This window comes from Aneurinibacillus thermoaerophilus (assembly GCF_900099925.1).
GTDB classification, from domain to species: Bacteria; Bacillota; Bacilli; order Aneurinibacillales; family Aneurinibacillaceae; genus Aneurinibacillus; species Aneurinibacillus thermoaerophilus.
Genome location: NZ_FNDE01000006.1, coordinates 1 through 115,343 on the forward strand (window position 1 = coordinate 1; position 115,343 = coordinate 115,343).

Annotated in this window: 111 protein-coding genes, 1 other RNA gene, 5 pseudogenes and 2 other annotated features (1 of these 119 running past the window's edge); of the genes and pseudogenes, 97 read left to right on the forward strand and 20 right to left on the reverse strand. The window is 43.8% G+C overall.

What is annotated here, in order from left to right; genetic code table 11:
- The first annotated feature begins 341 nt into the window (after positions 1–341).
- The 13 genes from BLR88_RS04820 (at position 342) to ilvE (ending at position 12,725) form a co-directional block, all read left to right on the forward strand.
- A complete protein-coding gene (locus tag BLR88_RS04820) occupies positions 342–1,826 on the forward strand; it encodes an Rne/Rng family ribonuclease (protein WP_057897899.1) in 1,485 nt (494 codons plus the stop codon).
- Positions 1,827–1,915: 89 nt separating this feature from the next.
- Positions 1,916–1,996: a sequence feature (ribosomal protein L21 leader region), on the forward strand.
- Positions 1,997–2,010: 14 nt separating this feature from the next.
- Positions 2,011–2,322, forward strand: a complete 312-nt coding sequence (gene rplU / locus BLR88_RS04825; RefSeq protein ID WP_057897900.1) for a 50S ribosomal protein L21 — start codon at positions 2,011–2,013, stop codon at positions 2,320–2,322.
- The gene (locus BLR88_RS04830) at positions 2,322–2,657 is read left to right on the forward strand and encodes a ribosomal-processing cysteine protease Prp (RefSeq protein ID WP_057897901.1); all 336 of its coding nucleotides are present in this window, start codon (positions 2,322–2,324) and stop codon (positions 2,655–2,657) included. Before rplU ends, BLR88_RS04830 begins: the two co-directional genes overlap by 1 nt.
- A gap of 16 nt (positions 2,658–2,673) precedes the next feature.
- Entirely contained in the window at positions 2,674–2,964 is a 291-nt protein-coding gene (gene rpmA / locus BLR88_RS04835; protein WP_057897902.1) for a 50S ribosomal protein L27, read from the forward strand.
- Positions 2,965–3,148: 184 nt separating this feature from the next.
- A complete protein-coding gene (locus BLR88_RS04840) occupies positions 3,149–4,858 on the forward strand; it encodes a pyruvate oxidase (protein ID WP_091260089.1) in 1,710 nt (569 codons plus the stop codon).
- 114 nt (positions 4,859–4,972) lie between these two features.
- Positions 4,973–5,554 carry a Spo0B domain-containing protein gene (locus BLR88_RS04845; RefSeq protein WP_057897904.1) on the forward strand — a complete coding sequence of 194 codons (582 nt, stop codon included), beginning with the start codon at positions 4,973–4,975 and terminating at the stop codon, positions 5,552–5,554.
- Between the two features lie 36 nt (positions 5,555–5,590).
- Complete coding sequence (obgE, locus tag BLR88_RS04850) at positions 5,591–6,874, forward strand: GTPase ObgE (RefSeq protein ID WP_091260091.1); 1,284 nt, start codon at positions 5,591–5,593, stop codon at positions 6,872–6,874.
- A gap of 194 nt (positions 6,875–7,068) precedes the next feature.
- Positions 7,069–7,515, forward strand: a complete 447-nt coding sequence (locus BLR88_RS04855; protein WP_057897906.1) for an ACT domain-containing protein — start codon at positions 7,069–7,071, stop codon at positions 7,513–7,515.
- Positions 7,516–7,576: 61 nt separating this feature from the next.
- On the forward strand, positions 7,577–8,881 hold the full coding sequence (locus tag BLR88_RS04860) for a homoserine dehydrogenase (protein WP_057897907.1): 1,305 nt from the start codon (positions 7,577–7,579) through the stop codon (positions 8,879–8,881).
- The gene (gene thrC / locus BLR88_RS04865; protein ID WP_057897908.1) at positions 8,881–9,939 is read left to right on the forward strand and encodes a threonine synthase; all 1,059 of its coding nucleotides are present in this window, start codon (positions 8,881–8,883) and stop codon (positions 9,937–9,939) included. Before BLR88_RS04860 ends, thrC begins: the two co-directional genes overlap by 1 nt.
- Entirely contained in the window at positions 9,908–10,873 is a 966-nt protein-coding gene (thrB, locus tag BLR88_RS04870; protein WP_254778223.1) for a homoserine kinase, read from the forward strand. The genes thrC and thrB overlap by 32 nt, the downstream gene beginning before the upstream one ends.
- Positions 10,874–10,887: 14 nt before the next feature.
- Positions 10,888–11,769, forward strand: coding sequence for a prephenate dehydratase (pheA, locus tag BLR88_RS04875; protein WP_057897910.1), 882 nt, complete (start codon positions 10,888–10,890; stop codon positions 11,767–11,769).
- Between the two features lie 56 nt (positions 11,770–11,825).
- A complete protein-coding gene (gene ilvE / locus BLR88_RS04880) occupies positions 11,826–12,725 on the forward strand; it encodes a branched-chain-amino-acid transaminase (protein ID WP_408863252.1) in 900 nt (299 codons plus the stop codon).
- Positions 12,726–12,868: 143 nt separating this feature from the next.
- Here the strand turns inward: ilvE and BLR88_RS04885 are convergent, their stop codons facing one another.
- The 3 genes from BLR88_RS04885 to BLR88_RS04895 all read right to left on the reverse strand — a co-directional run bounded on the left by BLR88_RS04885 (position 12,869) and on the right by BLR88_RS04895 (position 16,043).
- A complete protein-coding gene (locus BLR88_RS04885) occupies positions 12,869–13,621 on the reverse strand; it encodes a YebC/PmpR family DNA-binding transcriptional regulator (RefSeq protein WP_057897912.1) in 753 nt (250 codons plus the stop codon).
- A gap of 157 nt (positions 13,622–13,778) precedes the next feature.
- Positions 13,779–14,780, reverse strand: coding sequence for a phosphotransferase (locus BLR88_RS04890; RefSeq protein WP_057897913.1), 1,002 nt, complete (start codon positions 14,778–14,780; stop codon positions 13,779–13,781).
- Between the two features lie 144 nt (positions 14,781–14,924).
- On the reverse strand, positions 14,925–16,043 hold the full coding sequence (locus BLR88_RS04895) for a LysM peptidoglycan-binding domain-containing protein (RefSeq protein WP_175493560.1): 1,119 nt from the start codon (positions 16,041–16,043) through the stop codon (positions 14,925–14,927).
- A 148-nt stretch (positions 16,044–16,191) separates the two neighbouring features.
- Between BLR88_RS04895 and BLR88_RS04900 the strand changes: the two genes are divergently transcribed.
- The 4 genes from BLR88_RS04900 (at position 16,192) to BLR88_RS04915 (ending at position 18,760) form a co-directional block, all read left to right on the forward strand.
- Positions 16,192–16,764, forward strand: a complete 573-nt coding sequence (locus tag BLR88_RS04900) for a BofC C-terminal domain-containing protein (RefSeq protein ID WP_091260094.1) — start codon at positions 16,192–16,194, stop codon at positions 16,762–16,764.
- 124 nt (positions 16,765–16,888) lie between these two features.
- Positions 16,889–17,527, forward strand: a complete 639-nt coding sequence (gene ruvA, locus BLR88_RS04905) for a Holliday junction branch migration protein RuvA (protein ID WP_057897916.1) — start codon at positions 16,889–16,891, stop codon at positions 17,525–17,527.
- 13 nt (positions 17,528–17,540) lie between these two features.
- A complete protein-coding gene (gene ruvB / locus BLR88_RS04910) occupies positions 17,541–18,545 on the forward strand; it encodes a Holliday junction branch migration DNA helicase RuvB (RefSeq protein ID WP_057897917.1) in 1,005 nt (334 codons plus the stop codon).
- On the forward strand, positions 18,542–18,760 hold the full coding sequence (locus BLR88_RS04915; protein WP_057897918.1) for a DUF2905 domain-containing protein: 219 nt from the start codon (positions 18,542–18,544) through the stop codon (positions 18,758–18,760). The genes ruvB and BLR88_RS04915 overlap by 4 nt, the downstream gene beginning before the upstream one ends.
- Before the next feature lie 83 nt (positions 18,761–18,843).
- Here the strand turns inward: BLR88_RS04915 and BLR88_RS04920 are convergent, their stop codons facing one another.
- Both BLR88_RS04920 and BLR88_RS04925 read right to left on the reverse strand, forming a co-directional pair.
- On the reverse strand, positions 18,844–19,524 hold the full coding sequence (locus tag BLR88_RS04920; protein WP_057897919.1) for a YczE/YyaS/YitT family protein: 681 nt from the start codon (positions 19,522–19,524) through the stop codon (positions 18,844–18,846).
- Between the two features lie 30 nt (positions 19,525–19,554).
- The gene (locus tag BLR88_RS04925; RefSeq protein ID WP_057897920.1) at positions 19,555–19,968 is read right to left on the reverse strand and encodes a MarR family winged helix-turn-helix transcriptional regulator; all 414 of its coding nucleotides are present in this window, start codon (positions 19,966–19,968) and stop codon (positions 19,555–19,557) included.
- Between the two features lie 211 nt (positions 19,969–20,179).
- Here BLR88_RS04925 and BLR88_RS04930 point away from each other — a divergent pair, with 211 nt between their 5' ends.
- The 5 genes from BLR88_RS04930 to yajC all read left to right on the forward strand — a co-directional run bounded on the left by BLR88_RS04930 (position 20,180) and on the right by yajC (position 25,314).
- Positions 20,180–21,001 carry a lipoate--protein ligase family protein gene (locus BLR88_RS04930; protein ID WP_091260096.1) on the forward strand — a complete coding sequence of 274 codons (822 nt, stop codon included), beginning with the start codon at positions 20,180–20,182 and terminating at the stop codon, positions 20,999–21,001.
- Positions 21,002–21,226: 225 nt separating this feature from the next.
- Positions 21,227–22,639 carry a SpoIID/LytB domain-containing protein gene (locus tag BLR88_RS04935; protein WP_091260098.1) on the forward strand — a complete coding sequence of 471 codons (1,413 nt, stop codon included), beginning with the start codon at positions 21,227–21,229 and terminating at the stop codon, positions 22,637–22,639.
- Positions 22,640–22,732: 93 nt separating this feature from the next.
- Complete coding sequence (gene queA / locus BLR88_RS04940; RefSeq protein WP_057897923.1) at positions 22,733–23,761, forward strand: tRNA preQ1(34) S-adenosylmethionine ribosyltransferase-isomerase QueA; 1,029 nt, start codon at positions 22,733–22,735, stop codon at positions 23,759–23,761.
- Between the two features lie 19 nt (positions 23,762–23,780).
- Positions 23,781–24,911 (forward strand): tRNA guanosine(34) transglycosylase Tgt, encoded by a 1,131-nt coding sequence (tgt, locus tag BLR88_RS04945; RefSeq protein WP_057897924.1) that lies wholly within the window; start codon positions 23,781–23,783, stop codon positions 24,909–24,911.
- Between the two features lie 118 nt (positions 24,912–25,029).
- Entirely contained in the window at positions 25,030–25,314 is a 285-nt protein-coding gene (gene yajC / locus BLR88_RS04950) for a preprotein translocase subunit YajC (protein WP_057897925.1), read from the forward strand.
- A 37-nt stretch (positions 25,315–25,351) separates the two neighbouring features.
- Here yajC and BLR88_RS04955 read toward each other — a convergent pair whose 3' ends face one another.
- A complete protein-coding gene (locus BLR88_RS04955; protein ID WP_057897926.1) occupies positions 25,352–25,729 on the reverse strand; it encodes a TIGR04086 family membrane protein in 378 nt (125 codons plus the stop codon).
- Positions 25,730–25,908: 179 nt separating this feature from the next.
- Here BLR88_RS04955 and corA point away from each other — a divergent pair, with 179 nt between their 5' ends.
- Positions 25,909–26,880, forward strand: coding sequence for a magnesium/cobalt transporter CorA (gene corA / locus BLR88_RS04960; protein WP_057897927.1), 972 nt, complete (start codon positions 25,909–25,911; stop codon positions 26,878–26,880).
- Positions 26,881–27,001: 121 nt separating this feature from the next.
- On the opposite strand, the gene spoVB is transcribed toward corA, so the two are convergent.
- Positions 27,002–28,579 carry a stage V sporulation protein B gene (gene spoVB, locus BLR88_RS04965; RefSeq protein WP_057897928.1) on the reverse strand — a complete coding sequence of 526 codons (1,578 nt, stop codon included), beginning with the start codon at positions 28,577–28,579 and terminating at the stop codon, positions 27,002–27,004.
- 102 nt (positions 28,580–28,681) lie between these two features.
- On the opposite strand from spoVB, the gene BLR88_RS04970 reads away from it, so the two are divergent.
- The 3 genes from BLR88_RS04970 (at position 28,682) to secF (ending at position 31,317) form a co-directional block, all read left to right on the forward strand.
- Entirely contained in the window at positions 28,682–28,939 is a 258-nt protein-coding gene (locus BLR88_RS04970) for a post-transcriptional regulator (protein WP_057897929.1), read from the forward strand.
- Between the two features lie 235 nt (positions 28,940–29,174).
- Complete coding sequence (gene secD / locus BLR88_RS04975; RefSeq protein ID WP_091260099.1) at positions 29,175–30,413, forward strand: protein translocase subunit SecD; 1,239 nt, start codon at positions 29,175–29,177, stop codon at positions 30,411–30,413.
- 10 nt (positions 30,414–30,423) lie between these two features.
- On the forward strand, positions 30,424–31,317 hold the full coding sequence (gene secF, locus BLR88_RS04980; RefSeq protein WP_236781962.1) for a protein translocase subunit SecF: 894 nt from the start codon (positions 30,424–30,426) through the stop codon (positions 31,315–31,317).
- Between the two features lie 315 nt (positions 31,318–31,632).
- Here the strand turns inward: secF and BLR88_RS04985 are convergent, their stop codons facing one another.
- The gene (locus BLR88_RS04985; RefSeq protein WP_091260101.1) at positions 31,633–32,052 is read right to left on the reverse strand and encodes a hypothetical protein; all 420 of its coding nucleotides are present in this window, start codon (positions 32,050–32,052) and stop codon (positions 31,633–31,635) included.
- A gap of 151 nt (positions 32,053–32,203) precedes the next feature.
- Between BLR88_RS04985 and BLR88_RS04990 the strand changes: the two genes are divergently transcribed.
- The 17 genes and pseudogenes from BLR88_RS04990 to BLR88_RS05075 all read left to right on the forward strand — a co-directional run bounded on the left by BLR88_RS04990 (position 32,204) and on the right by BLR88_RS05075 (position 48,792).
- Positions 32,204–32,623: a hypothetical protein gene (locus BLR88_RS04990; protein ID WP_057897931.1), complete on the forward strand. Its 420-nt coding sequence runs from the start codon at positions 32,204–32,206 to the stop codon at positions 32,621–32,623.
- Positions 32,595–32,822 (forward strand): annotated as a pseudogene (locus BLR88_RS04995) (cation transporter dimerization domain-containing protein); the annotation flags it as partial. The gene BLR88_RS04990 and the pseudogene BLR88_RS04995, both read left to right, overlap by 29 nt.
- A gap of 70 nt (positions 32,823–32,892) precedes the next feature.
- Positions 32,893–35,235, forward strand: a complete 2,343-nt coding sequence (gene recJ, locus BLR88_RS05000) for a single-stranded-DNA-specific exonuclease RecJ (RefSeq protein ID WP_057897933.1) — start codon at positions 32,893–32,895, stop codon at positions 35,233–35,235.
- Entirely contained in the window at positions 35,225–35,740 is a 516-nt protein-coding gene (locus BLR88_RS05005) for an adenine phosphoribosyltransferase (protein ID WP_057897934.1), read from the forward strand. Before recJ ends, BLR88_RS05005 begins: the two co-directional genes overlap by 11 nt.
- A gap of 143 nt (positions 35,741–35,883) precedes the next feature.
- A complete protein-coding gene (locus BLR88_RS05010; protein WP_057897935.1) occupies positions 35,884–38,073 on the forward strand; it encodes a RelA/SpoT family protein in 2,190 nt (729 codons plus the stop codon).
- 16 nt (positions 38,074–38,089) lie between these two features.
- Positions 38,090–38,557, forward strand: a complete 468-nt coding sequence (dtd, locus tag BLR88_RS05015) for a D-aminoacyl-tRNA deacylase (protein WP_057897936.1) — start codon at positions 38,090–38,092, stop codon at positions 38,555–38,557.
- Positions 38,558–38,585: 28 nt separating this feature from the next.
- Positions 38,586–40,103, forward strand: a complete 1,518-nt coding sequence (locus BLR88_RS05020; RefSeq protein ID WP_057897937.1) for a coproporphyrinogen III oxidase — start codon at positions 38,586–38,588, stop codon at positions 40,101–40,103.
- A gap of 63 nt (positions 40,104–40,166) precedes the next feature.
- Positions 40,167–40,389 (forward strand) — a binding site (T-box leader).
- A gap of 124 nt (positions 40,390–40,513) precedes the next feature.
- The gene (hisS, locus tag BLR88_RS05030) at positions 40,514–41,797 is read left to right on the forward strand and encodes a histidine--tRNA ligase (protein WP_057897939.1); all 1,284 of its coding nucleotides are present in this window, start codon (positions 40,514–40,516) and stop codon (positions 41,795–41,797) included.
- An 8-nt stretch (positions 41,798–41,805) separates the two neighbouring features.
- Positions 41,806–43,593: an aspartate--tRNA ligase gene (aspS, locus tag BLR88_RS05035; RefSeq protein ID WP_057897940.1), complete on the forward strand. Its 1,788-nt coding sequence runs from the start codon at positions 41,806–41,808 to the stop codon at positions 43,591–43,593.
- A gap of 90 nt (positions 43,594–43,683) precedes the next feature.
- A non-coding RNA gene (ssrS, locus tag BLR88_RS05040) (6S RNA) lies at positions 43,684–43,867 on the forward strand.
- Positions 43,868–43,958: 91 nt separating this feature from the next.
- A complete protein-coding gene (locus BLR88_RS05045; RefSeq protein ID WP_057897941.1) occupies positions 43,959–44,726 on the forward strand; it encodes a tRNA threonylcarbamoyladenosine dehydratase in 768 nt (255 codons plus the stop codon).
- Between the two features lie 116 nt (positions 44,727–44,842).
- Positions 44,843–46,174: an AAA family ATPase gene (locus BLR88_RS05050; protein ID WP_057897942.1), complete on the forward strand. Its 1,332-nt coding sequence runs from the start codon at positions 44,843–44,845 to the stop codon at positions 46,172–46,174.
- A gap of 18 nt (positions 46,175–46,192) precedes the next feature.
- Positions 46,193–46,612, forward strand: coding sequence for a cysteine metabolism transcriptional regulator CymR (gene cymR, locus BLR88_RS05055; protein WP_091260103.1), 420 nt, complete (start codon positions 46,193–46,195; stop codon positions 46,610–46,612).
- Between the two features lie 35 nt (positions 46,613–46,647).
- Complete coding sequence (locus BLR88_RS05060) at positions 46,648–47,781, forward strand: cysteine desulfurase family protein (RefSeq protein WP_057897944.1); 1,134 nt, start codon at positions 46,648–46,650, stop codon at positions 47,779–47,781.
- 71 nt (positions 47,782–47,852) lie between these two features.
- Positions 47,853–48,332, forward strand: a complete 480-nt coding sequence (locus BLR88_RS05065) for a PRC-barrel domain-containing protein (protein WP_057897945.1) — start codon at positions 47,853–47,855, stop codon at positions 48,330–48,332.
- A gap of 33 nt (positions 48,333–48,365) precedes the next feature.
- Positions 48,366–48,569, forward strand: a complete 204-nt coding sequence (locus BLR88_RS05070; protein ID WP_057897946.1) for a hypothetical protein — start codon at positions 48,366–48,368, stop codon at positions 48,567–48,569.
- Positions 48,570–48,582: 13 nt separating this feature from the next.
- The gene (locus tag BLR88_RS05075; RefSeq protein WP_057897947.1) at positions 48,583–48,792 is read left to right on the forward strand and encodes a hypothetical protein; all 210 of its coding nucleotides are present in this window, start codon (positions 48,583–48,585) and stop codon (positions 48,790–48,792) included.
- A 96-nt stretch (positions 48,793–48,888) separates the two neighbouring features.
- On the opposite strand, the gene BLR88_RS05080 is transcribed toward BLR88_RS05075, so the two are convergent.
- Positions 48,889–50,862: a methyl-accepting chemotaxis protein gene (locus BLR88_RS05080; protein ID WP_091260105.1), complete on the reverse strand. Its 1,974-nt coding sequence runs from the start codon at positions 50,860–50,862 to the stop codon at positions 48,889–48,891.
- A gap of 265 nt (positions 50,863–51,127) precedes the next feature.
- Here BLR88_RS05080 and BLR88_RS05085 point away from each other — a divergent pair, with 265 nt between their 5' ends.
- Entirely contained in the window at positions 51,128–51,577 is a 450-nt protein-coding gene (locus tag BLR88_RS05085; protein WP_091260107.1) for a hypothetical protein, read from the forward strand.
- Positions 51,578–51,736: 159 nt separating this feature from the next.
- Here BLR88_RS05085 and BLR88_RS05090 read toward each other — a convergent pair whose 3' ends face one another.
- Positions 51,737–52,363 (reverse strand): hypothetical protein, encoded by a 627-nt coding sequence (locus BLR88_RS05090; protein WP_091260109.1) that lies wholly within the window; start codon positions 52,361–52,363, stop codon positions 51,737–51,739.
- Between the two features lie 396 nt (positions 52,364–52,759).
- Between BLR88_RS05090 and BLR88_RS05095 the strand changes: the two genes are divergently transcribed.
- From BLR88_RS05095 to BLR88_RS05125, 7 genes are all read left to right on the forward strand, one after another.
- The gene (locus BLR88_RS05095; protein WP_175493561.1) at positions 52,760–53,845 is read left to right on the forward strand and encodes an AI-2E family transporter; all 1,086 of its coding nucleotides are present in this window, start codon (positions 52,760–52,762) and stop codon (positions 53,843–53,845) included.
- Between the two features lie 380 nt (positions 53,846–54,225).
- Positions 54,226–56,862: an alanine--tRNA ligase gene (alaS, locus tag BLR88_RS05100; RefSeq protein WP_057897952.1), complete on the forward strand. Its 2,637-nt coding sequence runs from the start codon at positions 54,226–54,228 to the stop codon at positions 56,860–56,862.
- Positions 56,863–56,940: 78 nt separating this feature from the next.
- A complete protein-coding gene (locus BLR88_RS05105; protein ID WP_057897953.1) occupies positions 56,941–57,201 on the forward strand; it encodes an IreB family regulatory phosphoprotein in 261 nt (86 codons plus the stop codon).
- 89 nt (positions 57,202–57,290) lie between these two features.
- Positions 57,291–57,701 carry a Holliday junction resolvase RuvX gene (gene ruvX, locus BLR88_RS05110; RefSeq protein ID WP_057900239.1) on the forward strand — a complete coding sequence of 137 codons (411 nt, stop codon included), beginning with the start codon at positions 57,291–57,293 and terminating at the stop codon, positions 57,699–57,701.
- Between the two features lie 12 nt (positions 57,702–57,713).
- On the forward strand, positions 57,714–58,001 hold the full coding sequence (locus BLR88_RS05115; RefSeq protein ID WP_057897954.1) for a DUF1292 domain-containing protein: 288 nt from the start codon (positions 57,714–57,716) through the stop codon (positions 57,999–58,001).
- 3 nt (positions 58,002–58,004) lie between these two features.
- Entirely contained in the window at positions 58,005–58,313 is a 309-nt protein-coding gene (locus BLR88_RS05120) for a DUF1292 domain-containing protein (RefSeq protein WP_057897955.1), read from the forward strand.
- Positions 58,314–58,480: 167 nt separating this feature from the next.
- Entirely contained in the window at positions 58,481–59,029 is a 549-nt protein-coding gene (locus BLR88_RS05125) for a DUF1572 domain-containing protein (protein WP_091260110.1), read from the forward strand.
- 37 nt (positions 59,030–59,066) lie between these two features.
- Here the strand turns inward: BLR88_RS05125 and BLR88_RS20525 are convergent.
- A pseudogene (locus tag BLR88_RS20525) lies at positions 59,067–59,214 on the reverse strand (IS5/IS1182 family transposase); the annotation flags it as partial.
- A gap of 356 nt (positions 59,215–59,570) precedes the next feature.
- Between BLR88_RS20525 and mltG the strand changes: the two are divergent.
- The 10 genes from mltG (at position 59,571) to BLR88_RS05180 (ending at position 68,351) form a co-directional block, all read left to right on the forward strand.
- On the forward strand, positions 59,571–60,635 hold the full coding sequence (gene mltG, locus BLR88_RS05135) for an endolytic transglycosylase MltG (protein ID WP_057897958.1): 1,065 nt from the start codon (positions 59,571–59,573) through the stop codon (positions 60,633–60,635).
- A 62-nt stretch (positions 60,636–60,697) separates the two neighbouring features.
- On the forward strand, positions 60,698–61,345 hold the full coding sequence (locus BLR88_RS05140; RefSeq protein WP_091260112.1) for an O-methyltransferase: 648 nt from the start codon (positions 60,698–60,700) through the stop codon (positions 61,343–61,345).
- Positions 61,342–62,268 carry a peptidase U32 family protein gene (locus tag BLR88_RS05145; protein ID WP_091260136.1) on the forward strand — a complete coding sequence of 309 codons (927 nt, stop codon included), beginning with the start codon at positions 61,342–61,344 and terminating at the stop codon, positions 62,266–62,268. The genes BLR88_RS05140 and BLR88_RS05145 overlap by 4 nt, the downstream gene beginning before the upstream one ends.
- 23 nt (positions 62,269–62,291) lie before the next feature.
- Entirely contained in the window at positions 62,292–63,587 is a 1,296-nt protein-coding gene (locus BLR88_RS05150) for a peptidase U32 family protein (protein ID WP_408863347.1), read from the forward strand.
- A gap of 2 nt (positions 63,588–63,589) precedes the next feature.
- Positions 63,590–64,225 carry a uridine kinase gene (gene udk / locus BLR88_RS05155; protein ID WP_057897961.1) on the forward strand — a complete coding sequence of 212 codons (636 nt, stop codon included), beginning with the start codon at positions 63,590–63,592 and terminating at the stop codon, positions 64,223–64,225.
- A 148-nt stretch (positions 64,226–64,373) separates the two neighbouring features.
- Positions 64,374–66,182 carry a peptidoglycan D,D-transpeptidase FtsI family protein gene (locus BLR88_RS05160; RefSeq protein ID WP_091260113.1) on the forward strand — a complete coding sequence of 603 codons (1,809 nt, stop codon included), beginning with the start codon at positions 64,374–64,376 and terminating at the stop codon, positions 66,180–66,182.
- Positions 66,183–66,257: 75 nt separating this feature from the next.
- Positions 66,258–67,001, forward strand: a complete 744-nt coding sequence (gene hemQ / locus BLR88_RS05165; RefSeq protein ID WP_057900241.1) for a hydrogen peroxide-dependent heme synthase — start codon at positions 66,258–66,260, stop codon at positions 66,999–67,001.
- 149 nt (positions 67,002–67,150) lie between these two features.
- Entirely contained in the window at positions 67,151–67,564 is a 414-nt protein-coding gene (locus tag BLR88_RS05170) for a MerR family transcriptional regulator (RefSeq protein ID WP_057897963.1), read from the forward strand.
- Positions 67,565–67,658: 94 nt separating this feature from the next.
- The gene (locus BLR88_RS05175; RefSeq protein WP_217639375.1) at positions 67,659–67,994 is read left to right on the forward strand and encodes a PaaI family thioesterase; all 336 of its coding nucleotides are present in this window, start codon (positions 67,659–67,661) and stop codon (positions 67,992–67,994) included.
- 120 nt (positions 67,995–68,114) lie between these two features.
- Complete coding sequence (locus BLR88_RS05180; protein ID WP_057897965.1) at positions 68,115–68,351, forward strand: hypothetical protein; 237 nt, start codon at positions 68,115–68,117, stop codon at positions 68,349–68,351.
- Positions 68,352–68,777: 426 nt separating this feature from the next.
- On the opposite strand, the gene BLR88_RS05185 is transcribed toward BLR88_RS05180, so the two are convergent.
- The 5 genes from BLR88_RS05185 to BLR88_RS05210 all read right to left on the reverse strand — a co-directional run bounded on the left by BLR88_RS05185 (position 68,778) and on the right by BLR88_RS05210 (position 71,835).
- Positions 68,778–69,146 carry a hypothetical protein gene (locus BLR88_RS05185; protein WP_057897966.1) on the reverse strand — a complete coding sequence of 123 codons (369 nt, stop codon included), beginning with the start codon at positions 69,144–69,146 and terminating at the stop codon, positions 68,778–68,780.
- Between the two features lie 344 nt (positions 69,147–69,490).
- Positions 69,491–69,709, reverse strand: coding sequence for a transposase (locus tag BLR88_RS05190; RefSeq protein ID WP_062731146.1), 219 nt, complete (start codon positions 69,707–69,709; stop codon positions 69,491–69,493).
- Between the two features lie 180 nt (positions 69,710–69,889).
- A complete protein-coding gene (locus BLR88_RS05195; RefSeq protein WP_162264999.1) occupies positions 69,890–70,510 on the reverse strand; it encodes a DUF1129 family protein in 621 nt (206 codons plus the stop codon).
- Positions 70,511–70,547: 37 nt separating this feature from the next.
- Entirely contained in the window at positions 70,548–70,889 is a 342-nt protein-coding gene (locus tag BLR88_RS05200) for a PadR family transcriptional regulator (protein ID WP_057897968.1), read from the reverse strand.
- A 616-nt stretch (positions 70,890–71,505) separates the two neighbouring features.
- On the reverse strand, positions 71,506–71,835 hold the full coding sequence (locus BLR88_RS05210) for a hypothetical protein (RefSeq protein ID WP_057897969.1): 330 nt from the start codon (positions 71,833–71,835) through the stop codon (positions 71,506–71,508).
- Between the two features lie 531 nt (positions 71,836–72,366).
- On the opposite strand from BLR88_RS05210, the gene BLR88_RS05220 reads away from it, so the two are divergent.
- From BLR88_RS05220 to BLR88_RS05300, 16 genes are all read left to right on the forward strand, one after another.
- Entirely contained in the window at positions 72,367–73,113 is a 747-nt protein-coding gene (locus BLR88_RS05220) for a beta-ketoacyl-[acyl-carrier-protein] synthase family protein (protein ID WP_057897970.1), read from the forward strand.
- A 12-nt stretch (positions 73,114–73,125) separates the two neighbouring features.
- Positions 73,126–74,259: a beta-ketoacyl synthase N-terminal-like domain-containing protein gene (locus tag BLR88_RS05225; protein WP_057897971.1), complete on the forward strand. Its 1,134-nt coding sequence runs from the start codon at positions 73,126–73,128 to the stop codon at positions 74,257–74,259.
- A gap of 70 nt (positions 74,260–74,329) precedes the next feature.
- Positions 74,330–75,331, forward strand: a complete 1,002-nt coding sequence (locus tag BLR88_RS05230; RefSeq protein ID WP_057897972.1) for an ABC transporter ATP-binding protein — start codon at positions 74,330–74,332, stop codon at positions 75,329–75,331.
- Entirely contained in the window at positions 75,309–76,130 is an 822-nt protein-coding gene (locus BLR88_RS05235; protein ID WP_091260115.1) for an ABC transporter permease, read from the forward strand. Before BLR88_RS05230 ends, BLR88_RS05235 begins: the two co-directional genes overlap by 23 nt.
- A gap of 2 nt (positions 76,131–76,132) precedes the next feature.
- The gene (locus tag BLR88_RS05240; RefSeq protein ID WP_057897974.1) at positions 76,133–76,945 is read left to right on the forward strand and encodes an ABC transporter permease; all 813 of its coding nucleotides are present in this window, start codon (positions 76,133–76,135) and stop codon (positions 76,943–76,945) included.
- Positions 76,932–77,978, forward strand: a complete 1,047-nt coding sequence (locus BLR88_RS05245) for a MupA/Atu3671 family FMN-dependent luciferase-like monooxygenase (RefSeq protein WP_254778225.1) — start codon at positions 76,932–76,934, stop codon at positions 77,976–77,978. Before BLR88_RS05240 ends, BLR88_RS05245 begins: the two co-directional genes overlap by 14 nt.
- 9 nt (positions 77,979–77,987) lie before the next feature.
- Entirely contained in the window at positions 77,988–78,260 is a 273-nt protein-coding gene (locus BLR88_RS05250) for an acyl carrier protein (protein WP_254778227.1), read from the forward strand.
- Positions 78,260–79,375, forward strand: a complete 1,116-nt coding sequence (locus tag BLR88_RS05255; protein WP_057897977.1) for an aminoacyl--tRNA ligase-related protein — start codon at positions 78,260–78,262, stop codon at positions 79,373–79,375. Before BLR88_RS05250 ends, BLR88_RS05255 begins: the two co-directional genes overlap by 1 nt.
- A gap of 39 nt (positions 79,376–79,414) precedes the next feature.
- Complete coding sequence (locus BLR88_RS05260; protein ID WP_057897978.1) at positions 79,415–80,605, forward strand: aldehyde dehydrogenase family protein; 1,191 nt, start codon at positions 79,415–79,417, stop codon at positions 80,603–80,605.
- A 34-nt stretch (positions 80,606–80,639) separates the two neighbouring features.
- The gene (locus BLR88_RS05265) at positions 80,640–82,352 is read left to right on the forward strand and encodes a thiamine pyrophosphate-binding protein (RefSeq protein WP_091260117.1); all 1,713 of its coding nucleotides are present in this window, start codon (positions 80,640–80,642) and stop codon (positions 82,350–82,352) included.
- A gap of 72 nt (positions 82,353–82,424) precedes the next feature.
- A complete protein-coding gene (locus BLR88_RS05270; protein WP_057897980.1) occupies positions 82,425–83,387 on the forward strand; it encodes a hypothetical protein in 963 nt (320 codons plus the stop codon).
- 32 nt (positions 83,388–83,419) lie between these two features.
- On the forward strand, positions 83,420–83,989 hold the full coding sequence (locus tag BLR88_RS05275; RefSeq protein WP_057897981.1) for a hypothetical protein: 570 nt from the start codon (positions 83,420–83,422) through the stop codon (positions 83,987–83,989).
- A 74-nt stretch (positions 83,990–84,063) separates the two neighbouring features.
- Positions 84,064–85,212, forward strand: a complete 1,149-nt coding sequence (locus BLR88_RS05280; RefSeq protein WP_057897982.1) for a cysteine peptidase family C39 domain-containing protein — start codon at positions 84,064–84,066, stop codon at positions 85,210–85,212.
- 25 nt (positions 85,213–85,237) lie between these two features.
- Entirely contained in the window at positions 85,238–86,593 is a 1,356-nt protein-coding gene (locus BLR88_RS05285; protein WP_091260119.1) for a class I adenylate-forming enzyme family protein, read from the forward strand.
- Positions 86,594–87,345: 752 nt separating this feature from the next.
- Positions 87,346–88,767, forward strand: coding sequence for an aldehyde dehydrogenase family protein (locus BLR88_RS05295; RefSeq protein WP_236781963.1), 1,422 nt, complete (start codon positions 87,346–87,348; stop codon positions 88,765–88,767).
- A 70-nt stretch (positions 88,768–88,837) separates the two neighbouring features.
- Positions 88,838–89,947 (forward strand): tartrate dehydrogenase, encoded by a 1,110-nt coding sequence (locus BLR88_RS05300; protein WP_302846658.1) that lies wholly within the window; start codon positions 88,838–88,840, stop codon positions 89,945–89,947.
- Positions 89,948–90,076: 129 nt separating this feature from the next.
- On the opposite strand, the gene BLR88_RS05305 is transcribed toward BLR88_RS05300, so the two are convergent.
- Complete coding sequence (locus tag BLR88_RS05305) at positions 90,077–91,441, reverse strand: sigma-54 interaction domain-containing protein (RefSeq protein WP_057897987.1); 1,365 nt, start codon at positions 91,439–91,441, stop codon at positions 90,077–90,079.
- Positions 91,442–91,701: 260 nt separating this feature from the next.
- Here BLR88_RS05305 and BLR88_RS05310 point away from each other — a divergent pair, with 260 nt between their 5' ends.
- From BLR88_RS05310 to BLR88_RS05325, 4 genes and pseudogenes are all read left to right on the forward strand, one after another.
- Positions 91,702–92,787: an aromatic ring-hydroxylating oxygenase subunit alpha gene (locus BLR88_RS05310; protein WP_057897988.1), complete on the forward strand. Its 1,086-nt coding sequence runs from the start codon at positions 91,702–91,704 to the stop codon at positions 92,785–92,787.
- A gap of 239 nt (positions 92,788–93,026) precedes the next feature.
- Positions 93,027–93,215: a DUF3311 domain-containing protein gene (locus BLR88_RS05315; RefSeq protein WP_057897989.1), complete on the forward strand. Its 189-nt coding sequence runs from the start codon at positions 93,027–93,029 to the stop codon at positions 93,213–93,215.
- The gene (locus BLR88_RS05320; protein WP_091260122.1) at positions 93,212–94,687 is read left to right on the forward strand and encodes a sodium:solute symporter family protein; all 1,476 of its coding nucleotides are present in this window, start codon (positions 93,212–93,214) and stop codon (positions 94,685–94,687) included. Before BLR88_RS05315 ends, BLR88_RS05320 begins: the two co-directional genes overlap by 4 nt.
- Positions 94,688–94,779: 92 nt before the next feature.
- Positions 94,780–95,298 (forward strand): annotated as a pseudogene (locus tag BLR88_RS05325) (CocE/NonD family hydrolase).
- A 7-nt stretch (positions 95,299–95,305) separates the two neighbouring features.
- On the opposite strand, the gene BLR88_RS05330 reads toward BLR88_RS05325, so the two are convergent.
- The gene (locus BLR88_RS05330) at positions 95,306–96,490 is read right to left on the reverse strand and encodes a DUF1343 domain-containing protein (protein ID WP_408863251.1); all 1,185 of its coding nucleotides are present in this window, start codon (positions 96,488–96,490) and stop codon (positions 95,306–95,308) included.
- A 289-nt stretch (positions 96,491–96,779) separates the two neighbouring features.
- On the opposite strand from BLR88_RS05330, the gene BLR88_RS05335 reads away from it, so the two are divergent.
- The 14 genes and pseudogenes from BLR88_RS05335 to BLR88_RS05400 all read left to right on the forward strand — a co-directional run bounded on the left by BLR88_RS05335 (position 96,780) and on the right by BLR88_RS05400 (position 111,374).
- The gene (locus BLR88_RS05335; protein WP_091260124.1) at positions 96,780–97,931 is read left to right on the forward strand and encodes a toxic anion resistance protein; all 1,152 of its coding nucleotides are present in this window, start codon (positions 96,780–96,782) and stop codon (positions 97,929–97,931) included.
- A gap of 154 nt (positions 97,932–98,085) precedes the next feature.
- On the forward strand, positions 98,086–98,883 hold the full coding sequence (locus BLR88_RS05340) for a Dam family site-specific DNA-(adenine-N6)-methyltransferase (protein ID WP_236781964.1): 798 nt from the start codon (positions 98,086–98,088) through the stop codon (positions 98,881–98,883).
- A 363-nt stretch (positions 98,884–99,246) separates the two neighbouring features.
- The gene (gene aceB / locus BLR88_RS05345) at positions 99,247–100,848 is read left to right on the forward strand and encodes a malate synthase A (RefSeq protein ID WP_057897994.1); all 1,602 of its coding nucleotides are present in this window, start codon (positions 99,247–99,249) and stop codon (positions 100,846–100,848) included.
- A gap of 23 nt (positions 100,849–100,871) precedes the next feature.
- Positions 100,872–102,152 (forward strand): isocitrate lyase, encoded by a 1,281-nt coding sequence (gene aceA / locus BLR88_RS05350; protein ID WP_057897995.1) that lies wholly within the window; start codon positions 100,872–100,874, stop codon positions 102,150–102,152.
- Between the two features lie 96 nt (positions 102,153–102,248).
- Positions 102,249–102,374 (forward strand): protein YhfH, encoded by a 126-nt coding sequence (yhfH, locus tag BLR88_RS05355; RefSeq protein WP_082705893.1) that lies wholly within the window; start codon positions 102,249–102,251, stop codon positions 102,372–102,374.
- Between the two features lie 226 nt (positions 102,375–102,600).
- Positions 102,601–102,987, forward strand: coding sequence for a CidA/LrgA family protein (locus BLR88_RS05360; protein ID WP_139184918.1), 387 nt, complete (start codon positions 102,601–102,603; stop codon positions 102,985–102,987).
- The gene (locus BLR88_RS05365) at positions 102,980–103,669 is read left to right on the forward strand and encodes an LrgB family protein (protein WP_057897997.1); all 690 of its coding nucleotides are present in this window, start codon (positions 102,980–102,982) and stop codon (positions 103,667–103,669) included. Before BLR88_RS05360 ends, BLR88_RS05365 begins: the two co-directional genes overlap by 8 nt.
- Positions 103,670–103,784: 115 nt before the next feature.
- Positions 103,785–104,153 (forward strand): annotated as a pseudogene (locus tag BLR88_RS05370) (sigma-70 family RNA polymerase sigma factor); the annotation flags it as partial.
- A gap of 344 nt (positions 104,154–104,497) precedes the next feature.
- A complete protein-coding gene (locus BLR88_RS05375) occupies positions 104,498–105,451 on the forward strand; it encodes an ABC transporter permease (protein WP_057900457.1) in 954 nt (317 codons plus the stop codon).
- A complete protein-coding gene (locus BLR88_RS05380; RefSeq protein WP_057900458.1) occupies positions 105,441–106,391 on the forward strand; it encodes an iron chelate uptake ABC transporter family permease subunit in 951 nt (316 codons plus the stop codon). Before BLR88_RS05375 ends, BLR88_RS05380 begins: the two co-directional genes overlap by 11 nt.
- Positions 106,385–107,143, forward strand: a complete 759-nt coding sequence (locus BLR88_RS05385; RefSeq protein WP_057900459.1) for an iron ABC transporter ATP-binding protein — start codon at positions 106,385–106,387, stop codon at positions 107,141–107,143. Before BLR88_RS05380 ends, BLR88_RS05385 begins: the two co-directional genes overlap by 7 nt.
- Before the next feature lie 315 nt (positions 107,144–107,458).
- Positions 107,459–108,409, forward strand: a complete 951-nt coding sequence (locus BLR88_RS05390) for a siderophore ABC transporter substrate-binding protein (RefSeq protein ID WP_091260127.1) — start codon at positions 107,459–107,461, stop codon at positions 108,407–108,409.
- A gap of 412 nt (positions 108,410–108,821) precedes the next feature.
- Positions 108,822–110,939: pseudogene (locus BLR88_RS05395) on the forward strand (heavy metal translocating P-type ATPase); the annotation flags it as partial.
- A gap of 108 nt (positions 110,940–111,047) precedes the next feature.
- Positions 111,048–111,374 (forward strand): ArsR/SmtB family transcription factor, encoded by a 327-nt coding sequence (locus BLR88_RS05400; protein WP_057900462.1) that lies wholly within the window; start codon positions 111,048–111,050, stop codon positions 111,372–111,374.
- Between the two features lie 233 nt (positions 111,375–111,607).
- On the opposite strand, the gene BLR88_RS05405 is transcribed toward BLR88_RS05400, so the two are convergent.
- The gene (locus BLR88_RS05405) at positions 111,608–112,168 is read right to left on the reverse strand and encodes a transposase (protein WP_091260130.1); all 561 of its coding nucleotides are present in this window, start codon (positions 112,166–112,168) and stop codon (positions 111,608–111,610) included.
- Positions 112,168–112,626, reverse strand: coding sequence for a LysM peptidoglycan-binding domain-containing protein (locus BLR88_RS05410; protein WP_057900464.1), 459 nt, complete (start codon positions 112,624–112,626; stop codon positions 112,168–112,170). The genes BLR88_RS05405 and BLR88_RS05410 overlap by 1 nt, the downstream gene beginning before the upstream one ends.
- 196 nt (positions 112,627–112,822) lie before the next feature.
- On the opposite strand from BLR88_RS05410, the gene BLR88_RS05415 reads away from it, so the two are divergent.
- Both BLR88_RS05415 and BLR88_RS05420 read left to right on the forward strand, forming a co-directional pair.
- Complete coding sequence (locus BLR88_RS05415; protein WP_254778229.1) at positions 112,823–114,883, forward strand: transporter substrate-binding domain-containing protein; 2,061 nt, start codon at positions 112,823–112,825, stop codon at positions 114,881–114,883.
- Positions 114,858–115,343, forward strand: partial view of a sigma-54-dependent transcriptional regulator gene (locus tag BLR88_RS05420; RefSeq protein ID WP_322787647.1) — the start only. The gene runs 627 nt beyond the window's last position; only the first 486 of its 1,113 coding nucleotides appear in the window; its start codon is at positions 114,858–114,860; its stop codon lies off the right edge, out of view. The genes BLR88_RS05415 and BLR88_RS05420 overlap by 26 nt, the downstream gene beginning before the upstream one ends.

The window sequence follows — 115,343 nt, forward strand, 5'->3', positions numbered from 1 at the left end:
GGTCCATGGGCTGCCTGGAAGCTGCTATCTTCCAGCATGGGTTGTCAGAGAGAACAGCCTGCGGGTTAGAAGTACAAACGAGTACCAGGGAAACAGACTTACGAAGTAGTCAAAGCTACAGGAGGATAGAGAGTTTCCCTGAACGATCCTAAGAATCATTGTCCAGAGACATCATGAAAAGTCCAGTCCCATGATCTGGATGTGCGTGGTGTCCCCCTCCCCTTCTTTACAGTTACAGGGGAGGAAAATATATCTTGGTTTTTTGGTTAATAGTCTCTCGAATTCAACTGGAAATTCGTGATTTTGAGGGGCTTAAACATACTATACGAGGAGGACAACTGTTGAAGCAAATAATCATCAACTGTACCGGCCGCGAAGCGAGAGTGGCCATGTTGGAAGGCGGTCGGTTGGTTGAATTATACATCGAACGGCCGGAAGGGCGACGGATCGTCGGCAACATTTATAAAGGACGGGTAGAAAATGTGTTGCCAGGCATGCAGGCGGCATTTATCGATATCGGTATGGAAAAAAATGCGTATTTATACGTAGCTGACTGTTTGCCACCGGAGACAGAGCCTGAGGAAGGGAAGAGGCCCTCCATTAATGAGCTGATTACGCAAGGCCAAGAGATTATCGTTCAAGTCAGTAAAGAAGCGTTTGGCACGAAAGGTGCTAAAGTAACAACACAGCTCTCTTTGCCTGGGCGCTACATTGTATATTTGCCGAATGTGACCTATATTGGGGTATCACGTCGCATACGCAAGGAAAAAGAACGCGAACGTCTACGCCGGATGGCACGCGAGATTCTGGGACCGAATGAGGGAATCATTATCCGGACGATGGCCGAGGGAATGAGTCGAGCTGAGCTGGAGGCGGACGTTTCATTTCTGAGAGCGTGTTGGGAACAGGTGTGGAGCGAGAAAAAGCATGTTCGCCCGCCCGCGCTCGTCTACCAAGACTTAGATCTTGTCTCCCGCGTGGTGCGCGATTTTGTAGATGAAGAAGTAGAAGAAATCATGATTGACAGTCGCCCGCGCTACGCGGAAGTTCGAGCATTGCTCGCCCGTTACCGGCCTGAGTGGGAGCAGAAAATTCGATTGTATACCGGGGCCGAGGAGATTTTTTCTTATTATGGCTTGGACGGGGAAATCGAACGGGCGCTGAGACGGAAAGTATGGCTAAAGAGCGGCGGTTATTTGGTCATTGATCAGACGGAAGCGATGACCGTTTTTGATGTAAATACCGGCAAGTATACAGGCAGTCATACCCTTGAGGAAACGGTTCTGAAGACCAACCTGGAAGCATGTCGTGAAATTGTCCGCCAGCTTCGTTTGCGCAACATTGGCGGCATTGTTATTATCGATTTCATTGACATGGAGAAAGAAGAAAATCGGCTCCAGGTGTTGGAGTGTATGGAAGGGGAGTTGCGGAAAGACAAGACAAAGACACAAGTGCTTGGATTTACCCGCTTGGGGCTGCTTGAACTGACACGCAAAAAAGAGCGGCAAAATCTTGCTGATATCTTGCTGCGCGTGTGTCCTTGCTGCGAAGGAACAGGCAGAATCACAGCCGAAGAGACGCTTGCGAGTGCGCTGGAACGCGAACTCGCAAGCTTCAGTCACGATGACCGCGTGGAAGCGGTCTTGCTTGAAGTGCATCCCCATATCGCCCGCGTGTTTGTGGAACGGGACTATATAGAAGAATTGCGGAATAGCACGAGCATTGCTCTCTATATTGCGGAAAATTCTGCTCTTGATCAACAGCGGTATCGCATCCTGTTTGCGGGGAGTGAAGCAGAAGCGCGGAGACGCTTACAGAAACAGTGATAAACACTTCCTTCTCGCGGTGTTTAGGTTGCTTTTCTTGCAAGAATATGATAAGCTGTTTTTTGTTAACTGGTGTGCTTGACACCTCAAGCATACTACAACCGCTCGATTAAGGTTTGCAAGCCGGCGTATATGCGCCGCACCGGATATCGGCGAGTCTTAGTATATAGGGGAGGTGCAACGAATGTACGCAATTATCGAAACTGGCGGTAAGCAATACAAAGTAGAAAAAGGTACTGAACTGTACATCGAAAAGCTGGCAAACGCTGAGGGTGAGACAGTTACTTTCGACCGCGTATTGCTGGTGGCTGGCGATGGCGGTGTGAAAGTAGGCGCTCCGGTAGTGGAAGGTGCTACTGTTACTGCGAAAGTAGAACGTCACGGTAAAGGTAAGAAAATTATCGTGTACAAATACAAAGCAAAGAAAAACTACCGTCGTAAGCAAGGTCACCGTCAACCTTATACGAAGGTTGTTATCGAAGCGATCAACGCGTAATGATTACGGTGCAGGTGAAGCGCCGCGGCGATGACTCCATTGAAGAAATCAAGATTTCCGGACATGCCTATGCTGGGGAGCCTGGACATGATCTAGTATGTGCCGCCGTATCGGGCATTTCGCTTGGAGGAATCAACGCGGTTGAACTGTTGTTAAACATAGAGCTGCCAGTCAAACAGGGTGAAAGTGGTTTTCTACATGTGAAAGTACCGGACGACTACGCTCCGGAACTTCAAGAGAAAGTGCAGCTTTTGCTTGAGGGCATGATTGCCTCGTTGTATTCGGTAGCGTTAAGTAACGGCAAATATGTTCGGGTTATCGACAGATTGAAATAGTAAGGAGGTGTCCCTTATGTTAAGAATGGATCTGCAATTCTTCGCCTCGAAAAAAGGGGTAGGTAGTACCAAAAACGGCCGTGACTCTATCGCGAAGCGTTTGGGTGCCAAGCGTGCGGACGGTCAATTCGTAAAAGCCGGTAACATTCTGTACCGTCAACGTGGTACAAAAATTTATCCGGGTGCGAACGTAGGCCGCGGCGGTGACGATACGCTGTTCGCTCTGACTGATGGTATCGTGCGCTTCAAGCGTCTGGGCCGCGATCGCAAACAAGTGGTTGTTGAACCGGTAGCAAGCGAAGTGTAATAATCGTTTAAATAAAAAGACCGTTGACGTACGTCAACGGTCTTTTTTATCGTACCGAAGGGACACGAAACGGCCGTTTGGCTTTCTTTGAAGAAAAAGGACGAGCGGTAACGCCCGCAAGTTTTTCTTGACGTTTTGTTTTTTTGTTTTGCGGCACACTAGAAAAAAAGAAAGGGTGCTGCTTATGTTTAGAAAAAATGGGGCAGAAGCACTTGTTGACACGCTGATTGAGTGGGGAGTTGACCACGTATATGGAATGCCTGGCGATTCGATTAATACGGTTATTGAGGCGTTTCGTCAGAAGAAGGATAAAATTAAGTTCATTCAGGTTCGCCATGAAGAAGCGGGGGCCCTGGCCGCCGCTTCCTATGCGAAACTTACCGGCAGGCTTGGCGTATGCCTTGCTGTTGCTGGGCCGGGTGCAATTCATTTGCTGAACGGTCTTTATGATGCCAAACTGGATCATGCACCGGTGCTGGCAATTACTGGACAGGTAATAACTGATTTATTGGGCCTTGATTATTTCCAAGAAGTGAATGTATCGCGTCTTTTTGATGATGTAGCCGTATATAACCAGATGATCGTTTCCCCGGGGCAAATTCCTTCAGTAGTAAATCAGGCGATTCGTACAGCATATGCGCGCAAAGGCGTGGCTGTTCTGACCATTCCAGGTGATGTGCCCGATATTGAATTAGACAGAAAAACGCGCTATACGTACGCCAAAGTGGACAGTGGACATCTTGAGCCGCGTACGGAAGATATGGATGCCGCTTGTGAGGTTCTCAGCAAGGAAGGAAAAAAAGTCATTCTAGCGGGTAAAGGCGCACGGGGAGCACGTGAAGAACTGCTGGCATTCGCGGAAAGGCTTGGGGCGCCCATCGTGGTGACGCTTCCTGGAAAGGGCGTCGTACCGGATAAACACCCGTACTGCCTGGGAGGGCTTGGTCTAATTGGAACGAGAGCGGCGTACGATGCTATGCAAGAAGCAGATACGTTGTTTATGGTAGGTACTTCGTATCCGTTTACGGGATTTTTACCGGAGAAAGCGATGACCATCCAATTGGATACAGAACCTTGCCAAATCGGCAAGCGTTATCCGGTAGATATCGGTCTTATCGGGGAGGCAAAGCATACGCTTGCCCGATTGACAGAGCGAATTCCTTATCAGGAAAACAGGGAGTTTTTGGCTCGGTGCAAAGAAAAAATGGATAAATGGTGGGGGAAAATGGAGGAGCAGGAGAAAATCGAAAGCTCCTTGATCATGCCCCAGTATGTAGCACGAACACTGGAAGAGGTAGCGGAGGAGAACGCAGTGCTTTCGTGTGATGTCGGCAATGTAACAGTCTGGATGGCCCGCCATTTTCGGGTGACAAATCAATCGTTTATTACGTCCAGCTGGCTGGCTACGCTAGGATGCGGTCTGCCTGGCGCGATTGCCGCTCAGATTGCGTACCCGGAGCGCCAGGTATTCGCGATTTGTGGTGACGGGGGATTTGGCATGACGATGAACGATTTTGTCACAGCGATCAAATACAAGCTCCCGATTATTACTGTTGTATTTAATAATCATAAAATCGCCATGATTAAGTTCGAACAGGAAGCTATGGGCAATATTGAATACGCTACGAATTTGGTAAATCCGAATTTTGCAGCTTACGCAGAAGCGTGCGGTACGGTGGGATTCAGGGTGGAAAAGCGTGAGGAATTGTTGCCTGTTTTACAGAAAGCTGTCGCCGCCAGGCGTCCATGTATTGTTGACGTATTGGTGGAAGCAGACGAAGCACCGATGCCGCCGAAAATTACCTTTGGTCAGGCAGCAGGGTTTACCAAACATATGATAAAAGAATTTGTAGAGGAAGGACGCTTTACGTTACCACCTATACTTCGTGTGTAAAAGCCAGTTTTGCAGAATGAGGAAAACAGGTCGAAAATAAGCTTTTGCTTTTTGTACCTGTTTTCCCTATTTCTTATGACACGTCATGTCTTCTCTAGCCCTGGATGTGGTAAAATGTACAGAAAAGCCAAAGAGGGTGAACGCGGTATGAAGGAATTAATCGAAGTAATTAATCACCAACGGCATGACTGGCTTAATCATATTCAGGTCTTGCTCAGTTATTTGAAACTTGGGAAATATGATATGTGCGAGGAATACATACACCGCATCATTGCGGGGGCAAACAGGGACACGTTAGTCTCCCGCCTGGAATACCCTCCTGTTGTGGCTTATCTTCTCTCGTTTAACGCACTGCATTCCAATATGCGAATAGAAGTGGAAATTCCGGCTTCTTTTTCATTACTCAAGCTTAAAGAAGGAAATTGGCTGGGTGATTTTATTGTTTCTTTAGTAAAACTATATCAGCAACATGCCCTGTATAATGGCGGGGAAAGTAATACATTTCTGCTTACGTTGCATTACCAGGAAAGCGCTCTTAGAATTGTGGCAGATTTTGCGGGTGAACTTGATGTGAAAGGCATCGAAGCCGGGCTGAACGAGTTGTGTGCGCGGATGAGGGCATGTGGTGGCGAAGCATTGCTTATGCCTCATACAGCTTCAGAATCGGTTTTGGAGTGTGTCTTTCCTTTTGCCTAGGAGCGGAGAAGTTATTACGGAAAAGGTGGAATCAAGATGTTTGTAGATAGTGTAAAAGTATATGTTAAAGGAGGCGACGGCGGAAACGGTATCGTTGCTTTCCGCAGGGAAAAATACGTGCCGCAGGGCGGCCCAGCCGGCGGTGACGGCGGTCGTGGCGGTGACGTTGTGTTTGTTGTGGATGAGGGGTTGCGGACATTGGTGGATTTTCGCTATCAACGCCATTTTAAAGCGGCTAGGGGAGAGAATGGGCGACCAAAAGGCCAACATGGCGCGGGCGCAGAAGATTTGGTTGTTCGCGTGCCTCCGGGAACGACCGTTATTGATGATGATACCGGACAGGTTATTGCTGACCTGACAGTGAATGGTCAGCGCGCAGTGATTGCCAAAGGCGGCCGCGGTGGCCGCGGTAATATCCGGTTTGCGACGCCGGTGAACCCGGCGCCGGAAATTGCGGAGAACGGTGAACCCGGACAGGAACGTTATGTGCGTCTGGAGCTGAAAGTGCTAGCTGATGTTGGATTAGTAGGGTTTCCAAGTGTGGGTAAATCCACGCTTTTATCGGTCGTGTCGGCGGCGCGTCCCAAAATCGCGGCCTATCATTTTACGACGATTACGCCGAACTTGGGCGTGGTAGATATTGACGAGGAACGCAGTTTCGTAATGGCGGATTTGCCGGGACTGATTGAAGGCGCGCATGAAGGGGTTGGTCTGGGGCACCAGTTTTTGCGCCATGTTGAACGGACGCGGGTCATTGTTCACGTGATTGATATAGCAGGTTCTGAAGGCCGTGATCCGTATGAAGATTATATACAGATTAATGAAGAGTTGAAGTTGTATAATAAGAAACTGGAAGAGCGTCCGCAGATTATAGCCGCCAACAAAATGGATCTTCCGGGAGCGGAAGAGAATTTGCGGGAGTTTCGGAAGAAAGTCGGGGATGATATTCCAATTTATCCGATTTCAGCTGTGACCAAGCAAGGAGTGCGCGAGTTAATGTATAAGGTGGCCGATATGCTTGAGCATACTTCGAGGATACCGCTTATTGAGGATGTAGCAGACGAAGGGACAACGGTGGTGTATAAGGCGGAACAGGAACAGGAGCCGTTTACGGTTCGCCGCGAAAACGAGATTTTCGTGGTGGAAGGCGAGAAAATGGAGAAATTGGTGAAAATGACGAACTTAAATAGTCGGGATTCCATCCAGCGTTTTGCCCGTATGATGCGTAATATGGGCGTAGACGACGCGCTGCGCGAGAAGGGCGCGCAAAATGGTGATATTGTACGTATTGGCAAGTTTGAGTTTGAATTCGTGGAGTAAAAAGCAGGACGAAAAGTCTTGCTTTTTTTTATGGTGATGAGCGCCAACGCCCGCGAGTTTTTCTCATGTTTTTCCACTATGGACAGCGTTGAGAGAAAATATTTGAAAAATAAATGAATATCTCTTGTGAAATCAGAAAAAACAAAGTATAATGTCCACTATATATAAACATTTGTTTATTCTAGGAGGACGGAATGGGAAAACAGGAAGAACTGTTCTACTTAATCCGGGCCGATATTTTGCCTGAATCAATTATAAAAACAATAGAGGCAAAAAAGCTGCTCGATTCCGGAGAAGCGGAGACGGTCAATGAAGCGGTGGAGAGAGTGGGACTAAGCAGAAGCGCTTATTATAAATACAAAGATGGGATTTTTCCATTTAATTCTATGATGCGTGAAGTGATTATTACCGTATCACTTAATCTAGAGCATCGCGCAGGTGTGCTGTCCCAGGTATTGAAGTTTGTCGCCGAAAAGGGCGGCAACATCCTGACGATTAATCAGACGATTCCGCTACAGGGTATGGCCAATGTTGCGATGTCCATTGACACCGGGCAGTTGAACTTACCGACAACTGAGTTTCTTGACGAATTGAACGCGCTCGACGGCGTCAAGCGTGCAGTGATTGTCGGACGGGGATAAGCATTTTTTTCATTATATTATTATAAACAAACAAAAATATACACATGGAGGAGAGAGCAGGATGCGAAACAACACAGTAAAAGTAGGACTTATGGGGCTTGGAACTGTGGGTACGGGCGTCGTACGTATCGTACAGGGTCACCAGGAGGATTTGCAGAAACAGACGGGCTTAGCGATTGAAATCGCTAAGGTACTGGTGCAGGATCTTGAGAAAGAACGCAACTTGAAACTGGATAGACACATGATTACAACCGATGCTTCTGAACTGTTTGACAACCCGGACATCGATGTGATTATCGAAGTGATTGGCGGTATTCATCCAGCGAAAGAATATATTCTGCAAGCCCTTGAGAATGGCAAACATATTGTGACGGCCAACAAAGACTTGATGGCGCTCCACGGGGCAGAAATTCTCTCCAAAGCGCAAGAAAAAGGCTGTGACGTATTCTATGAAGCGAGCGTGGCCGGCGGTATTCCGATTCTGCGCGCGCTGGTGGAGGGGTTTGCGTCTGACCGCATTACGAAAATGATGGGAATTGTGAATGGTACGACCAATTACATCATGACGAAGATGAGTCAGGAAGGTGCCGATTACAGCGCGGTACTCAAAGAAGCGCAGGCGCTCGGTTACGCGGAAGCGGATCCGACGGCGGATGTGGAAGGTCATGACGCAGCACGGAAGATGGCTATCTTAAGCACGCTTGGCTTCCATGTCGATATGAGCCTTGAGGATGTAGACTGTAAGGGAATCTCCGAAGTGACAGCAGAAGACATCGCATATGCGAAAAAGCTGGGCTATGAGATTAAGCTGCTCGGCATCGCGCAGCGCGACGATGATTTGATCGAGGTAAGCGTACAACCAACGCTTATTCATCATACACACCCGCTTGCATCCGTCAATGGTGTCTTCAACGCGATTTATGTGCACGGCGAAGCGGTGGGAGAGACAATGTTCTACGGTCCAGGAGCGGGCGAGTTGCCGACGGCAACGGCAGTTGTTTCCGATCTGGTAACAGTTGTGAAAAACATGAAGCTTGGCGTAAACGGACGCGGCAGCGTGGCACCGTATCGCGAGAAGCATTTGAAAACGGACGACCAGATTGTGTCCAAGTATTTCCTTCGTCTAATCGTGGAAGACAAACGGGGCGTGCTTGCACAAATTACTCGCATTCTCGCTGACCATGATGTAAGCTTAGAACAAGTCCTGCAACAACCGTACAATGACGGCAAGCAGTCGGAAATTATTCTGATCACGCACCATGCTTCGCGCAAAAATATTTATGCCGTACGCAGCCAATTTGAAGAGCTGGAAAGCGTGTTTGAAATAAAAAGCCTGTATCGGGTAGAAGGTGGGGAGGAAAAATAATGGCTGGCATCATTGAGCGCTACGCAAAATATTTACCGGTGACGGAGAAAACCCCCCGGTTGACGTTGCATGAGGGCAATACGCCGCTCATTTTTGCGCCGAAATTGTCGCAACAATTAGACTTGGAGATTTATTTCAAATACGAAGGTTTAAATCCAACAGGATCGTTTAAAGACCGGGGGATGGTTATGGCGGTGGCGAAAGCGGTCGAAGAAGGCAGCCATACGATTATGTGCGCTTCCACAGGAAACACTTCGGCCGCGGCGGCAGCGTATGCAGCGCGCGCGAATCTGCGCTGTATCGTGCTTATCCCGAATAACAACATCGCGCTGGGTAAGCTGGCCCAGGCGATGGTTTACGGCGCTGAAATTATCGCCATCGAAGGCAACTTCGACCAAGCGCTGAAAATCGTGCGCGATATTACGGAAAAGCATCCGATTACGCTTGTGAACTCGGTGAATCCGTACCGTCTTGAAGGGCAGAAGACAGCGGCTTTTGAAATTTGCGACGCGCTGGGCAAGGCACCGGACATCCTTGCGATTCCGGTCGGTAACGCGGGAAACATTTCAGCGTATTGGAAAGGATTTAAAGAATACTATGAAGCAGGGGTTGTCAGAAACAGGCCGCGCATGTTCGGGTTTGAAGCGGAAGGAGCGGCCGCGCTTGTCAAAGGCGAAGTGATCGAAAATCCGGAAACGCTGGCGACAGCCATCCGCATTGGCAATCCGGCTAGCTGGAATCTTGCGCTCAACGCCCGTGATGAGTCCGGCGGTCATATCGACATGGTTACAGATGAAGAAATTTTGGACGCATATCGCAAGCTGGCCCAGACAGAGGGAATTTTTGCCGAACCGGCTTCCGCGGCATCGCTGGCAGGCATCATAAAGATGCGTAAGCTGGGCCGGATTGAAGCCGGCAAGCAGGTTGTGTGCGTATTAACCGGAAACGGCCTGAAAGACCCGAACATCGCACTTACGTCTGTGGGAGTGGAGCCGATCGTGGTGGAAAGCACGGAAGAAGCAGTGCTTGGCATCATCGCCCGGGGAGCGGGTGTATAGCGTGCAGAACGGAAAGGTGAAAGTAAAGGTTCCAGCTAGCACGGCTAATCTCGGCCCCGGATTCGACACGATAGGTATGGCTTTCCAACTGTATACCACCATTACGCTGGAGCTTGCGGAAGAAACAACGATTCGTTTGCACGGCCCGAACCTTTCCGGCATCCCTGCCGACAAAAGCAACCTTATTTATAAAGTGGCGACCGAAGTGTTTGAGAAAGCTGGCCTCGCGGCGCCGGAGCTTGTGGTTGAGATCGCTTCTGATATTCCACTGACCCGCGGGCTCGGTAGCAGTGCGTCCGCCATCGTAGGGGCGCTTGTGGCGGCCAATGAATTGGCTGGCCGGCCTTTTACGAAGGAACATCTGTACATGATGGCGACAGAGCGGGAGGGACATCCGGACAATGTAGGAGCTTCGTTATTTGGTGGCATTGTTGTCGCATTAATGGAGCGGGAAAACGTGCCATATGTGCGGCTTAATGTACCGAAACATCTTGAGGCCATCGCAGTGATTCCAGAATTTATGCTTTCTACTGAAAAATCAAGGAATGTACTCCCATCCATGTATAGCCGCCAGGATGTGGTTCATACGGTAAGTCATACCGGCGTGCTCGTGGGAGCGCTGGCGACCGGTAACTTGTCGTTGCTTAAATCCGCGATGCAGGATGTGGTCCACCAGCCGTACCGCGTGCCGCTTGTGCCGGGACTGGAAAAAATATTGAATGAAGCACACCTGCACGGTGCGCTCGGCGCGGCGCTGTCCGGCGCTGGTCCAACGATCATCGCGTTTATTGACAATCGGATGCCGGTTGCACCGCTTGAAGCATTTATGGTCAGAACGCTTGCCGGACACGGCGTCGATTGTACGGTGATGCGGCTTGTACCCGACGAAGCTGGAGTACAGATTGAACACTGCTTCTCGGGTGTGACTGGATAAAGGAGATAACGAACATGGAGAGAACATTCGCGTTTCTGGGCCCGCGCGGCACAAATACGGAAGAAGCCGCGCGTCTGATATTCCAGGAGAAAGGAAATAGATTCCTTCCTTACCGCACAATTCCTGACTGTTTGGAAGCGGCCGCGGCGGGAAAAGTAGATTATGCGGTTGTGCCTTGGGAGAATTCGCTGGAAGGATCCGTGAATTTAACGTTAGATTGGATCATTCATAAAATTGATTTGCCGATTTTAAGCGAGCTTATTATGCCGATTTCCCATCATCTAGTAAGCGCGAAGCGCGAAGAGCCGCTTGCGCTTTCCCAGGTGACGAAAGTGCTGTCACATCCGCAGGCGGTAGCACAGTGCCATAGTTATTTGCATGAGCATTTACCGCATGCAGAGATTGAATACGTAAGCAGTACGGCAGAAGCGGCGCGCCTCGTCAGCGAGCGATTCGAAGAACCTTGGGTGGCGATTTCCGCCATGCAGGCGGTGCATGTGTACCCGGTAACGCTCATCGCCGAAAACATTGAGGATACAGAAAACAATTTTACCCGCTTTATCGTGCTGGGAAAAAAGCCGTTACCATTTCCGGAATCGGAAAAGTATAAGACAACCATTCTCGTGACCCTTCCATCCGATTTTCCGGGGGCGCTGCATCAGGTGCTGTCAGCGTTCGCCTGGCGCCGCCTGAACCTGTCACGCATCGAATCACGTCCGACAAAAACAGGGTTAGGGAACTACTATTTTGTGATTGATATTGAGCAGAAAATGGATGATGTTCTGCTTCCGGGCGCTTTTGCTGAGATGGAAGCGCTGGGGTGCCAGGTTCGTTTTCTTGGCACATATCCTGTGTTTGTGAAAGAGCGAAATGGGGCCCGCATCTCGCTCCGGTAGAGATACAGCCAGAGAGCAGGGCAAGTTCGTGAAAGAATGATGGAGGGTGAATTCTTTTGGAACAAAAAATTTATTTAAACGGGGAATTTGTGAAGAAGGAAGACGCGAAAATTTCCGTGTACGATCATGGCTTTTTGTATGGTGACGGCGTTTTCGAGGGAATCCGGGCGTACAATGGAAATGTGTTCAAATTAAAGGAGCATATTGAACGGCTATATGAATCGGCTAAATCCATACTGCTGGACATTGGAATGACACAGGAAGAAATGTGTGAATGCGTGCTGGAGACGGTACGCCAGAACCATCTCAAAAACGCGTACATTCGTCTTGTCGTCTCTCGCGGTACCGGAGACTTAGGGCTTGACCCGCGCCGCTGTTCCAAACCGAACATTGTCATTATTGCCGAACAGTTGGCGCTGTTTCCGAAGGAACTGTATGAGACGGGGATTCGCATTATCACTGTGCCAACCCGACGTAATACACCTGATGCTTTAAACCCGAAGATCAAATCTTTAAACTACCTGAACAATGTCCTAGTAAAAATTGAAGCGAATAACGCGGGTGTAAATGAAGCGTTGATGCTTAACCAGCAGGGATATATATGCGAAGGATCAGGAGATAATATTTTTATCGTTAAGAGGGGCATGATTTACACGCCGCCAGCATATCTGGGAGCGCTAGAAGGCATTACGCGTAATACGATTATTGAGATCGCACGCGAGAAAGGGTATGTGGTGAAAGAAGAGCCATTTACCCGTCATGATGTATTCGTTGCGGACGAAATTTTCCTTACAGGTACGGCGGCGGAAGTGATTCCGGTTATTGAGGTAGATGCGCGGCAAATCGGGGATGGCAAGCCCGGCGCTGTCACACACGAATTGCTGGCGGCGTTCCGCGAGCGTGTAGAAACAGATGGTATGAAAGTATATGAATGTTCAGGAGTGGAAAAGAGATAGCGATAGATAAACGAAAACAGAGGGTGTCCCAAAAAGTGATGGGGCACCCTTTTGCGTTATCGTATATACGTATAGAAAAACAATACATGATCTATATATATGTTGTGTTCTATTTGAGATCAACCAATCTTTTGAGACAGCCGCTACTGCATTTTTTCCAGTTCTTCTTCATCGATATCGAAGTTTGTATATACGTCTTGCACATCATCGTTGCTTTCCAACATTTCCACCAGTTTTAGCATTTTTTCCGCGTCTTCTCCCGTCACTTTTACCGTATTCTGCGGAATCATGGAAATCTCGGCTGTATCGAGTTCATACCCTGCCTCTTCGAGCGAGGTGCGCACCGTTTCGAAATCTTCCGGCGTGGTCTTAATTTCAAAGCTTTCCTCGGTTGCTTCGAAATCTTCCGCTCCAGCATCAAGCGCTGCCATCATTACGGAATCTTCGTCCAAATCTTTGTTTTCGCGGCTGATTTCAATAATGCCTTTCCGATCAAACATGAAGCTAACACAGCCCGATTCACCCAGATTTCCTCCATTTTTTGTGAAAATGTGGCGCACGTCTGCAGCGGTACGATTTCGATTATCGGTTAACGCTTCCACCATAACTGCTACGCCGCCTGGGCCATAGCCTTCATAGATGATTTCCTCATATGATACACCGTCGAGCTGGCCGGTGGCTTTTTTTATAGTCCGTTCAATATTTTCGCTTGGAATATTAGCATCTTTCGCTTTCGCGATGGCATGTTTAAGACGCGGGTTCGTATTTGGATCCGCGCCGCCTGCCCGTGCTGCCTGATAGATTTCTTTGGAGATTTTTGTGAAAAGTTTTGCTTTTGCCGCGTCCTGGCGGCCTTTGCGGTGTTGGATGTTTTTCCACTTGGAATGACCCGCCATACATCAATCCCTCTTTCTTCTATATTGCTCGCGCGCTGTTTGTACGGCGCAAAAATCCATTTTTCAGTGTAGCACAAGAACGGAAAAAGGGCAAAGCGTTTATATATTGCGCGAACAAATGAAAGACTAGGGCGCTTGATGGAGCACTGGTTGAGGATTAGACATAGTTGTTATAGATAAAATTCTCGTATCCAGCGAAGAAACGCTCCCTGTGCTGCCAATTTTTCATAATGATACGCAAATAATATTCCACCTGGTTTTCTTGGAAGTTTTTCCGCTTTTCAAACACGCCAGTCACTTCCCGTATAAAGTTGTCCGGGAAACGAAGCAGAAGGAAAATGAGCGCGACTTGTGCTTCAGAAAGAGGAAGAATTTGGCGATATGTTTCGATCGCTTCTGTAAACACGTTCAAATCCCATCGCTGAAGCACGAGCGCTCGGCTGATTAATTGAACGATATCGACAAGCGGTGTGTCGTAAGCGGCTGTGTCTAAGTCGATGATCGACTGACGGAAAGCGCTGATAAGGAAGTTGTGGCTGGCTAAATCTTTGTGCGCAATGTGCTGGCGGTAGAGTGCGCTCGTATATTCAGCAGCAAGTCCAGAACAGCGGGCAACGTCAAGCGTATATTTCGCTTCTTTGAGAATGGTAGGCGCATTGCGCTGTACAAGATATGTCAGACGACTCGGCTTGATTCTTCCGCTTTCAATCTCCTGTTGGATGCAAAGGAATGATTCATAGCGCTTTTCCCATTTTACAATAAGAGGAATGCCTTCTTCCGGCGGTGGCCCTTGTGGAATACGGACGCTATACTTGTGGAATTCTGCCAGTTTTCGAAGCGAAAGCATGACATCCGATTTATGAAAATAACTTCCCTCTCTTCCTGGCATGCGTTCCATTACGGTCATATACGTATTGTTCCATTTAAAAACGGGAACGCCCTGAATCGTTGGAAGATAACGAACGACATCGAGAAATCCACGATCGTGTAGCGTACGTGACAGATACGTGACCCATGCGGCTTTTTGAAAGTCGGAATAACCTTTGACAACCCAGGTGCCTCGATCTGTTTCACAGAGCCAGACGGTGCGTTTTGGCTTTAAGCTTTTTACGCGGCAGCGGTACATCTTTTCAATGGCGGCGGCTAGTTCCTGGTTCATAAAATATCCTCCTGCTTTATATAAATACGACTTATGATGTGATCATCCTTTATTTGGTATGAAGTTGGGAACAAGGAGTTCATCGTTTGATCTGTGACTGCTAAAAGAGCGGACTCCCGGTAGAGAAGGAGTCCGCCTGGGCGATCAGCAGTCTGATGAGCCTAGAGCAGAGCTGCTTTCTCGGCAATCACAACTGTCTTTATAAGCAGGTGTTTCCATTCCCGTATATGGATGATAGCCATGCGACATATGCGGGAAGTAGTAAGAAGTCATTTGCGGTGCTGACGGAGATGCAAACGAGGGCGCATACGGGTTCATCATGCTTGATGTTGCGGGCGGATAGTCCATAGATGGCATCATGCCAGAAGGTGCTCCCATGGAAGGTGGGGCATACGGTGGTACGTGTGTCATCGCGGGCGATTCATATGAATCATATATCATCTCTTCTTTTTTTACTTCGTTTTCTTGCATTGACATTACCGGATACGGCATTGCCGGCATCATCGGTTGTGTTGGGTAGGCACACTCAGGTATGTGCGACATTGGCTGCGGTTGAAGCGGTTTGTATTCGGCCGGCATTTGCGCTTGCGGCATCGGTTGACTCGGCATGGGCATCATCGGGTGCGGCATGGGCATCATTGGGCAAGGCATCATGTATGGCATATCCGCTATATGAGAATCGTTATCTTCGTAGCATGGATAAGGCATTACCATATGCGGTGGCGGACACATCGGCATTGGCGGACACATCGGCATTGGCGGCGCACAATATTGCGGTTGCACTATGGGCACGTGTGGCATGGGCACAGGGGCTGGCATTGGAGCCGGAGCCGGCATAGGTGCTATGGGAGCGGGTGAAGGTTTGGGTATTTCTTTTGCCGGCGGTTTCATTTTGGGTTTGGGTGCCGGAGCAGGCATCTCTTTTTTTGGTATTTCTTTTGCCGGCTTTTCTTTTTCGGACATTGGAGCCATTTGAATATTAATGCTCATATCTGTATCCATGTCAATCGTCAGATCCGGGTTTTCCGGTTGCGGTTTCGGCGTATGCGGAGTTGTTGGCAATTCAGGCGCTACCGGCATTTCCTTCGGCATTTCGCTTTTCAGCGGTACATCGCTTGTCGGCACTTTTACTTTCATACCGGGAATAATTTTATCCGGATTTTTAATATGCACATTAATTTTTTTCAATGTTTCAAAGTCCACATTATATTTTTGAGCGATTTTCCATAGGGTGTCTCCCTTTTTTACGATATGGATTTTCATGTATTTGACCATCCTTTCATAGAAAATTACCTTACATCATATGCATGGGCGGGCGTTTTGCCACGGGTAGGCGAGCGTTATGTATAAAATTTCTACAGATTGGAAATGCTAGGGAATAAAAAGTTCGTCCTGAAAAGAAGGGGTAAGGATGGTCCGCAAACAATTGCCGAAACATTGGAGAACACTGCTGGCTTTATCGCTTTTGTTCATCACCGTTATAAGCAGTGGAACATGGTATTTATACAATAAGATTCAAGAACTAAAAGGGAATGAAGCATCAACGCAAACCGTCGATGTTGTGCTGAAGCGAGAATACATTTGCGGTGAGACGGAAAAAGAAACGCGCCGGGAAACAGTATCCTCTTCGGAGGAATTGCTTCAGCGCTATCATGACTGGGATTTTGTTTCCCGCGACCGCAATGTATACACATTCGAGAAGAAAATTAATGATCTTTCTCCACGCTGCAAGGAACACGCTTATTTCGGCATCAATGAAAATGGGGAGCTGACCTTATTTGATGGACTCCCGGAGAAAGGTCAAATTATCCAGACATTTTTCCAACTGGATACGAAAAAGCTGGAATCCAGCCTTCCGCCAGAGGAATTGGATCTGTTGCGCAAAGGGATTCATATTTCCAATGCGGCGGAATATAATTCTATCATCTCAACGTACAGTGAGTTTACGAACGAAGAAAAAGAGACAGCGGTGCATGCGCATTAGAGAAGAAAAAGGGGCGAAACAGGAGGCTTCGCCTCTTTTTCTTATGTAAAATACATGTTCGCCTTTTTTAAGATAGTGTAAAATAAAAGAATCAGGTTTATGGCAAAAGCAGGGGGAAAATGACATGATTGATTTTATTGAGGGACAGGTCGCCTATGTGGAAGCTGATTCAATTGTAATCGTCTCCCATGGTATTGGCTACCGTATATTTTCGGGGAATCCTTTTCAATATAGAGAGGGAGAAACAAGGCAGGTGCGTGTCTATACGCACCATTATGTGCGCGAGGATGCGATGCATCTCTACGGGTTCCCGACGCGGGGTGAGCGCGATTTGTTCCGCAAGCTGCTCGACGTCTCTGGCATTGGACCGAAGGGAGCGTTGGCGATGGTGTCAGCCGGAACACCTGAGCAAATTATCGCCGCTGTGGCCCGTGAGGATATCGGATTTTTGACGCGTTTTCCTGGTATCGGCAAAAAGACGGCCCAGCGTATTATTCTCGATTTGAAAGACAAGCTGAAGGCGATGTCAAACGTAGAACAAACGGCGCTGAAAGTGGCTGATCGGCTGGAGGCAACGGATCAGCCAACACTGCTTCATGCATTTGATGAGCCGAAGCAGGAAGCGATGGAGGCGCTCGCCGCGCTTGGCTACAGTCAGGCGGAAATTCAGAAAGCGATGAAAAAGCTGGAGAAAGAAGGGGCTGATTTGGCTTCTACCGATAAAATCGTAAAGCGTGCTTTGCAATTCTTTTTGACAACATAAGGGGGGAGATAGTATGGAAGAGCGAATCATATCTGCCCATGCGCACGATATGGAAGAATACAACATAGAATTCAGCCTTCGTCCCCGGTATCTGGCCGAATATATCGGCCAGAAGCAGATTAAGGAGAATCTGAAAGTATTTATTGAAGCGGCTAAGCTTCGGAATGAGGCGCTTGACCATGTGTTGTTGTACGGCCCGCCGGGGCTTGGGAAAACAACATTGTCCGCGATTATTGCCAACGAGCTGGGAGTCAATTTGCGAACGACATCAGGTCCGGCGATTGAGCGCCCTGGCGATTTGGCGGCGATTCTGACTGGTCTTGCGCCGGGGGACGTATTGTTCATCGATGAGATTCACCGTCTGCCGCGCAGCGTAGAGGAAGTGCTGTATCCGGCAATGGAGGATTTTGCGCTGGACATTGTCATTGGGAAAGGACCAGGGGCAAAATCGGTGCGTCTTGACCTCCCACCATTTACGTTGGTGGGGGCTACGACTCGAGCCGGAATGCTGTCCGCGCCACTGCGTGACCGATTTGGTGTAGTGAGTCGTCTGGAGTATTATGCCGTAGATGAACTCACATACATTGTGATGCGGGCGGCGGAGATTTTCGGCGTCGAAATTCGCGGAGAAGGAGCGGAGGAAATCGCACGGCGCTCTCGCGGTACGCCAAGGATTGCGAACCGCCTTTTGAAGCGGGTGCGCGATTTTGCCCAGGTTCAGGGCGATGGAGTGATTACCGGCGAGTTGGCCTGCGAAGCGCTGGAACGTATTCAAGTGGATCGGTTAGGACTGGACGAGATTGATCATAAATTGCTGTTATCTATTATAGACTTGTTCGGGGGAGGCCCGGTTGGGCTGGATACATTGGCGGCCACTGTGAGTGAAGAAGCGGAGACGATTGAAGATGTGTGCGAACCTTATTTGATGCAGATCGGTTTTTTGCAGCGCACACCGCGCGGGCGCGTGGCAACGCCGCTCGCGTACCAGTATTTCGGCAAGGAGGTGCCGGGCGTATGAATCCAGTAGCGAAAATGCTGATTGTTGTTGGAGTTGTATTGATTGTTCTTGGTTTTCTTTGGCAAGTAGGAGGACGTTTTCTGAATTTGGGGCGTTTGCCGGGCGATATCGTGATAGAAAAAGAAAATTTCCGCTTTTATTTCCCGGTAATGACCAGTATCGTTCTGAGTATCGTGCTTTCGCTTCTGTTTTATTTGTTCCGGCTGTTTCGTTGATAGACGAAAGCCACGAGCCCTCATCTTCGATGGCTCGTGGCTTTTTCTTCGTGAGTAAACAAGGAAACAACCGCGAGTTTTTCTCATGAGCGGCGTGCCGCAGCCTTAATCGACGCCACTTTCTGAAGTTTGGTCGGTTTAGCGACCGACGGCACCAATTGCTTGCGCCAGAAGAGCAGGGAAACCTGCATGACCGGGCCGATGAGAAATACTGAAAGTAGAGTGCCGATAAAGATAGGGCCGTGCACCAGCCAGCCAAGAAAAAGGGCGATGCCTTCCAGCATTGTGCGCACGCGGCTAATGGACCAGCCGAGGCGGTCGGACAGTACTAGCGTAAGACCGTCCCTCGGGCCGGCACCAAGGCCGGAAGCGACATACATGCCTGCGCCAAATCCCATAAGCACAATTCCGAAAATAAGCATAATGAGATTAAGCCAGAAATTGTGCAGAGAGGTAATGATATGCAGGGACAAAATCCAATTGATAAAGAAACCGATAAGGACAATATTGAGTACGGTGCCGACAGAAGGAAATTTACGTTCTAGATAGCAGGTAAGCGCGATAACAATAATGCCGACGATTTGCACCCATGTACCCATGGATAATGACGTCATTTGTGTAAGACCGATGTGCAGCACATCCCAAGAGTTAACCCCCAAACCTGCCTGCATCATTATGACGACACCTAGCGAAAGAATGAACAGGCCCGCGATAAACAAGATGAACCGTGTCAGATACCTGCCCGCTTTTTGGTGTTGGTTCATGTTGACAACCCTCCTTCTCTCCCATCCTTTTTATTTTTCATTTAAGTTTTTTACCATTTGCTCCAACACACAGGTGAATATCCTTAAATCTTCTTCCTTAATTCCTTTGAGTGCCTGCGTTTCTACCATTTCGGACGCTTTTTCCAAGACGGGAAGCATTTCATACGCTTTCTGCGACAATTTCACTTTTCGTTCACGTCTGTCTGTTCCTTCTTCACGGGTAATCCATCCCCCCTGTTCCATGCGGGCAAGCGTACGCGTCATCGTGGGCGGTTCTACACACAGCTCGTTGCATAGTTCAACTTGCGTAGATGTTCCGTTTTCCCGTAAACGAAGGATAACGGCCCATTGGGCATTATATAAATCGAGTGGAGCAAGGTGTTCATTCAACTTTTTAACAAAATGTCTGGCTGCCTGATTGATGCGGTGGCCGTATACATTCATAACACAAAAAACCCCTTATCACTAATTAATTACCTAGCTAAATATAAGGAAAAACAAGATAAATGTCAATATACAATGATGCTTCAGTTAACCATCGTCCGCTATTTATTATGGATTGCAAACGATGGATAGATTCCTGTAAAGTAAGAGGTATCGTATATAAATATAGCTTGATAGATCGGCATTCAATATTATGAAGGGGATAAAAATAATGAAACAGGAAAGCGGTTTGTTCGGCCATACCGAATGGCGGATTATTGATCAGACGAAAACCCATCCGTCTTTTCATGCGTTGTATTCCTTTGCGATGGATGATACGTTGTGCACATCAGTTCGCCTGCGACATAGTCCGGCGGTGATGCGTGGCTGGGTGCATCATAATAATGTCGTGCTGGGAAACGTGGACTATAAATTAAGCGGCATCCGAGAAGGACTGGCTTATCTGAAGGAAAAAGGATATTTGCCTATCGTACGTAACTCTGGAGGCGCAGCGGTTGTGCTGGACGCTGGCGTTTTGAATTTGTCGCTTATCCTTCCCGCTGAAGATGCATTTGCCGATATTCACGCTGGCTACCGGACAATGGCAGAGTTTATTCGCCTCATGCTAGAACCTTATGGCGTGCGAGTAGAGACGGGAGAAGTTGCTGGCTCTTACTGTCCGGGTGATTTTGACGTAAACATTGATGGGCGAAAATTCGGTGGACTGGCGCAGCGTCGAAGACGGGGCGCGGTAGCTGTGCAGGCGTTTTTGCTGGCCGATGGAAGCGGCAGTGCGAGAGCCGAGCTGGTTCGGGGCTTTTATGATAAAGCGGCATGTCCAAATGATACGTTTCCTTTTGTCCGCCCGGAGACAGTCGCTTCGTTATCCGAACTAATTGGACGGGAGATTTCCTCTCAAGATTTAATGCAGCGAGCGGTGAAAGTGATAGAGAGCCGAGCTGAGCGGGTCGAGTTCTCTCAGCTTTTGTCAGAGGAAACGGAAGAGTTTGCGGTTAATGTAGCTAGTATGGAAGCGAGAAATCCCCATTTATAAGAGAATCTGGTTATTTGATATTCATATTTTACTACATAGAGAATTCGCCAGGCGCAAAATTTGGTATAGACTTTGGATTTTTCTTAGTAAATTTTGGGCGACTTTCTTTCTTTTTGGACGTCTAATTTAATTAAAGTTGATAGAATAGAATTGTGGCACGAATGCCCAGTGTACAATTGTTAAAATATCAAATCAGGTGGATAGAGGAGAAAGGTTGCGAGAAAGATGAAACTGGGGAAAGTATTTTCGGTAGTTTTGAGTATAGGTTTGCTGTTGCCGTTTTCCGGCCAAGCGCAAGCGATGGACGAACCAATGGTGAGAGTAGAATTGGTGACTCCGTTTGCGTCAGGAAGTGAGGAAGCGTTAACGAATCTTTCATTTACGATAGAAAGCAATTATATCATAGAGAACCACCCGAATGTTATGTTGCTAGCAGGGCAGAAGTATTTTGTACAAATCGAAAATGGAACGCTTAGTTTATACCAATACGGGTCAATTGGTTTGCCTGTGCCGCTTCTGCAAGGGCAGAGCACAATTCGGGCTGTTCCGGTAATACAGGAAGCGAAAAATTCAATCATACAAGTGCAGGGAAAGAGTAAGAGCTTCAAGTACCGCGGAGCCATGGAATTTCAGCTTGGATATAAAGGAACGAAGCCCCGCATTATTCCTATTAACGAGCTTGGAATGGAAAACTATTTAAAAGGTGTTGTTCCGCGAGAGATGAGCGCTTCCTGGGAGCGGGAAGCGCTGAAAGCGCAAGCGGTTGCTGCCCGTACGTATGCTATGCGCCAAATGATAGCAAAGCACGGTGCGGCTATTAACGATACGACTCAATATCAGGCGTACCAGGGAGTCTCGATTGAGCATCCGAATTCCAACGCCGCAGTAGAAGAGACGAGAGGTCAAGTTCTTTCATATAATGGCGAATTAATCGAAGCGTTATATGCGTCTAGCAACGGCGGACATAGCGAAGCACCGGAGAATGTGTGGAAAAACTCTAAAGGCGCACCGTACTTAACAGCCAAGCCTGATCCGTATGACGCCAAAATTTCGCCGTATAAAAATTGGCAGGAGACGATGACCATTGCCCAGTTGCAGGAAAAACTTAAAAATCGCACGCCTGCGATTGGTACGATAAAAAAGGTAGAAGTAAAGCAAACGTATCCCTCTGGACGTATCGCTGATTTGATGATTGAAGGCGATAAAGGTACGGTACACTTGACCAAAGATGAGGCGCGTTCCGTGCTGGGCCTGAAAAGTTCATTGTATCATGTACAGGTCAATTATAATGCGCCTGTTTCGCCAAAAGAGTTGCTGTCCGCTTACAATGGGGTGACTACCGAGCGCAAAGACATAGGTTCATTAACAATAACAAACGGAACCACGGAAAAAACAGTCGCTGGTTCTGGGCTTGTGTTGCAAGGGGCCGATCAGAAAAAAACGCTCGATCAGGGAAGTAGCGATCCGGCAGTCAAACCGGTTTCAGTTACGTTTATTGGAAGCGGTTGGGGCCATGGTGTTGGCATGAGTCAATGGGGAGCAAGACAAATGGCCAAAGAAGGAATGAACTATCAGGACATTTTACAATTTTATTATGCTCCCGCACAAATTAGCGAAAATTATGAAGCAGGAAATTAACAGTTTTATGTCTATTCCTTGCACATAAGGGAAAAAATCGGTATGATAGAGGACGTTATACTGATGATTTAAAATAAAGCTGAGGGATAGGCCGTGAACGTCAACGATTTCGATTTTTATTTACCAGAAGAACTTATCGCGCAGAATCCGCTTCCGGAGAGAACCGCTTCCAGACTGCTTGTGCTGAACAAGCAGACAGGAGCAGTTGAGCACCGACAATTCACCGATTTGAAGGGATATTTAAAAGCCGGCGATACCCTCGTGTTAAATGATACGAGGGTAATTCCTGCCCGGCTTTTTGGCGTGAAAGAAGGAACAGGTGCCCATATTGAGGTGCTGTTGCTTAAACCGCTTGGTGATGATTGTTGGGAGACGCTTGTAAAACCGGGGAAAAGGGTCAAACCCGGCACGCGTATTCTCTTCGGCGATGGCTTACTTACGGCCGAATGCTTGGATAGTACGGAAGTGGGCGGGCGAATGATTCGTTTCGAATATAAAGGGATTTTCAACGAGCTTCTGGATCAATTAGGAGAAATGCCGCTGCCTCCGTACATTAAAGCGCAGTTGAATGATAGCGAGCGGTATCAGACCGTATATGCCAAGCATCGTGGTTCTGCAGCGGCGCCGACGGCGGGCCTTCATTTTACGAAAGAGTATTTGGCAGAGCTGAAGGCGATGGGGATAAATCTTGCGTTTTTGACGCTTCATGTTGGGCTTGGAACGTTCCGGCCGGTCATGGCGGAAACGGTGGAAGAGCACGAGATGCACAGCGAATATTATATGCTGAATGAGGAAAATGCTCGCATTATTAATGAAACCAAAGCGCGTGGCGGACGTATTGTAGCCGTAGGGACTACTTCCTGCCGCACGCTGGAGACCATCGGCAAAAAGCATGGCGGAAAGCTGGTCGCAGAAGAAGGCTGGACAAATATTTTTATTTATCCCGGCTATACGTTCAGCGTCATTGATGGACTTGTGACAAACTTTCACCTGCCAAAGTCAACTCTTGTCATGCTTGTAAGCGCACTTGCGGGACGTGAAAATATTCTTCGCGCCTATGAAGAAGCCATTCGTCTGAAATATCGTTTCTTCAGTTTTGGTGATGCGATGCTGATTTTGTAAGAAGTAGGAGGACATAACATTGGCAGTACGCTATGAATTGATTAAAACATGCAAGCAGACGGGAGCGCGGCTCGGGAAACTGCACACACCACACGGAACGATAGATACGCCGGTTTTTATGCCGGTAGGCACGCTGGCCACAGTGAAAACAATGACGCCAGAAGAGCTGAAAGAGATGAACGCACAGATTATTCTGAGTAATACGTACCATCTTTTTCTACGTCCCGGACATGAGTTGGTGGCGGAAGCGGGCGGACTCCATTCGTTTATGAATTGGGATCGGGCCATTTTGACCGATAGTGGTGGCTTTCAGGTATTTAGCTTAAGCAATCTGCGTGAGATCGACGAAGAAGGTGTAGCGTTCCGTTCGCATTTAAGCGGCGAAAAGCTGTTCATTAGCCCGGAAAAAGCGACCGAAATTCAAAATGCGCTGGGTGCGGATATTATTATGGCATTTGATGAATGTGCGCCATATCCGGCTGAGAGAGAATATGTCAGGCCTTCTATGGAGCGAACGACCCGTTGGGCAGAACGTTGCTTAAAAGCGCATAAGCGACCGCATGATCAGGCGCTGTTCGGAATTGTGCAGGGCGGTATGTATCGTGATTTGCGCGAGCAGAGCGCACGCGACATCACGTCCCTTGACTTTCCGGGTTATGCGATTGGCGGGTTAAGCGTGGGCGAGCCCCACCAGTTGATGTATGAAGTATTGGATTATACGGTGCCGCTTCTTCCAGCGAATAAGCCGCGCTATTTGATGGGTGTTGGTTCTCCGGATGCTTTGATCGAAGGGGCAATGCGAGGGATCGATATGTTCGACTGCGTGTTACCGACACGTATTGCGCGCAATGGTACGTGTATGACAAGCGAAGGTCGCCTGGTCATTCGCAATGCTAAGTATGCGCGCGATTTTACGCCGCTTGATCCGAATTGCGATTGCTACACCTGTCGTAATTATACGCGCGCGTATATTCGTCATCTTATCCGTTGTGATGAGATTCTCGGCGTACGTCTGACAACATATCATAACCTGTACTTCCTGCTAAACTTGATGAAGCAGGTACGTCAGGCGATTATGGAAGATCGTCTGCGTGATTTCCGGGACGAGTTTTTTGCGAAGTATGGCATCACAGAGACGCGAGGATTCTAGAATTTTTGGTATATGAAGCCCGCCTAGTTCTATGTTTTTTTTTAAAATAATAAAGAAAACGTTTTAGGAAAAAACGTGGACTGGCAAGAATATAAGTAATGAAAAAAGGAGGAATACCATGAGTGCGGGTATGCAGCAAGTAATTTTGTGGGTTGTATTGTTTGCTATCTTTTATTTTCTTTTGATTCGTCCGAATCAAAAGCGCCAGAAGCAGCGAAATGCGATGCTGGCCGCCCTGAAAAAAGGGGATCGTGTTGTCACAATTGGTGGATTGCACGGCACGATTGATTTAATCAACGATGAAAACAATACAATCGTAATCAATGCCGGCGGCCATAAGCTGACGTTTGAAAAGATGGCGGTACAGTCCGTCATCGGCGAAAGCGTGCAGAAGTCGCAATAGTAAAGAAAGCGGGAAGCGCTCATGCTCCCGCTTTTTTTTACCTCTTTGTTATATTTACTCCGATAATGCCTCCAATAGCGGCTATAAGGAAGGAAAGAAGAAGAGAGTAGAGGTGACTTACGCCGAATTTGGCGTCAAAACCAAGGAAGCTGAGCAGAAGCACGAAAAGGTAATAAAATAGTCCTGTCATTCCACCATAGTACCAGCCTTTTTCGCCTCCGCGCTTGCCGGATACAAAACCGCCGAAAAACAATGCCAGGCCATTTACCGCGTAAACAAAGGTGGGAAGGGAAGCTTCGCGCGTGCCAGTAAACGCAAGAATAAGTGAAAAAAGGACAGCACCGATGAATACAATGACAAACGTATAGATGAAGCCGGCTACTACTGGAAGCTTTACTTGACTTATTTTCAACATCGGACACACCTCGCTTTTTTGTACAAATCCTATGAACGAAATGGACGGATTATGCTCAGCAGATCTACCCGCTTCCTCTATAAATTCCATCTGAAAACACGGAAGAATTTTTCGAATGATGGTAAAATGAAAACAACTGCACAATGCTTTTTGCATTGCATTTCAGGGGGTGAAAATCCGTGATTAAAACATATTTTTATAATCATTCACAACAAACGATGCACCATGATGTCGATTTAAGCCAGGTGCATAGTTTTCTTCGTTCGCCGGAAGATTTGCTGTGGATTGATCTGTATGATGTAGGCAATGATGAACTACAATATGTGGCCGATATTTTCAACTTTCACCCGCTGGCGATCGAAGACTGTTTACATGTAAGTCCCCGCGCGAAAGTAGATGACTATGAAAACTATTATTTTTTCGTCATTCATGCGTTGAGGTATAACGAAGAGAGCGATAATGAAATTACGACGCTTGAATTAAATGTGTTTTTAGGTTCTAACTATATTGTTACGATTCATAAGAAGCCAATGCCAAGTATTGGGCGGATTGCAGCTGTTAGTCTGCACAGCAAAAAATACATGAATCGAGGCCCGGATTTTCTCCTGTATTCCATTGTAGACGGTATTACTGACGAGTATTTTCCGATTATGGATCGGATTAGCGCGCGGATTGATGAGTTAGAAGATGAGATGTATGAGCATCAGATGGAAGCCATTACGGAAGAGTTCCTGGCCCTAAAGCGTACCATTATCCTGATTCGTCGCGTAATTTTGCCGCAAAAACGGATTTTCGCACCGGTGAACGGAACTATGCTATTCAAAATTAATGAAGAAAATATTCCATTCTATATTGACTTGGTGGACCATCTTGAACGGCTTGTGGATTCCGCAGAGACGTCCCGCGATCTCGTAAACGGTGCGCTCGATACGTATTATTCGATCGTTAGCGCCAAAACGACTGAAACGATGCAGATTCTTACCATTATTTCCACCATTATGATGCCGCTCACTTTTATTACTGGTCTTATGGGTATGAATGTCCATTTGCCTGGACAGGATTCGCCTTACAGTTTCTGGGCGATTATGGGGATATTGTTTACGGTTATTGCTCTTATGCTTCTCTATTTTAAGCGCAAGCGCTGGTTGTAGCGAAATCAGCCTGTTCATCCATATCCCATTCTTCTTAGCAAAAGCGGCGTCCGTAAAGCATTCGGATCGCGTTCAAGGATGGAGACAGTTGTGGACGCTTCTGCGCTTTTGCTTGAACCGCTTATCGTTTAGACAGGAAGTGGGCGAGCGCCGGGCCGATCCACGGAATGCGTTCGACGTCCTGTTTACCGAGCACTTTGAGCCAGACGAGAAGAAGCGCATAAACAATAAGAGCAAGTCCGGTTCCGAGCAGTATCGCTTGCCAAAGTTCCATTACGTGTGACCAGTGACGCGTCATATGTAGCGCGGCGTAACTTGCCAGCACTACACTGACAATAACTTTTAGCAAATCTTTTATCTCGACTGTAAAGCCTGTTACTTTGCTAAGGCTGAAGAAATGGAGCAATGTCACCGATAAAATACTGATATTCACCGACAGAACCACCCCGTCGAATCCGAATTCCGGACGGGAAGCGAGCAGGAAGATGGCCGCTGTTTTTAATAATGCCCCGATAATGGTGTTTCGCATGGCTACTCCTGCGTAATCAAGCCCTTGTAACGCAGCCTGAAGCGGTGCCTGAAAGTACAGGAAAATCGAGTAAGGGGCCATCAGTTTAAGGAAATGTCCGACTTTTTCGTCATGATACAGCAAAGAAGCAAGCGGTTCGGCAAATACGTAAAGCAGGGCGGCGCATGGGGCGCTGATGACAAGCGCCAGCCTTATCGACTGATAGATGCGGCGGTGGATAAGCTGATCGTTTTTTTGCGCTGCCGCTTCCGCGACGGCAGGAACAAGCGAAACCGAGAGCGAATACGTAATAAATGTCGGAAAAATTAAGAGAGGAATCGCCATTCCAGCCAATTGCCCGTAAAAGCTGGTTGCGGCGCTGGCTGAAATGCCGGCGAGCATCAAGCTTTGCGCCACGATAATTGGTTCGATAAAAAACGTAAGGGAAGACACAATCCGGCTTGTGGTTACCGGAACGGAAATATCGAGCAGACTGCGGAATGTTCCGCGGTTCCGCTCCAACGTTTCGGACAGGCTGCGCTGCTGGAAAATCCGCGGTAGACGTTGCCTGCGAAATTGCAAGAGCAGGCTCAACATTCCGCATCCTTCCCCGATAACCACGCCCACCATCGCGCCGGCCGCCGCATATTCAACGCCGCGCGGCATAAGCCAAGAAGCAAGAATAATAACCGTAAACATGCGAACGATTTGTTCAACCACTTGCGAACTGGCTGTTGGTACCATGTTTTGTTTGCCCTGGAAGTACCCGCGCAATACGGAGGAGACAGCGACAAGCGGAACGATGGGAGCGATGGCGATCAGCGGGTAAAACGCTCGTTCATCCGTAAGAAAGTAACGCGAGATAATGGAAGCGCCGATAGTCATGACAGCAGTAAATATCAGGCTAAGTATTGAAACGATAACGAGCGAAATTTGCAGAATGGAGCGGACTTTTCCGCTTTCGCCCCGCGCGTCCGCTTCGGCAACCAGCTTGGACACCGAAACGTTCAGGCCGAATGTCGCGAGCGAAATAATAAGAATTAGCGTTGGTACCGCCATCTGGTATAGGCCAAGCCCTTCTGCGCCAATGATGCGGGCCAGCATAATGCGGTTGATGAAGCCCAATACTTTTACAATCAGGCCGGCGAGAACAAGAATTATCGTTCCTTTGATAAACGTTTGTTTCGTCATCCTATGCCCTCACTTTTCTCATGCGTATTTGTTGACAGCATATGCATGTACCCTGTGCAAACATGCCTTAAACTAACTTGTAAGAACAGGAGGCTTTGTGAAATGGCAAACTATCCGCTTGACGAACAGTTGGCTTATGTATGCGAAATCAAGGCACAGGAGTTCGCCATGCTCGGCTATGAGGATATTACAATAGAGGAAATTTGGGAGTGTGTATCAGAGAAATATAAGGAAATGCCCCCGCTTTATAAAATTGTCAACGATATTTTGTCACTAAAACCCGGTCTCTGGATGAATTGGATGACGATGCGCGCCTATCGGGAAGAACCGCTAGCAATCGACTTGAAGAAAGTGGAATGATTTGTAACAGTCTATTTAAGAAACCAATCGCTTATTTATGCGTAAAAGAAAAACGAGCCGTATTGATATTTGTCATATGCGCTCGTTTTTCTTTTTGTTCTTACGTATGATGCGGGGACTAAAAGACGAGCTTGTCTGTCAGCTGTCTTATTTTCCATTGGACCTTAAATTGACAGTAAAAAATAAGGGCGACTATAATAGAGTGTATTGGTTGAAAAAGGAGGAAGTACGGCTAATGATTAATTGGAGTCGGATCGTCACTTTTCTCCTTATTACGCTGCTTGTTTTCGGCGTGATTGGAGTGTATGGGGAAAAAGTGGCGAAAAGCACTACGCTCGGTCTCGATTTGCGCGGAGGATTTGAAATCTTATACGAAGTGTCTCCGCTTGAACCGGGTGCCAAAATGACGCAGCAGACGGTGAAAGATGCGGTTTATGCAATCGAGAGACGCGTCAATGTACTTGGTGTAACCGAGCCTGAGATTACGGTGGAGGGGACGAATCGGATTCGCGTTAAGTTGGCCGGTGTGCATGATCAGGAGCAAGCGCGCAACGTAATTGGTAAGCCTGCCAATTTGACATTCCGTGACATGCAGGGTCATATCCTGATGAAAGGATCGGATCTTGCAGAGAACGGGGCTAAAGGTGTATTGGATCCTCAGACACAGCAACCGGTTGTTACTCTGCAGTTTAAAGACGCGAAAAAATTCGCTGAAGTTACGCAGAAGTATGTGGGACAGCCGATGGGGATTTATCTTGACGAAAAAATGCTGACTGCGCCTACCATCCGCGAAGTGATCCCGAACGGAAGCGCTCAGATTGACGGTCAGGAAAGCATACAGGAAGCGAAAAATTTGGCTGCTTTGCTGAATGCGGGCGCGCTGCCGGTAAAAATGAAAGAAGTGTTCTCGACAAGCGTTGGCGCGAAGCTGGGCACTCAATCATTGCAGAACGGAATTAAAGCCGGGGTTATCGGAATCGCCCTTGTATACATTTTTATGCTGGCAGTATATCGTCTGCCGGGCGTTATCGCCTGCATCATGATTTCTGCTTATATGTTTCTTTTGCTGCTCGTGCAGAACTTGATGGACGTTACGCTGACGCTGCCGGGAATCGCGGCGTTTATTCTTGGGGTCGGCATGGCGGTGGACGCCAATATTATCATGTATGAGCGCATCAAGGAAGAGCTGCGCAGCGGCAAAACGATTCTGTCGGCGCTTAGGGTAGGCTCCCAGCGTTCGTTGAGCACGATTCTCGACGCGAACATTACGACCATTATCGCAGCGCTTGTGTTGTTCCAGTTTGGTTCTAGTTCGGTAAAAGGCTTTGCCGTCATCCTGATTCTGAGTATCGTGATGAGCATGCTTACATCAGTGGTGGGAAGTCGGCTCCTGCTGAACTTGGTGGTACGTTCCAATCTGTTCAAAAAACCGGCGTATTTCGGGGTAAGGGAGCGTGACATCCGTGAACTCTAATTTTGATTTCGTGAAAAACCGAAAATATTACTTTATTGTTTCGCTTATCTTGGTTCTCATCGGCGTGGTTTCGCTTTTGACGATGGGGATGAATCTCGGCGTCGACTTTAAGGGCGGTTCGCGCGTTCAGGTGCACGTCGGCAAGACGTTTTCTGAGGAGCAGATCAAAAAGGACGCGGAGCAGCTTGGATTGAAGCCGGGCAGTGTTACGACCGCCGGTGACAATCGGGACATTGCGGTCATTCAGTTTGCGGACCCGATTACGAAAGAGGACTATGCGAAGCTAACCAAAGCGATGCAGAGCAAATACGGAAAACATGTCGATCTGCAACAGAGTACAGTTGACTCTATGGTTAGCCGTGAGCTGGCGCGTTCCGCGCTGTATGCGGTGCTTATCGCTTCCATAGGGATTATTATCTATATTACCATACGCTTTGAGTTTAAGTTTGCTTTTGCGGCTGTCCTCGCGTTGTTGCACGACGCGTTTCTTGTTATTACGATTTTCAGCCTGTTCCACATCGAAGTGGACTTGCCTTTCATTGCGGCGATTTTGACGATTGTTGGTTATTCGATTAATGACACGATCGTTATTTTTGACCGCATCCGCGATAATTTGAAGAAGACAAAAATCAAAAAGATTCAGGACATTGAGGACATGGTGAATCTCAGTATTCGTCAGACGCTCACACGTTCTATCAATACGGTTCTGACCGTGCTTGTATGCGCGATTGCCCTCTTCATTTTCGGCGGCGAAAGCATCCGTTCGTTTACGCTTGCTTTGATTATCGGCCTTGTATTCGGGGCGTACTCATCTATCTTTATCGCCAGCCAGATTTGGGTATCGCTAAAAGAGCGCGAATTGAAGAAAAAGAAAAAATTGGCGCCTGCTAATAATGAAGCGTAAGACCAGCCATACTACAGGGAGATAGAAAAAAGAGGGTGACCCAAAAGGAACTAAAAATTTCCTTTGAGGGTTCACCCTCTTTTTTTTAAATATAAAAGAGAATCGCTCCATTTGGCAAAATTGAAGTGACGAAACAACAACCACCAAAGGAACGGTTCTCTTATGAAACATGATCATATTTCCTTTTTCTGAACCGTTGGGACAACGGGGTTAGCTTGGTAAATTGCTAAACGTATCTGCGTTGGCAGGTATTACCCAAGAAGCCCCCACTTCAAGCGATAGCTAAGTGGTGGGGAGTCCACCGTAAAGATTATCTTAAAACATGTTACGTTCGTACAAGTCAGAAACAGTGCGCCATTTGCTATTAGTGAAAGCTTGAGAAAGATTGAAGCTTTGACTTATGCCTCGTCCTTCAATAGACATATACGCATACTTCTTGGAACGTTGCTGAAGACGTTCCATTGTTTGTTGGTACGCTTTTTCATCCAACAAACCTAACTCCCCGGCTCTTTCTTCTACTTGAACAAACAGTTCGCTAGTTCCGTTTGAACGCTTCCAGTTTGCATCTGCTGTAGATACTTGCTTAACGTTATCTGGATTTATGGGTTCTTTCGTATTTAACATTGCATCCTTAAAATCTTGATATTTTCCCTTATATCCATAGAAAGCGTGAAGAAAAAAGTAACCAGATCTCATTTCTAAATCAGAACGACTTTTTAGGAATCCTGTATCCATTTTATAACTCCTTTATTTAATTGCTTTTCTTACCACTAATAATATCGGATAAATTCAAATAATTGATTTGCATTTTTTTACTTTAATCTACAATAAAATGTTATATAATGGTTTTTTAAATCCATATCAAACTATTTTTGGTAGATAAAAGATGAAGAAAAAGTTTAAGCTTTCCATTCTTGCAACTTTAATGTGTTTCAGCATCTCTGGTATTATCCAAGCTGCTACACAAGCGGAAAAAAAGACTGATAAGGAGTTGTCAGTAGTTGAACATTTTGAAAAAGATACAAAGAAGAAGTATCCGAACTTGGAAATTAAACAGATAACACCGGAGGAATCAATTAAAATCAAGGAAGAAATGCGCACGAAAGTAGAAAAAGAAGCAAAACAAGAAGTGCAGCTATCTGGCATTAGTGCATTTGACTCCGCGCCGCCTGTTACAGTTCTATATATTGATCAAATTGTATGGGACGAGCCGAACGGCCATAAGTATATTTATGGTGATTTAACAGCTCCTGCTATAAAAGGATACACTGAAATGTCATTATGTGATTGTGGATGTGAAAATTAGCCTGGATGCCAATATTACGGTAGAAGAAGGGCGCCGTATCGGAAAACATGTAAAAAAAGCATTACTGGAGAATTTTTCGAACATGCAGAATGTATTTGTACATGTCAACCCGTATGCACGCACCCTTGAAGACGATCTGCAACGTATCCCCTTTTACAAAACGGAAACAAATGAACACGAAGGTTCGATTTTGCATTAAACGGCAGTTGCCCAATTTTTCCCCCCTCTAGTATAATGAACAAGTGTTTAGAGGGAGGTGGGGAAAGACGTTGGTAAAATCTAAGACCCGCTGGAAAATAGAAGAAATTGATCAAGAGCTTGCACTGCGCTTGCAGCAGCGATTACATATTCCACCGCTAATTGCCCAACTTCTTGTTGGACGAGGTATTTGTACGTTGGAAGAGGCTGAAAAATTCCTGGGTGGCAGCGTGCACGACTTTTATGATCCTTTTTTGTTGGACGGAATGGACACAGCTGTCACCCGTGTGAAGGAAGCGATTGAAGCGGGAGAAACGATTTTGATTTACGGCGACTATGACGCAGACGGCGTGACCAGCACCAGTATTATGATTCACACGATGCGCATGGCGGGCGCGACGTTTCAATATTATATCCCAAACCGGTTTACAGAAGGGTACGGATTGAATGAGGGGGCACTTACGAAAGCAGCGGAAAATGGGTTTGCGGTTGTGCTGACGGTCGACACGGGAATCAGCGCGGTAAAAGAGGCGGAACTCGCGAAAGAACTCGGCCTTGATCTGATTATTACTGACCATCATGAGCCACCTGAGGTGCTGCCGGATGCGTACGCGGTAATTAATCCAAAGAAGCCCGGTTGTCCGTATCCGTTTAAAATGCTGGCCGGAGCTGGAGTCGCTTTTAAATTTGCACACGCTTTGCTCGGCGAGTTTCCGTATCACTTGCTCGAAATTGCCGCCATTGGAACGATTGCTGACCTCGTTCCGCTTGTTGATGAAAACCGCCTTATTTCTAAACTGGGTCTAAAAGCGCTTGAGCATTCTGCTAATCCTGGCATTCAGGCGTTGAAGAAGGTGTGCGGTATCGAAGGCAAAGTTTCTGCTTATCACGTCGGATTCGGTATAGGTCCGCGCATTAACGCAAGTGGACGGCTGGAAACGGCGGATCGAGCGGTCAAAATGTTTATTACGAACAATCCGGAAGATGCCGAAAAATACGCATATGAGCTGGACATGCTAAACAAAGAGCGACAGGATCTGGTGGAAGCGATTGCAGCGGAGGCGGAGCAGCTAGTGCTTGCGATGCCGGAGGAAGAAACGAATGTACTAGTCGTGGCGAAGGAAGGATGGAACGAGGGCGTGATCGGCATCGTCGCTTCTAGGCTTGTAGAAAAGTTTTACCGTCCAGCGATCGTGCTTAGCGTCAAGGCGGACGAAAACAAGGCAAAAGGGTCGGCACGCAGTATTGCCGGCTTTAATATGTATGAAGCACTCACAGAATGCGATGATATTTTGCCGCATTACGGCGGCCATCCAATGGCAGCGGGGATGACGCTCGCGGTTTCCGATGTACCAGAATTGCGCCGTCGTTTAAACGAATTGGCGCGAGATTGGCTAACGAAAGAAGATTACATTCCGATTACCAAAGTGGACGCTGTATGCCGGCTTGCTGACGCGAATCTGGAGACGATTGAGCAGCTGGAGCGGCTTGCTCCGTTCGGTGTTGGCAATCCCAGCCCTCGCATTTTGATCGAAGACGTAGAAATTGTGGATCTGCGCATCATCGGCAAAGATGGGAACCACATCAAATGCCAGTTCCATCAAGATGGTGTCACGCTGGATGGAATCGGTTTTAAAATGGCCGATATTAGCGCCGACCTGTCGCTTCGTGATGAAGCAAATATTGTGGGCGAACTGGCGGTGAATGAATGGAATAACCAGCGCAGAGTCCAGTTTATTTTGAAAGATTTGGCCATACCGGGAATGCAGATCTTCGATTGGCGCGGTACGCGCGGTAAGGCGGATAAGTTAAAAGCCTTGGACGGGGAGGTGCGTGCACGTGTCGTCGCGTTTCGGCCGCGCGGACAGGAACAGCTAGAGCGGCAATCCGCTTCTTGGCGCACGCTTTATCTTGAGCCGAAGCCAGGGACGCGCCAGCTTGTGCTATATGATTTGCCGCGTTCTTTCGCTGAGCTGAAAGAAGTTCTGAACGCTTGTTCGACCTTGGAGCGGCTGTATTGTCTGTTCGGGGAGGAGCCGGATTCTTTGCCTGCTTTGCCTTCGCGTGAGCAGTTTAAAGAAGTGTATAAGGCGGTTTATCAGCATAAAAAACTGGCGCATAAAGACATTCCGTTGCTTGCCAAAGCGAAGAAGCTTATGCCGTCGGCTGTGTCTTTCATTCTGGAAGTTTTTCTTGAGCTTGGTTTTCTTTCCGACGACGGAGAAGTGTACGAGCTAGTGAAAAAAACGGAAAAGCGGGATCTGACCGAATCCCGCGTTTACCAGCGGAAGAAAGAAGCCCTGGAACTTGAAACCGAGCTGTTATATTCTTCATATCAATCATTGCGTGCGTTTTTGAAGCAATTGGTGCTACAGGACGCCGGGACAAAGGAGAAGATGTATCATGGACTTTAAAGAAAAAATTCGGGTCATTCCGGACTATCCACATGAAGGCATTCGCTTTAAGGATATTACGACACTTTTAAAAGATGGCCCGGCTTACAAAGCTGCCATTGAAAAATTGGCCGAATTTGCACGTGAGAAAAAGCCGGATCTTATTGTAGGGCCGGAAGCGCGCGGCTTTGTTGTAGGTTGTCCGCTTGCCATTCAACTTGGAGCCGGATTTGTGCCGGTTCGCAAAAAGGGGAAACTGCCTTGTGAAACCGTCCAGGCGGAGTACTCCCTCGAATATGGAAAAGATGCGCTTGCGATGCACAAAGACGCTATTCAACCTGGGCAGCGTGTACTTATTGCTGATGATTTGCTTGCTACCGGCGGGACAATTCAAACGACGCTTAACCTTGTTAAGCAGCTTGGCGGCGAAATCGTTGGCTTTGCTTTCCTGATCGAACTTACGTATTTGAACGGCCGCGAGAAACTTGGTGATGAACACGATATCTTTACATTGATACAGTATTGATTTTGCGACCCTTTCGCGATGCAGACAAACATCCTTCCTCACACATGACAAGGAAGGATTTTTTCCTTCCTCTTTACTTTCCCATGTAATTCACAGATAATAAAAGGTAATATTCTAGGGGAGTGACAAAGGAGATTAATGTCATGAGCACCGAAACGACGATTGAGAGCGCGATCGATCAAGTCATAGAAAAAGCAAAGGCGTATTTACCGGAAAAAGATGTCGAATTTCTTTGGAAGGCTTATGAATTCGCGCGTAAAGCCCATGACGGGCAGGTGCGGAAATCAGGAGAACCATATATTATCCATCCGATTGCAGTAGCCGGCATTCTGATTAATTTGCAGATGGATGCGGTTACGGTGGCCGCCGCGTTTTTGCATGATGTGGTAGAGGATACGGAAGTAACGAGCGAACAGATTGCCGAAGAATTTGGGACGGAAGTGGCAAATCTGGTTGAAGGCGTTACGAAGCTTGGACGGATTAAGTTCAAATCAAAAGAGCAGCAGCAGGCGGAAAACCACCGGAAAATGTTCCTCGCTATGGCGAAAGACTTGCGTGTCATGCTAATTAAGCTGGCAGACAGGTTGCACAATATGCGGACGCTTAAGCATCTTCCGGAAGCGAAACAGCGCCAGATTTCGGATGAGACACTAGAAATTTTTGCACCGCTGGCACATCGACTTGGAATCGCTTCCATTAAATGGGAGATGGAGGACACGGGCTTACGCTACATCAATCCGCAGCAATATTATCGAATTGTCAATTTAATGAAAAAGAAACGGGCTGAACGGGAGAAGTATATTGAAGGTGTTATCAAGACACTTGAAGAGAAGCTGAAGGAAATTAATATCAAGTCGGAGATTTCCGGACGCCCTAAACATATTTATAGCATCTATCGTAAGATGGTTAAGCAAAACAAAGAATTTAACGAAATTTATGACTTGCTGGCCGTTCGAATTATTGTGGATGATATACGCGATTGTTACGCAGCGCTTGGGATCGTTCATACGCTGTGGAAGCCGATGCCAGGCCGATTTAAAGATTACATTGCCATGCCAAAAGCGAATATGTACCAGTCGCTCCATACGACGGTTATCGGGCCTAATGGTGAACCGCTGGAAGTGCAAATCCGCACATATGAGATGCATAGGATTGCCGAGTACGGTATTGCCGCTCACTGGGCCTATAAGGAAGGAAAAACAGTCGGGGATGAGAACAGTTTTGAGCGGAAGCTGTCTTGGTTCCGTCAAATTTTAGAATGGCAGAATGAGACGAGAGATGCGCAAGAGTTCATGGAGTCATTGAAAATGGACTTGTTTGCCGATCACGTATTTGTTTTTACGCCAAAAGGGGATGTCATCGAATTACCAAAAGGCTCTGTTCCGCTCGATTTTGCCTACCGCATTCACTCTGAAGTCGGCAACAGGACGATTGGTGCCAAGGTCAATGGCAAAATTGTTCCGCTTGATCATGAGCTGAAGACAGGAGATATCGTCGAAGTTCTTACTTCGAAGCATAGCTATGGGCCGAGCCGCGATTGGTTGAAGATTACGAAGTCTTCCCACGCCCGCAACAAAATTAAGCAGTGGTTCAAGAAGGAAAAACGGGAAGAAAACGTGGCAAAAGGCCGTGAAATGGTAGAAAATGAACTGAAGAAAAATAACTATGAACCGAAAGAGATCATGACTGCGGAAAATTTGCAGGAGGTAGCGAACAAGTTTAACTTTCAGGGTGAAGAAGATATGTTTGCCGCGGTTGGATACGGTGGCATTACAGCGGCGCAAATCGCTACCCGTCTGACGGACAGAATTCGTAAAGAGCGAGAAGAACAGCAATCCAACGTAACCGAGATTAAGCAGGATGCGCCGCGCAAGCGTCCGGATCAGGGAGTAAGCGTAAAAGGTGTCGATAATCTGCTGATCCGTTTTTCGCGCTGCTGTAATCCCGTACCAGGTGATGACATTGTTGGGTTTATTACGCGTGGTCGCGGAGTTTCTGTCCATCGCCAGGATTGCTTGAATATTCAAGCCTGTAGTGAAGAAGATAGGGCGCGCCTTATTTCGGTTGAATGGGACGCCGATCTTAAACATGAGTACAATGTGGACATCGAAATTACCGGTCATGACCGAAGCGGTTTGTTGAATGAAGTGCTGGCGACGGTAGCTGATATGAAGACGAGGATTACGGCCGTTTCTGGCAAATCGGATAAAAATCGTGTGGCGAAAATCAATATGACGATTTCCATCCAGAATTTAGATCATCTTCACAAGGTAGTGGAGCGGATCAAGAAAATTCGCGATGTGTATTCCGTTCGTCGTGTAATGAATACGTAGAAAGGACTGGCACACAATGCGAGTAGTTGTTCAACGTTCCAAACGAGCATCCGTTACAGTAAATCATAAGATGATCGGCAAAATTGACAGCGGGCTTGTTCTTTTGGTTGGCATTACGCATAATGATACGAAGAAAGATGCGGAGTATGTCGCGGAAAAAATCGCCAATTTGCGCATTTTTGAGGATGAGAACGGAAAGATGAACCGCTCTGTAAAAGATGTGTGCGGGGCGATTCTTTCCGTTTCGCAGTTTACGCTGTATGGCGATACGCGCAAAGGACGTCGCCCCAGCTTTGTGGAAGCAGCTCGACCTGAGCAGGCGCAACCGCTGTATGATTTTTTTAATGAGAAGCTTCGTGAGCAGGGCTTGAAGGTCGAGACCGGTATCTTTGGAGCAATGATGGAAGTAGCTCTTATCAATGATGGACCGGTTACCTTGATTGTCGAAAGTCCCCCCTGTTCTTCTCGTTCGCTACCCTCTTAACGGAAAGTGCTGATAAAGGAGTTATTTCATGATTATACAGGTAGTAGGTGCGGCGGAATTATTCCGCCAGCCGTTAGAACATATTGTTCAACTGTTTTTTGAAGAAGCACAGATTTGGTTTGGAATAAGTGCGGAAGATAGAACGCCGGATGTAAATATCGAGCTTACGCTTACAGGGGAACAGGAACTGTACGCGCATGCCCGCCTGACGGAAAAGCGGAGCGGAAAGGTATATGAAGCATCGTATTTGCGCCGGATTTCGTATTGTCAGGAGGATAAAGAATGGCGAAAACAGGCCAAGCAGGTGATAAGCCACCCGCTGCTTGACGTGTTGGAACGCTATACGGGTATTGAACAGCCCTGGGGCATTCTCACCGGAATCCGGCCAACGAAGCTGTTGCATCGCAAAGTTCAGCGAAATGTACCGCGTGAGCAAGCGCACCGTGAGTTGCGCGAGGATTTTTTGATTCGCCAGGAAAAAATTGATCTTATGCAACAAATCGTTGACCGCCAGTTGACGATGGTGCCTGACTTGTATCATTTGCGGGGAGAAGTCAGCATTTATATCGGCATTCCGTTTTGCCCGACCAAATGTGCGTATTGCACGTTTCCAGCCTATGCGATTAGCGGAAAGCAGGGCTCTGTTGACTCCTTTCTCGGCGGATTACATTATGAAATGCGCGAGATCGGACGCTGGCTAAAAGAGCATGATATGAAAATTACAACGATTTATTTCGGAGGGGGGACGCCAACAAGCATTACCGCCGAAGAGATGGATAGGCTATATGAAGAAATGTACGCTTCTTTCCCTCATATGGATAAAGTACGAGAGCTTACGGTGGAGGCGGGCCGCCCGGACACAATTACGCTAGAAAAGCTGGAAGTGCTGAAAAAATGGAAGATTGACCGTATTAGCATCAATCCGCAATCGTATATTGAAGAAACACTGAAAGCTATCGGGCGTCACCACACGGTGCAGGAAACGATCGATAAGTTCCGCCTCGCACGCGAAGCTGGGATGAACAATATCAACATGGATTTGATTATCGGTTTGCCTGGCGAAGGTGTGACTGAATTTGAACATACGCTTGCGGAAACGGAGAAGCTAATGCCGGAGTCGGTGACGGTGCATACGTTATCCTTTAAGCGCGCTTCGGAAATGACACGCAATAAAGAAAAATACAAAGTCGCAAGCCGCGAAGAAATCCAGGAGATGATGAAGCGGGCGGAGGAATGGACGAAAGCGCGCGGCTATGTACCATACTACCTTTATCGCCAGAAAAATATCCTTGGGAATTTGGAGAATGTTGGTTACGCAAAGCCGGGTCAGGAAAGCCTGTACAATATTATGATCATGGAAGAAATGCAAACCATTATCGGTCTGGGATGTGGCGCGGCCAGCAAATGGGTTCATCCTATGACCGGGGCTATTTCCCGCTTTGCCAATCCGAAAGAGCCGAAAGCTTACAACGAAAACTACAAACATTACACTGAAGCCAAAATCAAAGTTCTTGATGATTTGTTTGGAATCAAGACAGGAGTATAATCCCCCACTCTTGACAAACACTGTCGAAATAAGTAATATAAAAAACAATTGTGACAAAAGGATATTGATCTGATGAAGGGCACAAAGTAGTCAGGAAGTACTGCCGCACAGAGAGGAATGTCAGAGGCTGGAAGCATTCCCGACAGCTCTTGATGAACGACAACCCGGAAGACCTTGTGGAAACAAACACATGGCGTGTTCCCGCGTTACGGGATATAGAGCGGGATATTTATATATCCAAGCAGGGTGGTACCACGGGAATAAATAGCAATCTCTCGTCCCTGACAACTGTGTCAGTGGCGGGAGATTTTTTAATGTGGAAGGAGACAGGAGAAAAAAGGTCGGATGCAATCGTCGAACCGCTCATTCTTCTTCCATGTTTATACATTTTTAATTTTTAAGGAGGGCCAATGATGATCCAGGTTCCACGAGGAACAGCTGATGTTCTGCCTGGCGAGATCGAACTGTGGCAGTATATTGAAGATAAGGCGCGAGACATTTGTCGTCGTTACAATTATTCGGAAATTAGAACGCCGGTTTTTGAACATACTGAGCTGTTTCAGCGCGGTGTCGGCGAGACGACGGACATTGTGGAAAAGGAAATGTACACGTTTGAAGACCGAGGCGGCCGCAGTCTAACCTTGCGCCCGGAGGGGACCGCTTCGACGGTACGCGCTTACATTGAACACAAAATGTATGGCTCCCCGCAGCAACCAACAAAACTATATTACATAGGACCCATGTTCCGTTACGAGCGCCCGCAGGCGGGCCGGATGCGCCAGTTTACGCAGTTTGGTGTCGAAGCGATTGGCAGCAATGATCCAGCGATTGACGCGGAGGTCATTGCGCTGGCAATGCGATTGTACGAAGAACTCGGCCTGAAAAAACTGCACGTTGAACTCAACAGCTTGGGTGACGCGGAAAGCCGCAAAGCGCACCGTGAAGCGCTCATCAAACACTTTACGCCACACATCCATGAGTTTTGTTCCGATTGTCAGTCGCGCCTTACGCGTAATCCACTGCGTATTCTTGATTGCAAAAAAGATGCGGACAAAGAAGTAATGAAAACGGCGCCTACTATTCTTGATTATTTAAATGAAGCATCCAAGTCGTATTTCGAGAAAGTGAAAAAGCATCTGGATGATTTAGGAATCGCATATGTAGTTAATCCGAATCTGGTACGTGGTCTTGACTATTATACACACACTGCGTTTGAGATTATGGAACGCGGCATCGGCGCCGTCAGCACCATCTGCGGTGGCGGACGTTACAACGGCCTTGTGCAGGAAATCGGCGGCAACGATATGCCAGGAATCGGTTTTGCTATGAGTATTGAGCGGGTGCTGCTCGCGTTGAAAACCCAAGGCGTAGAACTTCCAATTGACCAAGGACTGGATTGCTTTGTCATTGGCCTTGGGGAAGCAGCGGAGGAGAAGGCGTTTCTGCTTTTGAACGAGATGCGCCGTCAAGGGCTTACTGCTGATAAGGATTACTTGGGTCGGAAGATGAAGGCTCAGATGAAAGCGGCAGATCGTTTGCAGGCGAAAGTTGTGGTTATCATAGGAGAGGATGAACTTTCGCGGGATATCGTCGTTCTCAAAAACATGGAGACAGGCGATCAGCAGGAAGTGGCTTTTGACAAAGTTATAGCAAAAGTCCAGGAAATTACTAAAAACGATAAGCAAGGAAGGTAGGAAGAGAAATGGAATTCCAACAACGAAACGTATTTTGCGGCACGCTCCGCAGAACAGATGTGGGCAAAGAGGTTGTCTTAAACGGATGGGTGCAGAAGCGCCGCGACTTGGGGGGGGTTATCTTTGTCGATTTGCGCGATCGTACGGGTATTGTGCAAATCGTATTTAATCCTGAGATTAATCCGGAAGCGCATGCGGTTGGTGATAAGCTGCGCAGTGAATATGTTGTCAGCGTAAAAGGAAAAGTCGTAGAGCGAGATCCGGAAACAGTGAATCCGAACTTGGAAACCGGGGAAATTGAAGTACAGGTAAATGAAATTGAAATCATTAACCAGGCAAAAACGCCACCGTTCTTTATTGAAGATAATATCGATGTAGATGAACAAATTCGCTTAAAGTATCGTTATTTGGATCTGCGTCGTCCGGAAATGTATAAAACGATGGAACTGCGCCATAAAGTGACGAAGTTGTTCCGCGATTATCTGGATAGCAAAGGTTTTCTTGAAATCGAAACGCCTATGCTTACCAAAAGTACGCCGGAGGGAGCGCGTGACTATCTGGTGCCTAGCCGCGTGAACCCGGGTGAATTTTTCGCGCTGCCGCAGTCGCCGCAGATTTTTAAGCAATTGCTGATGGTGGCGGGCTATGAACGCTATTTCCAAATTGTGCGTTGTTTCCGTGACGAAGACTTGCGTGCAGATCGCCAGCCGGAGTTTACACAGGTCGATATTGAGACATCGTTCCTTAACATGGAGGAGTTAATGTCCATGATGGAAGAAATGATGGCAAAAGTTTGCAAAGAAGTGCTCAATATCGACATTGAAACACCGTTCCAGCGCCTAACATACGCGGAAGCTATGGATCGTTACGGCTCAGACAAGCCTGATCTTCGCTTCGGTATGGAATTAGTAGATATCTCGGACATCGCAGAAAACTGTGGCTTCCAGGTGTTCAGCAGCACAATGAAAAAAGGCGGGCAAGTAAAAGGCATCAACGTAAAAGGGTGCGCGCACTACTCCCGCAAAGATGTGGATGAATTGATGAAATTTGCGGGCCGCTATGGTGCGAAAGGCCTGGCATGGATGGCGTTTAAAGATGATGAAATAAAAGGGCCGATCGCCAAATTTTTTACGGAAGAAGAAATTGCCGCTATCAAAGATCGCATGCAGGTAGAGAACAATGACCTGTTGTTATTTGTGGCGGACAAGCCGAAAGTCGTGGCCGATTCTCTCGGTGCGCTGCGTCTGAAATTCGGTAAAGAGCTCGGTCTCATTGATGAAAGCAAGTTTGCCTTTGCATGGGTTGTGGATTTCCCATTGCTTGAATGGGATGAAGAGGCAAAGCGGTATGTGGCGCTGCACCATCCGTTTACCCGCCCGCGTCCGGAAGATGTGGAATTGTTCGATACCGATCCTGGGAAAATTCGCGCTCAAGCGTACGACATGGTACTGAACGGTTTTGAGATCGGCGGCGGCAGCATGCGTATTTATAAGCGCGATGTGCAAGAGAAAATGTTTAAAGCGCTTGGCTTTAGCCAGGAAGAAGCACAGGAGAAATTCGGCTTCCTTCTGGATGCATTCGAGTATGGTACGCCTCCGCACGGCGGTATCGCGTTTGGCCTGGATCGTATCGTAATGATTTTGGCCGGTCGAAGCAGTCTGCGCGACACGATCGCATTCCCGAAAACGGCAAGTGCCCGTGATTTTATGACGGACGCACCGAGCACGGTCGATCCGAAGCAGTTGGAAGAGTTATCGATCCGCGTTTTTATGCCAAAGAAGTCAGATGATAAATAAGTAACTTGGTAATAATTAGTGAAAATTGGGCCGAATTTACCGCTTGAAATCGTTTTCAAAATTGTGTAAGATGAAGTCACAACAAAGTTAAGAACCCTGTGATGTGCGTGAGCGACCCGTTTGTTTTGTACCAACACTAATGAAAAGGGAAACTGGGGTTCCGCTGTGGCGCAGAAGCCGCCCTGAATTGAGCGGACCTGTAAAGCAGCGGACAGGTCTCCCACCTGCCAGAGCAGGTTCAAAACACAGGCATCACGGCATTCCTGGGGTTCTTACTTTTATTGTTAATGCTGCGGCCCGCAGAGGATTTCTCTCTGCGGGCTTTCTTTTACCATATAAGAAAACAAAATGAAAAGGAGATCGTTATGCTGCATCAATTTTCTCGCACAGAGCTTGCAGTCGGTCGCGAAGGAATCGAATTGTTTAGGGACAGCGCCGTCGCCGTGCTGGGTGTAGGGGGGGTCGGTTCCTTTACCGTCGAATCGCTCGCCCGTACTGGTATCGGCAAACTGGTTCTTATCGACAAGGACGATGTCGACATCACGAATTGTAACCGGCAAATTCCGGCGACGCTTGAGACGATCGGGCAGTCAAAAGTGGATATAATGAAAAAGCGGATTGCGAGCATTAATCCAGAATGTGAAGTTGTTACGTTAAAAATGTTCTACAACGAGGAAACGTATGAGCAATTGTTTAAACATAAGCTTGATTATGTAGCTGACGCGATGGATACCATCTCGGCCAAGTTGCACTTGATTCTTCAGTGTCGTGAGCGCGGCATTCCGCTTATCAGCAGCATGGGAGCAGCCAATAAGCTGGATCCTACGCGTTTTCAGGTAGCGGATTTGTTTGAAACTTCTTATGATCCGATAGCTAAAGTGCTACGCCGGGAGCTGCGCAAAAAAGGGATCAAGAAAGGTGTAAAAGTGGTATATTCTACTGAAACGCCGGTCGCGGCCCGTGAAGAGGTATTGAAAGAGGTTGTGCAGGATCCGAATTCCCCGATCCGCAAAGCGATCCGTCCACCGGCGAGCGTGGCGTTTGTACCATCTGTCGCCGGATTAATCATGACAAGTGTCATTATTCGTGACCTGCTGGAGAAAGCCGGTATCGAAGTGTTGCGGGAAGACTAAGATAGGAAAAAAAGCAAGGAAAGGGTGCTGGTTTTGTGGCGGCATCCTTTACTTATGCTTATTTTTTTTCTATAATTAGTAGGATTTAGGAATGAGGCGCAAGGAGGGGGCGACGAATGGACTTATTCTCCTACGCTCAAGAAGAAGAAAATGAGCGCGGACAAAGCAGACACCAGCCGCTGGCGGATCGCATGCGACCGCGCACGCTGGACGAGTTTGTTGGACAGAATCACATTCTTGGTGAAGGGAAGCTTCTGCGCCGTGCGATCGAAGCTGATCGCATATCTTCGCTTATTTTTCACGGGCCGCCAGGCACCGGAAAAACGACGCTCGCCCGCATCATTGCTCGGACGACGCAAACGCACTTCACCGATATGAATGCCGTCACCGCGGGTGTGGCGGATATCCGGCGGGTAGTGGAAGAAGCAAAGCAGCGCCGAGAGATGTACGGACAAGGGACAACGCTGTTTGTGGATGAAATCCACCGTTTCAATAAATCCCAGCAAGATGCGTTATTGCCGTATGTGGAAGATGGAACCATCCGGCTAATTGGCGCGACAACTGAGAATCCTTTTTTTGAAGTAAACGCTGCGCTGCTTTCCCGTTCCCAACTGTTTCAGTTGCGCGCGTTAACGGAGGAAGACATGAACCGGGTGATTGACCGGGCGCTTACCGATAAGGAACGGGGATATGGTAAACTTTCTGTACAATTAGATGAGGAAGCGCGTCATCATTTTATCCGGTATGCGGAAGGAGATGGCCGCCGCTTGCTGAATGCGCTGGAACTGGCTGTTGCGACAACACCGAGAGACAGTGAGGGAAATGTGCGCATTACGCTGGACATAGCGGTTGATTCTATCCAGCGGCGCGCGGTGCGGTATGATAAGACAGGAGACAACCATTATGATACGATTTCCGCATACATTAAATCCATTCGTGGTTCTGACCCGGATGCGGCGCTGTATTGGCTGGCGCGCATGATTGATGCCGGGGAAGATCCGCGATTTATCGCGCGTCGGCTGGTCATTGCTGCTTCTGAAGATGTAGGTAATGGCGATCCGCGGGCCTTGCAGGTGGCGATCGCAGCATTCCAAGCGCTGGAGCTTGTTGGCATGCCGGAAGGACGCATTCCGCTGGCGCAGGCGACTACATACCTCGCTTCGGCGCCTAAAAGCAACGCTGCGTACGAGGGAATCAATGCTGCGCTTCGTTACGTTCGGCAGCACGGGCATGGTGCTGTACCGCTGCATTTGCGGGACAAGCATTACAAAGGTGCCGAGAAACTCGGACATGGGGAGGGATATCTGTATCCGCATGATTATCCGAATTCATATGTGAAACAACAATACTTGCCCGAAGGGGTAAACGAGACATTTTACCGGCCGAAAGAAATTGGCTATGAACGCCATATGAAGGAGTATTTGCGTACCATAAGGAAAGAAAAATAGAAAGAAGGGTGGATTTATTTGAGAATATCAACAAAAGGAAGATATGGTTTGACTATTATGATGGAACTGGCGAACCGATATGGGGAAGGCCAGATGTCGTTGAAGGCGATCGCACAGAAACATGATTTATCAGAACATTATCTTGAGCAGCTTGTGGCTCCGCTCCGGAATGCTGGACTTGTAAAAAGCATCCGCGGCGCTTATGGTGGATATATTCTTGCTCGTCCGCCGGAAGAGATTACGGCAGGCGATGTTATTCGCGTGCTGGAAGGCCCGATCAGTCCAGTTGAATTTGAAGAGGAAGAAGATCCAGCCAAGCGCAATTTATGGATTCGCATCCGTGACAGTATCAGTCAGGTGCTCGATACGACTACGTTGCAGGATTTGATCTCTTATAAAGACGAAAATCAGACGGATTCGTATATGTTTTATATTTAACACAGGTAAATTGATGAATGGTAAGGAGAGACACCATGCAAGAAATTTATTTGGATCATGCGGCGACCACTCCTGTTCATCCTGAAGTGCTGGAAGCAATGCTTCCGTATTATCGTGACATGCATGGCAATCCGTCTAGCATGCATAGATTCGGACAGCGTGTACGACATACCGTTGATGAAGCGCGTTCCATTATCGCACGTTGCGTGAATGCAGAACCGGGAGAAATTATTTTTACGAGCGGTGGTACTGAAGCCGATAATATGGCGCTTATTGGCGTGATGACGGCCAACCGGGATAAAGGCAAGCATTTGATTACGAGCCAGATTGAGCACCACGCCGTTTTGCATACATGCGAATATCTTGAGTCTCTCGGTTATGAGGTGACGTATTTGCCTGTCGATGAGACGGGACGCGTGGCTGTTGAAGATGTAGCGCAGGCGATCCGTCCGGACACGGTGATGATTAGCATTATGTTTGGCAACAATGAAGTTGGTACGTTGCAACACATCGGTAAAATCGGCAAGCTAGCCAAAGAGCGAGGCGTATATTTCCATACGGACGCGGTGCAGGCGTTTGGGATTGAAGAAGTGGATGTGAAACGCTTGCATGTGGATTTGCTGTCGATTTCTGCCCATAAAGTCAACGGGCCGAAAGGTGTTGGCTCCCTTTACGCAAGACGCGGAATTAAAATTGCTTCCTATATACACGGTGGCAATCAGGAAAAAAAGCGGCGTGCCGGAACGGAAAATGTAGCCGGTATTGTCGGATTTGCCCGCGCAGCTGAGCTCGCTATAAATACACGGGAAGAGAGGCGCGCGCATTATGAGAAGCTGCGTCGGATGATGATGGCCGTTTGGGATGAACAAAGTGTTGATTACGTAGTGAACGGACATCCCAAGTTTTATATGCCGCATATTTTGAATGTAAGTTTTCCTGGTACGAAGACGGAAGCGATGCTGATGAAGCTCGATATCGCGGGCGTTGCCGCTGCGAGCGGTTCAGCATGCATGTCCGGATCGCTGGAAATTTCTCATGTGCTGCGCGCTATGAACCTGCCGGAAGATCGGCTCATTTCTGCCATTCGTTTCAGCTTTGGTTACGGCAATACGGAAGAGCAAGTGCGGGAAGCTGCGGAACGAATTGCGCGAATTGTGAATAAGGGATGATTGGTATCCTTTTTGTAGCATAGTCTCACCTCTTTGCCCCATACTAAAGGATATGGAAGGAGATGATCGCTATGCAGCGGGCACGCGACATCATTGGACTTCCTGTTATTGAACTGAAGCGGGGCAAAGAGGTGGGCTATGTCCATGATCTTCTGTTCAATGAACGGATGGAGCTGGCCGGGCTTTTGCTTGTGGAGAAAAACTTTCTTAGGAAGGGAAAGTATGTGCCAGCGGAAGCGATTTGTGCGATAGGTGCCGATTGCGTAACGATAACTGAGAGGGCGATGGTACTCTTTTCTTCTCTTCCTTCTAACTGGATATGTGTTCAGACCGGAAAGGCTCACATGCAGAATCGAATGTTTATCACGGACACTGGCGAGCAGTTGGGGTTTGTGGAAGATGTTTATTTTTCTGCGGAAACGGGGAGAATAGTAGGGTACGAATTGTCTAACGGAATTTTGTCGGATATTATGGACGGTCGTAAAATGATTCGGAGCGCGCCGAATATAAAAATGGGCGAGGATACGGTAATTGTCTCCCCTGGGGAGTAAGGCGGCCCTTCCGCGTACAGGAGGAAAAAAGGAATGATAAATTGCCCTAACTGTCAGTCAAAAGATATCGGTAAAATCGGTACCAATCAGTACTATTGCTGGAACTGCTACATTGAATTTACGACTTCAGGGAATAAAGTATCGTCCGTTTTCCAGGTGGAAGAAGACGGAACTTTGCATTCGCTGAATGATTTGTTTTTTGAAGATTGCCCACCGCCGTTTGAGACTAATATGTAAGGAGATGAGTGCGGTGAACCGTTCACTTTGGATGGGAGCTGCGATACTGGTCGCAATGAGCCTTGTCGGAATCATGCGGCGGGCGAGACGAAGCCGTGCGGAGCGTATTTTCCGTTTCGGAAATCGTATGCTGCGCAATTTTAGATTCGCCGGGATGTTAAACATTTCGCCACGCTTTATGACAGGCGCCGGCATGCGGATGCTGCGAAAGGCGTTTCGATAAAAACGAAAACGAGGAGCAACACGTGTTGTCTTTTTCCCTGCTTGGGACATAGACTTTTCGCGTGCATGCTTCCTCGTTTTTTATTGCTTCGGTTTCTTATACTTTGAATTTAAGGGCTTCTTGATGGGCTCGTGCGGCCAGTTCAGACAATGATTCGATATTTAAGGACATATCTTCAGCTGTTTGACTTTGCTCTTGGATGGAAGCGGAGATTTCACGTAATCCGCCCGAGGTTTCCCGGCTCACTGCCGCAACAAACCGGATTCGCTCGTGCAAATTTTCTACCATTTGATGAACTTCTTCTTGTTTTTGTTTAATTTTTTCCATCTCTTTTTTTGTTTGGTTCGTTTTCTCCACAATGTTGAATAGAGCCCTTTCCCCTTGATTAATGATGGAGATTTGGCGCTGTACTTGCTCCACATTCATTTCCATTGAGCGGATAGTAACCGCTGTTTCGCTTTGGATATGTTTCACCAAATTCACAATTTCCTGTGCCGCTTTTGCCGCTTCTTCTGCCAGCTTCCGCACTTCTCCTGCGACGACCGCAAATCCTTTTCCATGTTGACCGGCCCGCGCGGCTTCGATAGTGGCATTTAGTGCCAATAGATTGGTCTGCTCGGCAATGGAGGAAATCATATGCACGACATTTCCGATCTCTTCCGAGCGTTGCCCTAATTTTTGAATGGTTTCTGTGGTGGAGATAACGGCTTGGGCTACCGTATCAAGGTGCTGGATCGCTTCATTAACAGACGCCATTCCCTCATTTGCGGCTCGGCGTGTCTCCTCGGCCACTTGCAGCGCCTGAGACGCGGCGGTCGTGGTATCCTTGACTTTTTCATGGGCATGGTTCATCTCTACATGAACATGGTCAACCGCTTCTGCCTGTTCATTAATATTTTTCGCGATTTGCTGTATCGTATGGGCAATTTGCAAGGCGGAGGCGCCGGTCTCTTCAGCGGTGGCGGCCAATTGTTCGGAGGTGGAAGATACTTCTTCTGCCGAGCGCTGCATGGTAGCTACCAGATTGCGTAAGTCACCGGTCATTTGATTAAAACCACGCGCCAGATGCCCTAGCTCGTCTTCGCGTACAATATGCGCCTGTGTTGTCAAATCGCCGCTTGCGGCTATTTTAAAGCATTCCTGAACATGCTGAATGGGTTTTACGAGCGTACGTTTCATAATGAATGATAGAATAAGCAGCAAAACAAGAAGGGAAATCAGGGAAATCATTAAAATGATGTAACGGGTCTGCGCAATGGCCGCGTACGCTTCTTGACTTTCCATTGTAATAGCCACAATCCACCCGGTTTGTTCGATGGGCCGAAATGATACGAGGTTGGATTTTCCTTCAAACGTGTATTCCAGTTGCCCCTTTTTCATCTTTAGCATGGCTTGACCGAAGTTTTGTTTGTTTATCCGGAGTTTGGCCACGTGTTTTTTCAGTGGATGCGCCAATATGAGACCATTTTTATCAACCAAATAAGCGTATCCCGTTTTCCCCATTTTTATTCGCGCAATATGCGAACCGATAGCGTCCAGCCGTATGGCAGCCACAAGGAAGCTGCGTCCATTGTTAACCGGCTCTGTCAAATAAAGCAAAGGACTTCCATCCTCTCCATAGCGCACATTGCTAATGATGCGTTTTCCCGCTTTTTGCGCTGTTTGTAATACATCAAGTTCGGGAAACGTTTGGCCAATCATGTATCCGTTTGAGCCGGCAATGATGTTTCCTTCCGGCATCGTAATATACAACGCTTCGTATTCAGGTTGATTTCTAGTAATGGAAGTCAGAAAACGGCCCGCTTCATCCGCTCGGTCTGACCGGGTGTCAACCGCTTTAATTATGGGAAATTGGGCCAATTGAAACAGCGATTGTTGCCTGTCAGTCAAATCCTTGCCGACAAGGATGGCAGCTTCGCTTGAAGCTTGGTCCATCCCTTGCAAAGTAGCGGCGCGCAGCGATTGGGTGACGCTTCGTTCCACGAAAAAGTACAGGGTAGCGAAAGCGATGACCGTTACTACTGTCAATAAAATCATTAATCTTGTCTGGAGAGTTATATGTTTTTTCATGATTCTTCCGCCTTAATATGCTAGAATTATTCTTCTTTATTGAGGTCTTAAGAACTAATTTAATGTTTATGATAGCAGGGTAATTTTGGGTATATATTAATACAATATAAAAATTTGGTTAAATTGAATGGGAAATGGTTCTTCACCATAAGTTACGCTTGAGGAAAGAATAAGGCAAAATAATTTCTCAGTCATTTTTTTAAAAATGTAGTTGATATAGGATGAAGGCGAAGCTATGTGGTAAAATAAGGATGGAGGTGCATCTATGGGGAAATTTATTAATGGCTGGTTGATGATTACTCTTTGCTATTTTACGGTCTTTTTAATGGCTACAACTTTATATGGACTAATTACTGGGCTTCCTATTGATCGCTATCGAATCTATTCAGGTACTTATCTTGGAATTTTGTTAATTATTGTACCCTATTTTTTAACTGGTATATATGCTCGGATGTTTTTTTCTCATCCTGTAAAAAGCGCGTTTTGGCTAAGTGTTGTACCAGTAGTATGTGAGAAGGTACTCATCTATTTTATTGGAGCTGTTTTGCTTGCAGCTGGAGGAGATGGGGATACCAGTGGAGTAACAGTAATGAACTTTATTGAAGCTGAAGCAGCTCCATATTTCACCCCTGTTTATGTTATTTTAGGATTTTTAAGTATTCCCTTTAGTATGTGGATTGCCAGCCGAAAAAAGGTCTCTGTTCAATCAATGTGATTTAAGAACATGTCGTTGTTTTTTTGGACTTGCTTACGCCAACTCAACTACCCCCACTTAACGGATCACACCGTTTGAAATGGGGGCTTGTATCTTTTCAGTCATGTAGTCGTGGTAAATCATTCCGACTCGGCTGCTTGACAAATATCGATGAAACAGCTAATCCAATAATGAAATTTTGACGATTAATAACCACTTGGCAGTTTTCAAAGCTTGCTCGGGGGAACTTGTTGATATGCTATTTTCATCCGTTGCTTGAATTCCCCAAACAGCAACATCTGCATTATCAGCGATAGCTAAGTCTTGTTTTAGATTCACTACGCCATGTATATGGTGCTGTGCATTCTTATTAAGATGAAAAGTAGAGCTTGAGTATCCTCCCTCATGAATAAGAGCAGAAGTGACAGTATATTGAGGTTTCGTCTTTTCAATGGTTTCTTCTTGAAATGAAAAAGCGAGCTCTCCGTTAAATTCCCCCTGTTTACTAAAAATGTCAGTCTCTTCTCCACCTATCGTTTGAGTTTTTTTTCCGTTTTCCCAAAGCTCAATGGTAGATTTTAGTTTTCGTTTGTTACCTTTGTATTTTATTTTTACTGCGCCGGATAGAGGACCAAGGAAAGCTTGAAATTTTGCTGCATCTCCTTCAAATAAATCCGTTGGTGATATATAAAGAAAGTTATTCTTGATAGTGGAAGTATGTTCCGAATTAGGAGTAGGACTCGGAGGCTTCGAACATGCTGAAAGCAGTAAGATGATGAGAAGAATAACAAAGATAAATTTTTTCATTGGTAAACTTCCTTTTTCTTTTCATTTTTTCTTAATACAGATAAGTTTCTCCGTATTGCTTAAGTAGTTTACTGTATTCTTTTGAACTTTCCTGTACCCAGCATAGCGACTCCCCTTTATTTCCATATCACTTTTTATGCATCAGTGCCTGTCTTATAGTAAAAAGAGGTTGGATAGGCACTGCCTAAAGCTTTGGAAGAAAGGAGTGACGGTCTATCTTTCATTGCTTCTTTACACATGGGTGGTTTATATATTGTCAGTTGTTTCTACTTGTATGTTCGCGCCCTTCTAAAAAAATCCTGCTACATCGTGGAAAATAGTTCCATGAATTTCTTTCCCTTTTTGGCGCATACTAGAAACGCCAAAAAGGTTATGCATGGGCGGAAGTGAATGAACATGGAACGGATTACGCGAACCAACTGGTTGTATTTTCTGCTAATCATTTCTCTTGCTTTGCTTATTCTTTTTTTGCTGGGTAAAGTGGGCGTATTTTTTATCGGAGCATTTGAGATTGCAAAAAAAGTGTTAACGCCGTTTTTTTTCGCGTTGATTATCGCTTATTTGCTGAATCCTATCGTTACGTTTTTGATGCGCCGTCATTTTCCTCGCAGCCTGGCCATTCTCCTGATTTACACTTTATTTTTTCTGTTTCTTCTATTCCTTATTGTCAATGCCGGGCCGATCCTTATTCGCGAATACAAAGAATTATCGGCTAAATTTCCCGAACTTGTCGGAACGTACAGGGATTGGATTGGTTATATGCGCATCCGGCAGGCGCAGACGCCATTTTCTTTGCACGGAGGGTTAACCGCGGGTATCCAACAGATTGAGATTGCGATGACCAACTATGTAAATGGATTATTTACTGGCGTAGACAGTTGGTTGGAAAAAATCTTGTTTGTTTTGCTTGTACCGTTTATCGTTTTTTATATGCTAAAAGACATGAAGCCAATGCAAAAAGGTATGTTGCTGCTTGTGCCCAAACGGCATCGACCGACCGTACGCAGGATGCTGCATGATATTGATACAGCGCTCGGGCAATATATTCGCGGTCAGCTTATCGTGTGCGTAGCAGTAGGGGCGCTGGCGTATGCCGGGTATTTTTTCGTCGGTTTACCGTACGCGATTGTGTTTGCTTCATTTGTTGCCATTACAAACATTATTCCATACATTGGTCCGGTATTCGGCGCGGCGCCCGCTGTTTTGTTTGCACTGACGATTTCCTGGAAAATGGCGCTCTATGCGCTTATTGTTAACGCGGTCATTCAAGTGCTGGAAGGCAACATTGTGTCTCCGATGATTGTTGGGAGATCGCTTCATATGCATCCGCTGTTGATTATTTTGTCGGTAATGATCGGTGGAGAAATCGCCGGCATCGCTGGATTAATTCTTGCGGTGCCGATCGTGGCAAGCTTGAAAGTGGTCATTCAGCATATCATTATCCATACAATACGCAGATCGGAATGTCCAGAAGAGGGTTAATTGACAGGAAAGATGGTAAATCTGTATAATAAATTATACTGTATCATTAGAAATATCGCTAAATCGTTGAAGGAATGAGTAGACGGCAGCCCTTGTCACAGAGAGAAGATTCCATGGTTGAGAGAATCTTTACAAGAAGAGCCGTTGAATGCTACTCCTGAGAGCAGGGCGCAAAATCCTGCCGGGTTAAAAAGCCCGTTATCTGTAAAATAAGGCGATCCGTGCTATATGTGCGGGTAAGCAGGGTGGTACCGCGTGAGAAGATAAGCTCTCGTCCCTGAAGAAACTCTGGGATGGAGGGCTTTTTTGATGGATAAGACGCTGTTTCTTATCCGTAAAGAGTGCTATTATATACACTTTTATGGAGGGGTAAGATTGAAATGAAACAAATGTCATCCGCTGAGATTCGCCAGAAGTTTCTGGACTTCTTCGTCAGCAAGGGGCACAAAGTAGAGCCTAGTGCACCGCTGATTCCGGTTGACGATCCTTCGTTGCTCTGGATTAATAGCGGTGTTGCCACGTTGAAAAAATATTTCGACGGCCGCGTTGTGCCGGAAAATCCGCGCATTACAAACTCGCAAAAATCAATTCGTACAAACGACATTGAAAACGTAGGAAAAACGGCGCGTCATCATACATTTTTTGAAATGCTCGGCAATTTCTCCATTGGCGATTATTTTAAAGAAGAAGCGATTCTGTGGGCATGGGAATTCCTAACCAGCCCGGAGTGGATCGGTTTCGATCCGGAGAAATTGTCTGTAACCATTCACCCGGAAGACGATGAAGCGTATGAAATCTGGAATAAAAAAGTGGGCATTCCGGATGAACGCATCGTGCGTTTGGAAGGGAATTTTTGGGATATTGGAGAAGGGCCGTGTGGACCAAACAGCGAGATTTTTTATGATCGCGGAGAAAAATACGGCAATGACCCGAATGATCCGGAATTGTATCCGGGAGGTGAAAATGAGCGCTATCTTGAAATCTGGAATCTTGTGTTTTCGCAGTATAACCATAATCCTGACGGTTCTTACACGCCGCTGCCAAAGAAAAACATCGATACAGGCATGGGGCTTGAACGTATGGCGTCCATTATGCAAGACGTGGACAATAACTTTGAAACGGATCTTTTGTTCCCGATTATTGAAGCAACTTGCAATATCGCTGGCGTAAAATACGGTCAATCGCCGGAGAAGGATGTGGCTTTAAAAGTTATTGCCGACCACTCGCGCACAGTTGTGTTTGCCATCGGCGATGGGGCCCTTCCGTCTAATGAAGGTCGCGGCTACGTAATTCGTCGTTTGTTGCGTCGCGCGGTTCGGTATGGAAAAGTACTCGGCATCGATAAGTCGTTCCTGTACACATTGACCTCGGTTGTGGGAGAAATTATGAAATCCTACTATCCAGAAATACTAGAGAAGCGTGAGTTTATTGAGCGCGTAATCAAAAATGAAGAAGAGCGTTTCCGTGAAACGCTGAATGAAGGTCTGCACATTCTGGAGCAAATGGTAACGGAAGCGAAAAAAGAAGGCAAAACGCAAATCAGTGGGCCAGAAGCGTTTAAATTGTATGATACGTACGGCTTTCCATTTGATTTGACGGAAGACTTTGCGACTGAACAGGGGATGACTGTTGATCGCGAAGGATTTGAAGCGGCGATGGAAGAGCAGCGCGCCCGTGCGCGGGCAGCCCGCCAGGATGAAGACAGCATGCAGGTACAGGGCGGCGTACTCGGCGATATTAAAGTGAAGAGCGAATTCGTCGGTTACAGTGAACTTGTTAGCAGCGCCAAAGTTGTGGCCATTGTTCACGAAAACCGATCAGTCGACATGGTGGGAGCTGGAACAGAGTGCCAGGTTATTCTTGACCGTACACCATTCTATGCTGAATCAGGTGGACAGGTAGCGGACAAAGGGCTTTTGAGTGCGGGCGACATGCAGGCGAAAGTCGAAGATACGCAAAAGGGACCAAACGGTCAGCATGTGCATACGGTGCTTGTGGAAAACGGCACACTAAAAGTGGGTGATACAGTTGAAGCTGCTGTGAACCGTGCAGCCCGCGCCGATATTATTAAGAACCATACCGCAACGCACCTGTTGCATCAGGCGTTGAAAGACGTGCTGGGCAAGCATGTGAATCAGGCCGGTTCGCTTGTCGCTCCAGACCGTCTCCGCTTTGACTTTTCGCACTTCGGCGCAGTGACCCCGGAAGAGCTGGAGCAAATCGAAGCGAAAGTCAATGAGCAAATATGGTGCAACATGGATGTCCATATTATGCATAAGCCGCTTCAGGAAGCGAAAGCGATGGGGGCGATGGCCCTATTTGGCGAAAAATACGGCGATATCGTTCGTGTTGTTCAGGTAGGTGACTACAGCCTTGAGCTGTGCGGCGGTTGCCATGTGGGTAACACCGCGGAAATTGGTCTGTTCAAGATTGTAAGTGAAGCGGGCATCGGCGCAGGTACACGCCGCATCGAAGCAGTAACTGGCCGTATGGCTTACGAATATTTGAATACACAGCTGCAAACGCTGAGAATGGTGGCTGATGAGCTGAAGACAACCATTGTCAACGTGCCGCAGCGCATTGAAGCGCTGAAAGCAGAAATGAAAAACCTAGAGCGTGAAAACGAATCGTTGCGTGCTAAATTAAGCAATCTGGAAGCGGCTTCCCTTACCGAACAAGTGCAAGAAATAAAGGGAATCAAGGTTCTTGCTGCGAAAGTAAACGGCGTTGATATGGACAACTTGCGCAACATGGTAGACGACCTGAAGCAGAAGCTTGGTTCTGTTGTTGTCGTACTGGGTTCCGTAAAAGACGAAAAAGTAAACATCGTTGCGGGCGTAACTGCTGATCTGGTGAAGCAGGGGATTCATGCAGGTAAGGTTGTAAAGGAAGTGGCTGTTCGCTGCGGTGGTGGCGGTGGCGGCCGTCCAGACATGGCGCAGGCTGGCGGCAAGAATCCGGCGCAGCTCGTTGAAGCACTGGCATTTGTGAAACAGTGGGTAAGCGAACAAATTTAGTGTATCGTTGAAAAAGGGAATTCAACGGGTGAGGGCGAATATGAAAGGAATAAGATCCTTTGAAAGAGGTGCTAGGCAGTGAGTTCCATGGATCATACAATGAAATTTAACTTTAAGCAGGACGAAGTCGAGGTAGATGCCCGGGAAGTCCTGTTGCAAGTATACGAGGCGCTCGAAGAAAAAGGATATAACCCGATTAACCAAATTGTCGGCTATTTAATCTCCGGCGACCCAGCCTACATCCCGCGCCACAATAACGCCCGCACGCTTATCCGCAAGCTGGAGCGCGATGAATTAATTGAGGAGCTTGTCCGTTCATATCTTCGCTCGAACCAATAACAAGGGGGAATTCCTTGAACGCGTAGCCCGGTTTTTTCTAGATGACAAAAGCCGGGCATGACACGCGCGGATATGTTGAGGGAGAATGTATGCGTATCATGGGACTAGATGTTGGAGAGAAAACTATCGGCGTCGCAATCAGCGACGAACTTGGCTGGACAGCGCAGGGAATTGAGACGATTCAGCGGGAAAGCAGAAAAAAAGATTATCTCCGCATCGAAGAACTCATAAAGCAGTATGATGTTGGAGAAATTATTGTTGGATTGCCGAAAAATATGAATGGTACAATCGGCCCGCGAGGTGAAATGTGCCAGGTTTTCGCGGAGTATCTGCACAACCGTTCGCGTCTTCCTGTCAAACTGTGGGATGAACGCTTAACGACAATGGCGGCGGAAAAGGTGTTGCTCTCAGCTGACGTCAGCCGTAAAAAACGAAAACAAGTGATTGATAAAATGGCAGCGGTAATGATTTTGCAAAATTACCTGGATGCCCAGAAATAGGAGGTTATCCGTATGGATTTGGACAAAATGGGAATCGAAGTGGGCGAATACATCACGCTTACGGATGAAGAATCAGGTCATGAATATGAATATCTTGTCATGTATATTTTTGAAATCGAAGATCGGGTGTACCTCTGCCTTGTTCCGGCCGATCAGGAAGATCAGGAAGAGTACGAAGTAGAATTCCTTCGTTACGATGGAACGGATACACTACAGCCGATTGAGGACGAGAAGGAATGGGAGCAGGTAGAAGCCACATTTGAAACACTCATGAACGAGCTGGATAACGAGGAAGTCTAATCCGTGCGGAAAAAAACGGGCCACGCGGTGGAGGTAAGGCATTTGCGCGATTCCTGGGGAAACCAAGTCGAGTGGTATGATGAGCAGCTAGGACGAACAGAACGATATGATATCGCGTTTGAAATGAGGGTGAATGAGCAGACGTATGCGTTGCTTCAACCCGCAAGCTTTGCTGATCCGCATCCGTACCTTTTTAAGTATTCTTTTTCGCAGAACGGAACTCCCGCCCTTGCGCCGATTGAAGCGGAAGATGAATGGGAGCGCGCGGCTGACGCGTTTGCAGATTGGCTGAAGGATAATTCGTTCCAATGAACATTCATAGGGCTAAACGAAGAAACCCGGATTTTGGCTGAAAATGGTCGAATTCCGGGTTTTTGCTGTAATGACTGTTATCGGATATGCACCTCGCTTCTCCAAGAAGGGGATTTCATTATTTTTGTATAATCTTATTAATATGTCATTTTAAAAGGGGGAGAAAAATGAGCATTCAAAATGAATACTTACAATGTGTCATTGCTAATTTCAAAACTATCAAAGATTTAGGAGAAAAAACCATTTCTCAACTAGACATCGAGGAATTACACTGGTGTCCAACGAGTCAGTCAAACAGTATCGCCATTATTATCAAACATCTCAGTGGAAATATGCTTTCAAGATGGACGGACTTCCTAACAACAGATGGTGAAAAGCCTAATAGAAACCGGGATGATGAGTTTAAAGGAGGATACCCAACAAAAAAAGCCCTTCTTCAAGCATGGGAGGATGGGTGGAACACTCTCTTTACTACCTTGCACAGTTTAACGGAGAATGACCTATTAAAAACTATTTATATTCGCGGCGAAGCTCACTCTGTTGTAAAAGCCATACAAAGGCAAATTTCCCACTATTCATACCATATTGGACAAATTGTTTACATTGGTAAGCAAATTAAAAATGAAAACTGGTCCTCTTTAAGTATTCCTAAAGGAAAGTCTATAGAATACTTAGAAGATATGCTTAAACAACATCCACAAAAGCTAAGAGAGTAAAAACAAGCATTGCTTGCTTCGTCCCTTTCTTTAGTCATCGTAAAGGGGGCCAACGCAATCCATGCTTCTCCTTTAAATATGCAAATACGTGTTCAACCATTTATTTCCATTATGCATACAGGCGTTTATTCACTTCTGTATCGCAGATGCTTTGCTTCGTCCAAGTAATTCGCCCAAATGTGTCGATTCCCCGTTTTGCAGCCTCCGGTTTTCCTACATGTTCCACGACTTGTTCAAAAACGTCCGAAAAGATTTGACTGTCATGGACATTAGCTGCGGTGACCATAACGCTTATGACAAAGCCATTCTGGTCGCTTCCTTCATGGAAATAATAAAAAAACGCTCTGGATAGCACACAGGTTGTGTGCTTCCAGCAAACCCCTAAGCGATGAAGCATATGACAATACCGGAACGTCACATCATAACGGAAAAACGTTCTTCTTGGCCCTCTTCGTCCCTCGTTTTTCCGTACGACGTTTCGATAAGTTTGTTGTATAATAAAGCGATGGAAAACGATAGAGAAAGAGAGAGGATATTGCCAATGCGAAATCAGAAAGGAAGCGTTGTGCGTAAGACCATTACATTTGCGTTTACAACTTTGCTCTTGTTTGCGCTTGTAATAGGTGGAATTTATTACTATATTTGGAATGGTCTTCAGCCTGTCAAGGAGGAAAAAGGGAAGAAGAAAGTAGTGGAAATTCCTCCGAATTCATCGGTGGGCCGGATAGGAAAAATTCTTGAAGAGAACAATTTGATTAAAGACGCGCACCTTTTTTCCCTTTATGCAAAAATAAAAGGCAAAGGCTCTGACCTAAAAGCCGGGAAATATCAGTTAACCGTAGGGCAGTCGATCGACGAATTACTTGTGAAAATGTCAAACGGGGATGTTTATAAAGATACTATTACTGTGACCATTCCGGAGGGCTTTACGGTTGAACAGATTGCTGCACGACTTTCGGAAAAAGGGCTTGTTAAAAAAGATGCTTTTTTGCGCGAAGTAAACCAGGGAAAGTTCGCTCAGGAAATTGTAAAAGGCATTCCAGCAGACAAGCGAATGAAGTACAGACTGGAAGGATATTTGTTTCCAGATACGTATGAGTTTAAAAAAGGAATAACAGAGCATGAAATTATCGGGCGGATGCTTGACCGTTTTGAAGAAGTGTGGAACGAAGAATGGGAAGACAAATTGAAACAGCGTAATTTGAGTAAACATCAGGCAATTACGCTTGCGTCCATTGTCGAACGAGAGGTACGCGCTGAGAATGAACGCAAAAAAGTAGCAGGTGTCTATTTTAACCGCCTAGCGAAGCAAATGCCCTTGCAGGCGGATGCAACGATACAGTACTTATTCGATAAACAGAAGGAACGGATAACGTATAGCGATCTGAAAATGGACAATCCGTACAACACCTATAAAGTAAAAGGACTCCCACCGGGACCGATCGCCAATCCTGGCGAAGCGGCGCTTGATGCGGTCGTCAACGCGGAGAAGCATAACTATTTGTTTTATGTAACGAAAAAGGACGGCACAGGCCAGCATTATTTTGCGACAACATATGAGGAACACCTCAGAAATATTGACAAAAGCAAAGCAAACCAAAAATAGATTTTACACTATGGATATGTTATTATATAAAAGTTTATAAAGAAACGATGGGGTGTAAAATAATGATAACCTCAAACAAAGTCAATCGTTATATGGAGTCGCTCATTCCGCCGCGTGCGGAACTTCTTATGCGGATGGAACGCGAAGCTGCTGCGGAGCGCATCCCGATTATCCAGTTGCCCAGTATTCAGTTTATCCGCTTTTTGCTCACTATGCATAAGCCGAAGCGGATTCTAGAAGTAGGTATGGCGATCGGGTATTCTACCATTTGGCTTGCGCAGGCGGCGCCGGACGCCCACATTACGTCCATTGAGATTTCGGAGGAAATGGTGCGGCGCGCACGGCAAAACTTCGCTGAAGCGGGTGTAAGCGACCGGATTACCGTGTTTCATCAGGATGCACGGGACGGGCTCGATGGCGAGCCTCGTTTTGATTGCATCTTTTTCGATGCGGCTAAGGGGCAGTATCACACTTATTTTGATACGTATGTGCCGTATTTAGTGGAAGGCGGGCTTTTAATTTGTGATAACGTCTTTTTTCGCGGCATGATCGCTGAAGCAGACGAAGATGTTCCTAAAAGCAGGCGCGGCATGATAAAAAAATTGCGCGCGTTTAATCACTTTTTGGCTGAACATCCGGCGCTTGAGACGTCATTTGTTTCCATAGGAGATGGATTAGCTTTATGCATAAAACGGGGGGAAGTAATGTGAAAAAACCGGAATTGCTCTGTACGGCTGCCGATCTGGATGAGCTTGTACGGGTCATTGACGCCGGAGCAGATGCGGTAAGTATCGGCCATGAACGATTTGGCCTCCGGGTCGCGGGAAATTTTGAACTGGATGATATTCGCCAGGCGACGGAGCTCGCGCATGGGCGGAAGGCAAAAGTATATATCTCGGTTAATGCTTTATTTCATAATGATGATTTAGCAGAGTTGCCCGGATACTTGCGTGCGCTTGAAGACATCGGTGTGGATGCGATTGTTTTCGGCGATACCGCGGTTCTTGTAACGGCGCGTCAGCTTGGGCTGAAAACACCGCTGCACTGGAATGCGGAAGTGCTGACGACAAACTATGAGACGATTAACTATTGGGGTAGCAAAGGTGCGACGCGCGCGTTTGTGGCGCGTGAGTTGAATATGGACGCGATTCTTGAAATTAAAGAAAACGCGGATGTGGAAATTCAGGTACAGGTACACGGGATGACGTGTATTTTCCATTCCCGTCGTGACCTGGTGTCTAACTACGAAAAATTCAAAGGCCAGGAAGCCAAATCGGCTGGAATGGATCGCAGGTTGTTCATTACGGAAGAAAAGCGTGAGGATTTACATTATCCGATTTATGAAGATAGGAACGGCACTCATATTATGAGCGCAGAAGACATCTGCATCCTTGAGTATCTCGATGAACTGATGGAAGCGGAAATTGACAGCTTTAAGATTGAAGGAATTATGAAGGACACAGACTATAACGTAAAAGTCGTTTCCATTTACCGCCGTGCGATTGACGCGTACGCCGAAAGTCCGGATAAATTCAGGGACATAGTAGGTGGATTAATGGAAGAATTGCGCGCCATTCAGCCGGCCGATCGGGAACTTACGACAGGCTTTTTCTTTAAAGAGCAAGTTTATTAATGAGGTGATAATCCATGACGGAAATAAACGTCATTTCCGATAAAAAAATTGTAACGCCGCGCCGAACCATTCTGAAAAAGCCGGAAGTGCTGGCGCCGGCCGGCAATTTGGAAAAGCTGAAATTTGCAGTGCGTTACGGTGCGGACGCAGTATATATTGGTGGCCAAAGCCTTGGCCTGCGCGCGAACGCGGACAACTTCTCATTTGATGAAATGCAGGCGGCTGTCGAATTTGCGCATGAGCATGGCGCAAAAGTATTTGTGGCGACCAACATTATCGCACACAATGAAGATTTGCATCAGGTGGACGATTTTATGCGCAACTTGCAGCGTGTCGGCATCGACGCGATCATTGTAGCCGACCCTGCGCTAATTGAGCGCACGAAACAGGCGGCGCCCGATTTGGAGCTCCATTTGAGCACTCAGGCTTCGACTACGAACTGGCAGACAGTGCAGTTTTGGAAAGATGAGGGTGTAAGTCGCGTAGTGCTTGCACGTGAAGTCTCTATCCGCGAAATCTGTGAGATCAAAAAGCATGTTGATATTGAAATCGAGGCGTTTGTACACGGAGCGATGTGCATTTCCTATTCTGGGCGCTGCGTGCTATCCAACCACTTTACGGCGCGCGACTCAAATCGCGGCGGGTGTTCGCAATCCTGTCGCTGGCAGTATGATATGTTCGAGGAGTTACCGAAAGATGATGAATCAATGGAACAAATCGGCAAAAAAGCGCTGCCGATGTTTAGTGAGAACGATCCACAATTTACGATGAGTTCGAAAGATATGTGTATGCTTGAATTCCTGCCAGACATGATTGAAGCGGGTGTAGACAGTTTCAAAATCGAAGGGCGGATGAAGAGCATTCATTATGTGGCGACCGTAACCAACCAGTACCGCCGGGCGGTGGATGCGTACTGTGCTGACCCGGATAACTACAAGCTGAACCCAGAATGGATGGAAGAAATCAGGAAAGCATCCCATCGTTCGCTAACGACAGGTTTCTTTTATGGCGTACCGACAGAGAAAGATCAATTATACGGAGAAAATGAAGAGATGCCGCAATACGATTTTGCGGGTCTTGTGCTTGATTATGATCCAGAAACTGGAATTGCGACGCTGCAGCAGCGCAATAAATTCAGCGTGGGAGATACGGTCGAATTTTTCGGTCCGACGCTTGATCGTTTTGCGCAGAAGGTAAAAGAAATGTGGAATGAGGACGGGGAGGAAATTGCGTCCGCACCGCACGCAATGCAGACTATAAAGCTGCGCGTAGCTCGTCCGGTCAGCCGTTATGATATGATGCGCAAGGAGAAAAAGTAAGAATGGTAACACCTGTTATTATTGGTGTGGCGGGCGGCACTGGCTCCGGCAAAACGACGGTCGCTCGCGAGATTTACCGTCGGTTTGAAAATATGAACGTCGTGATGATTGAACAGGATTCTTATTATAAGGATCAATCTCATCTTACGTTTGAAGAAAGGACGAAAACGAACTACGATCATCCCATGGCGTTTGATACTGATCTGCTTATTGAGCACTTGAAGTGTCTGCGTCGACGCGAACCGATTGAGAAGCCCGTATATGACTATAAACGGCATACAAGGGCCAAAGAAAAGGTATGGATCGAACCGAAAGATGTTATTATTCTTGAAGGCATTCTTATTTTAGAAGATGAGCGGCTCCGTAACTTGCTGGATATTAAAGTATTTGTGGATACGGACGCAGATGTGCGCATTATCCGCCGTATACTGCGTGATATCGAGGAACGTGGCCGTACGCTCGAGTCGGTCGTGGAACAATATTTAACGGTTGTGCGTCCCATGCACATGCAGTTTATCGAACCGACTAAACGCTACGCGGACATCATTGTTCCGGAAGGTGGACAGAACCGTGTGGCTATTGACTTGCTTTCCACAAAAATTGATACTGTGCTCCAGTCGCTTTCGGCTGGAATGTAATTTACACATATGGAAAAGCCGGCGTTTGCAATGCGATAAAAGCCCGGCTTTTTCTTATTATGATTTTCCGGCCTGTTTCGTGTTTATTCCCCTTATCGCCCGGCAAAACTGAATAAATAGTCTACCGATTTGGGAAAGGGGCTTTCTTATGTCACTCAATCGGAAAAAGCGCCGGATGTTTATCGTGCTTTTGCTGTTTACGTTCCTGTATACAGGTATTATTACCCGGTTGGCCTGGATTCAGGTTATTGCTACTCGTTCTTTTTCGGTACATAATGTGGATCTTGTAGAACGGGCCGTGGCGCAGCGTCGGGAGAAAATTGTGCTCAATACCGGGCGCGGTATGATTTACGATCGCAAGGGAAATCCCTTGACCGGCGATGAACAAATAGGGTTGGCTATTTTTCCGCTGGTGCGATATTCGCTTGGGGATAGTGGGAAAGTTGGTAAGCTGGGGCAAATTTTAGGTATTACAAAAGAAGAAGCAGGCATGCTTTTGTCGAGCGTAAAGCACGCCGGATTCTGGCAGGACAAGGATGGGAATATTATTTCTCTGCGTGAAGACCAAGCGCGACAAATCCGCGAGTTGAATCTATCCGGTGTCGTTCCGCTACCTGTAACGACACGTTATCCAAAAAATTGGCTGGCCCGTCATGTTATCGGGTATATCGGGCAAAATCCGAAGCTGATTCAAGAAAAATACCAAGAAGATGTAGAGGCAGGGGTGCTCAAGCCTACAAGCAAAGTCGGCATAGCAGGGCTGGAGAGAACGTTTCAGCCGTTTCTTATGGGCGTCGGGGAGACATCGGTTTCGTATTATGTGGACGGACGCGGCAATCCATTAAACGGTCTCGATGTGCGGCTGCAGAAAGCGGACAATTCTTTTTATCCGCTCACGCTTGTCACAACGATTGACACCACTATTCAAGAACAACTGGAAAAGGCATTCGACAGCTCTCCGGTACGAAAAGGAGCCGCGGTCGTGCTTGATGTGGAGACGAAAGATGTATTGGCCATGGTATCGCGGCCGAATTTAGATCCATCAAAGGCGAATACGGCTTCCGACGCGTGGAGAAATCGGGCAATAAAGCAAGCGATCCCCGGTTCCATCTTCAAAATTGTTGTGGCTGCAGCGGCGCTGGAGGAAGGGGTGGTAAAACCGGACGATCACTTCACATGCAAAGGAAATCTGGGTAAATATGGTTTTTCTTGCTGGAAGAAAGAGGGGCACGGTGACATTACATTTGAACAGGCATTCGCTCAATCATGCAATATTGCGTTTGCTGAAATCGTCAAAAAAGTTGGCCCGGAGAAGCTTCAGCAATATGCGGTCAAGCTCGGGTTAAATCAGCAAATCGGGTGGGAAAAGCTCCCATTTTATAAGCTGGGCAAATTTCGGCAGTTTGATAGCGAGGATCGGGGACAGGTATTTGCACATGATATACCGGTAAAGGACGAGGGAATTCTAATTCAAACAGGGATCGGACAGCGCGATGTGCAACTGACCCCGATGCAGGCGGCGAATATGGCGGCGATTATTGCTTCCGGGGGGAAAAAACAAAAAGTCCGTGTTGTTCAGTCCGTTAATTATCAGAACGGTACAACGTTTTACCGTTTTGAGGATCGACCGTTAGATGGAGCGGACATTTCACCCGCTACGGCAAGTACGCTTCGCAAATTTATGGAAGATGTCGTGGATCAGGGAACCGCTACCATCCTGAAAAGATTGCCGTGGAAGGTAGCTGGTAAAAGCGGTACAGCGCAAACAATCGTGAGGGATGAGCCAAAAAACAACCACTGGTTTGTCGGTTATGTTCCGCGTGAAAAACCGCGCTATGCCATTGCGGTGCTCGCGGAAGAGCAGCCAACAACCGGTATGAATCAAGCTACAAAGCTGTTTGGTTCGTTTATTACGGACTTGGCACAGGCAGAGCAAGAAAAATATAAACAAAATTGAATGCGGTTTTTGTTATAATGAAAAATAGTGGAAGAAGGATACATAAACGAAGAAATAATAAGGAGTTGAACGATGATGAGTGAAGCAGTAAACACGCTTGAAGGTTGGTTTGCCCTGCATGACTTCCGTTCCATTGACTGGGCAGCTTGGAAAAGCGCTTCAGAAGAAGAACGTCGGGCGGCGCTGGAAGAGTTGATCGCATTTATGCATAAATGGGGGGATGTAGAAGCGAACAAGCAGGGAAGCAGCACGATGGTTTCCGTAGTCGGTCATAAAGCGGATATCGCGTTTATGCATTTACGCCCAACCCTAGAAGAACTGGATGCGTTGGAGGCAGAATTCAACAAGACGCAATTTGCGATGTATACCATACAAACATATTCGTACGTTTCTGTTGTCGAACTAAGCAGTTACGTCTCTCAGGCTGAAAACCCTGAGGCTGACCCGGCGATTCAGGCGCGTCTGAAGCCAATTCTTCCAAAAACGAAGCATATTTGCTTCTATCCGATGAACAAGAAACGCGAAGGCAATGACAACTGGTATATGCTGTCGATGGAAGAGCGCCGCGCGATGATGCGCAGTCACGGCATGATCGGGCGCAGTTACGCGGGACGCGTTACGCAAATCATTACTGGTTCCGTTGGACTAGACGATTGGGAATGGGGCGTCACGCTATTTGCGGATGATCCGATTGTATTCAAAAAGCTGGTGTATGAGATGCGTTTTGACGAAGCGAGCGCGCGTTTCGGCGAGTTCGGCACGTTTATTGTCGGCAATCGCATGACTGAAGAGCGTGTGAATGAATATTTCGCAATCTAATGAAAGCAAAAAAAGAGGGGCCCCATCACTTTGGGCCCCCTTTTTTTTTCGTAAATATATAATAGGATAAATATATAACGTTTACGTTAAATAGAATTTTTAGTATAGTCAAAATTGACAGTCATATGAGGAAAAGGTGATCACGGCTGATGAAGAGGCAAGAAACCTACTCTATATCTCAATTATCCAGTGAATTGGATATATCCACCCGAACGATTCGTTATTACGAAGAAAGGGGGTTGTTGCATCCAACTCGTTCACCGGGGGGCACCCGACGTTACACAAAAGCGGACAGAGCCAGGCTGAAATTGATTCTTAGAGGAAAGCGATTTGGTTTTAGTCTGGACGAAATCAAAGAAATGCTCGATCTTTTTTATGAAGATCGCTTAGGAGTAAAACAGCTGGAACGAACCATCGAATACGGTGTGGAGAAAATCAAGCAAGTAGAAGAGCAAATTGAAGAATTAACCGTTTTAAGGGATGAATTGCTAAGTTTCAAAGAAGCCTTTGAAGCTCGGTTGTGGGAGTTAAAGCGAAGCAATACGGAAAATGAAGGAAATTAACCACGAAATATTTTGATATGACACGCGAGAAGACCCCTTCCTCCACGTCTCCGGCGTAGGTGGGGGAGGTTCATTATAAAAGGAGGTTGAAGTGATGGAGAGCAATGAATTATTCAGTATTGGTCAACATGCATTGGCAGCGCAATCTTTCAGCAGACTTCTTGGAACGAAACTTATGGTGTTTCAGCCCGGCGAAGTTGTATTGGAGCTTCCGGTGCACGAAAAATTGTTGCAACAAAACGGATTCGTTCACGGCGGTGTTCTCAGTTATGCGGCTGACAACGCACTAACCTTCGTTGGTGGCTCGGTTCTGGGGCCGAATGTCTTGACATCCGAATACAAGATAAACTACCCCTGCCATTGGGGAGAAGCTCGTCGCCCGTGGGACTGTTGTTTATGCCGGCAAACTCCAAGCGGTATGTCGCTGTGATGTTCTCGTTATCAAGGATGGAGAAGAGGAGACACTTTGTGCCACCGCCCAGGGAACTATTGTGACGATAGCATCTGAAAAATCAGAGACTGGTTGTTAGGCGGCAAGGAGGTGAGTGTGATGATACGTGAGACGCATACCGTCACGAATCAGCCGAAGCCACTTCATCCTTTCAACCCCCTTGACATTGACCTTTCCCTACAAGATGCGCTTGCCCGAGAGAAGGGTGCTTGGGGGATTAATCAATGCCGAGAGTTCGCCGTTCTTGCAGGATCTGAAGAAGCATTGGAACATGCCGAGCGCGCGGCAAGAAACCAGCCGCGTCTGCATACCCACGACCGTTTTGGAAGTAAGTAAGCTATACTCCTTCCTCCTTTCACTCGTGTTACCACACCTTCATGTTTAGAAGTAGAAGACTTTTGGCGAGGTAGGTTAAAAGCAATAAGCTGATCGATTTTTTATTTATGCTAGATTTTGTGAAAGATCAATACGATCTCTATAAGGGGTTCAGCCGAGATACGTGTAAAAATGGGTCATAACCTGTTTTTTATTTTCATAAAAAATCTTATACGCTAAGCGATGTTTCACATGAAAAAAGCCGATTTCCTTAATGTACTGAAAATCGGCTTAAGCATGAACTTTATTTTTTAGAACTAACGATAATAAAAGTTAAAGCGTTAATTACAGTAAGTACAGTAATTGTTAGTAATGATACCTAATCCTATGGAAAGAAAAAGCCAAGCCTTTCTAGATATATTTGTCAGTTTCCTCACCTCATTTTATTTATTGAGCCCACACCCAAAAAGGTAGATCAGAAGTAATATACGAATCTACATATCTAATTGTTATACCCGTTCCCCATGCATTAGCAGCAGAAACAACACCAGCACCTATAGTCATTAATCCAGCTGCAACTCCTGTATATAAAGCTGTAACAGGTTTGTTATGATAGGCTGCTAAAGCTGCTGCTGTTGCCGTTGCACCAGTTCCACTTGTTAATAGGCCAACAATTGCATTTGCTTGACAGCTATTATAATACACAATAGATCCATACCAGGTACTTTCTGTACCGCTTTTTCCTTGACAATTAGAGGCTGCATATACAGTCATTTTTTGATTTTCATGAGTGGCGGAACTTTGTTTCTGTTTCATAGTGTTAGCATAATTATTTATTTCATTTTTTGTTCTTTCAACTAATTCTTGAGGAACATTATTTTGTTCAGCAGCTTTAGCGTCAAAAGTTATTTGCTCACCGTTTACTTTGATATAAGGATAAATTAACTCAGCTTCTTCCTGTATTTTTTGTAAATGCTCTTGTAAATCTTCAGCCTCTTTTGCTTGTACACTACTACAAGAGTCTTTCCATCACCTTTTCGAGGATGAATTGGTGAAAGAAACAGGATGCCATGTTCCTCTGATTGCTTGCGTGCTTTTTTGTTGTCATAAGAGGTATCACCAATCATCATTTGGATATTAAAATCTGTAAGTTGACTTAATCAATCGGATACAGCATCACTATCGTACACATTTGCTGTTGTTAATTCTTGTGCCAAAATAATACCTGTCGGTGTTGTTGCCAGATGTAACTTGTAACCCTTGTACCACTTATGGCGTGTAGACATGCCCCATTTTGCCTGTTGGTCATAAGTACTATCAATTAAAGCTAAAGGAATATGTTTTACGTCTAAATCAGAAAGTATTTGTTGATGAATCAAGGAAAGACCTCACTATTTGGTATTTGGTCGCGCTTTATTTCTGCACCATTCAAAAATTGAACGTGTCTTCTCCTTTTTGAAAAATAAACAAGGAATAGAACAACCGCACTGGCACGGTAAAAATCGTTATCATGTTCATTGCCATCTATATGTTATTATTCATAATAAGTGAACGGTTGGTCAAAAAACTTTAACGCGCTTAAACAATGCTTTGTGAATAATCCAAAGCAATACTCCGATGAGCAAACTCATCCAAGCCGGAAGAGGAATCACTGGCAGTTCATCCCTAAAGAAATAATAGATGACCAGAGGAACAATATAAACAAAGGCTAAGGGCAGAAAATAGCCCCAAAGTATACGCCCGCCTAATTTCATAAAAGTTGATTTCCTGAGAAAAAACATGACGAGATCTACCGCGAAAACCATAAACATAGGGAAAAGAAAAATACTCACATCCATCCCTGTTTTATGGGGCAGATTAAAAAAACGATGTAATAAAGGATCAATCAACAAACGGAAAATACCGTCATATAGAAAACCCACATATAGTCCGACACCAAATATGAAGAGAAAACGGCCAATGCTGTAAGGAGAATATTTGCCCATTGATTGCACCAGTTCCTCGCAATAGGCTTCCGGATTCTCACCAAATACCTCTTCTGCTGACCTTCCTTCCTGCTGTGCAATCAGCAAATGATCAAGAATCTCCAGCAGCAACTCCTCCGTCCGCTTTTCGGGAATTGGACTCAATCGCAAATAAATAAGCATCTTTTCATAATACTCTTTGTTTTTCTTGTTCAACAGCTTCCGCCGTTCATTGTTTGCGTCAATCATCTCTTTAACTATCATTTTTCTCACTCCCTAGATTTAGGATACGATCAACTGAATTCTTCATATCCAACCATATCTCTTTAAATGCCCCTAAAGCCTTGTACCCTTGTTCCGTCAGATGGTAATACTTGCGTTTTGGTCCGCTCGGCGAATCTCTGAGCGTTCCAGCTATCAATTTATCCTTTTCCATGCGCAGAAGAACGGGGTAGATACTCCCTTCACTCACAAATGATAGACCGTATTTTGCCAATTTAACGCTAAGTTCATATCCATAAACTTCTTCACTGGCAATTACGGCTAAAATACATCCTTCCAATACTCCTTTGAGCAATTGACTCTTAGACGACACGCTTCATTCACCACTATCCCCATTTTTTTGCTGAACAACCTTTACGATATTACAGAGCTTGGCAAATCCGTAGTGCATATACTATCTTGTTTAACAAGGTAGATGACCAAAAGTAAGCTATCTTGTTAAACAAGATAGTAATCTTATTCTAATTGATTATAGGGAAAAAATCAACATGATTCCATATACCTGGACGTATCCAAACTCATGAAGATCGTTGGGGCGAATCACGAAGCAGTTCCATGAATCAGTTAAGTACTTCCTAGCCCCTTAAAAGTTTTTTCATTAAATTCTCACACCATTCTATATAGAGCCGTTCATATTGGATGCCGAAATCTACTACAGAGATGCTGGAGGCAATAGGGTCAGCGCTGTTGGACGGTTCGAGCATCCGGGTAAGTTCCTCCTTTTTCCAAGTATGCCGTTAATCTCTCTTCATGCTGTTTCTTCATCTCCGTAACCTGCCTGATCATCTGTGATGGCTCTACAAGCCATGAATTGTAGCCTTCAACAGAAAATCGTCGCGCGTCTGTTCCAGCTCGCTAGGCTCATTCATCCACTCGATTAATGCCTGTCTTCCTGATTCCGTGATCTCATATATTTTTCGCTTGGATTTTCACTTTAGTTTTGCAACACCCTCATCAACTCCTATTTCTCCAACTCTATTAAATGCGTAAGAATAATTAAATTCAGGATTTTTAACATTAGCTGATGCCACTACAATATTACTTGATTTCATCCTTTTCTCTTTATATTTCCACTCCACCCTCACTTTATTATTATTTTCTGCAACCTTATTCGAAAGAAACAGAAGGACACAAAAAGCCAAAGTTATAAATATAGTGATAAATTTCTTTTCACCAGTTTGGATTAAATCAAAAATTAAATAGCTTAGAGAAAATAAAAAACCTATCCATAAAAAAATTTTTAAAAAGTTACACTTCAATATTCTCCCTCCTAACAAATCAAATAACAGTCTATATTTTAACATATTTTTACTTAATTTAACTCTATCATTTGGTACTATATTCCAAATAAAAAACATCCCTATGAATTTAAAAATATATTATATTTTTACTATTTTTAACATTTAGCGTGGCGGCGACCTCTTTTCTAAGATAGCCTTCCATGACAAGACGAACCGCCATGACACGCGCTTGTAAGGCAGGATCTTTGACTTTCCGTTCCTGTTTTCGTCATGTTTTGACTGTCCAGCCATGAGTATTCGTAATTTTTACTCGCTTCATTCTTCATTCCGCTACCTGATAAAGGAAGAGGGGAGAGGGATAATATTGCTAGTACAAATACTCTTTTTATGCCAACTTCGCTATATATTTTTGTATAATAACAAGAAAAATATGGTATATTGTAATAAATATATAATTTCTGCAACTTGTTTTTTGGAAAATATGGTGATAATATGTAAATAAATTGGTTTGTAATAACATATATTGAAAAATATGGAGAGGTTAGGGTGATGGATAGGGAATTGATTACAGTTGTGACCGGGTATCATTTCTTTATAAATAAAGAACAAATAAGCTCGAATAAATGGTTTGGGAAAATAAATGATGTAACTTTCACTTCAACACTTACACTAAAACCGTTCAAAATTCATCAAAAATTGGCACCGTTTCTTCTGCAATCCGTTGCTTATGTTGTTTCTTTGTTAGAACAGAGAAATCTTTTACCGGAACCGGATCGAAGAGGAGTCATTATGAATGTGCCTAATGCTATCTCTATAGAAATTGATTCTTATCTTAATGCTTTCCATCAACCGCGCAGAAGAATCAGACCTCATCAGAGTTTATCTATAGATTCAAGCTCCCCAACTGCACTTGTTACCTTACAATTCAATTTTAAAGGACCCTCAGCTACATTGACTGACTTGTATGGTGGTTTGAGCGGGTTAGGCTGGGCGTATAATCTGATAAAGGAGGATCGTACTGATTTAATGTTAGTAGTTGATATAGATAGAGAACGGTCCTTAACAGATAATTTTGTTGGAAGTATTAGTGTTGCGGCGTTAATGAAAGAGACTTCCCTGGGGGGGATAGTACCAATCGGTAAATTAGTGGATTGGTCATTTAGGCATCCAGGAAATGATAGTTTATACGGAAGTAAGTTAGAACAGGCAATGACCTGGCTTGAATCAGAGAATTCATTGCCAAGGTTTGGTTATGTCGATCACGACAACTGGGCAATTTGCTTTACCAAATCATAGGGGGGACAAGGAGTGAGAGTGGGTATAGCTGGTCTGGGTATTGTTTCTCCTTATGGATTCGGTCTTGAGTCGTTTTCTAAAGGTCTGTTTTCTGGAAAAAGCGCGCTTACTCCTTTAACCAGATTTGATGCTCGAGGGTTTCGATCTCAAGTGGGTGGACAAGTTGACTTTCAAAGTGACAAATTGGAGGAATCAATATCGAAATTTTGGTTGAACAAAGCCTTAGAAGAGGCAATGAAACAAGCAGAATGCAAGATAGAGACGTGGCGGAGCTGTAAGAAAGCTATTATTTTACCAGTTGTGAGTGGGGATTCTTCATCTACATATGGAGAAAGGGCAGAGATCTGGGTAAAAGATCCTTTGGATTTCCTCCCTTTTGCATGGCGTGAGCGAACACCTGTATTACGTGTATCAGCAGCATGCTCTTCCATTAGTTCTGCAATCGCAATGGCCAAAAGCCTTGTTTCACAAGAACAGCTTGATATGGTAATGATTGCACGAGCAGAGTTATTAAATGAATATGAATATGCTTCACTTGACATTGTTAAAGCTATTTCAACAGACACAGCACGTCCCTTCGACCAAAATCGTAATGGAATTTTAGTAGGAGAAGGGGCGGGGGTCATTTTACTAGAGTCAGAGGAATGTTTGCGAGATCGTGGGAAAAAGCCGCTAGCATGGATAGATGGAATTAGTCATATTGTTAGTGGATATGGAACAAATATGGTTGAGCTAGATAAAGAGAGTACGATGCAAACCATGCGTGAAGCACTAGAGGAAGCGAAGCGTAAAAAAGTTGATTGCATTCAGGCACATGCAACAGGCACACCACAAGGTGATCTTATTGAGGCAGTGAGCATTGTAGAGGCTATAGAAGAGGGGAACATGATTCCGGTTAGCTCCCATAAAGGTGCTATTGGGCATTTATTACGTTGTTCAGGAGTAATGGGATTAGCTACAGGGGTAATTTCCTTGAAATGTCAAGCAATACCAACGACTATTGGTTTGATAAACCTCGATCGGGCCTGTCCTATTCACGCAGTAATCGGACGTAGTATGAAAGCAACAGTAGAGTCTGTGCTTATCAATAGTTTTGGTTTCTGCGGAAATTATGTGTCTATGGTAGTTACTTCAGCGAAATCTTAAGAAACAATGAGTATTAAAAGTGTATTTTTGTAGAAAAATTGTGCGATAGTGTCAGAAAATAGGAGGAAGTATGAGTTTTATACACGTTTCTAATCTACGGAAAGAATATGCTTATTACAGAAAAGAAGTTGGATTACTCAATTCTATTAAAAACCTGTTTCATCGGGAAAAGCTGGTTAAGGAAGCGGTACAGAAGATTTCATTTGATATTGATGAAGGAGAGATGATAGCTTTTCTTGGACCGAATGGTGCTGGAAAAACAACAACCTTGAAAATTTTATCGGGCATCTTGCATCCAACAAGTGGAGAAGCAACTGTGATGGGTTATGTTCCATGGGAGCGTAAAAAGGAATTTAAAATGAACTTTTCTATCGTTATGGGACAAAAAAGTCAGTTATGGTGGGATTTACCTGCTAATGAATCCCTATATTTAAATAAATTTATTTATGAAGTTGAAGATCGTGAGTATCAAAAAACATTGGATGAACTAACAGAGTTACTTGATGTTAAGGATGTTTTGGATGTACAGGTGAGAAGACTTTCTTTGGGAGAAAGAATGAAGCTAGAATTGGTGGCTGCATTAATTCATCGACCTAAGGTTATTTTCTTGGATGAGCCTACAATTGGATTAGATCTTATTTCCCAGAAAAGTATTCGTAAATTTTTGAAGTATTACAATGAAGAGACGAAAGCTACGATTATTCTAACAACGCATTATATGAAAGATGTAGAAGACCTTTGTAAAAGAGTTATTATTATCAATCAAGGAAAGATTGCTTATGATGGCAACTTAAACAAAGTAAATGAATTACTGAATCAGAAGAAGCTTGTTAAAATTCAATTTTCCTCTCCTGTTCCACAAACAGCTGTAGAAGCTTATGGGATTGTAAAAGAACACAATGAATTTGAAAGTTTGATTGAGCTGGATCGCGAGCAATTAAAACAAAATTCTAAATTGATATTAGAACATTTGCCTGTAAGTGACATTAATGTAGAGGATATCCCCATCGAAGATAGCATTACGATTTTGTATAAGAAGGATGAGAAAAATGAGAAGGTTGCGCAGTTATAGGAAGTACATTCATACTTTTCAATTAGGTATACAATCAGCAGTTGAATATCGAGCTAATTTTGTTTTGGGGATTGTAGGAAGTGTATTCTCCATCACCATATTGACTTACTTATGGACAGCTATTTTTAATAGTCAAAGTCCTGGCTCTACCGTTTTTGGGTACACATATCGGGAGATGATTACTTATACACTGATTGCGGCAGTGACAGCCAGGATCATTCAAGCTGGTTTTGAGTATGATGTAGCGGAAGATATAAAGGAGGGTGGACTTAACAAATTTATAATTAGACCGATTGGCTATCTTCCTTATAAAATCTATTCTTTTCTTGGTTCTAAGCTAATTTATATTGTTGTCAGTTTTATTTTAATCTTTATTATTTTGTTCATGTTAAATAGGCTGATTCAAGTAGAGATTAGACCTGTTAATATCGGTTATTTTCTTATTACACTTTTGCTTGCTCTCGTATTAAACTTCTTTATCTTCTTTTGTATTACTACCATAGCCTTTTGGCTTGAGAATGTCTCTTATATATTTGAAGCTCCGAAGATTTTACTGGTGATTTTAAGTGGAGGGATTTTTCCACTAGATGTCTTTAGTGATACAATTCTCTCCTTTCTGAACTACTTACCCTTTAAATATACGGTAAATTATCCAGTAGATGTGCTTATTGGGAAGTACCAAGGTATGGAGCTAGTGAGAGGAGTGGGTATACAGGTATTCTGGATTGTGGCTTTTGCTCTTATCTCCAAACTTTTATGGGGTATTGGTATTAAAAAATATATTGCTATAGGTGGATAAACGTGGCATGGGTTAGAGAAGTAAAAAAATTACTAAAGATTTATTATCTATTCGGTAAAAATTGTATGATGGCGCAGATGGAATATCGTTTTAATTTCTTTGTTGGAGTCATTGTGGAGAGTGGTTTTGTATTATCGAAGTTGATTTATATTTTCGTAATATACCAGTCGGGTTTGATTATCGAAGGATTAAGCAGAGATTCTATTCTATTGTTCTCAGGCACATTTATGTTGGTGACAGGGGCATATGTAAGCCTTTTTGTCGTTAACTTTTTCAAAATTTCAGAGGAATATATACAAGAAGGGAAATTAGATTTGTATATTACAAAACCGATATCCCTACAATTCCTTACTACAATGAGATATATAGACTTCGGCTTGGCGATTCCAAACTTAATAGTTGGAAGTGTGCTATTAGTGATGGGATGGGTTCGATTGGGAATTGAGGTTAGTTTTGCTAATATCGTAGGCTATGCGCTATTTTTAATCGGAGGAATTGTAATTAGTTATACGATTATGTTGATTCCGCACCTCTTTTCATTTTGGTTTATTAATACATCATCTGTGAACGACTTAAGCAATGACATTTGGGAATTTGGTCATATGCCAGCGAGAATTTATGGTAAGATAATCCAGACTATTGGTATTTATATTATTCCGTTGTTTTTAGCAAGTAACTTCGGACCATTGTATCTCTTAAATCAATTAAGCACAGCGAATATAATGTGGGGTATCTTTGCTCCACTAGCATTATTGTTTTTGACTCGGTTATTATGGAAGGCAGCTGTTCGGAATTATTCCAGTGCAAGCAGTTGAGTTTTCACAGAGAGGTGAAAGAGTAATGAAATTCTCAGTTAGTTTTTTTTCAAACATAAATGATTCTGTAGCGCAAAATATGCAGAATCACTATGAATTTTTATTCAAAGTAATTCAGTTTGCGGAGGAGCACGACTGGTATGGTGTCTGGTTTCCTGAAAGACATTATCATACTTTTGGTGGCTTATTTCCTAGTCCATCCGTTTTTGCTGCGGCTGTAGCAAGAGAAACAAAAAAACTGCGTATTCAGGTTGGGAGTGTCATATTGCCTCTCCATTCGCCTATTCGAATTGCAGAAGAATGGGCGATGGTGGATCAATTGTCAAAAGGGCGAGTAAGTGTTTCCTTTGCTTCTGGTTGGAACCCTAACGATTTTATAGAAAATCCAGAGAATTTCGATAATAGAAAAGAACTAATGTGGGAGGGGATGAAAAGGATTGAAAACCTTTGGAATGACCGAGAAAAAGATATAACAATATTTCCTAAAACCTACCAGAAACGAATCCCGATTTACGTAACAGTAGCCTCTTCAAAAAAGACTTGTTATGAAGCGGGGAAACGTGGATACCATTTGTTAACTCATTTTATTTTTAATGATATGAATGATGTAAAGCAGAAGATTGAGTTGTATTATGCGGGATTACGAGATGGAGGACATAGTATAAAAGATAAAGATGTAACCATTTTGCTTCATACCTATCTGGATTATGACCTTAAAACGGTAGAACAGGTCGTAAAAAATGCCTTTTACGAGTACCAGTATGCTTTCCTGTCATTGGCAGAGGCTACTCCCCATTATGTAAGTAAGCGCGAAGAAGAGATTGCGAAAACCTTGATGCTTAGAAAGTATTCTCCTCATTATTCCTTGCTGGGTACTCCAGAGACGTGTAAAACCGTATTGAAAAAGCTAGAGGAGATAGGTGTTACACAGGTTGCTGCGCTGATTGACTTTGGATTAGAAAAACAGAAAATTATGGAGAGTTTGGAACGTTTGCATTTGCTTGTAAAAGGGGCGAATGTTCAAACTATCTAATGAAAGGGAATGATAGGAATGATTCAGGATAAGATATGTAAAATATTACAAGACCTGCTTAAGATCGAAGAGCCTATTGCTGAATGCGAAGACTTAACAAATATAGGTTTAGATTCCATGGTTGCGATTAACTTAATCGTTGCACTAGAGCAAGAATTTGATCTGGAGTTTAGAGACGAAGACCTCTTACTTGAAAACTTCCGAACTCTAGAGAAAATAGGAACTCTAATTAATGAACGACAATTAGAGCAAGTAGTCTATACAGAAGAGAGTGAATATTAATGAAGAAACAGTATCAAGTAGTTGAAGAACTTTCTCAATCGCAAGTAGAAGCGATTACTTCGAGATTGATATATAGTCTTGAGGGGATTTCTCATTGCTGCTTTTATCCTGAAACAAAGCAAATTGAAATTGACATTGTGGACAAAAGTAAAGAAAAACATATTGACCAGGTTATTCAAACTATGATAGAGGAACAAAAGAGTATCCGACCTTTTCCTAAGCGAATTATTCGAAAGACCGATGGTGACATCACAAAAGTACAGGCTGATGAGGAAAAAATAGTAGCGGAGTTTTCAGAGCTGATTCGAAAAGAGTCTGCAGTTATTTTATATGATGCATTACAGCGCCTTTTTACCAAATATGCAATTTCTAAACAGGCGAGGGCGAGAATCTATTCTTCTTTAATTCTAAGACAGACATTGGAAAAATGTCAGTATGTGAAAAACTTCCCTCAAAACTTATATGTAGTTGCCGAATTTCCTCATGAGTATGAAGTGCTTAATAATGTTAGTCAAACAGATAATTATGAAGAATATATTCGTTGTAGTGAGTATCTTCTTTCGCCAGCCCTATGTTTTCATTGCTATGAGGAGTATTCCAATCAAACATTGCATGAACCATTACTACTTAGTACAGAAGGTGTTTGCTTCCGTCATGAAGCCCCATGGCGTCTGGGAAAACACCGACTGCATAATTTTAGAATGAGAGAGTTTGTTTTTATGGGAGATGAATCATTTGTAGAGGAAACAAGGTCCTTTTTTTTAGATCTAATATGGATTTTATTTGTTAATTTGGGATTTAGAGGTTATATAGAGACGGCACATGATCCGTTTTATTTTCCTCATCATGCTGGAAAAAGCCAGTATCAGTTGATGGCTCACATGAAATATGAGCTGATTATTTCAACGGATATAGGTAATTTTTCGATTGCTTCCTTTAATAATGTAAAAGATACACTATGTAAAGAGTTTAGCATTACTGGATCAAATGGTTCGATATTACATTCAGGATGTGTAGCTTTTGGGATTGACCGATGGGTATATGCTTTGCTAGCTGTGTATGGTACTCAACTTCAAGAATGGCCTACTTACATAAAGGAAATTTTGGATATATAAATTTTTTTCTGTTTGTAAATAGAAGGAGGGTTACTATTTATGGTTTTTTCCACAAAAGAAAGAGATGTGCAATTAAAACGATTGGAAAGGCTTGTTTCAGGAATTCGAACCAACAAAGTAGAACTGCTAGATATTTTGACGGAGATTGCTACTTATGATAGTGCTGAGGCTGAGATAGAATCTTCCATCTCGACTTTGCTTGGAGCTGAAGAGGAAGTGAATCTTTACAATCCCCCTACTATTAATCGAATTGCTGTTTATCATTCATCAAATGTTTTGCTGTACTCCTACGTGTTATATGCCGCAGTACCAAGTTTATTTTGCAAGGAAATCTTGATTAGACCCTCTACAAAATCTTTATCTACAATGGTAAAACTTCATGATTTCTTGATGAGGCAGGTAGATATACCGTCCCGGCTGCTCCCTATCTCCCAACGGGAATTTAGGGCACAGGTAGGGCAACCAGATGTAGTTGTCTTTACCGGTAATTACAAAAATAGTTTGAATGTACAGAAAACATATCCGCAGTCTTTGTTCTTGTATTTCGGAGCTGGAATCAACCCATTTATCATTGGACAAAAAGCAAATATAGAGGATGCTTCCAAACGAGCCGTAGCTGCTCGTGTTTATAATTCGGGACAAGATTGTATGTGCCCCAATGTGTATTTTGTCCATGAGAATATTAAAGATCGTTTTCTAAATACATTGATTCAGGATATTGAAAAATTGCAGATTGGCGAGCGAAACATACCAGGAAATGTAATTACTCCGTTATTTTACGATGGATTGTCAAAGCAGGCACAGGATTATCTTATACAAATGAAGGATCGTATTGTTTATGGTGGAAAAGTGGATTTGTCCATTAATTTTGTAGAGCCGACTGTTGTTGTATCCCCACTCGAAAAAATTGGTAACGTTATTGAGTTTTTCTGCCCTATCTTTCATGTTGTAACCTACCGAGATGAACAAGAGGTAGTAGATTGGTTGCATGCGCCTGAACGTGTAGAGAGTACTCTCGGTGCATCTGTTTTTGGAGTACCAGAACTAGTAGAAAAATTACGTTCTACCCATATCGTTTCAGAGGATTTGAGTCTGTATGATATTGAGAACGGAAATCATCCATTCGGTGGTTATGGCTTACAAGCGAATTATGTGTGCTATCAAGGAAGTTTTATTAGTCGTCCTCTTTTAATCTCCAAAGAAGTATCAATTGCATTTGGTAGCAAATAAATCGCTACATTAACATATAGAAGGATGTGAAATAATGGAGGGAATAAAAGGTCTAACGATCTGGGATGCTTATGTGAATGTACTTATAGAGCAAGGGATAACAAAACTTTTCGGTATGGTAGGAGATGGTGCGGGATTAATTGAAGCTGCACACAAAAAAGAGGGGCTAAATATTTTCACGGCACGTGATCAGCGAATAGCGGTTGGAATGGCAATGGGATATGCTCAGGTGTCAGGAGATCCAGCTGTGCTTGTTACCAGTCCGGGACCTGGAATTGCAAACTGCATGATGGGTGTTTTAGAGGCATACTCTGCTGCTGTACCTTTAATAATTATCTCAAATGCCACAGCACGGAACATACGTGGTGAAGGAGCCTTTCAAGAAACCAACTCTATTGCTATGATGCAGTCTATGACTAAATGGTGCTATCGTGTTGAGCATTCAGAGAAAGCCCTTTGGGCCCTGCGACGAGCTGTTTTTATGGCTATTAATGGAAAGCCCGGTCCTGTCTATCTTGAAATTCCAGATGATCTCACATATCAGGAGCTAAGTAGTGAATTGTTATGGGATGCTGATAAAAAGAGCCTTCATGAACAAGGCCCTATTTTTTCTCAGCCAGAGGAACAAAGTATATATAAAGTATTCAAGCAGCTAACGGAAGCAAAACGCCCCATCATCCTGTTAGGAGGAGGGTGTCAACATCGTCCATTTGTGTCTGAACTAACAATTTCCTTAGCAGAGGCACATGGATTAGCCATCTTTACTACAGCATCTGGAAGAGGAATCATAGATGAGAGACATCCCTATGCTTTTGGAAGTGTAGGATTGTATACGTTACCACAAATCAAGAAACTTCTTTTCGAAGCAGATTTGATTATGGCGATTGGAACTCAATTAGAGGAAACTGCTTTGATGGGTTGGAAGGAAGCTTTCTCAAATACATTCTTTGTGCATATTGATTGCCATTATGAGTCGCTAGAACGCTCTGTTCATGCCAATCACAGGCTACTTGGGGATGCCCAACTTTTTCTGCAAAATTTATGGCGAATCTCATGCGAGGATATGAATTGCGGTATCAATAACAAAAACGAGTGGATAAAAAGAATGAAGGAAGTAAAACAAGAAGTTTTGTCAGTCTGGTCAGAAATAGAAGACGTAAAGGCACCTGTAAGAAGTATTCTGAAGGGAATCGAACGTGAGTTTGGAGAATATGTCATTTTGGTTCAAGATAATGGCTTACATGATATGTGGGGATATTCGTATCCTGTTTATACGGTTGCTCCGCCTGGTCGTACAGTTGTTCCAGGTGAACAGACAGCCTTGGGTTTACCTATGGGTATATCCTTAGGAGCGAAGATTGCTGATAGAAAAGCGAATGTTATCGCTTTACTCGGAGACGGTTCGTTTGAAATGGGATACTCTGCTGTAGGTAGTGCCGCTGAGCATCAATTAGGTATCACTTTTATAGTAATAAATAATGGTGGATTTTCTTGGCCAAGATTTCAACAAAGCATGAGCGGAATGGAAATAGGGTGTTGCTTTCAAATACAGCTAGACTATGCAGCTTTAGCCCGATCTGTTGGTGGTTATTATGCAAAATTAACTACTCTAAATGAATACCAAGTAGCATTAAAAGAAGCAAGGTTGTACACAAAACAAAATAAGATTGCCTTGCTAGAATTAGTAGTCAATTGGGATCAAGATTTACCAATCACAGTAATGATGCAATATGGGAACAAAGGATAATAAGTGTGTCTCATAGGAGTATTTGATTCAAAGCAATATATGTAGATGTCTAAATAAGTTAGGGGGAGTCCAATGAATCTGACTATTCCGACATACCATCCTGTCATGTATAACAAACGAAAAGAATTTTTAGATTGTTTAGAGTATCTTATTTGTTCTTATATTCAAGGATTTGGAGTACCGTATCACTGGCTTCTTTCCGACAGATGGGGATTTTATTATCGAAGCATTGATGATTTTACAGCAGCAAAAGAAGAGGTGTTAATACCTTTTCCAAGTACATTACAAAAAATTTACAAGGCAAATTTTATTCATTACGAAAAACGTGAGCTATTGGATGTAGTAAAAGAAACCATCAATCAAAATCGACAACTTTTTACTGTTGTGGATGGTAGATTCCTTCCATGGTATACCGATATGGAAATCTTCTCACATTTTGTTTTAATTCAGGACTATGACCCTGCATCCAAGGTTTTTTATATAACAGATTTGTGGCCATATGAATTTTCTGGCTGGTTCCCGATTGAACCTACTAAGCAAGCCTATGAAGTAGAAGGTAGATACAGCTTTGTATTGACCGAACCATCCTTACAAATCAACGAGGAATTGCTTCTACAGCAATTTAGGTCTGTTTGCGACAAAATTATTGGTACTGATCCCGGATATGAGGGCTATCTTAGCGGACAAAAAGCATTGCTTACATGTAAGCAAGATATGATATCGTATGGAAGAGATTTGGGAATTCATCTAAATAAAATGTTTGATATGTTAAAACGAGTAATAAATTATCGGGATGGTTTTTTAGAGTTTGTTTTATATGTAAATCAGGATCAAACAAGTCCGGTTCGCGGTGAGATAGATCCAGCACTTATTATTTTAGTAGAAGAGACGGTAAATATGTGGGCTGTGTTTCGAAATTATTTGATTAAAGCAAAGATTACAGGTAGTGTTAATTTCCAAAAACAGATTGATTGGGTTGATAAAATTATTGAAAAAGAAAAAGAGGTCTATGAAAAGTTAATCAGCTATTTCTAGATTGTTAGAAAAGTAATTGAGGTGCTTGAACAATGAGTATGACAGATGCACATATAATTAGTTTGGCATCCGTTTTTAATACAAAGGGAGTATCAACTCAAGACCCAACGTATGTTGCTCAATTAGATCATGTACACAGCAGTATTCCTGGGGAGATATTTCCAAGTGATGAAATAATTTCATATGGGGGAATTCCTTTTTTCTTTCCATTAACTGAAACGGTTGATAATGATGTTATAAGTTGTGATGGTCAAATTATTGAAGTAAACGCTCAAAGTTCCTTTCAAACCTTAGCTTTCCTAGGCTTTTCGCTGTTTGGTGATTATCAGGATAAATTTATAATTCGATATGTGGATGGGATGGAAAAAGAAGCACGATTTGGTTTGACTAACTGGAAACAGTATAAAACTGGGACACCATTGTTTGGAGAGCAGATAGCAATGTCTCTCCCCTATTATGTAGAGAACATGATTCTTACTGAACTCCCAAGAACCATTTGGTTGCAGAAAGTATCTCTTCAGTATCCAGAGCGTATTAAACAAATCATACTGCCAAGGAATCCATATCTGATTATAATTGCTCTTACCCTGTGTAACGTATAGAGCCAATACGTTCAAAAGGGAAGCGTACAATAATGAAAATACGATCATTTGCATAAGAAAGGGAGCGTACAGTAATGGAAATACAACCATTCGCACCAGAAAGGAAAGCTCCGTATTATTCCATTTGTCTTCACGTTATTTTGCATGAACGACTAAGGCATGAGGGAATGACTAGTTTCCTTAGTTTACATCCCAATTTAGAGATGTATAGCGTAACGGTTTATTCTAAGAAAAAAGATGTAATCAACATGGAGTATGGCTTATGGGACGAATATATAGATTCTTTCCGTTTAAGTAAGCTGGGCTATGGAGTCAGCCCGGAGCATATGGGCTATAAAGTAGAGAACATATCGTTTAAAACCTATGAGGAAGGTAAAGCAGCGATTATTCATAATATTAAAAATAAACATCTCTCATTGATTGGTGCTACGTATTTCCACTTACCTTACAGTGAATATTATCATAGTGATAAGTATCTGATTGAGTACAATAGTCTTCACCCTGGAATTATTAAGCATTGGATATCTGTATATGGGATAGATGAGCAGAAGGCATTAATTTATGATGGTGTTCCAGCAGATTATGTTGGGAGCATAAAAATTCGAGACTTTGAAGCATGCTGGCGTGGAGATCGGGCTATTAAGCAATTAGAAAAAAATACGAAAGTACAGGGTAAAAAAGAATTTGAAATGCTACAGCTATATGAAATTTGCAAAATAGGTAAGAGTGACGTAATGAAATTGATGGAGAGTGTAGCTGTTACAGTTGCTTTTGAATATAATCGGGGGCTCATAATCCGAGAAGGTAATGACACGCATTACTTTGGAAGAAGTGCGATTAATCAGCTAGTAGAGGATTTGATCTCCTATAAATATGATGATCACCTGAATGGAGGTCATCTTTCTGATTATGGTCAAGCTGTTCTGGAAATAAAATTAATGCGCTACTACTACCTAGATTTGCTTAAAGATTTGGTAATGCTATACGGTTCTGCTTATGAGGAGGATTTGGCCTGGTTTAATAGGATTGTAAAACAATGGGAAGCTATAAGTATTGGTCTGATGAAGAATATTATGCGACAGTCACCACTTAAAAAGTTTTTAGAAGCAACAATTGAGTCAGTAGAGCAAACAAAGATGCAAGAAAATCAATTTTTTATTGAGTTCCTCCAAAGACATTCTCAAATTTCTTTAGTAAAACCCATAAAAGCAATCCAAATATGATCTTTCAAGGAAGGAAAGAAGCGGTTTGATTAATTATGAAGTTTTTGTTGGTAGTACATCTTATACAGATTTTATTAAACAAGAAATACAACAACTCATGTTTAGTATGAATCGTTTAGGGGTTTCTGAGGGTCATTTGGTTGCAATCGCTATTCATGAGCCTATCTCTTGGTTAATTGCCTATTATGCATGCAAGGAACTAGAAGCGGTTCCTATCATGCTCGGAAAGGTGGCTGAATTAGACAAACAGTTAGAGATAGTTCGAGCTGACTATGTGTGCTATATGAGCGATCATTACAGGATACAGATTGAGAGACTGTCCTTGGTAGGGGAAAAGAATATACCTAGTAATACCGCCCTCATTTGTAGAACCTCAGGCTCTACTGTAGGAATACCTAAATATGTAGTATGGAGTAAAGAGGGAATTGAATATCAGAAACGTGAGACAACACGAGTATTCGAGTATAAGGAGGGGGAGCGACTTCTTTTCACATTACCGCTTTGGGGTGCATATGGATTGAGTATTGTGGGTATCTTGGAGCAAAATGGTATGGATTTGGTCATTCCTGCTAATTTACGTCCCCGATCTATACTTACTGTACTACAGAAGCAGGGAGTTAGATGGGTAGAAAGTGCTCCTTTTTTTTATCAATCTATGCTTCCTTATCTATTAAAAGAACGTAGAGGGATTGTAGATATTGGAGTAAAGGGATGGGGATGTGGAGGTGATTTACTTCCCTATGCTTTTGTTCAACAGTGGGTGAAAATGACGGGTGTTCCTATATTGGATGGTTACGGGTTAACTGAGGCGGGGCCTAATGTATTACTGAATAGTCCTTACGATTATCGTTACGGAACGGTTGGCAAACCACTTGTTGGAACAGAAATTTGCTTTTCCGAGGATAGAGAGTTATGGGTACGAAGTCCTTCTATAATGTTAGGGTATTATGCCGATGGACAAGTAGATGCCTCAATGCTTAAGGATGGATGGCTGCTTACTGGTGATATGGCAATGAGGGATGAGCAGGGGTATGTGACGATTTTGGGAAGAAAAAAGAATATTATTATTGTCAATGGATATAATGTCAGCCCAGAATATGTAGAAAGAACCATAAGAGAATATGATGGAATAAGAGACGTAGCTGTTGTGGGGATTCCTCATCCAACACGCGGAAATCGATTGTGTGCTTTTGTGGTAGGGGATAAGTCTATTACGAAAAGAGACATTGACCTATTTATAAAAGATAGAATAGAAGAGCCTTCCCGACCGAGTTTTTATGAAATGCTTCCTGATTTACCGGTTCTAGCTAATGGAAAGACAGATCGAAAACAACTACAAGCGATAGCAGAAGTACGATTTGGTCAAGGAAGTTTCGTGTAGATGCCTAGAAGGGGTACCGCCAACATTTTGACGTATAACCCATGCTAATACTGTTTTTGGAATCAGAAACTGGGACTTTAAGGTAAGATTTATTCTGGAAAATGAAAGGATAAATTTTTATTTAGGAAGACAATAAAGCCTTCTGAGAAAACAGGAGGCTTTCAATTTTCGACTTTTACTTTCTTTGACTTTTGTTTTAGTATAATTGTGGAAGGAAATTTATTCCTGTCAATGCTTCAAACGTCTGAAAAAGGCTTGATACGCTTTATCCAGACGTTCGACTACGTTTTGTAAGACTTGCGAATGAACAGTCTTATACTCTTCACATAAAAAAGGTTTTTCAGATAGCATAAGCACTTTTCTTCGATATTTTACAGACCAGACGATATAATAATTGACATTCCCCTCTCCTCTAAAAAGGCAGCGGATTCCTGTCCGCATTTCCTAAAATTCTTCCAAGCAATAAAATGATAGAGTTTTATCGTTCTCTTGGGTTTTTATCCCGTTAACTTGATGGGCATGTGGCGGTACCCCGATAAATACTGAGGTTGTTTTGAGTTGATAGCAATTCGAAATGAGTTAGTATGAACTCGCAGTGACAAAATCAAGAGAATGAAAATATGGTTAAACATCAGAAAAATTCGCTTGGCATTCCTTTTGCAATTATAAAAATAGTGTAAAAATTTTTATACTTATCCATGCATGAATGTTTTGTCACCTTGATGATGTTCAAAGGAAGAGAGGATGGGAGTATGCAAAAAAGATTGTTTATCAATGGAGAATGGATCGAATCGAAGGAATATCATCCGCTTTATTCGCCTTATTCAGGCGAGCTGCTTGCTTACATTCCTATGGCTACAGAAAAAGAAGTTGAACACGCCATTGAATCAGCCTGTCAGGCCAAAGATGTATTGGCAAAGATGCCTGCGCACAAGCGGGCAAGTATTTTGGAGAAACTGGTTTTTCTTCTCCAAGAGCGCATGGAAGAAGCGGCGAAAATCATTGCAGTTGAAGCGGCCAAGCCGATTGCATTGGCACGGGCGGAAGTAGCGCGTACGATTGAAACGTACAAGTTTTCTGCTGAGGAAGCAAAAAGAATACACGGTGAAACAATTCCACTTGATGCTGCGCCAGGCGGGGAAGGAAGAGTCGCGTATACGGTTCGGGAACCTGTCGGTGTGATTGGAGCGATTACACCATTTAATTTTCCGATGAACCTTGTCGCTCATAAAGTAGGTCCGGCAATTGCAGCGGGAAATACCGTTGTGCTGAAGCCTGCTTTACAAACTCCATTATCTTCTTTGTTTTTGGCTGAATTATTTGAAGAAGCGGGGTTGCCTGCAGGAGTGTTAAATGTAGTGACCGGAAGCGGAAAAGACGTAGGGGAGAAAATTGTTACTGATCCGAGAGTGAATATGATTACATTCACCGGCAGTCCTGGCGTTGGGATTAGCATACGCAATAAAGCAGGATTAAAGCGGGTTGCGTTAGAACTCGGCTCGAATGCTGCTGTTATTATCGATAAGGGCGTTGATATTGACCGTATTATTTCTCGTTGTGTTACCGGTGCTTTTTCTTTCCAGGGACAAGTATGCATTTCCTTGCAGCGAGTATATGCCCATGAAGAGATATACGAGGCTTTTGTTGAAAAGTTTGTGGAGGCGACGAAGCTATTAAAGATAGGCGATCCACTCGACCCAGCCACCGATATATCTGCGTTGATTTCTTTCCAGGATGTACAGCGTACGCTTGATTGGATTGAAGAAGCAAAACAAGGAGGGGCAAAAGTAGCGATAGGTGGAAAAGCGGAAGGGAATGTTTTGTATCCGACCGTCATTCTGGAAGCGGACGCGTGCCTGAAAGTTTCCTGTCAGGAAGTGTTTGCCCCGATCGTGTTGATTAATAAAGTGAAGTCTGTTGAAGAAGCCATTGAATTTGTGAATGATTCTCGTTTTGGTCTACAGGCCGGAATCTATACGGAAAACGTGCGTACTGCGCTGGATGCAGCTGAGAAATTGCATGTAGGCGGGGTTATGCTGAATGATATTCCGACATTCCGTGTCGATCATATGCCTTACGGTGGTGTGAAAGAAAGCGGCATGGGGCGTGAAGGGGTCAAGTTTGCTATTGAGGAAATGACAGAACTAAAACTTATTGTCTGGAACCGAAATTAGTGTCAAGTGATCTGGGAACAGGAATTTTCCTTCTTCAAAGATAAAACTAGAGCATAGGAGGAGTAGATTGGTGAAAACATTTAAAATTGCAGTCATTGCAGGTGATGGAATCGGGCCGGAAGTTATTGGTGAAGGTGTGAAGGTATTAAACAAAGTGGCTGAATGTAGCGGAGATTTCTGTTTTGACTTTACGTATTTCCCATGGGGATGTGAATACTACCTAAAGCATGGAAAAATGATGGATGATGATGGGATTGAGCAATTAAAAGCGTTTGATGCCATTTATCTTGGAGCTGTCGGCTATCCGGGCGTTCCGGATCACGTTTCATTATGGGATTTGTTGTTAAAGATTCGTAAAGAATTTGATCAATATGTGAACATTCGTCCCATTAAATTATTACAAGGAGCGCCTTGTCCGTTAAAGGATGTTAGAAAAGAAGAGATTGATATGCTATTTATCCGCGAAAACAGCGAAGGGGAATATGCCGGTGCCGGGGATTGGTTGTTTAAAGGGAAACCTGAAGAAGTTGTGCTACAAACGGGCGTTTTTTCTCGCAAAGGGACGGAGAGAATTATTCGATATGCTTTTGAGACGGCACGGAAAATGGGCAAATCGTTAACAAGCATAAGCAAAGGAAATGCGTTAAATTACTCCATGGTATTCTGGGATCAAATTTTTGATGAGATAAGTCAGGAGTATCCGGATGTTGAAACACGCTCGTATCTCGTGGACGCGGCCAGCATGTTTATGGTGAAACAGCCGGAACGCTTTCAAGTCGTCGTCTCTTCGAACTTATTTGGCGATATATTAACGGATTTAGGGGCTGCGATTGCCGGAGGAATAGGATTGGCTGCCGGAGCGAACATCAATCCAGAGCGAACGTATCCTTCAATGTTTGAACCGATTCATGGATCTGCGCCGGATATTGCAGGCCAGGGCATTGCCAATCCCCTTGCGGCGATATGGTCTGCGAGCCAAATGCTTGAATTTTTGGGATACGAAGCATTGGCAGACACTGTGATACAAGCTATCGAAAAAATATTGCAAGAAAAAGAAGTTCTCACCCCGGATATGAACGGCACGTCTTCTACTTCGGAAGTAGGGGACAGAATAGTAGAAATTCTCTCTTCCATGTTGCATGATGAACAGCTTGAACGTCCCTTGTTCTCTCAACAATAATATGGCGATATGATATGGTTGGAAGTCCCCTATCGAATAGGGGGCTTTCATTTTTGCTGTGTAGAATATGGTTTGATTTATACGTAAATATCGCCACAAGGATTGGTTGCATGTTTATCCTTTTTGTGTTTATGAGGTTCGGCAATATTTTCTGATCAGCTTGCATGCCCTCGTTTGGCTAATTTGCAAATCTTTGGCGACTTTTCGGGAACTTTTGTTTTTTTGGTATGAGTTGATAACCATGTTTTTTTCAAGTTCTTCTATAGCCTCATCCAACGAAGCGGAAGATGTAAAATATGATTTCGGTTTTGCACTTTGTACAATCGTGTCTGGCAAGTCCTCTACTTCAATTATGGAGTCAGTTGTGACGACCAGTCTCTCGATGACATTTTCTAGTTGCCGGACGTTGCCGGGCCAATCGTAACTGAATATAATATCGAGCGCTTTTTGTGAAATGAGCCGATATACTTCATATTTTTTATTGAACTTGTTAAGGAAGTAATATGTTAAAGGAATAATATCTTCTACTCTCTCTCGTAAAGGTGGCAATTTGATTTCGATGACATTGAGCCGATAATAAAGATCTTCTCTGAAGCGTTTTTCCTGCACCATTTCGTATAAATTTTGGTTTGTTGCCGTAATAATACGGATATCCAATTTTTTTGCTTCCCGCCCTCCGACAGGAAAGAATTGGCGTTCCTGAATCACTTGTAGCAGTTTAGCCTGCATTTTTGGTGAGATTTCTCCGATTTCATCCAGGAAAACTGTACCGCCGTTCGCCGCTTCCAGGAGTCCCATTTTTCCTCCTTTGCTTGCTCCGGTAAATGCTCCATGGACATAGCCGAATAGTTCCGATTCGAGCAGTTCTTCTGGAATGGCCGCGCAGTTAAGAGATAAGAAAGGGCCGTTTTTTCGTGTACTCATCTGGTGGATATATTTTGCTAGCACGCTTTTTCCGGTGCCAGATTCCCCCTGAATTAAAAGGGTTGTATCCACTTTTGCTACCTTTTCGCAAAAGGCAATAAGTTTTTTCATCTCTTTATTGTTTGTGATGAGATTTTTTGAAGATGGATACTCTGTTTCGGAATCATTCTTTTCGTGAGTATCTGGCATTTGGAGCTTTTTGTAGTTTTGCTCCTGAGAGGTCGTAACGATCAATTCGATTTCATTATCTTTGTTCAAAATCGGAATGGCTGTTGTAATGAGTTCTCCCCCTATATATGTTGTCTGCTTAATGGTGATTGGTTTTTTCGATGTTAAAACGAAAGGAACGATCGAAGGTGACCAGTATCCTTTCGAAACGAACTCATCATTCGTTTTTCCGATGACTTCGCTTGGCTTCAAGCCGTAATGCCGCTCACAAACTTTATTGACATAGATGATACGACCCTCTTTGTCTAACACAAAAATTTCATCCGATGAATGATCGAGAATGTTCATAAGAGTTTCGGCACTGATTTCTATTTGTTTATTGTTTTCCGCAGTTCTTTGCATGTATAATCACCACGCCTTACTCTAATTCCATTTTTTGTATAAACATTCCGAATTTAATAAATTGAGTATAAATTCACTCTATTGAGTTAATTATAACTCATTTTTATAGTTAAAAAAAGAAAAAATAGAGTTATTTGTGTTGGGAATAGCGGAATTTTTATTGGCATTAATATTGCTTTAAAAAATAGTTAAAGAAAGCAACAACTTGTGCAATTTTCTCCGAATTTTTAAACAAAAGTGTGAGAAGGGAGTTTTCAGTCATGGAAGTAAAAGAACAGAAGGTTGTATCCAAACCCAAACAAACGATTCCGTATTATCTTTATACCGACCCGAATGTATTAAGGGTAGAACAAGAGAAGATTTTTGCGAAAAGTTGGCAATTTGTAGGACACATTAGCCAGTTAGCAAATCAGGGTGACTATTTCACATGTGAGGTAGCCGGCGAGCCTATTATCGTTGTGCGTGGGAAAGACGAAGAAATAAGAGCGTTTTATAATGTTTGTCCACATCGTGCAACCAAATTAGAGAAAAAGGAAGAAGGGAATAGGAAGGTTCTGCAATGTGGTTATCATGGATGGACTTTTAATTTGGATGGTTCTTTGCATAAAGCGCCGAACTTTAAGGATGTCCCTGATTTTTGTTCAGGAAGCGCCTGTCTTCGCTCAGTTCGGGTAGAAACGGAAGCCTCCTTGATTTTTGTGAATCTTGATGAAAGCGCTAAACCACTTGCTGAAAGCTACGGTGATTTTTTTGAAGATCTAAATAGATTTGAATTCATTAGAGAATTGAAAAAGGTAAGACAAAAAACACGAGTCATTAAGGCGAACTGGAAAGCATTCATTGACAATTATCTGGAATGTGATCATTGTCCGATTTCCCATCCGGCTCTGGTTGCTACGTTAGATATGAATAATTACAAGATTATCCCTTGCGAGAATTATTCGATTCAAGGTACGACTGTAAAGCGGAACAAACAGGTGGGAAGCGTAGAACTGGATAAAGCGGAAATGCAAGGGGGCCGTTTTTATTGGCTCTGGCCGAACCTGATGGTTACAATTTATCCAGGCCCGGGAAATATGTCGCTTATCCAAATGATTCCGATTGATCATGAAACAACATTAGGTGTGTATACGTATTTCTTCCGAGATGAAAATTTGACACAGGAAGAGCTTGATTTAATCAAATTTATGGAACAAGTGCGGGATGAAGATGTGGAATTAGTCGAGTTGGAGCAAATTGGTTTCCGCTCTCGAGCCTTTAAAAAAGGTATTTTTTCACCTACAGAAAACGGGGTCGTACAGTTTCATGATATGATTCGTGAAGTGATTGAGATAGAAGAAGAGTAAGATAACGATGCATACTAGCCTTTCAAATGGCAAAATATTTGCAGCGGAAAGGCTAGTATTCTCTTTGAGCTATTAACACTATTTGGTTCGTTTTAAAAATTGATATATTATTACATTCAAAAGATTGATAATTTAAAATAATTTATACAAAAGATAGGAAATGTAGTTACTTAATTAGCCTGCATTTGTAAAAGCATTTCAGAACACGATTGATATTTTTTAAAAGGAGGAATGCAGTAATGAAAATTTTAATTTGGTTACTGAGTCTTATACCTGCTATTGGTTCATTAACGGTAATAAACCGTGTAGAACCTTATATACTTGGTTTACCCTTTATTGTCTTTTGGGCAACCGCTTGGCTCATTTTAACTTCAGTATGTTTATATATTAGTAGCATGATCCATGACAAAAAGGAGGTAAATAAATGAATAGCGCAATATTAATCATAATAGTCACTTTTTTAGTTGCCTTCTATTTAGGTATTCGCGCTCGTAAAGGGCAAGAAATGCAACTAGAACAGTGGGCAGTTGCTAATCGTAATTTCGGTTCATTAATCATGTTTGTACTAATGGCAGGAGAAATGTTTTCGACATTTGTGTTTCTAGGGGCAAGCGGAGGCGCATATAGAATGGGGGGCCCTGCTATTTATATATTTTGTGCTCTAACCTATATTGTACCGTACTGGATTTTACCTCCTATTTGGCGTTATGCAAAAAAACATAATTTACTTACTCAATCTGATTTTTTTGCGAAGAAATATAATAGTAAGGCACTAGGGTTATTGGTAGCAACAGTTGGTGTCGTGTCTATGATCCCTTATATCGTTCTACAGTTAAAGGGATTTCAAATCATTGTATCAGAAGCTTCTTATGGAAGAATTTCACCGAATTTAGCAGTATGGATAGGTATGATTGCTGTTACTATATTTGTTTATGTGTCTGGGATTCATGGCTCAGCATGGACATCAGTTTTAAAAGACATTCTTATGCTAGTCGTTATCCTATTTTTAGGTATTTATCTACCCTATCACTATTATGGTGGCATAAAACCTATGTTTGAAACATTAGATGCTACAAAGCCGGGATTTTTATTACTACCTAACGAAGGACTTAGCATATCCTGGTACATTTCTACATGTTTAATCATTGCTTTGGGACAGTATATGTGGCCGCATTGCTTTGGTGCAAGTTTATCATCAAAGGATGAAGGGACATTGCGTAAGAATGCAGCCATTTTACCAATTTACCAAATTATTTTGGTATTCATACTATTTATCGGATTCACTGCTCTTTTACAAATACCGAATTTAAAAGGGGCAGATACAGATTTAGCTTTATTTAAAATAGCAAAAGCAACATTTGACCCATGGTTTGTGGGTGTCATAGGAGCTGCGGGATTGTTGGCGGCGCTTATGCCCTGTTCCATGTTACTGCTAACAGCGTCTACGATTCTGTCAAAAAATATTTATAAAGCGATAAAACCGAATACAACCAATGAACAACTTGCACGATTAACTCGTATTTTTGTACCTATCGTTGCACTAATCTCTTTATTTTTTACTTTTTATGGTGGAAACACCATGATTGCATTGCTAATAATGGCTTATAGTTTTGTGTTACAATTATTTCCAGCTTTATTCTTTAGTTTATGGAAGAAAAACCCTGTTACCAAACTAGGTGCTTCTGCCGGGATAATAGCTGGTGTAGCTACGGTTGCTTATGTAACAATTACCGACATGACTATGGGTACCTTGTTTCCTAATTTCCCACAGTTTATAAAGGATCTTGATATTGGTATAGTAGCGATTACGATTAATACAGTAGTTATGTTACTAGTTAGCGTTGTTACTAGTAAAGCAAGGGTGAGAGCATATATTGAGAAAAGAGTTACTTTTGAATAATAACGATACGAAAAACAAAGGGGGTGAATGGTTTGGAAATAACACAAATCTTGTTAGAAAAAAATGTTCCATGTACGATGTGAGACGGGACGGTGTTGTATGCCAATATTTATCGACCCAATCAGCAAGGGAAATTTCCTGTATTATTGACACGACTTCCTTATGGCAAAGATTTGCCCTTTTATTCACATCGTTACCTTGATACAAACCGCCTTGTCAGCAATGGCTATGTTGTCATCATCCAGGATGTTCGGGGCCGTTATCATTCCGAAGGGGAATTTCATCCATTCACATATGAAGCAGAAGATGGTTATGATACGGTAGAATAGGCTGCATCATTGCCTTATTCTTCTGGAAAAGTCGGAATGTTTGGTCTATCTTACTATGGATTCACACAATTGCTGGCAGCTGCTGAACGCCCGCCGCATTTGTATGCGATTTTTCCGTGTATGACATTGAACGATCAGAGGAATGGAAGTTTTTATCAAAACGGTGCCTTAAAATCAACCCTGCCTGTTAGAAGGCAGGGTCAGCTTGCAGATAGACCCCCTCTCCTATTAGTGGCAACGAGGGAGTTTGTCTGCAAGCTGACCACTCAAAAAATGTTTTGAGTGGTTTTTAATTATAAATTAAATATTGTTTGCGTTCTTGTTTGAATTTATTCAATTGCGGTGCATAGTTTGCTTCAATTTGCTGCGGGCTTAATCCTTGAGAAAGATATTTGCCGATCTTATCGGTACCCATGATTTTATCGAACATTACAATCGTTTTTCCGCTTTTCGGTACTTTGAATTTATTGAGCGAGTGGGCATACGCCAGCGCGTAAATTCCTGTTTTGGCCGGATTAAACGCGTGGTAATTGGTAATTTTCAAACGTACTCCGCCCGCGGAGCCGCGTTTCTCTGGAATGAAAGTGACACCAGGCAGGCCGGCTTTGTTTAGCAGAGCGGCATATTTTTTCGAGTCAATTCCTTTGCCGCCAATCCACTTGAACGCATCTGCCTGGAAAATGCCTGTCCCTTCTCCCAATCCGGTAGCTGCGTAACCGAATACAGACTGCAAATCCGGAATCAGCGGAGAGCTTTGTACCCAGCGCAGCCCTGTGTCCTGGAAAATCATATCGCGTGTGTAGCCTTCCATCGGCACTACATGAAGATCGGCGCCGATGTTGCGGTTAAAAAACAGAGCCAACTCTCCGATTGTCATGCCATGGGTCATTGGCAGATTATCAACACCGACGAATGATTTATATTTATCTTCAAGCACCGGGCCTTCCACAATAGTTCCGCCGAGCGGATTGGGTCTGTCCAACACAACTATCGTTTTGTTATTCTGTTTGGCAGCTTTCATACAGTAATTTAAGGTAGATATGTATGTATAGGAGCGCGCACCGATATCTTGTATATCAAAAACAAGCACGTCGATATTTTCCAGCATTTTAGCGGTTGGCATCCTCGTTTTGCCGTAGAGGCTGTAAATCGGGATTTTTAAGGTTGGGTGCATCGACGACTCTACGTAAGCTCCGGCTTTCGCTTTGCCGTCAATACCGTGTTCAGGACCGTAGAGCGCCGTTAATGTAGCATGCGGATATTCAGCTAACACGGAAATCGTGCTTTTTCCTTGGCTGTTGACCCCGGTCTGGTTCGTAACAAGTCCGACCCGCTTTCCATTGATAAGATAAGCATATTTTTCTAGGAATACCTCATTCCCAAGTTTGAAATCGCTCCTTCTCGCTTCACCCGATGGTGCAAACACACCGAAAACGAGAAGAAGTCCTAGCATAAGCGATAATGCTTTTTTCACTTTTTCCTCTCCCTTGTTATCTTGTTTTTTAGTGAAAGTTTTTTTATAATTTTACATCACGACTATAATAGGAAGTGAAGAACATGTTCAATTATATAGACGCACAAGGAAGAAAATAGTTTCTTTGGCAATATGTTTGCCATTGGCATTGAATAAAGGAATCCATGATTTCTATCGTTTTTTTATTGTATGTATACGCTATAATTGAATAGTAAAGGGAACTTTTTTATGGTTGTATCGTTTATAATTACAAATGCCTTTGTGGCTTATATATTGGGAGGTGATAGGGATGGATGACTTATCGAACACAAATGATCGCCAGCATGCGGATTTTTTATCGTTAACAGAAGCTGCTACCTTGAGAAACGGGCAGTTCGACATTGCGTCCTTGTCGGAAGAAGAACGGAAGAAAGTACAGGAACTGGCGAAACAGATTGAAGTAAAAGATAGTATGTCTATATTACAATATGGCGTAGGATTGCAGAGTGAAATTTCCCGTTTTTCCGATACTGTTCTCGATCATGTGCGTGCCAAAGACAGCGGTGAAGTAGGACAAGCGCTAACAGAATTAATGCTAAAGGTTAAAGAGGTAGACACCGATACATTATCCGGCAGAAGAGGAGGATTTCTTTCTAAAATGCCGGTGCTCGGTTCCCTTGTGAATTCCGGGAAAAAGTTAGTGGCTCAGTATGAAAAGCTGGGCAGCCAGATAGAGACGATTACGCGTCAATTGAATAAAGCGAATGCGCAATTGTTGAAAGATATTTCTCTGTTGGACACACTTTACGAAAAAAACAGGGAATTTGTACGTCAGCTGGATTTATATATTGCTGCAGGCCAGTTGAAATTGCAGGAGCTTGAGCGCGAAGTCCTGCCAGAGTTGAAACGGAAGGCTGAAGCGTCCCAGGATCCGGCGGATGTACAGGAATTGAATGATATGGGTCAACTTATCAACCGTTTGGAGAAGAAAATCCATGACCTTATATTGACCCGTATGGTTACCATCCAATCGGCGCCACAAATTCGGCTGGTACAAAACAATAACCAGGTATTGGTGGAAAAGATTCAATCCTCTATTCTCACAACTGTGCCGCTTTGGAAAAACCAGCTGGTTATTGCCATCGGATTGCACAGACAAAAACAGGCGCTCGAGGTGCAAAAACAGGTCGCTGACACCACAAATGAGCTGTTGCTGAAAAATTCGGAACTCCTGAAAATGAACGCTATCGGAATTGCCAAAGAAAATGAACGAGGAATTGTCGATATCAGTACGTTGAAGAAAACGCAGGCGAATCTTTTGGAAACGCTGGAGGAAACGCTGAATATTCAGCGTCAGGGGCGTGAGAAGCGCCGCCAGGCCGAAGCGGAGATCGAAAAGATGCAACAAGAGCTGAAAGACAAGTTGACTATGCTTGCGTTGCAACGCCAGAACCACTACTAGCAAAGAACGGGGCCCCCGTATCATGCAAGAGGGGGCTTTTTTCATGGTAAAGGAAGCGCGGCAATGCTTGCAGGTTTTTCTTACATATTTTCATGATTGCTTATTTTGCATATACAGATTGTTCTCTGATCAGAATGGTAAGGAGGAAACCCCTTTGAAGCCGTTTTTGAAGTGGGCAGGGGGAAAATATAAGCTGGTCCCTCATATTAAAGAATTGCTTCCCAAAACCCGGCGCCTGATTGAGCCGTTTGTTGGCAGCGGCGCAGTTTTTTTAAATATAGAATATGATGAATACCTACTGGGAGATATAAACCGGGACTTAATCAATTTATACAAGACATTGCAGGAAAAAGGGCCGGCATTTATACAGTTCTGCAAGTCGTTTTTTACGCCGGAACATAATTCTGAAGAGATGTATTACATATTACGGGAACGATTTAACAGTGAACAGGATATTACGGTAAAATCAGCTTTATTTGTATATTTGAATCGTCACGGATATAACGGTCTTTGCCGCTATAATACCAGCGGCAAGTTCAATGTTCCGTTCGGACGTTATAAAAAGCCGTATTTTCCGGAAGCGGAAATGCATTATTTTTATGAAAAGGCAAAGAGAGCTACATTTGTTTGCGCCGGTTTTACGGATACAATGTATACCGCCCAAGAAGGCGATGTTATATATTGCGATCCTCCATATGTGCCTTTATCGGAAACAGCGCTATTTACAACTTACAGCGCAGGCGGTTTTGGCAAGGAACAGCAACTCGAACTGGCGCGCATCGCAAGAGAACTGGCAGACCGAAACATTCCAGTCCTTATTTCCAATCATGAGACCGATTTTACTTTGAAGGCCTATGCCTCTGCCCAAATTAGAACCTTAGAAGTTCAGCGCAATATAAGTTGTGATCGGAATAATAGAAACAAAGCCAAAGAAGTGCTTGCACTTTTCTAATGTGTAAATGTATAACAAATAGCTCATCACTGCTTTTGAGAAATGAAGCGGCCATCACGACGCACGAAATAGGTTGTTAATTTTCTGGTGATGCTATGCCATATGCATGAGACATCTAACATTCTTTTCTGTGTAAAAATGGTTGGGAGTACATCTATTTTTACACAGGATGAATGATGATGTCTCTTTTTACTTATTATAGAGATTTTGAACGAATGCGATTTTAATTTTCATTCGATTCTAAAAAAAATAAAAAATTATTGCCGAAACAAAATCTCTGTAATATAATAAAAATAACAAATCGGAAACTGTTATATAATATAACCTGCAAGTAAAAAGTCATGGATAGGAGGTTTTTGATTTATGGGTACGACAACTTACCCGATAGGCGTTCAGGTTCTTGGAGCGGTACCTGAAGGATATGCCGAGATTCTTACACCCGAAGCGCTGGGGTTTGTAGCTAAATTGCAAAGGGAGTTCAATAAGACACGGATTTCTTTGCTCCGGAAACGTGAAGAAAGACAGAAAGAAATTGATGCAGGGAAAATGCCGGATTTTTTACCGGAGACTAAACATATTCGTGACGGTTCGTGGACCATTGCGCCTCTTCCATGGGATCTGCAAGACAGAAGGGTAGAGATTACCGGACCGGCAGGGGATCGCAAGATGGTAATCAACGCCTTTAATTCGGGTGCGAAGATATTTATGGCAGATTTTGAAGATGCTAATTCTCCAACTTGGAGGAATACGATTGAAGGTCAAATTAACTTGAGGGATGCGATTAGAAGAACGATTGAGTTTGTAAGCCCTGAAGGCAAGCGATATGCATTAAAGGAAAACATTGCAACATTAATCGTTCGTCCGCGTGGATGGCATCTGGAGGAAAAGCACGTACTGGTCGATGGGGAACCTGTTTCCGGCAGTTTGTTCGATTTCGGTCTTTACTTTTATCATAATGTCCACACTCTTTTGAAGAATGGAACAGGGCCATACTTTTATCTTCCGAAGATGGAAAGCCATTTGGAGGCAAGACTTTGGAATGATGTGTTTGTTTTGGCGCAGAAGGAGCTGGGAATTCCGCAGGGAACAATTAAAGCGACCGTTCTTATCGAAACGATTTTAGCAACATTCGAAATGGATGAAATTCTATACGAATTACGTGAACATTCAGCGGGACTAAACTGTGGTCGATGGGACTATATCTTCAGCTACATCAAGAAGTTTCGTAATCAACAACATGTAATCCTGCCCGATCGTGCAACAGTTACCATGACAGTACCGTTTATGAGGGCCTATACGCAATTGACCATTAAAACCTGTCATCGACGGAATGCTCCGGCAATCGGTGGTATGGCAGCCCAAATTCCAATTAAAGGCGACCCGGTAGCGAACCAAGAAGCGTTTAACAAGGTGCGTGCGGATAAGGAAAGAGAAGCCAGAGATGGTCATGATGGAACTTGGGTGGCTCATCCGGGATTGGTTCCGGTCGCAATGGAAGTATTTGATGAATTAATGCCAACACCAAATCAAATTCACAAAAAACGTGAGGATGTACAGGTGACGGCTGCGGATCTTCTTGCTGTACCTGAAGGAGCTATTACAGAGGAAGGATTACGTACCAATATTAGTGTAGGAATTCAATATATTGAAGCTTGGCTTCGTGGTTCTGGCGCTGTTCCAATCTTTAACCTTATGGAAGATGCGGCTACGGCAGAAATTTCTCGGGCGCAGGTATGGCAGTGGATTCGTCATCCAAAAGGAATCCTTGATGACGGACGTAAGGTTACTACTGAGTTATTCAAGCAACTGCTTGCTGAGGAATTAGTAAAAATCGAAAAAACTGTCGGGGAAGATCGTTATTATTCCGGTAAATATCAGCTGGCGAGTGAGTTGTTCTCCAAACTTATCTTGGACGATGAGTTTGAAGACTTCTTAACTCTCCCTGGTTATAAATATATTGATTAATTTTTGAAAGGGTGGAAGAGATTATGTTGAAAGAACATTATGTATCCCAATTAAAGGAAAGCTGGAAAGATGATCGCTGGAAAGGGGTTGAGAGACCATATTCAGCAGAGGACGTAATTCGGCTCCGTGGCTCTATTCAAATCGAATATACACTTGCCCGCATGGGTGCTGAGCGTCTCTGGCATCTCTTAAATACTGAAGACTATATTAATGCGCTTGGCGCTTTAACGGGAAATCAGGCCATTCAACAAGTAAAAGCCGGGTTAAAAGCTATCTACCTGAGCGGCTGGCAGGTTGCTGCTGATGCGAACCTTGCCGGACATATGTACCCTGACCAGAGCTTGTATCCGGCAAACAGTGTACCGCATGTCGTAAAGCGTATTAATCAGGCTCTGCAACGTGCAGATCAAATTCATCATGCGGAAGGAAAAAATGATATCTATTGGTTTGCTCCAATCGTTGCCGATGCTGAGGCAGGATTTGGCGGCCCGTTAAACGTATTCGAAATGATGAAAGCCATGATTGAAGCAGGTGCAGCTGGCGTCCACCTCGAAGACCAATTATCTTCTGAGAAGAAGTGTGGACACCTGGGTGGTAAAGTTCTGCTGCCAACACAAACCGCTGTTCGCAACCTCATTGCCGCACGATTGGCTGCCGATGTAATGGGAGTTCCGACTGTATTAATTGCCAGAACAGATGCAAACGCAGCAAACTTAATTACTAGCGATGCCGATCCGTATGATGCTCCGTTCATTACGGGTGAGCGTACTCCGGAAGGATTTTACCGGACTAAAGCAGGTCTTGATCAGGCGATTGCCAGAGGACTTGCATATGCACCATATGCGGACATGATTTGGTGTGAAACTTCTGAACCTAATCTTGAAGAGGCAAGACGCTTCGCCGAAGCGATTCATGAAAAATTCCCTGGAAAACTGCTTGCCTATAACTGCTCGCCTTCTTTTAACTGGAAGAAGAAGCTGGATGATGAAACCATCGCAAAATTCCAGATTGAACTAGGCAAAATGGGATACAAGTTCCAATTTGTTACCCTCGCCGGCTTCCATGCTCTTAACTATAGTATGTTTGATTTGGCTCGTGGCTATAAAGAGCGCGGTATGGCGGCGTACTCCGAATTGCAACAGGCAGAGTTTGCTGCTGAAGAATACGGCTACACTGCGACAAGGCATCAGCGCGAAGTTGGTACCGGTTATTTTGATGAAGTTTCTCAAGTTATTAGCGGCGGAACCTCTTCCACGATCGCGCTTGCCGGTTCAACAGAAGCCGAACAGTTCACCAAAGCCTAATTCACTTTTTCTACTATCTAGGCTGATGAGTTTTATAGATAATTCTTATTTATTATACAGCACTGGGCAATAAATAGCAAACTGGAGGAATCTAAAATGGAATCGGAATTCCACAAGAATCTTCCGAAAAAAGAATGCATTGAATGCGGCTGTGAAATTAGAGAACAATACGAATCCTATCTACATCTTTGTGAACGGTGCATAAATAATATGGAAGAATAAAAGAACAATTAAAATGAATGTATCCCTGTAGGAATGCCCTTTTTTTGGTGCTTAATGTTAGAATAGAAATCAAATTTTTGCCTGGATATTGGTTTGCTTTCAGGATAGGGTTTGCGCCCTATCCTGAAGTTTTTATATTTAAAGTAAAAATCCAAATGATAAATATTACTTAAATTTATAGATAGGGGTGGGAGATGTGAAGGGGAAGATTCGATTGGCCCTTCGGATGTCCATTCAAATTTTATTTTTGTGCGGGCTTAATGAACTGGGAAATCTCATTGTTGAGGTTTCCTGTCTTCCTTTACCCGGAAATTTGATCGGGATGTTACTTCTTTTTCTTTTATTAATGATGGGAGCTGTACCATTACATTGGGTTAAAGAAGGTTCTTCCATTTTGTTAAAGCATTTATCTCTCTTTTTTATTCCGATTGCGGTGGGATTAATGAATTATGGGCATCTTTTTTTACATCAAGGCTGGATTTTTTTGCTTCTTATTTTGATAAGTTTATGGATCGGAATTTACACAACTGGGGGTATTTCTCAATTTCTCATCCATAAAAAAGAACATAAGCAAGAAGAATATCTACAAAGGGGAGAGCGACGATATGGATAAATTAATCGCGTTATATACTTTTGCAGTAACGGCTGGAGCTTATATGTGGAGTCTGTTCTTAAATAAAAGATATTCTTCCCCTTTTACCAACCCGGTGTTTGTAAGCACTTTACTCATTATTTTTGTTCTTGTATGCAGTAACATTCATTACACGGAATACCAGATCACAAAGGATGTTTTGGCTTTTTTCTTGGGTCCTGCTACAGTGGCACTTGCTATCCCGTTATATCAAAACCGAGAAGTTTTATTTCGAAATATCATTCCTTCATTTGCAGGGTTGTTAGCCGGCTCCCTAGTTAGTATAATGGTGACCGTTTTTCTGTTAAAAAGCCTGCATCTATCGTCTGAAATTATTCGTTCCATGAGTTTAAAAACTATCACGACCCCTATTGCTATCGAGGTGGCTTCAATCATTCACGGAGATGGGATTCTGACCGCTATTTTTGTAATATTAACAGGAATGGTAGGGGCCATGACAGGTCCTTGGATTATGAATAAAATGAAGATTTATCATCCTTTATCTAGAGGGCTTGCCTTTGGCACGCAGGCTCATGGGATCGGAACTGCGCAAGCCGCAGCAGAGGGGGAGCTTCAGGCAGCGATCGCTGGAGTAGCTATGGGGCTCAACGGAATTTTCGTTTCTTTTCTTGCCCCGTTTGTGATTCCGTGGCTTACAAAGTGAAACCACTTGTTTTTTTACGAAAAAATTAAGATTACATCTGAACAACGTACAGGCACGCGATAGGCGTTCGCCTCATAGGCTGAAGATAAGGGCGAATAATCTGGGGGTGAACGCGATGGCAGGGTTACTTACGGTAATCACGATGTTTTTCAGAGACTTGATGCTGTTCGTGTCATACATCAAAAATAATGCGTTTCCGCAACCGTTAAGTGAAGAAGAAGAAAATATGTATCTGGAACGAATGGCAGAAGGAGATAAGCATGCGCGAAACAGGTTGATTGAACACAATCTGCGTTTGGTGGCTCATATCGTCAAGAAATTTGAAAACACAGGGGAAGACAGCGAAGACCTTATCTCCATCGGCACTATCGGTCTCATCAAAGCCATCGAAAGCTACAAGAAAAGCAAAGGAACAAAACTAGCTACATATGCCGCACGGTGCATTGAAAATGAGATTCTAATGTCAATAGCAGTGCATAAAAGAGAGGGGAGTTAACTAGGCCCTTCTTTTCTTTTTTATCTTAACATTCCCCATCGTCATTGTGAATCATCGTGTATGAATGGCCACGATAAAATAAGCGTAAGCAGACATGCAAAACACTAACGAAAAATAAAACTCTGCTTCTGCGCTTTACCGTAACGAGCGTGTGATGCGTGTGCATTTCTTTAGATGTGCTATGTCGAACAGTGTTGATCTATTCCAATGACATGCTATAATATTAATTGCGAACAATAATGATAATGAATATCATTATCTCTAATTTTGCTCTATCATAGCATGAATTCCATACATAAAACTTACCAGTTACCAAAAGAAAAGGGAAAGTCATGAAAAAAAGATATTTATTTATTACACTCATTGTTTTGTCATTCATTTCTATTTTTATTGGTGTAAAAGATATATCACCTTTAGATATTTTTGATTTAACGGACGATAAAGCTCAAATTTTATTGGTAAGCAGGCTTCCTCGTCTTATTAGCATTATTATTGCCGGCGTAAGTATGAGTATATGCGGCTTAATTATGCAACAGCTAAGCAGGAATAAGTTCGTATCTCCGACTACGGCTGGAACGATGGATTCCGCCAGATTAGGAATTTTGGTTTCCTTAATGATATTCACGACGGCGAGTCCTTTGCAAAAGATGCTCGTTGCTTTTATCTTTGCGTTGCTTGGAACGTTTCTGTTTATGAAAATTTTAGAGAAGATAAAATTCAAAGATACTATTTTCATACCGTTGGTAGGATTGATGTTTGGTAATATTATCAGCTCCATATCGACTTTTTTTGCTTACAAGTATGATTTAATTCAGAATATGTCTTCATGGTTACAAGGTGATTTTTCAATGATTATGAAAGGCCGATATGAGCTTTTGTATATTAGTATTCCTTTGCTCATCATCGCCTATGTTTTTGCCAATAAATTTACTGTAGCAGGAATGGGCGAGGATTTTTCAAAAAATTTGGGGCTGAACTATAAGCAAGTGGTAAATATAGGATTGATTATTGTAGCCTTAATGACATCTTCAGTAGTACTGACAGTAGGGATGATTCCTTTTCTAGGCCTTATTATCCCGAACATTGTCACGATATACCGAGGCGATCATTTGAAAAAAAGTCTTTCTCATACAGCTTTATTAGGGGCGGTATTTGTCCTGTTCTGTGACATACTCGGTCGTATCGTTATCTATCCGTACGAGATTTCAATCAGTCTTACAGTTGGAATCATAGGAAGTGGTATTTTTGTTTATCTACTGATGAGGAGAAAGGCATATGGGTTATAAAGCTAAAACAGGTGTCCTTGCTATTATTGCAGCAATACTCATTGTACTTTTTTTATTTATAGATCTTAGTGGAAATTGGGATTATGCCCTTCCGAGAAGAATAAAGAAGGTGCTGGCGATTATGCTAACCGGGGGGGCAATTGCTTTTGCGACAACAGTATTTCAGACCATTACGAATAACAGAATCTTGACCCCGAGTATATTAGGCTTAGATTCGTTATATATGTTAATACAGACTTTTGTTATTTTCATATTTGGATCTGCTACGCTAACAATGATGAACAGTAATGTTAACTTTGTGATTTCTGTAGGCTTAATGATTCTGTTTTCGGGAGTGTTATATAAATTACTCTTTAAGAGAGAACAGCAAAATATTTATTTTCTGTTATTGATAGGTTTAATTTTTGGAACATTATTCCAAAGTTTATCATCTTTTATGCAAGTGCTCATCGATCCTAATGAATTTCAGATCGTACAGGATAAGATGTTTGCCAGTTTTAATCATATTAATACTGATCTTCTCGTAATTGCCAGTATTTCTGTGTTCATCGTTTCCGTTTATTTTTCAAGGCTTACCAAATACTTGGATGTATTGGCACTGGGAAGAGAACAGGCCATAAACTTGGGGGTAGATTATGATTATGTTGTAAGAAGGCTATTAATCGTAGTGGCTATCCTTATTTCAATCTCAACGGCCTTGGTTGGCCCCATCACCTTCTTAGGACTGCTTGTAGTGAATGTCACCTATGAGTTTTTAAAAACGTATCAACATAAATATTTAATTTTAGGTTCAATTTTCATCAGTATCATTGCATTAGTCGGTGGACAATTGATTGTTGAAAGAGTTTTCACCTTCTCCACAACATTAAGCGTAATTATCAACTTCATCGGTGGCGTTTACTTTATATATCTACTATTAAGGGAGAATCGATCATGGTAGATGTAAGAAATGTTTCTAAAAAATACGGCGACAAAAAAGTAGTGGACAATGTATCGGTAAAAATAGCCAAAGGGAAGATTACTTCTTTTATTGGGCCGAACGGAGCTGGTAAAAGTACGCTATTATCTATGATCAGCCGCCTTATACATAAGGATGAAGGAGAAATTTACATAGATAATAGGGAGATTAGTCAGTATAAAAGTAATGATTTGGCAAAGAAAATATCGGTTCTAAAGCAATCCAACCATATTGGTCTTCGATTAACGATTAGAGAATTAGTTTCTTTTGGACGCTTTCCTTATTCTCAAGGAAGACTTTCTAGAGAGGATTGGAAACATGTTGATGAAGCGATTCGATATATGGGGTTGGAGGATATACAAAACAAATATCTTGATCAATTAAGTGGAGGTCAAAGACAAAGAGCATATATTGCTATGGTTATTGCCCAAAATACGGAGTATATTCTCTTGGACGAGCCGCTCAATAATTTGGATATGAAGCACTCTGTTCAAATTATGAAGATATTAAGAAGATTGGTTGATGAATTGGGCAAAACGATCGTTATCGTTATACATGATATTAACTTTGCCTCCTGTTATTCGGATGATATCGTTGCACTCAAAGATGGGAAGATAGTAAGAGAAGGCACTACCGATGAGATTATCGATCATTCCGTATTAAAGGAAATTTATGATATGGATATTGAGATCGAGGACATAAATGACAATAAAATTTGCGTTTACTTTTCTTAAGTAAATCATTGTATTCAGTTTGCTAATTTCGATGATTTCGCAAAAAGTATAAAGGAGTCATACCCTAAAAAACTTTTCCTTTTGAAAAGCTAAACGTATGCAACACTCATACGTATGGAAGGAATTTCGTAATGATTACTATTATCATCGTAACATTACGAGAGATACCCATCTGAATGTACACTGATATTTCGACATATTGGTAGAAAAAGGTATGAGTTTCAGCGATACGAATAAAATGGTTTACGGTATGGCTCATGTATACGAATATGCGACATCATCGATGTTAAATAAAAAATTAGTAGGGGTGAAAAAATGAAGAAAGCATTTATGTTTTTCATCATTGCCGTTTTAGCAACGCTTGTTGTTGCATGCGGTTCAAATCGTTCCAATGAGGTGTCGAAGGGATCAGAACCGACAAAAGAAAGTGAAGAAATTACAATCAAGCATCAATTAGGCGAAACGAAAGTAAAGAAAAATCCTGAGAAAGTTGTTGTTTTTGATTATGGTACATTAGATTCTTTAGATAAGTTAGGAATCGAAGTAGCGGGTTTGCCAAAAAGCCATCTTCCTCCGTATCTTGCAAAATTTAAAGATGATAAGTATGCAAACTTAGGCAGCTTGCTAGAGCCAGACTTTGAAAAAATTAATGCGCTTCACCCGGATTTAATTATTATTTCCGGAAGACAGTCAAAATTATATGATGAATTTAAGAAAATCGCTCCAACGATTTATTTAGGAGTAGATACAAAGAAATATATGAAATCCTTTGAAGAGAATGCTAAAACATTAGGCAAGATTTTTAACAAAGAGTCAGAGGTAGAAAAAGAACTAGCAAAAGTTAAAGAAGATGTTAAAAAATTAAAAGAAAAAGCATCTGCTACAGGCAAAAATGCCCTCATTATATTGGCGAATGACGGCAAAGTTAGCGCTTTTGGACCAAGTTCCCGGTTTGGTATTATTCATGATGAGTTTGGCTTTACTCCGGCCGATAAAAATATTCAAGCATCTACTCATGGCAAGAGCATTTCTTTTGAATATATCGTTGAAAAAAATCCCGACTATCTATTTGTTATCGATAGGGGAGCGGTTGTAGGTGGCCAATCGTCTGCTAAACAAGTTGTAGAAAATGAATTGGTGAAAAACACCAAAGCCTATAAAAATGGCAACGTTGTATATTTAGACCCTAACTACTGGTATCTTTCCGGTGGAGGACTCGTTTCGGTTTCAGAAATGGTGAAAGAGGTAGAAGCGAGTATAAAATAGAACGGTAGTTTGATGACAAATGATTTGAGATTTCTTCATGTTCATGCCGACAGGACGCTCGTCATTTTAATGGCGTAGAGGAATGTCGGCATTTTTATGCTCCGTCCACTATAGCATTTGTATCCTAACCAGCCGAGAGGTTCCTTTTCCTGTCTCTCTTCTCACCATCCAGATGTCGAAACATCAAAGACATGTATATCGTACATCGCATGATCTGTATTATGTTTCTGAAATTGAATGCAAGTGATTAATTGTAACAATTGACAAAAAATAAAAATACAATATAATTAAATATATGAATAAATGCTCATATATTCAATATCATGTATTTTTGATAATCATGCAACGTAAGATTTCACACAAGCCTGTACGTATATAAATGAAGGAAAGAAGAGGGGAGAATACTGTGACAATAAGAAAAGAATTATTGTTAGAGGGGTTGGATTGCGCCAATTGCGCCAATAAAATACAGGGGAAAGTTCAAGCTTTGGCTGGAGTTGAAATGGCAAATGTTGATTTTGTATCAAGTCGATTGACGATACAAGTGAAAGAAGGAAGCAATTCCCGCAAAGTAGTCGAGCAGGCGAAAGCAATTATAAACGAGCTGGAACCGGATATAGAAATTACTGAAAAAACAAAAGATTCCCATACAGAACATAGCCGTCATCACGATACAAGCCGTACAAAGAGGTTGCTCATTCGACTGGCGATTGGCGGAGCTATTGCGCTCATCGCCGGATTGACAAAGTTATTGCTTCCGTTTGAACTTACTTTATTCTTGCTTAGTTATGTCATTGTCGGTGGTGATGTCTTACTCCGTGCCGTAAAAAATATAGCGAAAGGGCAAGTATTTGACGAAAATTTTTTAATGGCCATTGCGACAATCGGTGCGTTTGTCATTAAGCAATTTCCGGAAGCTGTCGGTGTGATGTTCTTCTATCAAATAGGGGAATTTTTGCAAGGAATTGCAGTAAACCGTTCACGTACATCCATTAGCTCATTGATGGATATTCGTCCGGATTATGCACACATAAAAGTCGGAAGCGAGATGAAAACCGTTTCCCCTGAAGAAGTGCGGACAGATGATATTATTGTTGTAAAGCCGGGTGAAAAAATTCCGTTGGACGGGGAAGTTATCGAAGGAAGCTCTATGGTTGATACGTCCGCGTTAACGGGTGAATCGGTTCCGAGAGAAGTAGAAGCAGGCAGCGAAGTATTGAGCGGATTTATTAACAAAAATGGCGTATTAACGATCAAGGTTACAAAAGAATATGGCGAATCCACCGTGGCGAAAATTTTGGATCTTGTGCAGAATGCGAGCAGCCGGAAAGCTCCAACAGAAAACTTTATTACGAAATTTGCGCGCTATTATACGCCTGTCGTCGTGCTTGGCGCTTTATTATTGGCAGTTATTCCACCTTTGTTGATTCCTAATGAGCTTTTTTCTGATTGGGTATATCGGGCATTAGTATTTCTCGTTATTTCTTGCCCATGCGCTCTCATTGTTTCCATTCCGCTCGGATTTTTCGGAGGGATCGGTGCCGCTTCCAAAAAAGGTATCCTTACGAAAGGAAGCAACTACTTAGAAGCATTAAATGATGTAAAATATGTAGTTTTTGATAAAACCGGTACATTAACTAAAGGCGTATTTAACGTAACGCATATTCAAACCGAAGGAAAGCTAACAGCAGATGAACTGTTAGAATATGCCGCTTTTGCGGAATCGTATTCCAATCACCCGATCGCGCAATCCGTTCTGCAAGCATACGGAAAAGATGTAAACAAAGGTGTTATAGAAGGCTACGAGGAAATTTCAGGACATGGTATTAAAGTAAAAATTTATGGTAAAAACGTTCTTGCAGGAAACGCAAAACTGATGCGAAAAGAGCAAATTGACTTTATTCATCCCGAAACATTGGGTACTGTTATTCATATCGCAATCGATGGAGCATATGAAGGATATATCGTTATTTCTGACGAACCAAAAGAAGATGCCAGACGTGCCGTTCAACAGTTAAAGCAATTAGGAATCAAAAAGACGGTCATGCTTACAGGTGACGCGCAAAATGTAGCGGAAAAAGTCGGTCAACAATTAGGGGTAGATGAAGTATATGCTGAGTTGCTCCCGCAGGATAAAGTCGAATGGATCGAAAGATTAGACGCTCACAAAAGCCAGAAAGAAAAGTTGATATTCGTTGGTGATGGCATTAATGACACGCCTGTTTTGGCAAGGGCAGATGTTGGAATTGCCATGGGAGGATTAGGTTCCGATGCGGCAATTGAAGCGGCAGATATCGTTATCATGACAGATGAGCCATCGAAAATCGCAACGGCCATTACGATTGCTAAACGTACCCGAAAAATCGTCTGGCAAAATATTATATTCGCTCTGGCTGTAAAAGGATTTTTCCTGCTTCTCGGTGCGTTTGGGATCGCGACAATGTGGGAAGCCGTATTCTCTGACGTTGGCGTAACCGTACTGGCGGTATTAAATTCGATGAGGGTGTTAAGAGTGAGTCATATACAGTAAAAACAAACGGATATTCCAACATGTTTCCGGGGGTTGAGGGAAGCATGAAGGAAGAGAAAATTTGAAATATCAAAAGTGATATATATTTTATAAGAAAGGAGAAAGAAGATGGAGCATAACGAAAACTTCAATTCAGCATCATGCGAAAATTTAGATGAGGAAACCTTATTCATGGTTTCGCAAACATTTAAAGCATTGTCAGACCCTACGCGCATTCGAATTTTGTATTTATTGTCGCAAAAAGAATGCGCTGTTAGTGAAATTGCAGAAGCGCTTGGCTTGTTGCAGTCTACGGTTTCGCATCAACTTCGGTTTCTGAAAAACTTAAGGCTTGTGAAATTCCGACGGGCCGGAACTATGTTGTACTACTCGCATGATGATGAGCATGTGATGGATTTGCTGCGCCAGGCTATCCATCACGCATGCCATGATTAATCATTAGTGAGGTTCATTCTTGAAATAATCTGCTTAAAACAACGACACAAAGCGGCCGCTTGTCTTTGATTCAGTATATTATTTCGGAAGCGTTGCATAAGTGTTGAAGAAAACAAAGGAGATAAGCACTATCTGACTTTGTATATCCACGTTATTTTGGAGTATGAACCTCCCCCACTTACCATAGGTTGAAGTGGGGGTTTCTGAACTATCCACCTCGGCAGAACAGGCGATCAGCGGGTTGTCGCTGATCTTACAGACACGTGCCGTCTGCGAGGGGAATCATTCAGCAACACACCCTTCAGTTTGTACGTTAGGTACTTCTTTACTTTCCCAACCTGCCACTGGCTCATTCGCTGATTGTGGCAGCGAGAACGTTTCTTTTTCTTCTTTCGCTGGACGCCTTCGACGTCTCCAAGGTAGACTTCGTTCACTTGCTGGGCGACCACCCATTCGACAAACTGTTTCGTCGTTTTGTGCAAGGCATCCTGTAACTGGCGTTTACTTTTAGAAAGAAGATATTGTTTGGCTCGGTTGTACCGCTTCCACTGGCGGCTGTATTTCTGGCACTTGCTCATTTTTCGCTGAAGCTCTGCAAGCTTCTTGTTACGCAGGCGGTGAATGCTTCGGATTTTTCGTCCGGTCACAATGAGACTGTCTCCAGTTGTTGCGACGGCTGCAAGCGTATGAATTTCACCCGGGTCAATGGCGCATGTATGCGAACCCGGCGGGTTCGGTGCTTTCTTGCCATCGTCGTAGGTAAGACACAGATGCAGGCCCCGGTCGCGGTTTATTAAGAATCCTTATATGAATGGTAACTGTCCGTAGGATAAGCCATTCCTGTATAAGGCGATGTTGGCTGTCCCGGATACATCGGATAAGGCATTTGTCCTCCCATATACATTTGTGAAGGTGCTGCCATGTCCGGTGCCTCATATTCCATGTACATTTTTTGACAATACATTTTATCCATACGTGGAATATGGAGCATTTCTCCTGGACGCAAAATGTGCGGGTCTTGAATGTGAGGATTCATCGTTTCAAGAACCGGTTGAGGAACATTATATTTTTTAGCCAGTTTTTTCAAAGTGTCTCCTTCTGCACATGTGTGAACAGAATACATGCCGTCTCGTTCATCTTCCCTCCAGAAAAAAGGAAAGAAGAACGGGAAGAAGAAGAAAAAAGGGAAAAAGCGACGACGCGGGAAAAAAGGTCCTCCAAAACCTCCAAATGGTGTGAATTGACGTTCCATATACTTTCCTCCATTCATTATTTGGTTATTTGACTATGCCATTATATGTTCCTGGGGATTCTTCGTTCGTGTCCAGATGAAAAGATGGGCTTATTTATGTCAACTCTCCTTGATATATCGGTATTCTTTTACGGTTTTAGGGAAGAGAGGATAAAGGGAAAAACTGTGAGCGGAGCTATCTGGGCATGTATATGAGATGATGTTGTTGTACGCGGCGGAAAGTAAGGAAAGGAGAATAGATGTGCGAAATCCAGTTGTCCTCCGTATTAGTATAGCGATATGTGTGTTTGTTTCGTGCCTGTTTTTCCCTTCTATTGCTTATCAGGAAACGAAAAAAGCAATCCGGATTGCGGGGGACAATCATTTTCCTCCTTTTGAATATTTAAGCGATTCAGGAGTTTACTCAGGTTTTAATGTCGACATTATGAACGCTATCTCTATTCAGACGGGTATCAATATTGAATATTATCCTATGCCTTGGAATCAGGCGGTACAAGCCTTGCGCTCGGGAAAAGTAGATGCGATTCAGGGCATGAAGTATAGTAAGGCACGTGAGGAAGTATATGATTTTTCCGAGTCTTACTTTACAAGTTCACAGGCGATTTTTGTGTTAAAAGATAACATGTATATTAGACAAATCGATGATCTGGAAGGAAGAAAAGTAGCGGTGCAAAAAGGCGATGTTGCCAACGACTTATTAAATAAAGTGAATCACGTACAGTTGATAGAAGCCGATAACCAGCAAGAGGCCGTTCAATTACTGGTGGAAGAAAAGGTTGACGCTTTTGTGGGCAACAGGATTACCGGCCAATACTTCCTTCAAAAAAGCAGGCAGCAATCATTGATCAAAATTGTCGGCGAACCGCTTGATCCTACAGCTTATGCTATCGCTGTTTTGCCGAAAAATAATGGTCTGTTAAAGCTATTTAACCAGGGAATTGATCGAATCAAAAGCGATGGAACCTATGAAAAAATAGAGAAAAAGTGGTTTGGAGAATATATCATGCCGTCTGCCCCGGTATTGCGCAAAACCTTGTTTTATCTGGAAACCGGGCTTGTTATTACCCTTATTATCATTACTTTCATACTATGGTGGAACCGCATGTTAAAAAAGGAAGTGAGCAAACGAACAAAGCAAATTGAAAGAATAAATAAAGATTTGGAAGAGAAGATGGTACTTCTGAAAGAAAATCTTTACTTTCAGAAGCAATTGCTAAACAGTGCCTACAGCTCTTTTATTACCTTGCATCAAGCAGGTACTGTTTCCATGATCAATCGCCGGGCAATGGAGTATTTGGGTCTAAACGAAAAGGCCGTGGGCAGGCCTTTCCAACAAACGCCTATTGTAAAGTTTATTCCTGAACAAGAAATTAACGCAGCGTTAGAGGATAAAAAAATGTTCCTGCAAAAAGAAACGACCTGGCTGCAAACTCCTTCCCAAAAAAGGTACATTACCTATAGCATTTATCCGATTAAAACGACAACGGGGGATAGTGTCGGCGTCATGCTCAACTTTCTGGATATTACAGAACAAAAAGAGTTTGAAAAAAAGGTAGCCCAGGAAGATCGGCTGCGTTCTTTGGGGCAACTGATAGCGGGAATTGCCCATGAAATCCGCAATCCTTTAATGTCGATTCTTACGTATACGCAATTGCTTCCGAAGAAATTTGCCAATGCGGAGTTTCGTTCCTTCTTTTCCCAGCATGTCTCCAGCGAAATCACTCGCCTTAATGCATTAATTAACGATTTGCTCGATTATGCGCGCCCGAAAAAATCAGAACCCGTAATCTGTTCGCTTTATGATGTTGCTGAAGGGATTGTAAGGTTATTCAAACCGAAAATAAAAGAAAAACAGATAAACATAGTTTGGGAGTTTCCTGAGAAGATTGAGGCCATTGCGGATATACAACAAATCAAACAAGTACTCATGAATATTATCGTAAATGCCATTCAGGCGGTAGATGAACACGGAACGCTAACCATTCGCGGATATTACCGGGGAAATGTTGCCGTTATGCAGATTGAAGATACTGGAGCAGGAATTTCGGAGGACGAGCTTGACAAAATCTTCGAGCCGTTTTATAGCAGGAAAGCAAATGGGGTCGGACTTGGGCTTTCCATTTCATATCAGCTTATGAAAGAAAATAAAGGGACAATTGATGTAAAAAGCATAAAGGGAAAAGGAACGACTGTCACCATATGTTTACCGTGCTGTAGAAAGGATGAAGATGATGTATCATGTTATGATTATCGATGACGAACCAGCGATTTGCCAGTCATTAACGTTTGCATTGGAAGACCGATATCATGTTTATGCCTTTACTGACCCGCGGGAAGCTCTTCCTCTTTTCGAAAGGGTGGACATTGCCATTGTGTTGCTGGATTTAAAAATCGGAGAATACAACGGAATAGACGTGTTGGAAGAAATAAAACGTATTTCTCCTTCCACTATTGTCATTATCATGACGGCTTACGGAAGCATCCCTTCTTCTGTGGAAGCCATGCGTAAGGGAGCGTTTTCGTACGCGACAAAACCGCTTCACATTGATGAATTGGAAGTATTAATGCAAAAAGCGGAAGAAGTATATACGCTGCATTCCAAAGTTCAATGGTTGAGTCATGAATTGGATAAGGTGACGGATAACTATGGACTGATTGGAAAAAGTGCAGCCATGCGCGAAATCTTTACTTTAATCGATAAAATTAAAGACATTGAC

Excerpts from the sequence above, each read along its gene's own strand:
- rplU (WP_057897900.1), top strand. The coding sequence starts at position 2,011 with ATGTACGCAATTATCGAAACTGGCGGTAAGCAATACAAAGTAGAAAAA.
- BLR88_RS04830 (WP_057897901.1), top strand. The coding sequence starts at position 2,322 with ATGATTACGGTGCAGGTGAAGCGCCGCGGCGATGACTCCATTGAAGAA.
- rpmA (WP_057897902.1), top strand. The coding sequence starts at position 2,674 with ATGTTAAGAATGGATCTGCAATTCTTCGCCTCGAAAAAAGGGGTAGGT.
- BLR88_RS04840 (WP_091260089.1), top strand. The coding sequence starts at position 3,149 with ATGTTTAGAAAAAATGGGGCAGAAGCACTTGTTGACACGCTGATTGAG.
- BLR88_RS04845 (WP_057897904.1), top strand. The coding sequence starts at position 4,973 with ATGTACAGAAAAGCCAAAGAGGGTGAACGCGGTATGAAGGAATTAATC.
- obgE (WP_091260091.1), top strand. The coding sequence starts at position 5,591 with ATGTTTGTAGATAGTGTAAAAGTATATGTTAAAGGAGGCGACGGCGGA.
- BLR88_RS04855 (WP_057897906.1), top strand. The coding sequence starts at position 7,069 with ATGGGAAAACAGGAAGAACTGTTCTACTTAATCCGGGCCGATATTTTG.
- BLR88_RS04860 (WP_057897907.1), top strand. The coding sequence starts at position 7,577 with ATGCGAAACAACACAGTAAAAGTAGGACTTATGGGGCTTGGAACTGTG.
- thrC (WP_057897908.1), top strand. The coding sequence starts at position 8,881 with ATGGCTGGCATCATTGAGCGCTACGCAAAATATTTACCGGTGACGGAG.
- pheA (WP_057897910.1), top strand. The coding sequence starts at position 10,888 with ATGGAGAGAACATTCGCGTTTCTGGGCCCGCGCGGCACAAATACGGAA.
- BLR88_RS04885 (WP_057897912.1), bottom strand. The coding sequence starts at position 13,621 with ATGGCGGGTCATTCCAAGTGGAAAAACATCCAACACCGCAAAGGCCGC.
- BLR88_RS04890 (WP_057897913.1), bottom strand. The coding sequence starts at position 14,780 with ATGAACCAGGAACTAGCCGCCGCCATTGAAAAGATGTACCGCTGCCGC.
- BLR88_RS04895 (WP_175493560.1), bottom strand. The coding sequence starts at position 16,043 with ATGAAAATCCATATCGTAAAAAAGGGAGACACCCTATGGAAAATCGCT.
- BLR88_RS04900 (WP_091260094.1), top strand. The coding sequence starts at position 16,192 with ATGGTCCGCAAACAATTGCCGAAACATTGGAGAACACTGCTGGCTTTA.
- ruvA (WP_057897916.1), top strand. The coding sequence starts at position 16,889 with ATGATTGATTTTATTGAGGGACAGGTCGCCTATGTGGAAGCTGATTCA.
- ruvB (WP_057897917.1), top strand. The coding sequence starts at position 17,541 with ATGGAAGAGCGAATCATATCTGCCCATGCGCACGATATGGAAGAATAC.
- BLR88_RS04915 (WP_057897918.1), top strand. The coding sequence starts at position 18,542 with ATGAATCCAGTAGCGAAAATGCTGATTGTTGTTGGAGTTGTATTGATT.
- BLR88_RS04920 (WP_057897919.1), bottom strand. The coding sequence starts at position 19,524 with ATGAACCAACACCAAAAAGCGGGCAGGTATCTGACACGGTTCATCTTG.
- BLR88_RS04925 (WP_057897920.1), bottom strand. The coding sequence starts at position 19,968 with ATGAATGTATACGGCCACCGCATCAATCAGGCAGCCAGACATTTTGTT.
- BLR88_RS04930 (WP_091260096.1), top strand. The coding sequence starts at position 20,180 with ATGAAACAGGAAAGCGGTTTGTTCGGCCATACCGAATGGCGGATTATT.
- BLR88_RS04935 (WP_091260098.1), top strand. The coding sequence starts at position 21,227 with ATGAAACTGGGGAAAGTATTTTCGGTAGTTTTGAGTATAGGTTTGCTG.
- yajC (WP_057897925.1), top strand. The coding sequence starts at position 25,030 with ATGAGTGCGGGTATGCAGCAAGTAATTTTGTGGGTTGTATTGTTTGCT.
- BLR88_RS04955 (WP_057897926.1), bottom strand. The coding sequence starts at position 25,729 with ATGTTGAAAATAAGTCAAGTAAAGCTTCCAGTAGTAGCCGGCTTCATC.
- spoVB (WP_057897928.1), bottom strand. The coding sequence starts at position 28,579 with ATGACGAAACAAACGTTTATCAAAGGAACGATAATTCTTGTTCTCGCC.
- BLR88_RS04970 (WP_057897929.1), top strand. The coding sequence starts at position 28,682 with ATGGCAAACTATCCGCTTGACGAACAGTTGGCTTATGTATGCGAAATC.
- secD (WP_091260099.1), top strand. The coding sequence starts at position 29,175 with ATGATTAATTGGAGTCGGATCGTCACTTTTCTCCTTATTACGCTGCTT.
- BLR88_RS04985 (WP_091260101.1), bottom strand. The coding sequence starts at position 32,052 with ATGGATACAGGATTCCTAAAAAGTCGTTCTGATTTAGAAATGAGATCT.
- BLR88_RS04990 (WP_057897931.1), top strand. The coding sequence starts at position 32,204 with ATGAAGAAAAAGTTTAAGCTTTCCATTCTTGCAACTTTAATGTGTTTC.
- BLR88_RS05005 (WP_057897934.1), top strand. The coding sequence starts at position 35,225 with ATGGACTTTAAAGAAAAAATTCGGGTCATTCCGGACTATCCACATGAA.
- BLR88_RS05010 (WP_057897935.1), top strand. The coding sequence starts at position 35,884 with ATGAGCACCGAAACGACGATTGAGAGCGCGATCGATCAAGTCATAGAA.
- dtd (WP_057897936.1), top strand. The coding sequence starts at position 38,090 with ATGCGAGTAGTTGTTCAACGTTCCAAACGAGCATCCGTTACAGTAAAT.
- BLR88_RS05020 (WP_057897937.1), top strand. The coding sequence starts at position 38,586 with ATGATTATACAGGTAGTAGGTGCGGCGGAATTATTCCGCCAGCCGTTA.
- hisS (WP_057897939.1), top strand. The coding sequence starts at position 40,514 with ATGATGATCCAGGTTCCACGAGGAACAGCTGATGTTCTGCCTGGCGAG.
- aspS (WP_057897940.1), top strand. The coding sequence starts at position 41,806 with ATGGAATTCCAACAACGAAACGTATTTTGCGGCACGCTCCGCAGAACA.
- BLR88_RS05045 (WP_057897941.1), top strand. The coding sequence starts at position 43,959 with ATGCTGCATCAATTTTCTCGCACAGAGCTTGCAGTCGGTCGCGAAGGA.
- BLR88_RS05050 (WP_057897942.1), top strand. The coding sequence starts at position 44,843 with ATGGACTTATTCTCCTACGCTCAAGAAGAAGAAAATGAGCGCGGACAA.
- BLR88_RS05060 (WP_057897944.1), top strand. The coding sequence starts at position 46,648 with ATGCAAGAAATTTATTTGGATCATGCGGCGACCACTCCTGTTCATCCT.
- BLR88_RS05065 (WP_057897945.1), top strand. The coding sequence starts at position 47,853 with ATGCAGCGGGCACGCGACATCATTGGACTTCCTGTTATTGAACTGAAG.
- BLR88_RS05070 (WP_057897946.1), top strand. The coding sequence starts at position 48,366 with ATGATAAATTGCCCTAACTGTCAGTCAAAAGATATCGGTAAAATCGGT.
- BLR88_RS05080 (WP_091260105.1), bottom strand. The coding sequence starts at position 50,862 with ATGAAAAAACATATAACTCTCCAGACAAGATTAATGATTTTATTGACA.
- BLR88_RS05085 (WP_091260107.1), top strand. The coding sequence starts at position 51,128 with ATGGGGAAATTTATTAATGGCTGGTTGATGATTACTCTTTGCTATTTT.
- BLR88_RS05090 (WP_091260109.1), bottom strand. The coding sequence starts at position 52,363 with ATGAAAAAATTTATCTTTGTTATTCTTCTCATCATCTTACTGCTTTCA.
- BLR88_RS05095 (WP_175493561.1), top strand. The coding sequence starts at position 52,760 with ATGGAACGGATTACGCGAACCAACTGGTTGTATTTTCTGCTAATCATT.
- alaS (WP_057897952.1), top strand. The coding sequence starts at position 54,226 with ATGAAACAAATGTCATCCGCTGAGATTCGCCAGAAGTTTCTGGACTTC.
- ruvX (WP_057900239.1), top strand. The coding sequence starts at position 57,291 with ATGCGTATCATGGGACTAGATGTTGGAGAGAAAACTATCGGCGTCGCA.
- BLR88_RS05115 (WP_057897954.1), top strand. The coding sequence starts at position 57,714 with ATGGATTTGGACAAAATGGGAATCGAAGTGGGCGAATACATCACGCTT.
- BLR88_RS05125 (WP_091260110.1), top strand. The coding sequence starts at position 58,481 with ATGAGCATTCAAAATGAATACTTACAATGTGTCATTGCTAATTTCAAA.
- mltG (WP_057897958.1), top strand. The coding sequence starts at position 59,571 with ATGCGAAATCAGAAAGGAAGCGTTGTGCGTAAGACCATTACATTTGCG.
- BLR88_RS05140 (WP_091260112.1), top strand. The coding sequence starts at position 60,698 with ATGATAACCTCAAACAAAGTCAATCGTTATATGGAGTCGCTCATTCCG.
- udk (WP_057897961.1), top strand. The coding sequence starts at position 63,590 with ATGGTAACACCTGTTATTATTGGTGTGGCGGGCGGCACTGGCTCCGGC.
- BLR88_RS05160 (WP_091260113.1), top strand. The coding sequence starts at position 64,374 with ATGTCACTCAATCGGAAAAAGCGCCGGATGTTTATCGTGCTTTTGCTG.
- hemQ (WP_057900241.1), top strand. The coding sequence starts at position 66,258 with ATGAGTGAAGCAGTAAACACGCTTGAAGGTTGGTTTGCCCTGCATGAC.
- BLR88_RS05170 (WP_057897963.1), top strand. The coding sequence starts at position 67,151 with ATGAAGAGGCAAGAAACCTACTCTATATCTCAATTATCCAGTGAATTG.
- BLR88_RS05175 (WP_217639375.1), top strand. The coding sequence starts at position 67,659 with ATGGAGAGCAATGAATTATTCAGTATTGGTCAACATGCATTGGCAGCG.
- BLR88_RS05180 (WP_057897965.1), top strand. The coding sequence starts at position 68,115 with ATGATACGTGAGACGCATACCGTCACGAATCAGCCGAAGCCACTTCAT.
- BLR88_RS05185 (WP_057897966.1), bottom strand. The coding sequence starts at position 69,146 with ATGAAACAGAAACAAAGTTCCGCCACTCATGAAAATCAAAAAATGACT.
- BLR88_RS05220 (WP_057897970.1), top strand. The coding sequence starts at position 72,367 with ATGGATAGGGAATTGATTACAGTTGTGACCGGGTATCATTTCTTTATA.
- BLR88_RS05230 (WP_057897972.1), top strand. The coding sequence starts at position 74,330 with ATGAGTTTTATACACGTTTCTAATCTACGGAAAGAATATGCTTATTAC.
- BLR88_RS05235 (WP_091260115.1), top strand. The coding sequence starts at position 75,309 with ATGAGAAGGTTGCGCAGTTATAGGAAGTACATTCATACTTTTCAATTA.
- BLR88_RS05250 (WP_254778227.1), top strand. The coding sequence starts at position 77,988 with ATGATAGGAATGATTCAGGATAAGATATGTAAAATATTACAAGACCTG.
- BLR88_RS05255 (WP_057897977.1), top strand. The coding sequence starts at position 78,260 with ATGAAGAAACAGTATCAAGTAGTTGAAGAACTTTCTCAATCGCAAGTA.
- BLR88_RS05260 (WP_057897978.1), top strand. The coding sequence starts at position 79,415 with ATGGTTTTTTCCACAAAAGAAAGAGATGTGCAATTAAAACGATTGGAA.
- BLR88_RS05265 (WP_091260117.1), top strand. The coding sequence starts at position 80,640 with ATGGAGGGAATAAAAGGTCTAACGATCTGGGATGCTTATGTGAATGTA.
- BLR88_RS05270 (WP_057897980.1), top strand. The coding sequence starts at position 82,425 with ATGAATCTGACTATTCCGACATACCATCCTGTCATGTATAACAAACGA.
- BLR88_RS05275 (WP_057897981.1), top strand. The coding sequence starts at position 83,420 with ATGAGTATGACAGATGCACATATAATTAGTTTGGCATCCGTTTTTAAT.
- BLR88_RS05280 (WP_057897982.1), top strand. The coding sequence starts at position 84,064 with ATGGAAATACAACCATTCGCACCAGAAAGGAAAGCTCCGTATTATTCC.
- BLR88_RS05295 (WP_236781963.1), top strand. The coding sequence starts at position 87,346 with ATGCAAAAAAGATTGTTTATCAATGGAGAATGGATCGAATCGAAGGAA.
- BLR88_RS05305 (WP_057897987.1), bottom strand. The coding sequence starts at position 91,441 with ATGCAAAGAACTGCGGAAAACAATAAACAAATAGAAATCAGTGCCGAA.
- BLR88_RS05310 (WP_057897988.1), top strand. The coding sequence starts at position 91,702 with ATGGAAGTAAAAGAACAGAAGGTTGTATCCAAACCCAAACAAACGATT.
- BLR88_RS05315 (WP_057897989.1), top strand. The coding sequence starts at position 93,027 with ATGAAAATTTTAATTTGGTTACTGAGTCTTATACCTGCTATTGGTTCA.
- BLR88_RS05320 (WP_091260122.1), top strand. The coding sequence starts at position 93,212 with ATGAATAGCGCAATATTAATCATAATAGTCACTTTTTTAGTTGCCTTC.
- BLR88_RS05335 (WP_091260124.1), top strand. The coding sequence starts at position 96,780 with ATGGATGACTTATCGAACACAAATGATCGCCAGCATGCGGATTTTTTA.
- aceB (WP_057897994.1), top strand. The coding sequence starts at position 99,247 with ATGGGTACGACAACTTACCCGATAGGCGTTCAGGTTCTTGGAGCGGTA.
- aceA (WP_057897995.1), top strand. The coding sequence starts at position 100,872 with ATGTTGAAAGAACATTATGTATCCCAATTAAAGGAAAGCTGGAAAGAT.
- yhfH (WP_082705893.1), top strand. The coding sequence starts at position 102,249 with ATGGAATCGGAATTCCACAAGAATCTTCCGAAAAAAGAATGCATTGAA.
- BLR88_RS05360 (WP_139184918.1), top strand. The coding sequence starts at position 102,601 with ATGTCCATTCAAATTTTATTTTTGTGCGGGCTTAATGAACTGGGAAAT.
- BLR88_RS05365 (WP_057897997.1), top strand. The coding sequence starts at position 102,980 with ATGGATAAATTAATCGCGTTATATACTTTTGCAGTAACGGCTGGAGCT.
- BLR88_RS05375 (WP_057900457.1), top strand. The coding sequence starts at position 104,498 with ATGAAAAAAAGATATTTATTTATTACACTCATTGTTTTGTCATTCATT.
- BLR88_RS05380 (WP_057900458.1), top strand. The coding sequence starts at position 105,441 with ATGGGTTATAAAGCTAAAACAGGTGTCCTTGCTATTATTGCAGCAATA.
- BLR88_RS05385 (WP_057900459.1), top strand. The coding sequence starts at position 106,385 with ATGGTAGATGTAAGAAATGTTTCTAAAAAATACGGCGACAAAAAAGTA.
- BLR88_RS05390 (WP_091260127.1), top strand. The coding sequence starts at position 107,459 with ATGAAGAAAGCATTTATGTTTTTCATCATTGCCGTTTTAGCAACGCTT.
- BLR88_RS05400 (WP_057900462.1), top strand. The coding sequence starts at position 111,048 with ATGGAGCATAACGAAAACTTCAATTCAGCATCATGCGAAAATTTAGAT.
- BLR88_RS05410 (WP_057900464.1), bottom strand. The coding sequence starts at position 112,626 with ATGGAACGTCAATTCACACCATTTGGAGGTTTTGGAGGACCTTTTTTC.
- BLR88_RS05415 (WP_254778229.1), top strand. The coding sequence starts at position 112,823 with ATGATGTTGTTGTACGCGGCGGAAAGTAAGGAAAGGAGAATAGATGTG.